This window comes from Kitasatospora sp. NPDC028961 (genome assembly GCF_055564815.1).
The window spans coordinates 547,105-659,633 of record NZ_JBVHVO010000001.1 but is presented as its reverse complement, the minus strand read 5'-3'; the positions used below and the strand labels follow the sequence as shown (position 1 = coordinate 659,633).

103 protein-coding genes and 1 tRNA gene (1 of these 104 running past the window's edge) are annotated in these 112,529 nt (G+C 74.0%); 46 read left to right on the top strand and 58 right to left on the bottom strand.

Going from position 1 to position 112,529, the window contains the following annotated elements:
- The 5 genes from ACZ4UX_RS02925 to ACZ4UX_RS02905 form a co-directional block, all read right to left on the bottom strand.
- Positions 1–608: the start of a DHA2 family efflux MFS transporter permease subunit gene (locus ACZ4UX_RS02925; RefSeq protein ID WP_465705173.1), read on the bottom strand. Its footprint begins 910 nt before the window's first position; 608 of the gene's 1,518 nt are visible here — the first part of the coding sequence; its start codon is at positions 606–608; its stop codon lies beyond the left edge, outside the window.
- Positions 609–701: 93 nt separating this feature from the next.
- Complete coding sequence (locus ACZ4UX_RS02920) at positions 702–1,190, bottom strand: MarR family winged helix-turn-helix transcriptional regulator (protein WP_329488286.1); 489 nt, start codon at positions 1,188–1,190, stop codon at positions 702–704.
- A 114-nt stretch (positions 1,191–1,304) separates the two neighbouring features.
- Positions 1,305–2,576: a hypothetical protein gene (locus ACZ4UX_RS02915; RefSeq protein WP_465705172.1), complete on the bottom strand. Its 1,272-nt coding sequence runs from the start codon at positions 2,574–2,576 to the stop codon at positions 1,305–1,307.
- A 216-nt stretch (positions 2,577–2,792) separates the two neighbouring features.
- Complete coding sequence (locus ACZ4UX_RS02910; RefSeq protein WP_465705170.1) at positions 2,793–4,478, bottom strand: RICIN domain-containing protein; 1,686 nt, start codon at positions 4,476–4,478, stop codon at positions 2,793–2,795.
- Between the two features lie 250 nt (positions 4,479–4,728).
- The gene (locus ACZ4UX_RS02905; protein ID WP_329488290.1) at positions 4,729–4,968 is read right to left on the bottom strand and encodes a chaplin; all 240 of its coding nucleotides are present in this window, start codon (positions 4,966–4,968) and stop codon (positions 4,729–4,731) included.
- A gap of 231 nt (positions 4,969–5,199) precedes the next feature.
- On the opposite strand from ACZ4UX_RS02905, the gene ACZ4UX_RS02900 reads away from it, so the two are divergent.
- The 4 genes from ACZ4UX_RS02900 (at position 5,200) to ACZ4UX_RS02885 (ending at position 6,892) form a co-directional block, all read left to right on the top strand.
- Positions 5,200–5,451, top strand: coding sequence for a chaplin (locus ACZ4UX_RS02900; RefSeq protein ID WP_329488292.1), 252 nt, complete (start codon positions 5,200–5,202; stop codon positions 5,449–5,451).
- Positions 5,452–5,762: 311 nt separating this feature from the next.
- On the top strand, positions 5,763–6,005 hold the full coding sequence (locus ACZ4UX_RS02895; RefSeq protein ID WP_329488293.1) for a chaplin: 243 nt from the start codon (positions 5,763–5,765) through the stop codon (positions 6,003–6,005).
- Between the two features lie 111 nt (positions 6,006–6,116).
- Entirely contained in the window at positions 6,117–6,386 is a 270-nt protein-coding gene (locus ACZ4UX_RS02890) for a chaplin (RefSeq protein WP_329488294.1), read from the top strand.
- Positions 6,387–6,505: 119 nt separating this feature from the next.
- Complete coding sequence (locus tag ACZ4UX_RS02885) at positions 6,506–6,892, top strand: hypothetical protein (RefSeq protein ID WP_465705168.1); 387 nt, start codon at positions 6,506–6,508, stop codon at positions 6,890–6,892.
- Between the two features lie 90 nt (positions 6,893–6,982).
- Here the strand turns inward: ACZ4UX_RS02885 and ACZ4UX_RS02880 are convergent, their stop codons facing one another.
- A complete protein-coding gene (locus tag ACZ4UX_RS02880) occupies positions 6,983–7,639 on the bottom strand; it encodes a hypothetical protein (protein WP_465705166.1) in 657 nt (218 codons plus the stop codon).
- 301 nt (positions 7,640–7,940) lie between these two features.
- Between ACZ4UX_RS02880 and ACZ4UX_RS02875 the strand changes: the two genes are divergently transcribed.
- From ACZ4UX_RS02875 to ACZ4UX_RS02865, 3 genes are all read left to right on the top strand, one after another.
- Positions 7,941–8,285: a rodlet layer protein gene (locus ACZ4UX_RS02875; protein WP_465705164.1), complete on the top strand. Its 345-nt coding sequence runs from the start codon at positions 7,941–7,943 to the stop codon at positions 8,283–8,285.
- A gap of 75 nt (positions 8,286–8,360) precedes the next feature.
- Positions 8,361–8,705 (top strand): rodlet layer protein, encoded by a 345-nt coding sequence (locus ACZ4UX_RS02870; RefSeq protein WP_329488298.1) that lies wholly within the window; start codon positions 8,361–8,363, stop codon positions 8,703–8,705.
- 221 nt (positions 8,706–8,926) lie between these two features.
- The gene (locus tag ACZ4UX_RS02865) at positions 8,927–9,184 is read left to right on the top strand and encodes a hypothetical protein (protein ID WP_465705162.1); all 258 of its coding nucleotides are present in this window, start codon (positions 8,927–8,929) and stop codon (positions 9,182–9,184) included.
- A 68-nt stretch (positions 9,185–9,252) separates the two neighbouring features.
- Here ACZ4UX_RS02865 and hemB read toward each other — a convergent pair whose 3' ends face one another.
- The 7 genes from hemB to ACZ4UX_RS02830 all read right to left on the bottom strand — a co-directional run bounded on the left by hemB (position 9,253) and on the right by ACZ4UX_RS02830 (position 16,646).
- Positions 9,253–10,233, bottom strand: coding sequence for a porphobilinogen synthase (gene hemB, locus ACZ4UX_RS02860; RefSeq protein WP_329488301.1), 981 nt, complete (start codon positions 10,231–10,233; stop codon positions 9,253–9,255).
- Between the two features lie 79 nt (positions 10,234–10,312).
- Positions 10,313–11,980, bottom strand: coding sequence for a bifunctional uroporphyrinogen-III C-methyltransferase/uroporphyrinogen-III synthase (locus tag ACZ4UX_RS02855; RefSeq protein ID WP_465705160.1), 1,668 nt, complete (start codon positions 11,978–11,980; stop codon positions 10,313–10,315).
- The gene (hemC, locus tag ACZ4UX_RS02850; protein WP_465705158.1) at positions 11,977–12,990 is read right to left on the bottom strand and encodes a hydroxymethylbilane synthase; all 1,014 of its coding nucleotides are present in this window, start codon (positions 12,988–12,990) and stop codon (positions 11,977–11,979) included. The genes ACZ4UX_RS02855 and hemC overlap by 4 nt, the downstream gene beginning before the upstream one ends.
- Positions 12,991–13,031: 41 nt before the next feature.
- Positions 13,032–14,366 carry a glutamyl-tRNA reductase gene (locus ACZ4UX_RS02845; RefSeq protein ID WP_352286190.1) on the bottom strand — a complete coding sequence of 445 codons (1,335 nt, stop codon included), beginning with the start codon at positions 14,364–14,366 and terminating at the stop codon, positions 13,032–13,034.
- Between the two features lie 100 nt (positions 14,367–14,466).
- Complete coding sequence (locus ACZ4UX_RS02840) at positions 14,467–15,366, bottom strand: redox-sensing transcriptional repressor Rex (protein WP_465705156.1); 900 nt, start codon at positions 15,364–15,366, stop codon at positions 14,467–14,469.
- Positions 15,367–15,467: 101 nt separating this feature from the next.
- Positions 15,468–16,181: a 3'-5' exonuclease gene (locus tag ACZ4UX_RS02835; protein WP_359805126.1), complete on the bottom strand. Its 714-nt coding sequence runs from the start codon at positions 16,179–16,181 to the stop codon at positions 15,468–15,470.
- Between the two features lie 180 nt (positions 16,182–16,361).
- Positions 16,362–16,646: a glutaredoxin family protein gene (locus ACZ4UX_RS02830; RefSeq protein WP_465705154.1), complete on the bottom strand. Its 285-nt coding sequence runs from the start codon at positions 16,644–16,646 to the stop codon at positions 16,362–16,364.
- A gap of 152 nt (positions 16,647–16,798) precedes the next feature.
- Between ACZ4UX_RS02830 and ACZ4UX_RS02825 the strand changes: the two genes are divergently transcribed.
- The 3 genes from ACZ4UX_RS02825 to ACZ4UX_RS02815 all read left to right on the top strand — a co-directional run bounded on the left by ACZ4UX_RS02825 (position 16,799) and on the right by ACZ4UX_RS02815 (position 20,784).
- A complete protein-coding gene (locus tag ACZ4UX_RS02825) occupies positions 16,799–17,815 on the top strand; it encodes an HAD family hydrolase (protein WP_465705152.1) in 1,017 nt (338 codons plus the stop codon).
- A gap of 505 nt (positions 17,816–18,320) precedes the next feature.
- Positions 18,321–19,205: an ECF subfamily RNA polymerase sigma factor, BldN family gene (locus ACZ4UX_RS02820; protein WP_352286184.1), complete on the top strand. Its 885-nt coding sequence runs from the start codon at positions 18,321–18,323 to the stop codon at positions 19,203–19,205.
- A gap of 280 nt (positions 19,206–19,485) precedes the next feature.
- A complete protein-coding gene (locus tag ACZ4UX_RS02815) occupies positions 19,486–20,784 on the top strand; it encodes a DUF5667 domain-containing protein (protein WP_465705150.1) in 1,299 nt (432 codons plus the stop codon).
- A 236-nt stretch (positions 20,785–21,020) separates the two neighbouring features.
- Here ACZ4UX_RS02815 and ACZ4UX_RS02810 read toward each other — a convergent pair whose 3' ends face one another.
- From ACZ4UX_RS02810 to ACZ4UX_RS02790, 5 genes are all read right to left on the bottom strand, one after another.
- Positions 21,021–22,031 (bottom strand): lysophospholipid acyltransferase family protein, encoded by a 1,011-nt coding sequence (locus tag ACZ4UX_RS02810; RefSeq protein ID WP_352286180.1) that lies wholly within the window; start codon positions 22,029–22,031, stop codon positions 21,021–21,023.
- Between the two features lie 7 nt (positions 22,032–22,038).
- Positions 22,039–23,133 carry an NAD-dependent epimerase/dehydratase family protein gene (locus ACZ4UX_RS02805; protein ID WP_465705409.1) on the bottom strand — a complete coding sequence of 365 codons (1,095 nt, stop codon included), beginning with the start codon at positions 23,131–23,133 and terminating at the stop codon, positions 22,039–22,041.
- A gap of 147 nt (positions 23,134–23,280) precedes the next feature.
- Positions 23,281–23,379, bottom strand: coding sequence for a 30S ribosomal protein bS22 (locus ACZ4UX_RS02800; protein WP_003948845.1), 99 nt, complete (start codon positions 23,377–23,379; stop codon positions 23,281–23,283).
- 190 nt (positions 23,380–23,569) lie between these two features.
- Positions 23,570–23,779, bottom strand: a complete 210-nt coding sequence (locus tag ACZ4UX_RS02795; protein ID WP_148644250.1) for a helix-turn-helix domain-containing protein — start codon at positions 23,777–23,779, stop codon at positions 23,570–23,572.
- A 226-nt stretch (positions 23,780–24,005) separates the two neighbouring features.
- A complete protein-coding gene (locus ACZ4UX_RS02790) occupies positions 24,006–25,202 on the bottom strand; it encodes an acetoin utilization protein AcuC (RefSeq protein WP_465705148.1) in 1,197 nt (398 codons plus the stop codon).
- 183 nt (positions 25,203–25,385) lie between these two features.
- On the opposite strand from ACZ4UX_RS02790, the gene ACZ4UX_RS02785 reads away from it, so the two are divergent.
- A complete protein-coding gene (locus ACZ4UX_RS02785; RefSeq protein WP_465705146.1) occupies positions 25,386–25,706 on the top strand; it encodes a MarR family transcriptional regulator in 321 nt (106 codons plus the stop codon).
- 24 nt (positions 25,707–25,730) lie between these two features.
- Here the strand turns inward: ACZ4UX_RS02785 and ACZ4UX_RS02780 are convergent, their stop codons facing one another.
- The 3 genes from ACZ4UX_RS02780 to proC form a co-directional block, all read right to left on the bottom strand.
- Positions 25,731–26,936 (bottom strand): MFS transporter, encoded by a 1,206-nt coding sequence (locus tag ACZ4UX_RS02780; protein WP_465705144.1) that lies wholly within the window; start codon positions 26,934–26,936, stop codon positions 25,731–25,733.
- Between the two features lie 100 nt (positions 26,937–27,036).
- Positions 27,037–27,690: an HAD family hydrolase gene (locus ACZ4UX_RS02775; RefSeq protein ID WP_329488317.1), complete on the bottom strand. Its 654-nt coding sequence runs from the start codon at positions 27,688–27,690 to the stop codon at positions 27,037–27,039.
- 22 nt (positions 27,691–27,712) lie between these two features.
- A complete protein-coding gene (gene proC, locus ACZ4UX_RS02770) occupies positions 27,713–28,540 on the bottom strand; it encodes a pyrroline-5-carboxylate reductase (protein WP_329488318.1) in 828 nt (275 codons plus the stop codon).
- A 187-nt stretch (positions 28,541–28,727) separates the two neighbouring features.
- Here proC and ACZ4UX_RS02765 point away from each other — a divergent pair, with 187 nt between their 5' ends.
- Entirely contained in the window at positions 28,728–29,177 is a 450-nt protein-coding gene (locus tag ACZ4UX_RS02765; protein WP_465705142.1) for a hypothetical protein, read from the top strand.
- Positions 29,178–29,291: 114 nt separating this feature from the next.
- Positions 29,292–30,641, top strand: coding sequence for an SCO2583/SCO2584 N-terminal domain-containing protein (locus ACZ4UX_RS02760; protein WP_465705140.1), 1,350 nt, complete (start codon positions 29,292–29,294; stop codon positions 30,639–30,641).
- 4 nt (positions 30,642–30,645) lie between these two features.
- Here ACZ4UX_RS02760 and ACZ4UX_RS02755 read toward each other — a convergent pair whose 3' ends face one another.
- From ACZ4UX_RS02755 to ACZ4UX_RS02715, 9 genes are all read right to left on the bottom strand, one after another.
- Positions 30,646–31,179, bottom strand: a complete 534-nt coding sequence (locus ACZ4UX_RS02755; RefSeq protein ID WP_329488322.1) for a hypothetical protein — start codon at positions 31,177–31,179, stop codon at positions 30,646–30,648.
- Between the two features lie 106 nt (positions 31,180–31,285).
- The gene (ilvD, locus tag ACZ4UX_RS02750; RefSeq protein WP_329488323.1) at positions 31,286–33,130 is read right to left on the bottom strand and encodes a dihydroxy-acid dehydratase; all 1,845 of its coding nucleotides are present in this window, start codon (positions 33,128–33,130) and stop codon (positions 31,286–31,288) included.
- A gap of 119 nt (positions 33,131–33,249) precedes the next feature.
- Complete coding sequence (locus ACZ4UX_RS02745; protein WP_465705138.1) at positions 33,250–34,029, bottom strand: class I SAM-dependent methyltransferase; 780 nt, start codon at positions 34,027–34,029, stop codon at positions 33,250–33,252.
- A gap of 28 nt (positions 34,030–34,057) precedes the next feature.
- A complete protein-coding gene (locus tag ACZ4UX_RS02740; protein WP_465705407.1) occupies positions 34,058–34,861 on the bottom strand; it encodes a sugar phosphate isomerase/epimerase family protein in 804 nt (267 codons plus the stop codon).
- Positions 34,862–35,533: 672 nt separating this feature from the next.
- Positions 35,534–36,496, bottom strand: a complete 963-nt coding sequence (locus ACZ4UX_RS02735) for a Ppx/GppA family phosphatase (RefSeq protein ID WP_329488325.1) — start codon at positions 36,494–36,496, stop codon at positions 35,534–35,536.
- 108 nt (positions 36,497–36,604) lie between these two features.
- The gene (locus ACZ4UX_RS02730) at positions 36,605–37,465 is read right to left on the bottom strand and encodes a glycerophosphodiester phosphodiesterase (RefSeq protein WP_465705136.1); all 861 of its coding nucleotides are present in this window, start codon (positions 37,463–37,465) and stop codon (positions 36,605–36,607) included.
- 211 nt (positions 37,466–37,676) lie between these two features.
- Positions 37,677–38,981, bottom strand: coding sequence for an SUKH-4 family immunity protein (locus ACZ4UX_RS02725; RefSeq protein ID WP_465705134.1), 1,305 nt, complete (start codon positions 38,979–38,981; stop codon positions 37,677–37,679).
- A gap of 132 nt (positions 38,982–39,113) precedes the next feature.
- Positions 39,114–42,005, bottom strand: a complete 2,892-nt coding sequence (locus tag ACZ4UX_RS02720; protein WP_465705132.1) for a toxin glutamine deamidase domain-containing protein — start codon at positions 42,003–42,005, stop codon at positions 39,114–39,116.
- A gap of 195 nt (positions 42,006–42,200) precedes the next feature.
- Positions 42,201–42,617, bottom strand: coding sequence for a hypothetical protein (locus tag ACZ4UX_RS02715; protein WP_329488330.1), 417 nt, complete (start codon positions 42,615–42,617; stop codon positions 42,201–42,203).
- A gap of 257 nt (positions 42,618–42,874) precedes the next feature.
- Here ACZ4UX_RS02715 and ACZ4UX_RS02710 point away from each other — a divergent pair, with 257 nt between their 5' ends.
- Positions 42,875–43,711 carry a DUF3109 family protein gene (locus tag ACZ4UX_RS02710; protein WP_465705405.1) on the top strand — a complete coding sequence of 279 codons (837 nt, stop codon included), beginning with the start codon at positions 42,875–42,877 and terminating at the stop codon, positions 43,709–43,711.
- A gap of 56 nt (positions 43,712–43,767) precedes the next feature.
- On the opposite strand, the gene ACZ4UX_RS02705 is transcribed toward ACZ4UX_RS02710, so the two are convergent.
- Both ACZ4UX_RS02705 and ACZ4UX_RS02700 read right to left on the bottom strand, forming a co-directional pair.
- Positions 43,768–44,937 carry an NADH-quinone oxidoreductase subunit D gene (locus ACZ4UX_RS02705; RefSeq protein WP_465705130.1) on the bottom strand — a complete coding sequence of 390 codons (1,170 nt, stop codon included), beginning with the start codon at positions 44,935–44,937 and terminating at the stop codon, positions 43,768–43,770.
- On the bottom strand, positions 44,934–45,953 hold the full coding sequence (locus ACZ4UX_RS02700; protein WP_465705128.1) for an SAM-dependent methyltransferase: 1,020 nt from the start codon (positions 45,951–45,953) through the stop codon (positions 44,934–44,936). Before ACZ4UX_RS02700 ends, ACZ4UX_RS02705 begins: the two co-directional genes overlap by 4 nt.
- A 128-nt stretch (positions 45,954–46,081) precedes the next feature.
- Between ACZ4UX_RS02700 and ACZ4UX_RS02695 the strand changes: the two genes are divergently transcribed.
- The 19 genes from ACZ4UX_RS02695 to ACZ4UX_RS02605 all read left to right on the top strand — a co-directional run bounded on the left by ACZ4UX_RS02695 (position 46,082) and on the right by ACZ4UX_RS02605 (position 68,070).
- On the top strand, positions 46,082–47,308 hold the full coding sequence (locus ACZ4UX_RS02695) for a sensor histidine kinase (RefSeq protein ID WP_352286154.1): 1,227 nt from the start codon (positions 46,082–46,084) through the stop codon (positions 47,306–47,308).
- Positions 47,309–47,339: 31 nt separating this feature from the next.
- Entirely contained in the window at positions 47,340–48,029 is a 690-nt protein-coding gene (locus ACZ4UX_RS02690) for a response regulator transcription factor (protein WP_329488334.1), read from the top strand.
- Positions 48,030–48,222: 193 nt separating this feature from the next.
- Positions 48,223–49,167: a Rossmann-like and DUF2520 domain-containing protein gene (locus ACZ4UX_RS02685; RefSeq protein WP_465705126.1), complete on the top strand. Its 945-nt coding sequence runs from the start codon at positions 48,223–48,225 to the stop codon at positions 49,165–49,167.
- Positions 49,167–50,075 carry a pantoate--beta-alanine ligase gene (gene panC, locus ACZ4UX_RS02680; protein ID WP_465705124.1) on the top strand — a complete coding sequence of 303 codons (909 nt, stop codon included), beginning with the start codon at positions 49,167–49,169 and terminating at the stop codon, positions 50,073–50,075. Before ACZ4UX_RS02685 ends, panC begins: the two co-directional genes overlap by 1 nt.
- A 116-nt stretch (positions 50,076–50,191) precedes the next feature.
- Positions 50,192–50,641 carry an aspartate 1-decarboxylase gene (gene panD, locus ACZ4UX_RS02675; protein WP_329488337.1) on the top strand — a complete coding sequence of 150 codons (450 nt, stop codon included), beginning with the start codon at positions 50,192–50,194 and terminating at the stop codon, positions 50,639–50,641.
- Between the two features lie 17 nt (positions 50,642–50,658).
- A complete protein-coding gene (locus ACZ4UX_RS02670) occupies positions 50,659–52,332 on the top strand; it encodes an L-aspartate oxidase (protein ID WP_465705122.1) in 1,674 nt (557 codons plus the stop codon).
- Positions 52,333–52,336: 4 nt separating this feature from the next.
- On the top strand, positions 52,337–53,299 hold the full coding sequence (gene nadC / locus ACZ4UX_RS02665) for a carboxylating nicotinate-nucleotide diphosphorylase (RefSeq protein WP_329488339.1): 963 nt from the start codon (positions 52,337–52,339) through the stop codon (positions 53,297–53,299).
- A gap of 35 nt (positions 53,300–53,334) precedes the next feature.
- Positions 53,335–54,120 (top strand): type III pantothenate kinase, encoded by a 786-nt coding sequence (locus ACZ4UX_RS02660; RefSeq protein WP_352286146.1) that lies wholly within the window; start codon positions 53,335–53,337, stop codon positions 54,118–54,120.
- A gap of 323 nt (positions 54,121–54,443) precedes the next feature.
- Positions 54,444–56,018 carry a peptidoglycan-binding protein gene (locus ACZ4UX_RS02655; RefSeq protein WP_465705120.1) on the top strand — a complete coding sequence of 525 codons (1,575 nt, stop codon included), beginning with the start codon at positions 54,444–54,446 and terminating at the stop codon, positions 56,016–56,018.
- A complete protein-coding gene (locus ACZ4UX_RS02650) occupies positions 56,015–56,710 on the top strand; it encodes an ABC transporter ATP-binding protein (RefSeq protein WP_465705118.1) in 696 nt (231 codons plus the stop codon). Before ACZ4UX_RS02655 ends, ACZ4UX_RS02650 begins: the two co-directional genes overlap by 4 nt.
- Positions 56,707–57,942, top strand: a complete 1,236-nt coding sequence (locus ACZ4UX_RS02645; protein ID WP_465705116.1) for an ABC transporter permease — start codon at positions 56,707–56,709, stop codon at positions 57,940–57,942. Before ACZ4UX_RS02650 ends, ACZ4UX_RS02645 begins: the two co-directional genes overlap by 4 nt.
- Before the next feature lie 99 nt (positions 57,943–58,041).
- Positions 58,042–58,770 (top strand): hypothetical protein, encoded by a 729-nt coding sequence (locus ACZ4UX_RS02640; protein WP_465705114.1) that lies wholly within the window; start codon positions 58,042–58,044, stop codon positions 58,768–58,770.
- Positions 58,771–58,893: 123 nt separating this feature from the next.
- Positions 58,894–60,456, top strand: a complete 1,563-nt coding sequence (gene lysX / locus ACZ4UX_RS02635; protein ID WP_329488347.1) for a bifunctional lysylphosphatidylglycerol synthetase/lysine--tRNA ligase LysX — start codon at positions 58,894–58,896, stop codon at positions 60,454–60,456.
- A 4-nt stretch (positions 60,457–60,460) separates the two neighbouring features.
- The gene (locus ACZ4UX_RS02630; RefSeq protein WP_329488349.1) at positions 60,461–60,583 is read left to right on the top strand and encodes a hypothetical protein; all 123 of its coding nucleotides are present in this window, start codon (positions 60,461–60,463) and stop codon (positions 60,581–60,583) included.
- Between the two features lie 116 nt (positions 60,584–60,699).
- Complete coding sequence (locus tag ACZ4UX_RS02625; RefSeq protein ID WP_352286136.1) at positions 60,700–61,137, top strand: BlaI/MecI/CopY family transcriptional regulator; 438 nt, start codon at positions 60,700–60,702, stop codon at positions 61,135–61,137.
- Between the two features lie 9 nt (positions 61,138–61,146).
- A complete protein-coding gene (locus tag ACZ4UX_RS02620; protein WP_465705111.1) occupies positions 61,147–61,683 on the top strand; it encodes an amino-acid N-acetyltransferase in 537 nt (178 codons plus the stop codon).
- A 92-nt stretch (positions 61,684–61,775) separates the two neighbouring features.
- On the top strand, positions 61,776–62,126 hold the full coding sequence (locus ACZ4UX_RS02615; protein WP_329488352.1) for a histone-like nucleoid-structuring protein Lsr2: 351 nt from the start codon (positions 61,776–61,778) through the stop codon (positions 62,124–62,126).
- A 718-nt stretch (positions 62,127–62,844) separates the two neighbouring features.
- Positions 62,845–65,364: an ATP-dependent Clp protease ATP-binding subunit gene (locus tag ACZ4UX_RS02610; protein ID WP_329488353.1), complete on the top strand. Its 2,520-nt coding sequence runs from the start codon at positions 62,845–62,847 to the stop codon at positions 65,362–65,364.
- A gap of 351 nt (positions 65,365–65,715) precedes the next feature.
- Positions 65,716–68,070, top strand: coding sequence for an immune inhibitor A domain-containing protein (locus ACZ4UX_RS02605; RefSeq protein ID WP_465705109.1), 2,355 nt, complete (start codon positions 65,716–65,718; stop codon positions 68,068–68,070).
- A gap of 162 nt (positions 68,071–68,232) precedes the next feature.
- Here the strand turns inward: ACZ4UX_RS02605 and ACZ4UX_RS02600 are convergent, their stop codons facing one another.
- Complete coding sequence (locus tag ACZ4UX_RS02600; RefSeq protein ID WP_465705107.1) at positions 68,233–69,396, bottom strand: threonine aldolase family protein; 1,164 nt, start codon at positions 69,394–69,396, stop codon at positions 68,233–68,235.
- 357 nt (positions 69,397–69,753) lie between these two features.
- Here ACZ4UX_RS02600 and ACZ4UX_RS02595 point away from each other — a divergent pair, with 357 nt between their 5' ends.
- On the top strand, positions 69,754–70,698 hold the full coding sequence (locus tag ACZ4UX_RS02595; protein WP_465705105.1) for a M23 family metallopeptidase: 945 nt from the start codon (positions 69,754–69,756) through the stop codon (positions 70,696–70,698).
- Positions 70,699–70,779: 81 nt separating this feature from the next.
- On the opposite strand, the gene ACZ4UX_RS02590 is transcribed toward ACZ4UX_RS02595, so the two are convergent.
- Positions 70,780–71,406 (bottom strand): TetR/AcrR family transcriptional regulator, encoded by a 627-nt coding sequence (locus tag ACZ4UX_RS02590; protein ID WP_352286128.1) that lies wholly within the window; start codon positions 71,404–71,406, stop codon positions 70,780–70,782.
- A 237-nt stretch (positions 71,407–71,643) separates the two neighbouring features.
- Between ACZ4UX_RS02590 and ACZ4UX_RS02585 the strand changes: the two genes are divergently transcribed.
- Complete coding sequence (locus tag ACZ4UX_RS02585; protein WP_359805174.1) at positions 71,644–73,251, top strand: MDR family MFS transporter; 1,608 nt, start codon at positions 71,644–71,646, stop codon at positions 73,249–73,251.
- A 114-nt stretch (positions 73,252–73,365) separates the two neighbouring features.
- Here ACZ4UX_RS02585 and ACZ4UX_RS02580 read toward each other — a convergent pair whose 3' ends face one another.
- Complete coding sequence (locus ACZ4UX_RS02580; RefSeq protein ID WP_465705103.1) at positions 73,366–74,325, bottom strand: HhH-GPD family protein; 960 nt, start codon at positions 74,323–74,325, stop codon at positions 73,366–73,368.
- 237 nt (positions 74,326–74,562) lie between these two features.
- On the opposite strand from ACZ4UX_RS02580, the gene ACZ4UX_RS02575 reads away from it, so the two are divergent.
- Complete coding sequence (locus ACZ4UX_RS02575; RefSeq protein WP_465705101.1) at positions 74,563–75,465, top strand: hypothetical protein; 903 nt, start codon at positions 74,563–74,565, stop codon at positions 75,463–75,465.
- Between the two features lie 188 nt (positions 75,466–75,653).
- On the opposite strand, the gene disA is transcribed toward ACZ4UX_RS02575, so the two are convergent.
- Together disA and radA are read right to left on the bottom strand one after the other, a co-directional pair.
- Complete coding sequence (gene disA / locus ACZ4UX_RS02570; protein WP_329488361.1) at positions 75,654–76,760, bottom strand: DNA integrity scanning diadenylate cyclase DisA; 1,107 nt, start codon at positions 76,758–76,760, stop codon at positions 75,654–75,656.
- A 140-nt stretch (positions 76,761–76,900) separates the two neighbouring features.
- Positions 76,901–78,412: a DNA repair protein RadA gene (radA, locus tag ACZ4UX_RS02565; RefSeq protein ID WP_465705099.1), complete on the bottom strand. Its 1,512-nt coding sequence runs from the start codon at positions 78,410–78,412 to the stop codon at positions 76,901–76,903.
- A 169-nt stretch (positions 78,413–78,581) separates the two neighbouring features.
- On the opposite strand from radA, the gene ACZ4UX_RS02560 reads away from it, so the two are divergent.
- Positions 78,582–80,714 (top strand): sigma-70 family RNA polymerase sigma factor, encoded by a 2,133-nt coding sequence (locus ACZ4UX_RS02560; RefSeq protein ID WP_465705097.1) that lies wholly within the window; start codon positions 78,582–78,584, stop codon positions 80,712–80,714.
- Positions 80,715–80,793: 79 nt separating this feature from the next.
- On the opposite strand, the gene ACZ4UX_RS02555 is transcribed toward ACZ4UX_RS02560, so the two are convergent.
- The 3 genes from ACZ4UX_RS02555 to ACZ4UX_RS02545 all read right to left on the bottom strand — a co-directional run bounded on the left by ACZ4UX_RS02555 (position 80,794) and on the right by ACZ4UX_RS02545 (position 84,340).
- Positions 80,794–81,465 carry a GAP family protein gene (locus tag ACZ4UX_RS02555; RefSeq protein WP_465705095.1) on the bottom strand — a complete coding sequence of 224 codons (672 nt, stop codon included), beginning with the start codon at positions 81,463–81,465 and terminating at the stop codon, positions 80,794–80,796.
- A 38-nt stretch (positions 81,466–81,503) separates the two neighbouring features.
- Positions 81,504–82,838: a DUF1254 domain-containing protein gene (locus ACZ4UX_RS02550; protein ID WP_359805182.1), complete on the bottom strand. Its 1,335-nt coding sequence runs from the start codon at positions 82,836–82,838 to the stop codon at positions 81,504–81,506.
- 152 nt (positions 82,839–82,990) lie between these two features.
- Positions 82,991–84,340, bottom strand: a complete 1,350-nt coding sequence (locus ACZ4UX_RS02545) for a DUF1254 domain-containing protein (protein WP_465705093.1) — start codon at positions 84,338–84,340, stop codon at positions 82,991–82,993.
- A gap of 313 nt (positions 84,341–84,653) precedes the next feature.
- On the opposite strand from ACZ4UX_RS02545, the gene ACZ4UX_RS02540 reads away from it, so the two are divergent.
- Positions 84,654–85,721, top strand: a complete 1,068-nt coding sequence (locus ACZ4UX_RS02540; protein ID WP_465705091.1) for an NAD-dependent epimerase/dehydratase family protein — start codon at positions 84,654–84,656, stop codon at positions 85,719–85,721.
- A 225-nt stretch (positions 85,722–85,946) separates the two neighbouring features.
- Here the strand turns inward: ACZ4UX_RS02540 and ACZ4UX_RS02535 are convergent, their stop codons facing one another.
- Both ACZ4UX_RS02535 and ACZ4UX_RS02530 read right to left on the bottom strand, forming a co-directional pair.
- Entirely contained in the window at positions 85,947–86,996 is a 1,050-nt protein-coding gene (locus ACZ4UX_RS02535; protein WP_465705089.1) for a family 2 encapsulin nanocompartment cargo protein polyprenyl transferase, read from the bottom strand.
- Between the two features lie 87 nt (positions 86,997–87,083).
- Positions 87,084–88,511: a family 2B encapsulin nanocompartment shell protein gene (locus ACZ4UX_RS02530; RefSeq protein ID WP_465705087.1), complete on the bottom strand. Its 1,428-nt coding sequence runs from the start codon at positions 88,509–88,511 to the stop codon at positions 87,084–87,086.
- Between the two features lie 370 nt (positions 88,512–88,881).
- On the opposite strand from ACZ4UX_RS02530, the gene ACZ4UX_RS02525 reads away from it, so the two are divergent.
- The gene (locus ACZ4UX_RS02525; RefSeq protein WP_465705085.1) at positions 88,882–89,946 is read left to right on the top strand and encodes an ATP-grasp domain-containing protein; all 1,065 of its coding nucleotides are present in this window, start codon (positions 88,882–88,884) and stop codon (positions 89,944–89,946) included.
- A gap of 88 nt (positions 89,947–90,034) precedes the next feature.
- On the opposite strand, the gene ACZ4UX_RS02520 is transcribed toward ACZ4UX_RS02525, so the two are convergent.
- The 3 genes from ACZ4UX_RS02520 to ACZ4UX_RS02510 all read right to left on the bottom strand — a co-directional run bounded on the left by ACZ4UX_RS02520 (position 90,035) and on the right by ACZ4UX_RS02510 (position 91,395).
- On the bottom strand, positions 90,035–90,580 hold the full coding sequence (locus tag ACZ4UX_RS02520) for a methylated-DNA--[protein]-cysteine S-methyltransferase (RefSeq protein WP_329488373.1): 546 nt from the start codon (positions 90,578–90,580) through the stop codon (positions 90,035–90,037).
- A gap of 137 nt (positions 90,581–90,717) precedes the next feature.
- On the bottom strand, positions 90,718–90,951 hold the full coding sequence (locus ACZ4UX_RS02515; protein WP_329488375.1) for a hypothetical protein: 234 nt from the start codon (positions 90,949–90,951) through the stop codon (positions 90,718–90,720).
- Between the two features lie 370 nt (positions 90,952–91,321).
- A tRNA-Thr gene (locus ACZ4UX_RS02510) sits at positions 91,322–91,395 on the bottom strand.
- 278 nt (positions 91,396–91,673) lie between these two features.
- Between ACZ4UX_RS02510 and ACZ4UX_RS02505 the strand changes: the two genes are divergently transcribed.
- The 3 genes from ACZ4UX_RS02505 (at position 91,674) to ACZ4UX_RS02495 (ending at position 94,274) form a co-directional block, all read left to right on the top strand.
- On the top strand, positions 91,674–92,765 hold the full coding sequence (locus ACZ4UX_RS02505) for an ABC transporter ATP-binding protein (RefSeq protein ID WP_329488376.1): 1,092 nt from the start codon (positions 91,674–91,676) through the stop codon (positions 92,763–92,765).
- Between the two features lie 185 nt (positions 92,766–92,950).
- Positions 92,951–93,391, top strand: a complete 441-nt coding sequence (locus ACZ4UX_RS02500) for a hypothetical protein (RefSeq protein WP_465705083.1) — start codon at positions 92,951–92,953, stop codon at positions 93,389–93,391.
- Between the two features lie 37 nt (positions 93,392–93,428).
- The gene (locus ACZ4UX_RS02495; RefSeq protein ID WP_465705081.1) at positions 93,429–94,274 is read left to right on the top strand and encodes a nucleotidyltransferase family protein; all 846 of its coding nucleotides are present in this window, start codon (positions 93,429–93,431) and stop codon (positions 94,272–94,274) included.
- 113 nt (positions 94,275–94,387) lie between these two features.
- Here ACZ4UX_RS02495 and ACZ4UX_RS02490 read toward each other — a convergent pair whose 3' ends face one another.
- The 7 genes from ACZ4UX_RS02490 to ACZ4UX_RS02460 form a co-directional block, all read right to left on the bottom strand.
- Positions 94,388–96,019 (bottom strand): DoxX family membrane protein, encoded by a 1,632-nt coding sequence (locus ACZ4UX_RS02490; protein WP_465705079.1) that lies wholly within the window; start codon positions 96,017–96,019, stop codon positions 94,388–94,390.
- Positions 96,020–96,399: 380 nt separating this feature from the next.
- Positions 96,400–97,395 carry a 23S rRNA (guanosine(2251)-2'-O)-methyltransferase RlmB gene (gene rlmB, locus ACZ4UX_RS02485; protein WP_352286100.1) on the bottom strand — a complete coding sequence of 332 codons (996 nt, stop codon included), beginning with the start codon at positions 97,393–97,395 and terminating at the stop codon, positions 96,400–96,402.
- Positions 97,396–97,529: 134 nt separating this feature from the next.
- Positions 97,530–98,924, bottom strand: a complete 1,395-nt coding sequence (gene cysS / locus ACZ4UX_RS02480; protein ID WP_465705077.1) for a cysteine--tRNA ligase — start codon at positions 98,922–98,924, stop codon at positions 97,530–97,532.
- Between the two features lie 116 nt (positions 98,925–99,040).
- A complete protein-coding gene (locus tag ACZ4UX_RS02475) occupies positions 99,041–99,436 on the bottom strand; it encodes a PPOX class F420-dependent oxidoreductase (RefSeq protein WP_329488383.1) in 396 nt (131 codons plus the stop codon).
- 245 nt (positions 99,437–99,681) lie between these two features.
- Positions 99,682–100,254 (bottom strand): 2-C-methyl-D-erythritol 2,4-cyclodiphosphate synthase, encoded by a 573-nt coding sequence (gene ispF, locus ACZ4UX_RS02470; protein ID WP_329488384.1) that lies wholly within the window; start codon positions 100,252–100,254, stop codon positions 99,682–99,684.
- A complete protein-coding gene (gene ispD, locus ACZ4UX_RS02465; protein WP_465705403.1) occupies positions 100,244–101,002 on the bottom strand; it encodes a 2-C-methyl-D-erythritol 4-phosphate cytidylyltransferase in 759 nt (252 codons plus the stop codon). The genes ispF and ispD overlap by 11 nt, the downstream gene beginning before the upstream one ends.
- Before the next feature lie 270 nt (positions 101,003–101,272).
- Complete coding sequence (locus ACZ4UX_RS02460) at positions 101,273–101,755, bottom strand: CarD family transcriptional regulator (RefSeq protein ID WP_030244332.1); 483 nt, start codon at positions 101,753–101,755, stop codon at positions 101,273–101,275.
- 548 nt (positions 101,756–102,303) lie between these two features.
- Between ACZ4UX_RS02460 and ACZ4UX_RS02455 the strand changes: the two genes are divergently transcribed.
- A complete protein-coding gene (locus ACZ4UX_RS02455) occupies positions 102,304–102,975 on the top strand; it encodes a DUF461 domain-containing protein (RefSeq protein WP_465705076.1) in 672 nt (223 codons plus the stop codon).
- Between the two features lie 218 nt (positions 102,976–103,193).
- On the opposite strand, the gene phoP is transcribed toward ACZ4UX_RS02455, so the two are convergent.
- Entirely contained in the window at positions 103,194–103,886 is a 693-nt protein-coding gene (gene phoP / locus ACZ4UX_RS02450; protein WP_238863613.1) for a two-component system response regulator PhoP, read from the bottom strand.
- A gap of 2 nt (positions 103,887–103,888) precedes the next feature.
- On the bottom strand, positions 103,889–105,175 hold the full coding sequence (locus tag ACZ4UX_RS02445) for a sensor histidine kinase (RefSeq protein ID WP_329488388.1): 1,287 nt from the start codon (positions 105,173–105,175) through the stop codon (positions 103,889–103,891).
- Positions 105,176–105,482: 307 nt separating this feature from the next.
- Here ACZ4UX_RS02445 and phoU point away from each other — a divergent pair, with 307 nt between their 5' ends.
- Positions 105,483–106,160: a phosphate signaling complex protein PhoU gene (phoU, locus tag ACZ4UX_RS02440; RefSeq protein ID WP_465705074.1), complete on the top strand. Its 678-nt coding sequence runs from the start codon at positions 105,483–105,485 to the stop codon at positions 106,158–106,160.
- Positions 106,161–106,515: 355 nt separating this feature from the next.
- Positions 106,516–106,692: a hypothetical protein gene (locus tag ACZ4UX_RS02435; RefSeq protein ID WP_329488390.1), complete on the top strand. Its 177-nt coding sequence runs from the start codon at positions 106,516–106,518 to the stop codon at positions 106,690–106,692.
- A 145-nt stretch (positions 106,693–106,837) separates the two neighbouring features.
- On the opposite strand, the gene ACZ4UX_RS02430 is transcribed toward ACZ4UX_RS02435, so the two are convergent.
- Both ACZ4UX_RS02430 and ACZ4UX_RS02425 read right to left on the bottom strand, forming a co-directional pair.
- Complete coding sequence (locus ACZ4UX_RS02430; RefSeq protein WP_352286093.1) at positions 106,838–107,425, bottom strand: lytic polysaccharide monooxygenase; 588 nt, start codon at positions 107,423–107,425, stop codon at positions 106,838–106,840.
- A 263-nt stretch (positions 107,426–107,688) separates the two neighbouring features.
- Positions 107,689–108,447 (bottom strand): phosphoglyceromutase, encoded by a 759-nt coding sequence (locus ACZ4UX_RS02425; RefSeq protein WP_329488392.1) that lies wholly within the window; start codon positions 108,445–108,447, stop codon positions 107,689–107,691.
- Between the two features lie 147 nt (positions 108,448–108,594).
- Between ACZ4UX_RS02425 and ACZ4UX_RS02420 the strand changes: the two genes are divergently transcribed.
- Positions 108,595–109,998: an MDR family MFS transporter gene (locus ACZ4UX_RS02420; protein ID WP_465705072.1), complete on the top strand. Its 1,404-nt coding sequence runs from the start codon at positions 108,595–108,597 to the stop codon at positions 109,996–109,998.
- A gap of 35 nt (positions 109,999–110,033) precedes the next feature.
- Here the strand turns inward: ACZ4UX_RS02420 and ACZ4UX_RS02415 are convergent, their stop codons facing one another.
- Positions 110,034–110,549, bottom strand: coding sequence for a type III secretion system chaperone family protein (locus ACZ4UX_RS02415; protein ID WP_465705070.1), 516 nt, complete (start codon positions 110,547–110,549; stop codon positions 110,034–110,036).
- A 151-nt stretch (positions 110,550–110,700) separates the two neighbouring features.
- Positions 110,701–112,077: a D-inositol-3-phosphate glycosyltransferase gene (gene mshA, locus ACZ4UX_RS02410; protein WP_380383288.1), complete on the bottom strand. Its 1,377-nt coding sequence runs from the start codon at positions 112,075–112,077 to the stop codon at positions 110,701–110,703.
- Between the last annotated feature and the right edge of the window lie 452 nt (positions 112,078–112,529).

The following is a 112,529-nucleotide window of genomic DNA, read 5'->3' as shown; positions in this document are numbered from 1 at the left end:
AGCCCGAGCGGCAGGTTGATCAGGAAGATCCAGTGCCAGTTCAGGGCCTGGGTGAGGACGCCTCCGAGGACCTGGCCGATCGAGGCGCCGGCCGCGCCGACGAAGCTGAAGGCGCCGATCGCCCGGCCGCGCTCGCCCGGCTCGGGGAAGAGCGTGACGATCATGCCGAGGCTGACCGCGGAGGCCATCGCCCCGCCGACGCCCTGGAGGAAGCGGGCCGTGATCAGCATGCCCTGGCCGGTGGCCACCGCGCAGAGCACCGAGGCGGCGGTGAAGAGGGCGAGCCCGGCGACGAAGACCCGCTTACGGCCGATCAGGTCGCCGAGCCGGCCGGCCAGCAGCAGCAGTCCGGCGAAGGCGATCAGGTAGGCGTTGACCGTCCAGGTCAGGTCGGCCGACGAGAAGCCGAGGTCCGCCTGGATGGCCGGCAGCGCCACCGTGACGATGGAGCCGTCCAGGATGATCATCAGCATCCCCGCGCAGAGCACCGCCAGGGCGAGCGCACGGGAACGGGCCGAGGCGGCCCGGGTCGGGGCGGGCGCGTCCGGGGCGGATGCGCTCCGGGCCGGTGCGTCCGGGGCGGGCGTGCTGGGGGCGTGCGTGGTCATGGCGGGTCTCCCGGTTCGTCGAGTACCGGGTATGACGCTAGCAGATTGTTTTGTTCGGGACTATCTTTCTCGGGAAGGTCTCTTTCGAGATGCTCAGCTCCGGGAGCGACGGGCCCGCCGGACCGTCCGGTCGCTCTCCACCGGCTCCGCCAGATGCCCGCCCACCAGCTGGGTCAGCGCCGAGACGAAGACCGTCCGCTCGGGCTCGGGCAGCGACTCCAGCACCTCGCGGTGCACCCGGTCGGCGATCGCGGTGCCCTCTTCGACGGCGCGCTCGCCCGCCTCGGTGACCGAGATGATCCGGGCCCGGCGGTCGGTGGCGGACGGGCGGCGCTCCGCCAGGCCCGCCTTCTCCAGCTCGTCCACGGTGACGACCATGGTGGTCTTGTCCAGGTCCGACAGCTCGGCCAGCTGGATCTGGGTGCGCTCGGTCTCCAGCGCGTGGAACAGCACGCAGTAGGCGCGCGGGGTGATCCCGAGCTCGGTGAAGGCGGCCGCCATCCGGGTCGCCAGGACATGGCTGGCGTGGTCCAGCAGGCCGGAGAGGTCTCGGATCCGGCGCACCGGCGGGCTCGTCGTCATACGTCCGAGCGTAGCAAGGCCGTCTGCCGGCAGATGATCCCGTGAACAACGATCCCGCGGGGGCGGCGGCACACGGTACCGGCGGGCGGGGCAGGGCGGCGGGTGCGGCCCGGCCTACGGAATGCCGAGCTCGAACAGCGCGTACCCGGCGTACCAGCCCGCCGCGAGCGTCGGCATCGCGCACAGGCCCAGCAGGGTGGGCACCTTCACCCGGCGCAGCGCGACCGCCAGCCCGATGAAGAGCGGGAAGGCGGGCAGCAGGTAGCGCGAGATGTTGCCGAAGATCTGGTTGCTGCTCAGCGCGGTGAAGACGGTCAGCAGCGTGTAGACCACCAGGACCAGCGGCGGCCGGATGCGCAGCAGCAGCACCAGCAGCGCGGGCAGGAGCATCAGCAGGGCCACCGCGATCAGGTCGGGCGCGGGGTTGGACTGCCAGAAGTCCCAGTGCCCGGTGATCACGTCCAGGAAGCTGCGCGAGGTGGAGGCGCCCCAGTCGAAGTAGCGGTTCCAGGCACCCCGCTGCAGCTTGAAGTAACCGCCCCAGTCGCCCATCCGGTAACCGACCCAGCCGACGTACCAGAGCAGGCCCCACGGCGTGATCAGCATCGCGGTCAGCGGTCGCGCGACGCCGTCGGTGCGCCGGACCAGTGCCACCAGCGCGGAGATCGAGACGGCCGCGATCAGCGCGGCGGCGGTGGGCCGGTTGAGGCCGGCCGCGAAGGCGAGCAGGCCGGCGGTGAGCCAGCGGTGGGTCATCACGCAGTAGCAGGCCCAGGCGGAGATGGCGACGAACAGCGAGTCCGAGTAGACCGCCCACTCGACGCCCGACCCCGGGAAGAGGCCCCAGATCACCGCCGCGATCACCCCGGCCCGGAACCCGCCGAGCCGCTCGGCGACGGCGAAGACGCCGGCCGCCGCGACGAACGAGGCCACCACCGAGACCGCGATGCCCGACCCGTAGGGGCCGAGCCCGGTGACGGCGCCGACCAGGCGCATCAGCCACGGGTAGAGCGGGAAGAACGCCGCCGAGTTCTCGTAGTAGGTGGCGAACGGGAAGCCGTGCAGCGGGACCAGCTGCGGGTGGTAGCCGTTCTCGGCGATCCGCTGGTACCAGACGCCGTCCCAGGTGCCGAGCACGTCCCAGGGCTGGGCACCCCCGCCGCGGCCCGGCTCCTTCCGGAGGAAGTCACCGGTGTGCGAGAGCAGCAGCAGGAGCACGGCCAGGCCGGTGGCCTTCACCACCGCGTACGCGCCGAGCGCGGGCGCGAACCGGTCCACGACGGCGCCGAGGCGGCCCTGCCGCCCGGCCTCGGCCGAGGGGGCGCCGGTGCCGGACGGCTCGGCGCTCGCCGGCTCCGCGCTCGATGTACTCGATGCCGTGCTCATCAGCTCTGGACTCCCGCCCCCGCTCGTGGTCGGCGCGGCCACGATCGCGCCGCCGAGCGAGCCTACGGCACGGGATCGGGCCTCTCCGGCCGACCTTCCGGTGCCGCCCCGGGCCGGTCGCGGACCCGCCCCGGACCCGCCCCGGACCGGGCGCGGCCCCGGGCAGCGGGCCGCCGCCGCCCGGGTGGGGGCGGCGGCGGGGTGGGCGGGGCGGGGTCAGCCGTGCAGGTAGACGATGCCGAGCTTGGTGAGCCGCCAGAGCTGGTTGGCGGCGCCGGTGTCGGTGGCGAGCTCGACCAGGGTGTTGCCCTTGGCGTCGCGGCTGCCGCCGGCGGTGGCGACCTTGGTGCGGTCCTGGGAGTCGGCCAGCTTGTAGAGGCCGTCGCCGGCCGGCTCGAAGACCCAGTGCTGGTTGCCGCCGCCGTTGCAGCCCCACTGCTGGAGCCGGGTACCGGGGGCGGTGGAGCCGGCGTCGGCGTCCAGGCACATGTTCCGGTTGCCGCTGAAGTCGAGCTCGTAGCCGCCGCCCTGCTTGGCCTCCAGGACGAAGGACTGGTTCAGCCCGCCGGTGGGGGTGTAGGTGAGGGCGCCGCGGCCGTTGGTGGAGTCGCCGTAGGTGCCGCCGCCGGAGAGGTCGAGCGCCTTGCCGTCGGCGGCGGAGGTGAGCTGGTACCAGGCGCCGTCCTCCGGACCGTCGCCGAACGGCTTCCCCGGGGTGAGCGGCTGGATGGAGGTGGTGTTCCGCTGGTCGAGGGTGCAGTAGGCCTGCTGCTGGTCCGGCCTGGCGTAGAACTGGCCGAGGCAGACGCCCTCACCGCGGTAGCCGGCCACCCGCAGGTGGTAGGACTGGCGGACCATGTTCATGCAGAGGCCGGGGATGCCGATCTGCTGGTCGCAGCCGTTGCGGATCCACTCGGCGAGGTTGATCACATCGCCGTTGGTGTACTCGTACGGCGAGCTGGTCCACTCGGCGCAGACCTCGTGGCCGAAAGCGACCCGGCGCTGGTCCAGGTACCGGACGCCGGGCACCTGTTCGGCCGCGGCGCGCAGGGTGTCGCTGAAGAGCGGCACCACCCAGTTGTGGCCCCAGGCGAGGTCCTCGGGGAACGCCGGGCAGCCGTCGGCGACCTTGCCGACGTAGTCGTTGCGGCGGATGTCCGGGGTGATCGGGTTGAAGTAGGACTGGTAGACCAGCTGGTAGGCGTTGTCGGCGTAGCCGGCCCGGCGCATGGTCTGCCGGATGTCGCGCAGCGCCGCGACCACCTTGGGCTGGACCGCCCTGGCCCGCTCGGCGATCTCCGCGCTGCCGATGGTGTCGCGGCAGCCCTGGTCCTTGGGGACGGGGAAGTACTGCGCGAGGCAGTGCATCATGATCCCGCTGAAGTCGAAGTCGTCGTTGGCGCCGATCGTGACGACGACCATCTTGACGTCGTACCGGCCTGCCACGTCGGCGAGTTGGACGTCCTGCTTGGGCTCGCCGAAGTCCCCGCTGCCGGAGCCGGTGACGGCGGCCAGTTCGGGGTCGCTGACCAGGTCGCCGGTCTGGGCGCCGGAGCAGGCCAGGTCGATCGGGGTGACGTCGGGGATGCCGGTGACGAAGATCTCCGACTTGGGGTGCCGGTGGCAGTAGTTGGTGGGCGAGTCGGTCTCGGGGAAGTAGCCGTCACCGGTGTCGGTGCCGGCGCCCTCCCCGGAGATGGCACTGTCGCCGAGGGCGACGACCGCGGCCGGGCGGCCGGTGGCGGAGGCCGCGGAGGAGGCGCCGGAGTCGGCGAGGGCGGTGGGGGCGCCGACCAGACCGAGGGCGGCGACGAGGGCGCCCGTCGCGAGCAGTGCGCCGTAGGGGGAGCGGCGCGCGACCGACCGGGATCCGCGCGTGCCTGACAGGGGTGACCTGATCACTCGTGACTCCTTGCGGGGTGGGGGACCGCCCGACCGGGGACGCCGGACGGTTCGGAGCAAAGAAAGGTGAGCAGGTCTCATATTCTAGGTACTGACAAGTAACGCAACAAGGCTCCGGACAGCACCGGCCGGGACGCCCCCGGCCGGGCCCGCGTCCGCCGGCGGCGCCGGGGAACGCGGAGAGCCGCCGCCCCGCGCCCCAGGAGGGAAGCGCGGAACGGCGGCTCGCGCCGGCCGAACCGGGCGTCGGTCAGCCCGCGTTGACGCAGTGGTTGCCGAACGCGGGGTTCAGCAGACCGATGATGTCGATGGTGTTGCCGCAGAGGTTGACCGGGACGTGGACCGGCACCTGGACCTGGTTGCCGGAGATGACGCCGGGGGAACCCGCGGCGACACCCTCGGCGCCGGAGCTGGCCATCGCGGTGCCGGCGCCGGCCGCCACGATGCCTACCACGGCGGCACCGACGGCGGCCGTCTTCTTGATGCTCATAGGAGCCTCCTGACTGATCGACAGAACTGCACGGGGAGTGCGACATCTAGAACGACACCCGTCCGGCCCGGTTGCTGCACCGCCCCCTTTGTCACCCGGCTGGCCCAACGGGCCCGGGCCTCCCGGCATTCGGGTGATCACCGGACCCGACCGTTTCCCTCCGGCCACTGCCTCGTTCTCCCTCTCGGAACCCGTTCCGCACAGGCCCACGAGACGAATCGAGTACCGCACATGCGCAAGCTCGCCCACGGCGCCCTCGGCACGGCGGCCACCGCCGCCCTGCTGGCCGCCGGCGCCGGCGTCGCCGTCGCCCACCACGCCCACGGCGCGTCCGCCGAGGGCGTCGCGGCCGGCTCGCCCGGGGTGGCCTCGGGCAACCAGTTCGAGATCCCGGTGCACGTCCCGGTGAACCTGTGCGGCAACTCCGTCGACGTCGCCGGCCTGCTCAACCCGGCCTTCGGCAACCACTGCGCGAACGCCTGAGCCGGCGCGGAACGGCCGCCCGGCGCACCGGGCGACCCATCGACTCCGGGAGATCCGCCGCCGGTCCGAGCCCGTCCGGAATCGCTCCTGGTCGCGCGTCTGCGCGAGTTGTTCCCGGCCGTGCGGGAATTCCTCGCGACGCGCGGGTGCAGCGGCGGCCTCCCATCGTCCAAGCCACGGGCGACACGCGCCACTTGGGCCGCCAGAGTGACAATCACGGCAATCCCAGAAACCAGCGGGCGATGATTTCCCTTCGCCCGGCTCCCGACTCATTCCATTTACGGTCGGGCAGAAAACGGAGGAAGAACCACATGCGTAACCTCAAGAAGGCCGCCGCCCTGTCCCTCGCCGCCGCCGGCCTGGTCGTCGGCGCGGCCGGCGGCGCGTTCGCCAGCTCCGGTGCCGAGGGCGTCGCCGCCGGCTCCCCCGGTGTGCTCTCCGGCAACCAGATCCAGATCCCGGTGCACATCCCGGTCAACGTCTGCGGCAACTCCATCGGGGTCATCAGCATCCTGAACCCGGCCTTCGGCAACAACTGCGCCAACATCGGCTGAACCGGCGGTCGCCGCACCGGCGACGGCAGTTCCACCGAGTCCGTGCCGCATCCCGCCCCCGGGCGGGGTGCGGCCCGCTCAACCCGTGTGTGATCGAGGAGATCAACCCCCATGCAGAACGTGAAGAAGGCCGCCGTCCTCTCCGCCGCCGCTGCCGGCCTGGTGCTGGGCGCGGCGGGCTCCGCCGCCGCCAGCTCCGGTGCCGAGGGCGTGGCCGCCGGCTCGCCCGGCGTGCTCTCCGGCAACCAGCTGCAGATCCCGGTGCACATCCCGGTGAACCTCTGCGGCAACTCCGTCAACGTGATCGGCGCCCTGAACCCGGCGTTCGGCAACAGCTGCGCCAACGTCGAGGCGCACCCGCAGCCCGCCGACGACTGCTGATCCACGATCGGCACGCGTACCGGCCGAACTGCCCCCCGTCCAGCCGGTCGGGGGGCAGTTCGGCATACCCGGGCGCAGTACGGCCGCCCGGGGACCCGATCTCCCGAAGGTGACTGAGCATGGTTGCGAAGAGCATGGTTTCGATGAAGAGCGGGGCCGGCCTGGCCGCCGCCCTGGGCGCCGCGATGCTGCTCGGCGCCGGCGCCGGCACGGCGCACGCGGCGCCGGCCGAGGGCGGCGCCAGCCTGGCCAAGACCGACCTCGCCCAGGCGCTGGGCGGCACCACCACCGGTCTCGGCTACGGCATCGCGCCGGTCAAGGACCTGCGCGTCGACCCCTGGGCCAACTCCTCCGCCGACGTGCTGAACAACGGTGCGACCGTCCAGCCGGAGGACACCGGCCTGGCCCCGGTCAGCACCAACACGCTGACCGGTCCGCTGAGCGCCGGCGGCGGTCCGCGCGACCTGCCGGTCGTCGGTCAGCTGCTCGGCGCCCTGCCGGGCTGAGCACCGGCGCCGCACGGCCGGGAGCCCGGCGCGCCCTCCGCGGGGAGGGGGCGCCGGGCTCCCGTGCGCGCCGGGTCGGCCCGGACCGGCTCAGAGCTGGGCGAGCCCGGTCAGACCGCTCTGCTCCACGACACCGGTGGTGGTCGCCGTGGCGGTCGTGGCGAGGTTCCCCACCGAGTCGGTGACGGAGATCCGCTCGTCCTCGTTGCCGAGCGTCGCCTTGGCGCCCGGGACGGCCTGCACCGCGCCGGTGACCAGCCGCGGGTCGATCTCGCCGACCTTGAGCGTGCCGTCGGCCAGCTGCCCGGTGCCGTCCTGGGCCAGCGCGAGCGGCTTGCCCAGGCCGATCCCGGGGGTGTCGGCGTGCAGCGGGGCGGCCGGGGCCTCCAGCAGCAGCTCGCCGAGGTCGGCGCCCTGGTCGACCAGCGGCAGCGGGAGCTCCGCCTTGGCCGAGGGGCCCACCTTGCCGGTGCCGAGCTGGGGCACAATCCGCTCCGGGAGCAGCTCGTTGCCGGTGGTGCGGCCGGGCACGGCCGGCATCACCAGGGAGGTGGGGATGCCACCGGAGATCCGGCTGTCCAGGGGTGCGAGCGGGACGTCGAGGGGGACCTGCTGGGTGGCCAGCCGGTCCTCCAGGGCCCCGACCTGGTCGGGACCGACCGCGGCGGCGGAGGCCGCGCCCTGGGAGGCGAGCACGCCCGCACCGACCGCCAGCAGCATCGCGCCGGCCCGCTTGGAGAACTTCATGCTTTTCACCGTTCTGCCTGTCCGTACTGGGGATCTGGGGGTCGGCCGCGCGCAGGGCGCGGCCGAAAGCACTCTGTCTCAACGAGACACCCGGAGCCCTGATTGCGGCCGTTAACCGGTTCGGCCTAATAATCCGACCGGAATCCCCCGGAAGTCGCGCCTCCCGGACTCTTTTCAAGAATCCCCGTAACCTTCCGTGGCGTCATTCTTTGATCTGAATGTCAGTGACCGCAGACCGGGCCTGAGCGTTCTACGCGTTGTACGCACGGAAACCAAAAGCATTCCAGAGAGGGATCTCCCCATGATCCAGAAGTCCTTCGCCGCCGCCGGCCTGGCCGTCGCCGCGCTGGCCGCCGCTGCGGCGCCGGCCTCGGCCATCGCGGACTCGGACGGCTCCGCCGCGTCCCTCCAGGGCAACGGCGGGACCAACTTCACCGGCACCGTCGGTGACAACAGCCCGAACTTCCACTTCCTGGACAACGCGAACGTCTGCCTCCCCGAGATCCACAACATCGCGGTCGGCGTGCTCGGTGTGGCCGTCCCGGTCGAGGTCCCGATCGCCAACAGCGGTGGCAAGCAGTACTGCACCCAGGGCCAGGGCACCCAGAGCAAGGGCGACTCCGGCGTCTCCCACCTCGTCGGCTGACCTGCCGACCCCGCACCATCCCCTGAACCACCCTTCGAATCGCTCCCCGATTCATCCCCCGAGAGGAAACCCGAAATGATCAAGAAGACCCTCGCCGCCGCCGGCCTGGCCGCCGCCGCCATCGCGATGTCCGCCGGTTCGGCCTCCGCCATCGCCGACTCGGACGGCTCGGCCGTCTCCGCCCAGGGCAACGGCGGCACCAACCAGACCGGCACCCACGGCAACAGCTCGCCGAACTTCCACACCCTGGACAACGCGAACATCTGCCTGCCGGAGGTCCACAACATCGCGGTCGCCGTCATCGGCGTCGCGGTTCCGGTCGAGGTCCCGGTCCTGAACAGCACCCCGAAGCAGATCTGCAACGTCGGCCAGAACACCCAGTCCTCGGGCGACGCGGGCGTCTCGCACCTGATCGGCTGATTGCCGCCGCAGGACAGCGACGGAGGGCCCGGGGACGTGTCCCCGGGCCCTCCGGGCTTCGGTGGATCGACTGTCCGGTCGGCCCGTACCCACGGGCACGGGCCGTCCGGGTGACAGGCCGTCGGGGCGGCGCGTGGAGCGCCGCGGCCGACGGCAGCGTGTGTTCACGTGTCAGTGGCAGGGCGCTCCGACCGAGCGCTCCGGAAGAGAGGGCAGATCCAATGAAGAACAAGCTGGGCAAGGTCGCGCTGACCGCCTTCGGCGCGCTGGCGCTCGCGGGTGTCGCCACCCCGGCGTTCGCGCACGTCGGCCTGGCCGGTGGCGGCGAGTTCGTCGCCTCCGCGCACCCGGTGTTCGCCGCCGGTGAGTGGTACGGCCTCGCCCACACCTCGCACATCCACACCGGCGCGCATGCGTTCGGCGCCGCCACCTCCACCGACGCGCTCGGTGGCCTGGAGGGCTTCGCCCACGTCGGCTGACGCCCGGGTGGTACGACGGAGGCCGGACCCCGCCCGGGGTCCGGCCTCCGTCGTGCTCACGGCTCCGACTACTTGATCATCGCGGCGGTCTCGAGCGCCCAGTAGGTGAGGATCTGCTCAGCCCCGGCCCGGCGGATCGAGGTCAGCGTCTCCAGGATCATCCGCTCCCGGTCGATCCAGCCGTTGGCCGCGGCGGCCTCGACCATCGCGTACTCGCCGGAGACCTGGTAGGCGACGACCGGCACCGGCGAGGCGTCGGCCACCTGGCGCAGGATGTCCAGGTAGGCCATCGCGGGCTTGACCATCACCAGGTCGGCGCCCTCGGCGACATCCAGCTCCAGCTCGCGCAGCGACTCCCGGGCGTTCGCCGGGTCCTGCTGGTAGCTCTTGCGGTCACCCTTCAGCGAGGAGCCGACCGCCTCGCGGAACGGGCCGTAGAACGCCGAGGCGTACTTGGCGGTGTAGGCGAGGATGCCGGTGTCCTGGTGCCCGGCCTCGTCCAGGGCCTTGCGGATCACCCCGATCTGACCGTCCATCATCCCGGACGGGCCGACCAGGTGGACGCCCGCGTCCGCCTGCACGCGGGCCATCTCGGCGTAGCGCTCCAGGGTCGCGTCGTTGTCCACGCTGCCGTCGGCGGCCAGCACGCCGCAGTGGCCGTGGTCGGTGTACTCGTCCAGGCAGAGGTCGGACATGACCACCAGGGAGTCGCCGACCTCGGCGACCACGTCCCGGATCGCCTGCTGCAGGATGCCGTCCGGGTTGGTGCCCTCGCTGCCGACCGCGTCCTGCACCGCGGGCACGCCGAACAGCATGAGGCCGCCCAGGCCCGCCTCGGCCGCCTCGACCGCGGCCTTGCGCAGCGTGTCGCGGGTGTGCTGGACCACGCCCGGCATCGACGACACCGGGACCGGCTCGCGCACGCCCTCGCGGACGAACAGCGGCAGGATCAGCTCCGCCGGGTGCAGCCGGGTCTCGGCGACCAGCCGGCGCATCGCCGGGGTCGAGCGCAGCCGGCGCGGGCGAACGTACGGGAATTCAGCGGACACGGCTTCTCTCTCCGAACGGTTGGGCGGCGCCGGGGGCGACGGTCGGCCGCCCCCGGCCCCGGATGGTCGGGCGCCGGCCTCAGCGCGCCTTGCGGCGCGAACCGGGACGGCGCTCGCTGGGCCGGTAGACCGGCTCGCCCGCCGCGGTCGCGGTGTCGCGACGCCTGGCCCCGAAGTCTGCCAGGGCCTGGGCCAGCGCGGCCGCCGACGGCGCCGGGGCCATCACGTCGACCCGCAGGCCGTGCTCCTCGGCGGTCTTGGCGGTGGCCGGGCCGATGCAGGCGATGACCGTGACGTTGTGCGGCTTGCCGGCGATGCCGACCAGGTTCCGCACGGTCGATGACGAGGTGAACAGCACCGCGTCGAAGCCGCCGCCCTTGATCGCCTCGCGGGTCTCGGCCGGCGGCGGCGAGGCGCGCACCGTCCGGTAGGCCGTCACGTCGTCGACCTCCCAGCCCAGCTCGACCAGGCCGGCGACCAGGGTCTCGGTCGCGATGTCGGCGCGCGGCAGCAGTACCCGGTCGATCGGGTCGAACACCGGGTCGTACGGCGGCCAGTCCTCCAGCAGCCCGGCGGCGGACTGCTCGCCGGACGGCACGAGGTCCGGCTTCACGCCGAAGTCCACCAGGGCCTGCGCGGTGGTCTCGCCGACCGCCGCCACCTTGATCCCGGCGAAGGCCCGGGCGTCCAGGCCGTACTCCTCGAACTTCTCGCGGACGGCGCGCACCGCGTTCACCGAGGTGAAGGCGATCCACTCGTAGCGGCCGGTGACCAGGCCCTTGATCGCCCGCTCCATCTGCTGCGGGGTGCGCGGCGGCTCGACCGCGATGGTCGGCACCTCCTGCGGCACCGCGCCGTACGAGCGCAGCTGCTCGGAGAGGCCGGTGGCCTGCTCCTTGGTGCGCGGCACCAGGACGTTCCAGCCGAACAGCGGCTTGGTCTCGAACCAGGAGTGCGAGGCGCGGTGCGCGACCTGCTCGCCCACCACGGCTATCACCGAGGTCGCCGGGTCCACCGGGGCGGAGACCGGCGAGGGCAGTACCCGGGCCACCTTGAGGTCCGCCGCGATGGTGGCCAGGGTGGCGGTGAAGGTGCGCTGGCGGGTGGTGGTGCCGGAGAGCGTCGCGCTGAGCGCCGACTCCGGCTTGCGGCCGTTGGAGACCAGTGCGTTGGCGGTGGCCGGCAGCTGGCCCAGGGTGGTGCGCACCACCAGGGTCGTCTCCGGCGCGCCCAGGTCCACCGGGCTGCCGGCGAGCAGCGCGGCGCCGTCCACGAAGCGGACGTCGGTACCGCCCACACCGCGCAGCGGGACACCCGCGTAGGCCGGCACGCCGACCGACTGGGCGACGCCCGGGATCACCTCGAAGTGGATGCCGTGGCCCGCGCAGCCGAGCATCTCCTCGGCGGCGCAGCCGTCCAGGCCGGGGTCGCCGTCGACGGTGCGCACGACGTGCTTGCCCGAGCGGACCGCCTCGGCGACCAGCTCGGCCAGGTCGAACTCCGGGCCCTCGGCGCCGGGGGTGTGCACCTGCACACCGGCCGGACAGTGGCTGCGCACGGCGGCGGCGGTGAGCGGGTCGGCGATCAGGACGTCGGCCGAGGACAGCACCTCGACCGCGCGCAGGGTCAGCAGGCCCGGGTCCCCGGGGCCCGCGCCCAGGAAGGTGCACCGGCCCGCGGCGGGCGTCCCGCCCGGGAAGGGGCTGTCGGCCGGGAACGGCGTCTCGGTGGCGGCGGTGGGGCTCATCGGGCTCGCTCCCCCATCAGGGCGGCCGCGCCCGCGTCGAGCAGCCGGGCGGCCAGCGCGCGGCCGAGGGCCGCCGCCTGCCGCTCGGCGGTCTCGTCGAGGACGATCGGACCGTTGGCGGACATCTTCAGCAGGGTGGCGCCGTCGACGGTGCCGACCACGCCCTCCAGCCGCAGTTCGTACTCGTGGCCCCAGGTGGCCAGCGCGGCGACCGGTGCGGAGCAGCCGGCCTCCAGGGTGGCCAGCAGGGCGCGCTCGGCGGCGACCGCGACCCGGGTGGGGGCGTGGTCGAGGGCCGACAGCGCGGCGGCCAGCTCACCGTCGGCGCGGGCGCACTCGATGGCGAGCGCGCCCTGGCCGGGTGCCGGGAGCATCAGCTCCGGGTCGAGGTGCTCGGTGACCTCGGCGGCGCGGCCGAGCCGGTTCAGGCCGGCGGTGGCCAGCACCACCGCGTCCAGCTCGCCGGAGGCCACGAAGCCGATCCGGGTGTCCACGTTGCCGCGGATCGCCACCGTCTCGATCTGGGCGCCCCGGCCGCGGGCCCAGGCGTTGAGCTGGGCCATCCGGCGCGGGGAGCCGGTGCCTATCCGGGCGGTGCGGCCGGCGCCGGCCAGCTTCTCCACCAGCTCGTCCAGGGCCAGGCCCTCGCGCGCCACCAGGGCGTCGCGAGCGTCCTCGCGCGCGGGGACGGCGGCCAGCGCCAGCCCCTCGGGCTCGGCGGTGGGCAGGTCCTTCAGCGAGTGCACGGCGAAGTCGATCCGGCCCTCCAGCAGCGCGTCCCGCAGGGCGGAGACGAAGACGCCGGTGCCGCCGATCTGCGCCAGCGCCTCCTTGGAGGTGTCGCCGTAGGTGGTGATCTCCACCAGCTCGACGGGGCGCCCGGTGACCCTGGTCACCTCGCGGGCGACCATGCCCGACTGGGCCATGGCGAGCGCGCTGCGCCGGGTGCCGAGCCGCAGCGCTGCTGCGGTGGCGGCCGGGGCCTGGTCGGTGAGCGGTTGACCATTCATGAGGTGATCGTCCCGGTGGTACTCGTGGGATGGCTGACGGTTCATCTGGCGCCCCCGCCCGAAGGCTGGGTGCCGATCGGGGTGCCCGAGACCGCGTGCACGGCCGCCGGGTCGAGGTCGAACAGCTCGCGCAGCGCGTCCGCGTAGGACGCGCCGCCCGGCTCGGCGGCGAGCTGCTTCACCCGCACGGTGGGGGCGTGCAGCAGCTTGTCGACGACACGGCGGACGGTCTGGGTGATCTCGGCGCGGGACCGCTCGTCCAGGGCGGGCAGCCGCGAGTCGAGACGGCCCAGCTCGGCGGCGACCACGTCGGAGGCCATCGCCCGCAGCGCCACCACGGTCGGGGCGATCCGGGCGGCCCGCTGGGCGGCGCCGAAGGCGGCGACCTCGTCGGCGACGATGCCGGAGACGGCGTCGACGTCGCCCGCGCCGGGGGTGGCGGCGTGGGCCTGCGAGAGGCTCTCCAGGTCGACCAGGAGCGCGCCGGGCAGCTCGTGCACGGCGTGGTCGACGTCCCGCGGCATGGCAAGGTCGAGCAGGGCCAGCGGTGTCCCGCCGGCGCGGGCGGCGACCGCCGCGGCGACGTCCTCGGCCCCGATCACCACGCCGGCCGCGCCGGTGCAGGAGATCACCAGGTCGACGTCGGCCAGCGCCTCGGGCACCTTGGCCAGCTCGACCGTCCGCGCCACGTCGGCGCCGAGGATCTCGACCAGGCGCTCGGCGCGCTCGGGCGTCCGGTTGGCGACCAGCAGATCGGTGACGCCGGCCCGGACCAGCGTGGCGGCGGCCAGCGAGCTCATCGAGCCCGCCCCGACCACCAGGGCGCGCTTGCCCGCGATCTCGCCCGCGCCGGCCGCGACCTGCTCCAGGCCGAAGGTGACCAGCGACTGGCCGGCCTTGTCGATGCCGGTCTCGCTGTGCGCCCGCTTGCCGACCCGCAGGGCCTGCTGGAACAACTCGTTCAGGCCGCGCCCGGCGGTGTGCTGCTCCTGGGCCTTGGCCAGCGCGTCGCGCAGCTGGCCGAGGATCTGCCCCTCGCCGACCACCATCGAGTCCAGGCCGCAGGCCACCGAGAAGAGGTGGTGGACGGCGCGGTCCTCGTAGTGGACGTAGAGGTGGGAGGTCAGCTCCTCCAGGTCCACCCCGCTGTGGTGGGCCAGCAGCAGCGACAGCTCGGCCACGCCGGCGTGGAACTTGTCCACGTCCGCGTACAGCTCGATCCGGTTGCAGGTGTTCAGCAGCGCCGCCTCGGCGACGGTCGCGGTGGCCGCCGCGTCGTGCAGCAGCCGGGTCGGGACGTCACCGGTCAGGGCGGCGCGCTCCAGCACGCCGACCGGGGCGGTGCGGTGGCTCAGGCCTACGACGAGGAGGCTCATGCCCGCCCCCCGGTGCCACGGATCCCGCACCGCACGCGCCCGGCCCGCTGCGACCGACGACCGCTCCGCACCACGCGCACCTTCCCGATGGTTCGCTCGCTCACGCCGGCATCACCGCGGAGAGCTCGCCCTCGCCGCCGGCCTTGCCGGGCTTGGCCTTCGCCGGCGCCTCGTCGTCCTTGGCCGGCTCGGCGGCCGGACGGGCCTTGCCGGAGCCGGCCGCGGCGCGGCGCAGCTTGGCCGCGGCCGCGCGGACCGGGCCGGGGGCGCGGTCCAGCACCGACTCGGTGCGGTCCGGCTCCTCGCCCGCCTTGCGCTGCTCGTGGAAGGCCAGGATCTGCAGCTCGATGGAGAGGTCCACCTTGCGCACGTCCACGCCGTCCGGAACGGTGAGCACCGTCGGGGCGAAGTTCAGGATGCTGGTGACACCGGCCTCGACCAGGCGGTCGCAGACCTGCTGGGCGGCGCCGGGCGGGGTGGTGATGACACCGATCGAGACGTGCTGGTTCTCCACGATGGACTCCAGTTCGTCCATGTGGCGCACCGGCAGCCCGGCGGCGCTGCTGCCGACCACGGCCGGGTCGGCGTCCAGCAGGGCCGCCACCCGGAACCCGCGGGACGCGAAGCCGCCGTAGTTGGCGAGCGCGTGGCCGAGGTTCCCGATGCCGACGATGACGACGGGCCAGTCCTGGGTCAGGCCCAGCTCGCGGGAGATCTGGTAGACGAGGTACTCGACGTCGTAGCCGACGCCGCGGGTCCCGTACGAGCCCAGGTAGGAGAAGTCCTTGCGCAGCTTCGCGGAGTTCACGCCGGCGGCGGCCGCCAGCTCCTCCGAGGAGACGGTCGGCACGGAACGCTCGGAGAGCGCGGTGAGTGCCCGCAGGTAGAGGGGAAGGCGGGCGACGGTCGCCTCCGGGATGCCCCGGGCACGCGCGGGTCGGCGCGCGGCGCCCTGGTCGGGCGTCTGCGAACTGCTCTGTGGTGATCGGCCGATTGCCACGGTGCTCCTGTGGGTGAAGCTGGGCTTTGGCAGCCAGGCTATGCGTTTGTGAACGTGTGCACAAAGATGGTGTCCGATTTGTCCCCGCACAGTGATGCGCATCACGCCGACGAGTCCATAGCACCGGTCCCCGTCGGCACCGCCGCCGGGGGCTGCGCACCGGGCGGCCGGAGGCCGTACGGCGGCTCCCGGCGGAGCTGCGGGACGACCGCCCCGGCGGCGCCCGACCGGGCCCGGCCCAGCCTCGGCCACGGCACCCGGGCCGCCTCGCGCAGGGGCGCCGCCCAGTCGTCGGGCGGGCAGGAGGGCGCGTCCAGGCAGTGCCGGAGCAGCCCGGCGGTGGCCCGGGCGTCGCCCAGCGCGGTGTGCGCGGGGAACCGGCCCAGCCCGGCTGCCTCCGTGCAGGCCGCCAGGCCGAAGCCGCCCGCCTCCGACAGGTGCGCGCGGGCCAGCCGCATCGTGCAGAGCAGCGGGACGGGCGGCAGGGCCACCCCGATCCGGGCGAACTCGCGATCGAGGAAGGCGTGGTCGCAGGTCACGTGGTGGCCGACCAGCACCCGGCCGGCCAGCAGCTCCAGCAGCCGCGGCGCGACCTCGCGGAACCGGGGGGCGCCCTCCACGTCGGCCTGGGCTATCCGGTGCACATGGGTGGGGCCGACCGGACCGGCCGGATCCAGCAGGGTGCAGAACTCGCCCTCGGGGCGGAGCCGCTCGTCCAGCAGGACGACGGCGACCTCGACCACCCGGTGCCGCCACGGGCTGCGGCCGGTCGTCTCCACGTCCACCACCGCGAAGCCCCCGCCGGCTGCGGGCACGGGCGTCCCTGGGGTCGGACCGGGAAGCATGGCGGCACTCCTCGTGTGCTCAGCCCCCCATGGGCGCAGACGAGTTCGATCGTAAGCCGACGAACATCGCCGTTCCCAGGCCCGGTACGGGATTCTTCACAACGATTCGGCGAACCGCCCCCGCCGGTCGGCGGGGGCGGTTCGCCGCCGTCAGGCGCCGAGCGCGGCGCGCAGGCGGCGCTCGTCGACCCGCCAGAAGTCGTGCTGACGCCCGTCGATCAGGGTGACCGGGATCTGCTCCCAGTACGCGCGGTACAGCTCCTCGTCCTGGGTGATGTCCTTCTCCTCGAAGGTCGCGCCCAGCTCGCCGGTCACCCGCACGATCACCTCCCGGGCGTCGTCGCAGAGGTGGCAGCCCGGCTTGCCGACCAGGGTCACGGTGCGGTCGGCCGGCTCGGGGCGCTGGTTCTTGTCACGTCGCAGCAGTGGGCTCACCCCGCCATTGTGCGCCCGCCCCACACCAGCCCCGACGCCCGGCCGGCCCGGGCACCGCCCGCCCGGGACCCGGCGCCGGACCGGTCGCTGTTCACCCGGTGGGCACGTCGCCGTCACGGCTCCTCCCGGCCCGGCTCGATATGCTCGACGGCATGGCCGTGCTCCGAAGGCTCACCCAGTCAAGGCGTTCCACCACCGAGCGGAACGCCCTGGCCGGCGAGGCCGCGGCCGAGGCCGCGGAGGCCGCCCTGCGGGCCGCCACGGACGCCCCGCACGACCCGGACGCCCCCGCCACGCCGCCCCCCGCGCAGGCGGCGACCGCCCCGGACGGCTCCGACGAGCAGCCCGCGAAGGCCCCCAAGGCACCCGCCGGCAACCACACCCCCGAGCGGGACGACCCGCGCGCCGCCGCCTTCTTCGACTGCGACAACACCATCCTGCGCGGCGCCGCGATCTTCTACCTCGGCGTCGGCCTCTACCGCCGCGGCTTCCTCACCCGCCGCGACATCGCCCGGTTCGCCTGGCAGCAGGCCTGGTTCCGGCTGCACGGCACCGAGGACCCGGACCACATGGCCGACGCCCAGCACACCGCGCTCGGCCTCGTCGCCGGCAAGCGCACCGCCGAACTCGAAGCCATCTGCGAGGAGGTCTTCGAGGAGGTCATCGCCGAGAAGATCTGGCCCGGCACCCGGGCCCTGGTCCAGATGCACCTGGACGCCGGCCAGCGGGTCTGGCTGGTCACCGCCGCACCGCTGGAGGTGGCCCGGGTGATCGCCCGGCGGCTGGGCATGACCGGCGCGCTCGGCACCGTCGCCGAGGCCCGGGGCGGCCTGTACACCGGCCGGCTGGTCGGCGACCTGCTGCACGGGCCCGCCAAGGCGGCCGCCGTCGGCGCGCTGGCCCGACGCGAGCGGCTCGACCTGGAGCGCTGCGCCGCGTACAGCGACTCGGCCAACGACATCCCGATGCTCTCGCTGGTCGGCCACCCGTACGTGGTGAACCCGGACGGCGCGCTGCGCCGCCACGCCCGGGCCCAGGGCTGGCGGGTGCGGGACTTCCGGACCGGGCGCAAGGCGGCCCGGGTCGGGCTCCCGGCCGCCGCCGCGCTCGGGGTGGCCGCCGGGGCGACGGCCGCCGGCATCGCCCTGCAGCGCCGCCACCGCGCCTGAGCCGCGGACCGGACCGGGGTGGGAGCCACGCCCGGCGGCCACCGCCGAGCCACCCCCCCTGCGAGGGTGACCGGCCGTCAATCCGTACACCGAACACGGCCCCCGTACGGGCTAACTCCCCTCGACCGGCCGGGAGCCCGAAGAGCCTGAACGAAGCTGCCACTGGGTGACCGGTTCTGATCGTTCGTCAGACGGGGAAAGTCGGGGGTTACCAAGGCCAACCAAGGGGAAACCGGCCGTCCGACCGCCTAATTGGTCACCCGGTGCACATGTTCGATCACGTTGAGCCGGATGAACGATGACACGTTCGGTCAGTGTCAGCCGAATATGCACGCCATGTGGATCCCAAACGACCACTTCGACCACACGGTGTAGCTGTCATTGCACAAAGCGTTATTCTCTCCTGGATGCACGTCACCCACGCGCCCCGCTCGAACGGGCGGCGCGGGCGTGCTCTCCGCGCAGGCGGAGGTGATCCGTCCACAGTTCTGCCTCTGGGAGTCCCGTGTACCCACCCGTCCGGAACGACGCGCCTGCACCCTCCCGCCCGTCGCCCGCCACCCTGCGCTCCCGCACCAGCCTGCGCGGCCGCCCGGCCTCGGCCCGGCAGATCTCCACCGGCCTGGACCTGTTGCGCACCCTGCTCCGCAGCCAGCTCGCCACCTCACCCCAACTGGTGCCCGCCGGAGTCCCGTTCGGCCAGCAGCCGCAGCCGGCCGGTCTCGCCCTGCGCACCACGGCCGCCGGCTCCACCGGAACCGGCTCGCGCGGACGGACCGGAGCCACCGGCAGCAGCGGCCGCAGCCGGGCACGGACGGCCCCGGCCCCCGGCTACGAGACCGAGCACAACCCGATCATGGAGCTGGTCGAGCGGGCCCAGGCCGGCGAGAGCGACGCCTTCGGCAGCCTCTACGACCACTACGCGGACACCGTCTACCGCTACATCTACTACCGGGTCGGCAGCCGGGCCACCGCCGAGGACCTCACCAGCGAGACCTTCCTCCGCGCCCTGCGCCGGATCGGCACCTTCACCTGGCAGGGCCGCGACTTCGGCGCCTGGCTGGTGACCATCGCCCGCAACCTGGTGGCCGACCACTTCAAGTCCAGCCGGTTCCGGCTGGAGGTCACCACCGGGGAGATGCTCGACTCCAACGAGTGCGAACGCAGCCCGGAGGACTCGGTGCTGGAGTCGCTCTCCAACGCGGCGCTGCTGGACGCGGTGCGGCGGCTCAACCCGCAGCAGCAGGAGTGCGTCACGCTCCGCTTCCTGCAGGGGCTCTCGGTGGCCGAGACGGCCCGGATCATGGGCAAGAACGAGGGCGCCATCAAGACGCTCCAGTACCGCGCGGTACGGACGCTGGCCCGGCTGCTGCCGCCCGACGCGCGGTGAGCGGCGCGAGGACCGGGGGCGGTGCCGCGGACGGCACCGGCGAGATATCCGGCGGGCCGTCACCGACGGCGACGGTCCGACACGTCCGGGTGAACGGTCGATCCGATGATCAGCCGTGCGTAACCGACCGCCCGCACCGCTCGTTGGCCAGCGTGCAAGCCTCCACCAGGCGTACGGTCAAGTCGAATTGCGACCTCTCACCCGATGGAGTGGCTTTGGCCCGCCGAGGCAACCGTCCGGCAGGCCGGGGTGTCGACAACGACGAAGGGAGGTGTGGCCCGTGACGGCAAACGTGCTGGAGCACCGGCGGGCGAAGGCCTTCGCCGAGGCGCTGGAGGCCCACCAGGCAGAGGAACGCGGCGCCGCCGGTTCCGCGGCGGCCAACGCCGCTTCCACCGGCGCCGGTTCGACCGCGATGGCGGAGCTGGTCGGCATGGTCGGCGCACTCGGCGCGCTGCCCGGACCGGCACTGGACCAGGAGGTCCGAACGGTCCAACGCGCTCAGCTGATGGCCGCGTTCGAGCAGGTCTTCGCCGGTGGGCCGGGTGCCGCGGTGCCCCGCCAGCGCGGCCACCGGGCGGTCCGGACCGCCCCGCGCGGCCGCTGGAGCCGCCGGTTCGCGATCGGCGGCCTGGTCGCCGGGCTCGCCGTCGGCAGCCTCGCCGGCGCGGCCGCCGCGAGCGCCAACGCCCTCCCCGGGGACACGCTGTACGGCATGAAGCGCGGTCTGGAAGGGCTCCGGCTCGACCTCGCGGACACCGACAGCGAGCGCGGCGAGCTGCTGCTGGACAACGCGGCCACCCGGCTCGGCGAGGCGAAGAGCCTGGTCGGCCGGACGGACCCGGGCGGCTCGCTCAGCCCGGGCACCGTCGACCAGGTCCGCAGGGCGCTCGACGACATGCACGCCGACGCCCTCAAGGGCCGCGACCTGCTGCGCTCGGTCTACCGCAGCAACGGCTCGCTGGACCCGATGCGGGCCCTGGCCGGTTTCGCCCAGGACGAGGACGGCCACTGGACGGAGCTGCAGAGCAAGCTGCCGGTCCAGCTGACCTCGCAGGCCCACCTGGTGGACCAGCTGTTCGACGACATAAGCGAGGACGTCGCGCCCCTGCGACTGGCCCAGCCCCCCGCCAAGAGCGGTGGACCGGCCGGCAGCGGGGCGGGCGGCGGCGCGGGCCATCCGGCCGACGGCGGCTCGCAGGGCGACGCCCCGGCCGTCGGCGGCAACGCCGCACCGGGCGCCGGGACGGCCCAGGGCGGCGCGGGCAGCACGAACGGCGGCAAGCCCGGCAGCACCGAGCGGGCACCGTCCACCGGGGCGAGCACGCCCGGAGGCGGCGCCGGTGCGCCCAGCAGCGCACCGAGCAACGCGGCGGGCGCGGTCGGCGGGCTGGTCGACAACCTCACCAGCGGGCTGACCGGTCAGAAGCCCTCGCCGAGCGCGGACCCGGCACCGGACCAGGCGGCCCCGCAGCCGTCCGGCTCGCCCAGTGCCCCGCCCGGCACGGCACCGCAGGGTGTCGACGTGCCGCCGCTGATCCCCGGGCTGCTGCCCGGGCTGCGGATCCTCGGCGGCTGAACCGGCTGGATCGTCGCGGGGGGGGGGGGGGGGGGGGGGGGGGGGGGGGGGGGGGGGGGGGGGAGGAAGAAAGGAGGGGGGGGGGGGGGGGGGGGGAGGGGGGGGGGGGGGGGGGGGGGGGGGGGGGGTGTGGGTTTTTTTCCCTCCTTCCCCTCCTCGAGGAGGGGCGGACCTTCCCCTCCCCCCCCCCCCCCCCCCCCCCCGCGTCCGTGCCTCACGGGCACCGGCGGACGGCCTCAGAAGAACACCGAACGCCGCTGCACCAGCAGCTTGTAGAGGGTGTGCTGGATGGTCTCGCGCACCTCGTCGGCGAGGTCGAAGGTCAGCATCGGATCGTCCGCTGCCTCCACCGGGTGGCCGTCGGTGGCGATCGGCTCGCCGAACTGGATCGTCCACTTGGTCGGCAGCGGCACCGCGCCGAGCGGTCCGAGCCACGGGAAGGTCGGCGTCACCGGCACGTACGGCAGCCCCAGCAGCCGGGCCAGCGTCCGGAAGTTGCCGATCATCGGATAGGTCTCCTCCGCCCCGACGATCGCGCAGGGGACGATCGGCACCCGGGCCCGCAGCGCCGAGGAGACGAAGCCGCCGCGCCCGAAGCGCTGCAGCTTGTACCGCTCGGAGAACGGCTTGCCGATGCCCTTGAAGCCCTCCGGCCAGACCCCGACCAGCTCGCCGCGCTCCAGCAGCGCCTGGGCGTCCTCGTTGCAGGCCAGCGTGTGACCGGCCTTGCGGGCCAGCTCGTTGATGCCGGGCAGGACGAACACCAGGTCGGCGGCGAGCATCCGCAGGTACCGCCGGCTCGGGTGGTGGTCGTGGATGGCGACCTGGGTCATCAGGGCGTCCAACGGAATCGTCCCGGAGTGGTTGGCGACGATCAGCGCGCCGCCCTCGGCCGGGATGTTCTCGATCCCGCGCACCTCGACCCGGAAGTACTTCTCGGCGAGCGGGCGCAGCAGCGAGAGCAGCACCTCCTCGGTGAGCTCGCGGTCGAAGCCGAACTCGTCCACCTCGTAGTCACCGGTGACCCGGCGGCGCAGGAAGGCGAGGCGCTCGGCGGCCCGGCCCTCCCAGCCCTTGCCGAACAGCCGGGTGGCGGCCGGGCCGAGCCGGCCGGCCAGCGCCCCGCCGACGGCGTCGGCGAGCTGGTCGGCCAGGCCGGCGGGGCGGTCGGGCTCGCTCCAGCTCGGCGCGGACTCGATCGGGATGACCTTGGCCTGGCCCGGCGCGTTCTCGGCAGCGGCACTCATCGCGGGTTCAGCTCCTGGGTCGGCTGGCATGGGAACGGGCGGCCCGCGCGTACTCCGGCCCGAGCAGCGCGGCCAGCCCGTCGGTGACGGCGGCGAGCCGCGCGGGCGGCAGCAGGCCGGCGGACTGGGCGGCGGCGAAGTCGGCGAAGGCCTCGGCGGTGGTGAACCGCGGCCGGTAGCCGAAGGTCTCGCGCAGCCGGGCGGTGTCCACCACCCGGCCGTGGGTGAGCAGCCGCAGCTGCTCCGGCGAGAAGTCGACCATCCTGGTCTGCCGGGCCAGCGCCGCCATCCAGCTGATCGCGGGCAGCAGCAGCGGCAGGGTCGGCCGGCCGAGCCGGCGGGCGCACTGGGAGAGCAGCAGGACGCCCTCCCCCGCCACGTTGAAGGTGCCGGTGTTGACGGTGCCCGGCTCCGGCGGCAGCGCCGCCCGGCAGAGCACCTCGACGACGTCGTCCTCGTGGGCGAACTGCAGCCGGGGGTCGTAGCCGAGGACGGTGGGCAGGACCGGCAGCGCGAAGTACTCGACGAGCGGGGTGTCCGCGCCGGGGCCGACGATGTTGGCGAACCGCAGGACGGTCACCGCGACGTCGGGGCGGCGCCGGGCGAAGCCGCGGACGTAGCCCTCGACCTCCACCGCGTCCTTGGCGAAGCCGCCGCCCGGCAGGTTCTTGGGCTGGGTCCGCTCGGTGAACACGGCCGGGTCGCGCGGCGCCGAGCCGTACACGCCGGTGGTCGACTTCACCACCAGCCGGCGCACTCCGGGGGCCTTCTGGCAGGCGCCGAGCAGCTGCATGGTGCCGATGACGTTGGACTCCTTGACCGAGGAGCGGTTCGTGGAGCCCAGTCCGGTGGCGCTGACGGCGAGGTGGACGACGGTGTCGACCCGGTGCTCGGCGATCACCCGGGCGACCGCCGGGCGGCGCAGGTCCAGCTGGTGGAAGCGGTACGGGGCGGCGGGGCCGTCCGGTTCCTCGACGGGGTGGCGGGGCGGCTGCACGTCCACGCCGACCACCAGGTCGACGTCGGGCCGGCGGCGGAGCTCCGCGACGAACCGGGCTCCGAGGTGGCGCGCCACGCCGGTGACGAGCACGACCATGCCCACAGTGCTGCACCCCATTCCTCGGCCTCGGCGGGCCTGCGTGCACCGTACCGCGCCGCCGTGGCGGGCCGTGAGACGACACCGCCCGCCCGGGCCACGAGGGCCTGGACGGGCGGTGGAAGCACCGGGCGCACAGGGCGCGGCGGGCGCTTACTTCTTGTTGCGACGCTGCACGCGGGTGCGCTTCAGAAGCTTGCGGTGCTTCTTCTTGGCCATACGCTTACGACGCTTCTTGATGACAGAGCCCACGGAACAACCCTCGCTCACTGAGACTCCCGTCCGTGAGAGACGGAGTCCATACGACTGACGGAGGGCCTAGCCTACCGTCCACGCGGCCAGGGCCGTAATCGTGCTCCCCGGACCGGGAAACTCGCGGGAAATCCGCGGCAAACGAGCGCGGGGGCCACCGGCTGTGACCCCCGCCCACGTCAGCCGAGTCCTACGCGCTTTCGAGCCGCACGTAGGACTCCTTGAGGTACTCGTGCACCGCCTGCTGGGGCACCCGGAAGGACCGACCGACCCGGATGGCCGGCAGCTCTCCGCTGTGCACCAATCGGTACACCGTCATCTTGGACACCCGCATGACCGCGGCCACTTCGGCCACGGTCAGGAAGACGACTTCCTGCAGGGGGCGTTCGCCGGAACTCATGACCATCACCCGACCCTTACCCGTGTGCAAGGCACCGGCTTCCCCTCCGGTGACTCCACCGGCACACGTGTATCCCCAGAGTAGTTATGGGTGGTACCAGTGGGAAGAGGGAGAAGCCCAGTCCTCGTACGGTGAGAGATAGTCCTGTTGCATTACGTAGTCACTCGGCGGTCTGTCGCAGGGGTCGTGCGCACCGCCCGGCGTCTCCACAACCGGGGGCCGGGGTTCAGGGCAGCAGGCCGTGGTGCGGCAGCACGGCGCGGCGGCTGGCCAGGATCGCCTGGTCGAGGCGGTCGGCCGGATCGTATCCCGCGTCGAAGTCCCGCCAGACCGGCCGGGCGCCGTCGGTCATCCGCAGCGGGGCCGGCCGGCGGGTGCGCCGGTAGACCTCGGCGCGCCAGGCCTCCGGGGTTTCGGTGGCCGGGTCGACGGGCCGGCCGGCGGCGGTGGCGACCAGATGGGTCCAGGTCCGCGGGACGACGTCCACGACGGCGTACCCGCCGCCGCCCAGCGCGATCCAGCGGCCGTCGGCGTGCTCGTGGGCCAGGGCGTGCAGTTCCTCGGCGATCATCCGCTGGGCGTCCACGGTGACGGCGAGGTGGGCGAGCGGGTCCTCCAGGTGGGTGTCCGCGCCGTGCTGGGTGACCAGCACCTGCGGGCGGAAGGCGGCCAGCAGTTCGGGCACCAGGGCGTGGAAGGCGCGCAGCCAGCCGGAGTCACCGGTACCGGCCGGCAGCGGCAGGTTGGCCGCCGAGCCGGGCGCGGCCGGGCCGCCGGTCTCGGTGGCCCAGCCGGTCTGCGGGAAGAGCGTCGCGGGGTGCTCGTGCAGCGAGACGGTGAGCACCCGGGGGTCGTCCCAGAACGCCTGCTGGACGCCGTCCCCGTGGTGGACGTCCACGTCGACGTAGGCGACCCGCTCGGCGCCGAGTTCGAGCAGCCGGGCGATGGCGAGCGCGGGGTCGTTGTAGATGCAGAAGCCGGACGCCCGGGCGGGCATCGCGTGGTGCAGTCCGCCCGCGAAGTTGACGGCGTGCGGGGTCTCGCCGCGCCAGACCGCCTCGGCGGCGGCGACCGACTGCCCGGCGATCAGCGCGGAGGCGGAGTGGACGGCGGGGAAGGCCCAGTTGTCGTCGGTGCCGAGCCCGTGCCGCAGGTCCACCTCCTCGGGGTGGGCGGCCGCGTGCTTGACCGCCGCGACGTAATCCCGGGTGTGCACCAGCCGCAGGGTGGAGTCGCCGGCGGGCGGTGCGGACCGGACGGTGACGCCGGGCCCCGCGTTCAGCCCGAGGGACTCCACCAGGCGCATGGTGAGCGCCAGCCGGTCCGGGTCCATCGGGTGACCGGGACCGAAGTCGTAGGCGGTGACGGCCTCGTCCCAGAAGAGGTGCAGGCCGCAGGGGGTGTCACGCTCGGCTTCGGGCATGGCGTCCACGGTAGTGCGTGCGCGCGCCGCGACCGCCGCCAGGTCACACCCCCGGGGGTCGGTGAACGGCCCGCCCGGGCGCGGGCCTACCTCCGGGAGAGCCGGGCGGCCGGGCCCGGCGCGGGCGCCGGCGCGGGTGCGGGTGCGGGTGCGGCCCGCCAGCCGGCAGCCGAGGCAGTCGGCGTGGCCGGGGAGCCGCTCGCCGCCGGCGACCTCGCCGAGCGGGCGCAGCTCACCACCGGCGCGGTGACGGGCGTGCTCAACCGGCTGGAGAAGTCCGGGTACGCCCGCCGCGAGGCCGACCCGGCCGACCGCCGCCGGGTACGGGTGGTGATGGAGGACTCCGCGCAGGCCCGCATCCTCCAGGTCTACGGCCCGATGTACGAGCGGTTCGGCCGCCTGTTCGCCGACTACACCCCGAACGAGATCGCCGTGCTCGCGGACTGGTTCACCCGCGCCAAGGCCCTGATGCGGGAGCCGCTGGACGAGATCCGCGAAGGCTGAGCGCCACGCGGCGCGGCGCCGCCGTCAGGCCCGCGCCGGGACGAGCGCCGGGGCGGGGGCGAAGCGGTCGGCCAGCGGGAGGACGGCGAGCACCAGGAGCATCGGGGCGAGCAGCGCCCAGCGGTACGAACTGGCATCGGCGATCGCGCCCACCAGCGGCGAACCGATCAGGAAGCCCACGTAGTTGAAGAGGTTGAGCCGGGCCACGGCGGCGTCCGAGTCGTCCGGGAGGAGCCGCCCGCCGGCCGCGAAGACCTGCGGGATGATCGCGCAGATCCCGAAGCCGAGCACGGTGAACCCGGCGATGCCGGCGGCCGCACCGGGCGCGGCGGCGGCGCTCGCGAAGCCCAGCGCGGCCAGCGCGGCGCCGCCGCGGACCACCGGGACGGCGCCCCAGCGCTGCACCGCGCGGTCGCCCAGCGCACGGCCGAGCAGCATCGCCACCATGTAGCCGAGGTAGGACAGCTTCGCCACGTCCTCGGCGCTGCCCAGGCCGTCGGTGAGGTACTTGACGCTGTAGTTGGAGACCGAGGCGTCGGCGATGTACGCGAAGGCCATCGCCAGGCAGAGCGGCAGCAGCGGCCGCCACGGGACGCTCCGGGCCGCGGCCTCGGCGGCCTCCCGGACGGCGTCACCGAGCTCGGCGGGCCCGGCGAACCGCGTCCCGGCCAGCACCGCGAGCGGGGCGATCACCACGGCGGCCGTCCCGAACAGCACGGGCAGGCCGAGGTGGTAGTGCGAACCGAGGCCGGTGACGACCGTGCCGAGGATGCCGCCGAGGCTGAACGCGGCGTGGAAGCCGAGCATGATCGAGCGCCCGTAGCGGCGCTGCAGGCCGACCCCGAGCATGTTCATACTGGCGTCCAGCGCGCCGACCAGCAGGCCGAACACGCCGAGCGCGAGCGCGAGTTGCCAGAGCGTGCGGCCGAACCCGGCGCCGGCCAGGCTTAGGCAGACGGCGGGCTGGACGACCCGCAGCACCGCCCGCGCGCCGGCCCGCCGCACCAGCTGCTCGGAGACGATCGACCCGACGCCGGCCAGGATCGGCACGGCGGCCAGGAAGACCGGCAGCAGCGCGTCGCTCAGCCCGTACCGGTCCTGGATCTCGGGGATGCAGGTGACCAGCAGCGCGAAGGTGACGCCCTGGAGCAGGAAGCTCGCGGTGAGCGCGGCCCGGCCCGCCCGCAGCCGTGGTGGTGCCGCGGCACCGGGCGCCGTCCCGATCTTCACGCACACCTCGCTACTGGCCGGTACAACGATGTTGGCGAGAGCGTAGGGGGTGGCGCGGCTTTTGGGGAGGGGGTGCGCACGCCGGTACGGGCCCGGCCGCTCAGCCGAGCAGCGCGGCGGCCTCGGCGAGGTCCCCGATCAGCCCGGTGGCGCCCGCCGCCGTCAGCCGCGCCGGGTCGGTGAGCGCCGTGTAGCCGTAGACGTCCATCCCGGCCGCCCGGGCGGCCAGCACGCCGTTGACGCTGTCCTCCAGCACCAGGCAGCGGGCCGGGTCGACGCCGAGGGCGCGGGCGGCGTGCAGGAAGAGGTCGGGGGCCGGCTTGCCGACGCCGACGTCCTGCGCGCTGAAGATCCGCTCCTCGGCGAAGTACCCGCGCAGACCGGTGACGTCGAGGGCGGTGCGGATCCACGCGTGGTGCGCCGAGGAGGCGAGGCAGAACGGCACGGAGCGCTGCCCGAGCTCCTTCAGCAGCGTCTCCGCGCCCCGCACGGCGGTGAGTTCGGCGTCGAAGGCGGCGAACACCCGGCCGTGGAACAGCTCGTCGAAGCCCTCCGGCAGCTTCGCGCCGTCGTGCCGCTCGGCGATCACGTCGTGGATCCGGTGGGCCGCGGTGCCCATGAAGTCCCGGTAGGAGTCCTCGATCGTGGTCGGGTAGCCGAGTTCGGTGAGGTACTCGGCGAGCAACCGGTTGGAGAGCGGCTCGCTGTCCACCAGCACGCCGTCGTTGTCGAAGATCACCAGGTCGTAGGCCATGCGGCCGAGCCTACTGGGCGGCCTACCGGCCGCCGGAGGCCAGCTCCCGGGAGCGGTCCCGGGCCGCCTCCAGGGCGCCCAGCAGCGCGGCCCGCACCCCGTGGTTCTCCAGCTCGCGGATGGCCGCGATGGTGGTGCCGGCCGGCGAGGTGACCGCCTCGCGCAGCTTCACCGGGTGCTCGCCGGAGTCCCGCAGCATCACCGAGGCGCCGATCGCGGACTGCACGATCAGGTCGTGCGCCACGTGCCGGGGCAGGCCGAGCAGGATGCCGGCGTCCGTCATCGCCTCGACCAGGAAGTAGAAGTACGCCGGGCCCGAACCGGAGAGCGCGGTCGCCGCGTCCTGCTGGGACTCCGGCAGCCGCAGCGCCTTGCCGACCGAGCGGAAGATCTCCTCGGCCCGCTCCAGGTGCGCCTCGGTCGCGTGCGAGCCGCCGGAGATCACGCTCATGCCCTCGTCCACCAGGACGGGCGTGTTGGGCATCACCCGGACCACCGGGGTACCGGGCGCCAGCCGCTCCTCGAACCAGGCGGTGGGGATGCCGGCCGCGGCCGAGATGACCAGCCGGTCCGCGCCGACGTGCGGCGCCAGTTCGTCCAGCAGGGTGCCCATGTCCTGCGGCTTCACCGCGAGGATGAGGGTGTCGGCGAGCTTGGCGGCCTCGTGGTTGGCCACCACGCCGACGCCGTACTTCGCGGCCAGCTCGGCGGCCCGCTCCGGCCGGCGGGCGGTCACCAGGACGTCCGCCGGGTCCTTGCCGGCCCGCAGCAGACCGGAGAGCAGGGCCTCCCCGATCTTGCCCGTCCCGAGGAAGGCGATCTTCTGCCCGTGCGCCGCGCCGCTGCCCATGCCCGCTCCTTGCATCCGTTCCTGCCGCCATCCTCGCACCGCTCCCCCGCCCGCGGCGGGACCGTCCACCCTGCGGAAGGGCCCGGCGGCGTCCGCCCCGGGGCCGGGCCCGGGGGCGTCCGCCCTAGGGAGAAACTCGGGGTTCTCCCCTATGGCTTCGGGCCGTGCGCGGGCGCACCGTGGAGGCATGGCACACGGAGAGATGTCCCGACGTGAGAACCGGCAAGCCGCCGTCGCCGCCGCGACGCTGGGGCCGTGGCGGACGGCCGCGGGAGTCGGTGCGGTGGTGGGGGCGACCGCCCTGGGGATCGACGCGATCACCGGCGACTGGTCGCTGAGCATGCTGGCCGGACCGGCCGGCTGGGCCCTGTTCTTCTTCTTCCTGGTCGGCACGGTGGGCGGCCAGCTGCGCAAGGACACCACCGACCGGCGGCTGCGCCGGTGGGCGGACGCGCATCCGTGGAAGTCGGCGCTGCCGGCCGCGGGCGGGCTGCTGGTGCTGAACATGCTGGCGCAGACGATCCTCGGGGACGCGGGCCTGTTCGGCGCGTTCTTCCTCTCGCTGCTGCCGGCCGGTCTCCTGCTGGCCGTCGCGGGCGTGGTCGGCTCGGTGAAGCAGGCCCGCCGCAAGGGCTGAGCACCAGCCCGCCAGCCGGACAAAACGGGGTGATTCCCGCACGTCGCACCCGAGTTCACCACACGGTGTGCCCCCGATCGATTCCCTGTCACACCCCGTCGGCATACTGGCGCGATGCCGATAGCCGAAGATCCAGAACCGCGCCCGTCCGAGGGCCGGGCCCCGGACGGGGCGGACCCGTCCGGAGCGGGCGGGAAGGACCCGTTCGCCGACCTCGTCCTGGACGAGGAGTTCGTCCGCGGGGCCGCCGTCAAGGAGCCCGCGGGCCGCACCCGGATGCTCTCCGCCCGGTGGCAGCACACCCCGCCGGTCGACCCGGGCGGCCGGCGCTCGGTGAACGACGGCCCGAGGAAGGCCGGGCGCTTCGGGCGCGCTCCGAAGCCGGTCGACCCCTGGGGCAACGCCCGCCCGCGGCCGCGGTGGCAGGCACCGCTGTACGTGCTGCTGACGGTGGTCGTGCTGCTGGGCGCGCTCAACGTCGACGGCGTGCGCTCCTGGTTCTCGACGACCTTCGGCGCCGCCCCGGACCGGTCCGGCACGTCCGCCGCGCCGGTCGCCCCGGAGACCGCGCGGCCGACCGGCGCGCCCTCACCGGTCGACGAGGAGCAGCCCACCGTCGACCGCCCGTGGGCCGGCTCCCCCGCCAAGGACTGGCCGACCACGATGGACGCCTTCGACCTGCCGCAGGCCCCCGGCGCCATCGGGGTGTTCGGCGCCGAGCAGGTGGCCGCCCAGGTCAAGCTGGTGAAGGACTACCTGGCGGCGGCCAACCTGGATCCGAAGGTGATCGCGGGCGGCCGGCCGGACGCCGCGCTGGCGATGCTGGAGCGGGAGAGCCGGGACAAGCTGGAGATCGCGCTGGCCCGCCCCAGCAAGGAGGACGACCCCACCTCGGCGTTCGACCGCTTCGATCCGCGCGAGGCGGTCCAGGTGGCCGACGGGGTCAGGCTGCAGGGCCGGATCAGCGTCGAGGGCGACGGTGAGAAGGGGGTCGTGGTGCACACCGACTTCACCTACGTCTACGCGCTGCGTCCCGGCCCGGAGGCGGCCCAGCGCGCCACGGCCCAGCGGCCGACGCCGGGCGCCCCGGCGCAGTCCCCGCGGTCGGCGCCGCCCGCGCCGCCCGCGCCCGGGGACGGCGCGGTCAAGCCGGTCGCCCTGCTGCTCCCGGTGGCCGACGTCCCCGGGGACACCCGGACCGCCCGCACCATCGTGCGCAAGACGGAGGACTTCCGGTTCTACGACCCGGGCAAGTACCAGAACAACCCGAAGAAGATCAACTTCGGCAAGCGCCGGTCCGAGGTCGGCAACACCGCCTGCGAGGTCTACGACGGCTTCCTCCACCCGCGGTTCCCCCAGTTCGCCCAGCCGGACCCGGAGGGGACCGGACCGGCCACCGACCCGTACGACCGCTCCAAGGAGCTGACCGCGCGGGGCGAGTGCGGCACGATCACCCGCAGCTGAGCGCTCAGCGCTTGCGCCCGCCCCGGCCCGGCGCCGCCTTCTTCGCGCCGGGCCGGCCGCCGCGGCCCGCCTGCCGCCGCCCGTACTGGGCGGTGGCGCGCTCGTAGCGGGCGCGCTTGACGGCCTCGCCGGGGGCCTCGACCAGGCCGCGCAGGAAGTAGGCGAACAGCGCGCCGACCCCGCCGATGACCCAGACCACGCCGAGCGACTTGTCCTCGGCCATCCAGCCGGTCAGCTGGTCCCTGCCCTCGCTGAGCAGCTTCCAGTTGCGCAGCCCGGCCAGGCAGGAGCAGATCGCCACGGCGGCGACCAGCAGGCCGTTGACGAACCCGCCGTTGTCGGACAGCTGGACGCCCTCGACGGCGAAGCGCAGGACGAACGCCCCGGCCACCGCCGCGAGCAGGGCGCCGAGCGGCACCACGACCCGGCGCAGCCGGTAGTCGGTGCCACGGCCGACCCAGCTGGTGCCGAACCAGCGGATCGGTTCCGGCTCAGGGGCGCCGGCGGGCCTGGGGGTGGGGGTGGGGTCCTCGTTCACACGGCCGATTATCACCCGGCGCCCCGCCCGCGAGACAGCATCCGGCGGCCGACGCGGGAGGAGCCGTCCCGCCCGGGGCGGAACGGCTCCTCGTGGCGCGGGGGTGTCAGCCGAGCTTGGAGACGTCGCGAACGGCGCCCTTGTCGGCGGAGGTGGCCATCGCGGCGTAGGCCCGCAGCGCCTGGCTGACCTGGCGCTCGCGGTTCTTCGGACGGTAGCCGCCCCCGGCCTCCAGCTTCAGCCGGCGCTCGTGCAGCACCTCGGCGGGGACCTCCAGCGAGATCGTCCGGCCGGGGATGTCGATGGCCACGATGTCGCCGTCCTCGACCAGCGCGATGGTGCCACCGGAGGCGGCCTCCGGGGAGGCGTGGCCGATCGACAGGCCCGAGGTGCCCCCGGAGAAGCGGCCGTCGGTGACCAGGGCGCAGGCCTTGCCGAGCCCCCGGCCCTTGAGGAACGAGGTCGGGTAGAGCATCTCCTGCATGCCGGGGCCGCCCTTGGGGCCCTCGTAGCGGATGACGACGACGTCGCCCTCCTTGATCCGCTTGGTGAGGATCGCGTCGACGGCGTCCTCCTGGGACTCGACGACGACCGCGGGGCCGCTGAAGGTCCAGATCGACTCGTCGACACCGGCGGTCTTCACGATGCAGCCGTCCTCGGCGAGGTTGCCGTACAGCACGGCCAGGCCGCCCTCGACCGAGTAGGCGTGCTCGACGCTGCGGATGCAGCCGTTGGCGGCGTCGGTGTCCAGCGACTCCCAGCGCTCGGACTGGGAGAAGGCCTCGGCGGAGCGGACGCAGCCGGGGGCGGCGTGCCAGAGCTCGACGGCCTCGGCGGACGGCGAGCCGCCGCGGACGTCCCAGGTCTTCAGCCACTCGGCGAGCGAGTCGGAGTGGACGGTGGTCACGTCCTCGTGGAGCATGCCGCCGCGGTAGAGCTCGCCGAGGATGGCGGGGATGCCGCCGGCCCGGTGGACGTCCTCCATGTAGTACGAGCCGTTGGGCGCGACCTTGGAGAGGCAGGGCACCCGGCGGGAGACCGCGTCGATGGCCCGCAGGTCGAAGTCCAGCTCGGCTTCCTGGGCGGCGGCGAGCAGGTGCAGGATGGTGTTGGTGGAGCCGCCCATCGCGATGTCCAGCGCCATGGCGTTCTCGAACGCGGACCGGGTGGCGATCGAGCGGGGCAGGACGCTGTAGTCGTCCTGCTGGTAGTGCCGGTTGGTGATCTCGACGACGGTCCGCCCGGCCTTCTCGTACAGCGCCCGGCGGGCGGTGTGGGTGGCGAGCACCGAGCCGTTGCCGGGCAGCGAGAGGCCGATCGCCTCGGTCAGGCAGTTCATCGAGTTGGCGGTGAACATGCCCGAGCAGGACCCGCAGGTCGGGCAGGCGTTCTCCTCGATGATCGCGATGTCCTCGTCGGAGACGTTCTCGTTGACCGCCTGGGAGATCGCGTCGACCAGGTCCAGCCTGCGCACGGTGCCGTCGACCAGGGTGGCCTTGCCGGCCTCCATCGGGCCGCCGGAGACGAAGACGGTCGGGATGTTGAGGCGCAGGGCGGCCATCAGCATGCCCGGGGTGATCTTGTCGCAGTTGGAGATGCAGATCAGGGCGTCCGCGCAGTGCGCGTTGACCATGTACTCCACCGAGTCGGCGATCAGGTCGCGCGAGGGCAGCGAGTAGAGCATGCCGCCGTGGCCCATCGCGATGCCGTCGTCCACCGCGATGGTGTTGAACTCGCGCGGGATGCCGCCCGCCTGCTTGATCGCCTCGGAGACGATCCGGCCGACCGGCTGGAGGTGGGTGTGCCCGGGGACGAACTCGGTGAAGGAGTTGGCGACCGCGATGATCGGCTTGCCGAAGTCCTCGCGGGCTACGCCGGCGGCCCGGAGAAGCGCCCGGGCGCCTGCCATGTTGCGACCGTGGGTGACCGTACGGGACTTCAGCTCGGGCACTGTGCTCCACTCCTTCGGAGGCTGCTGGCGGCCCCGCGGGGTGAGGAGGGTGCGCGGCCGCTGTGTCTTTCGAGACTACGCCCGCCGTCCGGCGGGCGGACACCGCGTCCGCGATGCGGTCAGGCCGTGGCGTCCGGGGTCCGGGCCACGGTGAGGTCCAGCACGTACGGCTCGACCACCCAGCCGTCCGGGAACTCCGCCAGCAGCGCCTCGCGCTCGACGGCCAGCAGCGGCGCCCGCTCCTCGGGGGCGAGGGAGGCCAGGTAGGAGCGCGAGACCAGGTCGGTGATCACGTGGTCGACGGTGACCCGGCGCTCCCAGCGCAGCGTGGCGGTGCCGATCCGCAGGTCGTGGGGGGCGAGGTGCGAGACGATCTCGTTGACCGCGCCGTAGCCGTGGTACGTCCCGGTGAGCGCCTTGGCGAGCCGCTCGCCCATCGCCGCCACCCAGGCGACGCCGCTGTCCTTCACGTTCCACCAGGTCGCGAGCGCGCCGCCGGGGCGCAGCACCCGGATCGCCTCGGGGACGGACCGTTCGGGGTGCGTCCAGTGGAAGGCCTGGGCGTAGGTGACGAAGTCGGCCGAGCCGTCGTGGAAGGGCAGGTCGTCGCCGTCGCCCCGGACCAGCGGCAGGCCCGGCGAGGAGGTGAGGAACTGGGCACCCATGCCGGGGGTGGGCTCGACGGCGATCACGTCCGCGCCGCGGCCGGCCAGCAGCCGGGTGGCGATACCGGTACCGGCGCCGACGTCCAGCACCCGGGCGCCCTTCAGGGTGCGGCCGGCCAGGCGCTCCAGCGCGTCGAAGAGCTCGTCGGGGTACGAGGGACGGGCCCGGTCGTACTCGGCGGCCACCGCGCCGAACGAGCCGGCGAGCCGACGGTAGTCCGTGCTGTCCGTCATATGTCCCCCTCGGTACGGCAGTTCGTGGTCAGCGTACCCGGGCGGGGGTGGCCAGGTGCAGACGGGTGAAGGCGAGCGCCTCGGCGAGATCGGCCTCGCGTTCGGCGGGGGACGCGGAGCGCCGGGTGTTGACCTCCAGCACCACGTGGCCGTCGAAGCCGGTCCGGGCGAGGTGCTCCAGCAGTTCGGCGCAGGGCTGCTTGCCCCGGCCGGGGATCAGGTGCTCGTCCTTGCCGGAGCCGCTGCCGTCGGCCAGGTGGATGTGCGCGAGCCGGTCGCCCATCCGGTCGACCATGGCGAGCGCGTCGATCCGGGAGGTCGCGGCGTGCGAGAGGTCGATGGTGAAGTGCCGGTACTCCTCCTCGGTGACGTCCCAGCCGGGTGCGTAGGCCAGCATCTCGCGGTCGCGGTAGCGCCAGGGGTACATGTTCTCGACGGCGAAGCGGACGTCGGTCTCGCCCGCCATCCGGTTGATGCCCTCGACGAAGTCCCGGGCGTACTGGCGCTGCCAGCGGAACGGCGGGTGGACGACGACGGCGCTCGCGCCGAGCTTCTCGGCCGCCGCGCGGGCCCGGACGAGCTTGGTCCACGGGTCGCTGGTCCAGACCCGCTGGGTGATCAGCAGGCAGGGCGCGTGCACGGCCAGGATCGGCATCCGGTGGGCGTCGGAGAGCCGGCGCAGCGCCTCGATGTCCTGGCTGACCGGGTCGTTCCAGACCATCACCTCGACGCCGTCGTAGCCGAGCCGCTCGGCCAGCTCGAAGGCGATGGCGGTGTTGGCCGGGTAGACCGAGGCGGTGGAGAGGGCGACCTTGGTGTCGGGGATGTGCAGGCCGGGGTGCGGGGGCAGGACCAGGCGGTCGGTGGTGCGCAGCAGCGGGGCCGGGTGGGCCGCGGCCTGCCGGGCGGCCTTGACGGACTTCACCGACTGGACGGCGGCCTTGGCGGCGCCGGCCGCCCGGGCGGTCCGGGTCCCGCGGGGCGCCGCGCCGGTCCCGCCGGTCGCGGTCCCCGCCGCGGGCGGCTGCCCGGGGGCCTTCTTCGCCGCCTTCTTGGCGGCCTTCTTCGCCGCCTTCTTCGCCGCTCCGCCGGTGGCTTTCCGGGCCGCCCGGGCGGACTTCGCCGCGGCCGCCGCCCCAGAAGTACCAGAATCCTCAGACGCCACGGAATCCCCGGAAGCCCCGGCCGTCCTGGTCTCCCCGGCCGGCCCGGCGCTCTTCGCGCTCTTCGCGCTCTTGGCACTCCGCGCGCTCTTCGCGCCCTTCACGGCCTTGCCCAGCTTGCGGGCCCGTCCGGCACCGCCGGTCCCGGCCGGCTCGCCGCCGGCGGCCGCGGGCGGCGGGTCCGTGCGGCGCGGGGTGTCCGGCCGCGGCTGCCCGTCCCCGGGAGCGCGGCCCTCCCGCGTCCCGTCCTCGTCCGCTGGTTGCGCCACGGGAGACAGCGTAAGCGGACCGCGCCCGGAACGGGGAGCGGCCCTCCCGGCGCGGGCCGGCCGGACCGCCCCTCAGGTGGCGAGCGCGGGCCGGCGGCGGTCGACCGCGCCGTCCATGGTGTCCAGGCGGCGCAGGATGATGCCCTCGCGCAGCGCCCACGGGCAGATGTCGAGCTCGTCCAGGCCGAAGAGGTCCATCGCGGCGTCGGCGACCAGGGCGCCGGCCAGCAGTTGCTTGGCGCGGCCCTCGGAGACACCGGGGATCTGCGCCCGCTCGGCGACGGTCATCGCGGAGAGCCGGGGCAGCCAGGCGGAGAGGTTGCTGCGGGTCAGCCGGCGGTCGGCGTACGGGCCGGCGTCGGCGGGGGCCGCGCCGGTCATCCGGGCGAGCTGCTTGAAGGTCTTGGAGGTGGCGACCGCGTGGTCGGGGGAGCCCAGCCGGGCGATCTCGCCGACGACGGTGGCCATCTCGGCCCGGATGTGGCGTCTGAGCTCGCGCAGGCCCTCCGGGTCGGCGACGTCCCCGGGCAGCCAGCGGCCGGTGAGCCGGCCGGCGCCCAGCGGCAGCGAACAGGCCACGTCGGGCTGCTCGTCCAGCCCGCAGGCGATCTCCAGCGAGCCACCGCCGATGTCCAGGTTGAGCAGCCGGCCGGAGGACCAGCCGAACCAGCGGCGGACGGCGAGGAAGGTGAGCCGCGCCTCGTCCTGCCCGGAGAGCACCCGCAGTTCGACCCCGGTCTCCTCGGCGACCCGGCGCAGCACCTCCTCGCCGTTGGCGGCCTCCCGGACGGCGGAGGTGGCGAACGGCAGGATGTCGAGCACGCCCTTGTCCTCGGCGACCCGCAGCGAGGAGGCGACCATGCCGACCAGCTTCGCCACCCCGGGCTCACTTATCGCGCCCCGGTCGTCGAGGAGTTCGGCGAGCCGCAGCTCCGCCTTGTGGGAGTAGGCGGGGACGGGGGCGGCACCGGGGTGCGCGTCCACCACGAGGAAGTGGACCGTGTTGGAACCTACGTCGAGAACACCGAGTCGCATAGCCCTTCACGCTACGCGATCCCGCCTCCGGACAGACCTGGCGCGTCGGTATTCGTGCTGGTCCGGCGGTCCGGGCCCGGTGACTTGGTCCGGACCAGCGGCGCCGACTCAGGGCCCGTGGGTGCCCCGCGGCGCGGCCGGGTGGAGGGTTCGGCAGCCGGCGTCGGCCCAGCGGCGGGCCCGGCCGGGGGCGTTGGTGATCAGGCCGTCGGCGTCCCGGTCGGTCATCAGCTGCCAGGACGCCTCGTCGTCCAGCGTCCAGACGTAGACCTCGCGGCCGGCCGCGCGCTCGGCGGCGATCCGGTCGGCGGTGGCCAGCGCCCCCTCCAGGGCGATGCCGTGCAGCGGCAGGTCACCGGGGTCGTCGGCGAGCGAGGCGCCCTGGATGAGGACGACCGGCAGGGCGGGGGCGGCTGCGTGGGCCTGGCGCAGGTGCTCGGCGGAGAACGAGTACAGGTAGACCCGGGCGCCGCTGCCGGCGGCGATCCGGGCGATCCGGGCGACGTCCTCGGCCCGCTGCCACTTGATCTCCATCAGCAGCGTCACGGGGCTGCCGGCGAGCCGGTTCAGCAGGTGCTCCAGCGTCGGCACGGCCTCGGCCGGGCCGGGGCCGACGGTCACCCGCAGCCCGGCGACCTGAGCGGCGGTCAGGTCCGCGACGGCGCCGTGGCCGTCGGTGGTGCGGTCCACGGTGGGGTCGTGCATCAGGACCGGCACGCCGTCCCGGGTGGTCTGGACGTCGGTCTCCAGCCAGTCGGCGCCCTGGTCGAGGGCCGTCTCGAAGGAGCCCATGGTGTTCTCGGGGGCGTCGAGCGGGGAGCCCCGGTGGCCGATCACCGTCGGGGCGTCGCAGCTCCGCTCAGCCGCGACCGGGTGGGCGCGGAGCTCGGGGGCGGGGGCGCAGCCGCCGGCCAGCACCGCGAGGGCGGCGAGGACGGCCGCGTGGGCGGTGCGGGGCGAGGCGGTCACGGCTCGGGCTCCAGCTCTGGTTCGGACGCCGGGCGGACGCGGGTGTCCGGCGGGGTGCCGGGCGTCCGGGACATCGTCGACACGTCGGCGGGGGATCAGCGAACCGGTCCGACAACCTGACCGTGCCGGCGGTCGCCTCCAGCGTGCGCCCGCCGCCCGCTCCGGCCCGGCGGCGGCGCACCGCGGGTCACCCGGACGCGCCGCCCCGGCGTCACAGCAGACCGTCCCACAGCTGCTCGACGATGACGGCCCACCAGTTCTCCGGGTCGTCGAAGACCGTCGGGTCGATCGCCGCCAGAGCGCGCTGCAGCTCGGCGACGGCGGTGCCGGCGGCCCGCGGGTCCAGCCCGGGCAGACCGGGCAGCCACCCGGCGAACAGGGCCAGGCTGCGGACGAAGGCCGCCGGCCCGGCGTTGCAGTGCCGGGCGGTGGCGTAGTCGGGGTCGACGGCCCGGACGGCGCCGCAGGCGGTGTCCAGGGCGATCAGCGCCCAGCCGTCCGTCCCGAGCAGCAGTTGCGGGGCCAGTGCGAGGCGCTCCCGCTCTGCCACCCGGGTGCCGCGGCCGGCCTGCGCCAGGTGGGCGGCGAGCGGCGGCAGCACCGTACCGGGCCGGGTGCCGTCGGCGATCGCGTCCGGCCGCGGGTGGTGCAGCGCGAAGAAGCCCTCGACCGCGACGGGCACACCGACCGCCAGCAGGACCCGGGCGGTGGCCTCCGGCAGGTCGGCCCGGGCGACGTCGGCCGGGTCGAAGCGCCGGACGCCGCCGGCACCGAAGCGTTCCACCAGCAGCGCCGCGAGCCCGTCGTCCGCTCCGGCGGCCGGGGCCGGGCCGCCGCGCGGGAAGGGCACCCGGTTGCGGACCGGTCCGCCGGGCTCGGCCGGGAGCGCGCGGACGGCCGCCGCCCGGTGGTCGAAGCGCGGTCCGTAGGACAGCTCGGCCTCCACCCGGGCGCCCGGCAGCTCGGCGGCCAGCGCGTACGCCCAGTAGCCGCCGGGCAGCGCGCTCAGCCGCAGGTCGGTGCGGACGGCCAGCACGTCCTCCGGGCGGACGCCCCGCTCGCGCAGCCACCACCAGCCGCGCAGCGCCGGGTGCGGCAGCCCGGGCGCCGAGCGCAGCGCCAGCGAGCGGACCTCGCCGAGGTCGTCACGGTAGGTCAGCTCGGCCCGGGTGCCCCGGCCGGTGGCCGGCGGCAGGGCCGGGTCGTGGGCGCCGGCGCCCACGAAGTCCCGGTAGAGCGCGGTCACCTCGTCCACCGGTACGGACGGCCAGACGGTGAACCGCCCGGTGATCCGGTCCACCACCGCACAGGCCGCCCCCACCTCCTCGGGTGCACGCCGCTCCCCCGTCAGCGGGTCGACCCCCACCGGCGAGGGCTCCGCCCAGACCACCCAGCCGAGGTCGAACTCGTGCGAGTACACCCGCCGGCTCCCGGTCGAGCCGTCGGCGGAGGCCCTCGGCAGCTCGCCGTTGATCCAGCGGTGGGCGGCCTCGACCGCCTGCGCGCGGGTGGTCACAGGGTGGTGCTCCTTGCATGGACGCGGGCCGGGAGGGGCGCGCGGGCGGAGAGGGGCGGACGGATGGTCACCGGACACCGCCGGTCGGCGGCCCGACGCGGCGCCCGGCGGCGGGACGGCTCAGGACGGCGGTCACCGGGCGCCGCTCGTCGCCGGCTCCGGACGGCGCGCGGCGAGGTCGAGCGGGCACCCGTCCGGGTCGAGGGCGATCGCCCAGAGGCCGTGGGCGGCGTCGTGCAGCGGCTCGGCCCCCCGGCGGCCGACCTGGTGGTCGAGGTAGGTCACGGTGTCCCGGTGGTTGACGGCGTTCCAGGCGTGCGGACGACCGAAGCCGTCCAGGGTGAGCAGCACGGCCTGGGCGCCGTGGCCGGCCCGCCGCAGTTCGCCGGTGAGACGGCCGAAGGCCGGGCCGCCGTCGCCGAGGTCGCGGAAGGGCGCGCCGAGTTCGCGTTCGGCACGGTCCCGGCCGCCGCGCTCCCCCGCGTCGCCCTCGGTGGGGATCCGGGGCGCGGCGCAGGTCGGGCGGCCGGTGAAGGTGTCGACGGCGGACAGCGCGATCTCCAGGCTGTTGTTCGCCCGGCCCGGGGCGTGCGGGCCGTCGGCGTTGACCACCTCCGTCCAGCCGCCGGCCGCCGGGTCGGGGTGGCGGACGGGCAGACCGGCCGCGTCCCGGGGCGCCCGGCGCTCGACCTCGCGCTGGTGCTCCGGGTCGACCGGGGCCAGGCCGCCGGGCAGTCCGTAGGGGCGGCTGTCGGCGATGGTCCGCAGGCGCGCCTGGAACTCCTCCTCGGCGCCGCCGCCGCGCAGGGCGCGCCGGGCCAGCTGGAGCGCCAGGGCGTGCGCGGTGGCGACCGGGACGGCGGCCCAGGCCAGGCTGTCCCCGCCCTCGGCCGGGGAGCCGCCGGGGCGCCGGCGGTGGTCCTCCGGGTGTTCCTCGGGGCGGCCGGGGCCGGCGACCGGCGGGGCCGACGGCGGCAGGACGGTCACCGGGCCGGGCGCGGTGACCGGGTGCGGGGTGCCGGTGGCCCCCCGCGGGGCGCCCGCGCCCACCCCGGCGCCCGGCCGGCCCTCGGCGGGCGCCTGCTGTCCGGAGGCGGGGGCGCCGGGCGTCCCGGACGCGCCCGGGGCACCGGCTGCCGGGGTGCCCGGGCCGGGGACGACGACAGGGCCGACCGCGCCTCCGGGCCCGGCCGGGACGGCGCTGGGGGCGCCCCCGGCGGCGGGCGGGCCGGCGCCGACCCCGCTGCCGAACGGCGCCGGACCGTGCCCGGCCGCCACCGGGCCCGGGTAGGAACCGCCGGACGGGCCGGCCAGCGGACCGGGGCCGGTCGGCCCGGCGGCCACCGGCACGGTGAACTGGGCGCCGTAGGAGGTGCCGTGCGGGCCGCCCTGGGCGGGTCCGCCGCCGGACGGCACGTCCGGCGCGCCGAGGTGCGAGGGCGCGGCGGGGGCCTGCGGTGCGGGCGGCGCGAGCACCGAGTCGGTCCGTACGGTCACGGGCGCGCCGCCGCCACCCCCCGGGTGGGCGGGCGGCAGGTGGTAGTCGTCGTCGGCCCGGCCGCCGTAGCCGACCGCGCCGCCACCGCCACCACCACCGTCGCCGCCACCACCACTGGCGAACTGTGCCGGGGCGGCCGGACGGCCCGGGCCGTCCGGCGTCCGGTCGCCGCCGGCCGAACCGGTCCGCAGCGGCCCCGTACCGCCCCCGTCCGGGGCCCGGTCCGGGTGCTCCCCCGGACCGCCCGGGCCGGGGCGGCCGGCGCCGTCCATCACGACCACGCCGTCCGGCCCCACCCCGGGTGTGCCGGCCCCGGGGACGCCGGGCGCCCCGGGTGCGCCCGGCAGCACCGCGCCCGGCCCGTCGGCGAGCGGCCCGCCCGGTTTGCCGTCCAGTCCGTGGCCGTTCCCGCGGGCCGCCGCGGGGTCGGTCAGCGGTATGCCGCGGACCTCCTTGCCGTCCTTGTCGGTCAGCACCGGCAGGCCGTCCCTGCCCAGCACCGGCCGCCCCTGCTCGTCCACCTTCACGGCGAGGTCCTCGACCCCCACCACCGGCTTGCCGTCCGGGCCCTGGACGACGAGCAGCCCGCTCGGGTCCGTCACCGTCGTGCCGTCGGCCCGGACGATGACCGGGTCTCCGTGCTCGTCGAGCACCGGTCGGCCGGCCTCGTCGAGCTTGACCGCCAGCCCCGGCACGCCGACCACGGGCCGGCCGTCCTGACCGAGCACCACCGCCAGGCCCGCGCCGTCCGCGCCCAGCACGCCCGGCTCGCCGAGCACGGCGGGCAGCCCGGCGGCGACCGGGTCGAAGGCCCCGCCGGTGAACGACGCCGGACGCACCCCCGGGACGCCGCCCGGCGCGAGGCGCAGCAGCGCGACCACCGCGGGCTCCTTGAGCGTGCCGTCCAGCCCGTCCTTCATCGCCCGACCGAGCTCGTCCAGCAGGCCGCCGATCTTCAGCCCGGCGGACTCGACGGCGGCCGCCGCCACCGCTTCGGCGACGTGTTCGGTGGCGGCGTCGCGCACCCCGGCCGCCACCGCGCCGAGGCCCTGCCGCAGCCCGCCGAAGACCCCGCCGGGCGCCGCTCCGTCGCCGCGGGTGGCGGTGGCGACCTCGGCTGCGGCCGCCTTGGCCCGGGCCGCCTGCTCCTCGGCCTTCTTCAGCTCGGCGGCCAGCTCGGTGAGGGTGGCGACGAGGTCGGCCTTGCAGCTGTCGACGGCCCGGGCGGCCTTGTCGAAGGCGCCGGCCACCAGGGTCGTGGCGCTGTGCGCGTCGTCCAGGTGGCCGGTGCCGCGGCCGCTGAACGCCCGCCAGTACTCGCCGAAGGCGTCCACCGCGCGGCCGGAGTTCTCCCCGGTGACGCGCTTGGCGGAGTCCCCGCCGCGCTTGCCGAGGCGCTCGGCCTCGACGCCGAAGTCGCGCCAGAGGCCGGCCGCCCTGCGCAGCCCGTCCTCGTCGGCCTGCGGCCACTGGTGGCCGGTCCTGGCCAGCAGCGGTGCCAGCTCCTCGGGCAGCTTGCGGGACATGCGCTTCCCCCTTCGACGTACGGACTTCGACGTACGGACCGCGGCGTGCGGACTTCGGTGTGCGGGCCACGACGTGCGGGCCACGGCGTGCGGGCCACGGCGTGGCGGAGCACGGCGGCGACGGAACACGGGGTGCCGACCGCCGCGCACGGACCGCGTCACCCGCGGTCCGCGTCCGGCGGACGGCCCCGGCCGTCAGGCCGACCTGTCCTTGGGGACGGTCGTACGGGCCCCCGGGGTTGCCGCGGGCGTCACCGGCCCGCCCTGCCCCGCCGCGCCGCCGAAGCCGGCGGCCGCCGCGGTCTCCGCGTCGACGGTCCGCTCGGCCATGGTGTGCAGCCCCGAGCCGACCTGCCCCAGCTGCCCGGCCAGCCCGCGCAGACCGCCGAGCAGCCCGCCGCGCGCGTCCTTGTAGGCGGCGGCGAATCCGCTGCCCGGCCGGTCCTGCCCCCACGGGCTGCCGAGCGCCGCGAGCGACTGCTCCAAGGTGCTGGCGGCCTTCCCGAAGTCCTCCGAGATCTTTTCGAACTCGCGCCCCTCACCGTGCAGTTCCCACGGTTTGAGGGCGAAGGTGCCGCCTCCGGCATCGCCGTTGCCACTGCCGCTCGCCATCCCCGTACCTCCCCGTAGCGGACCGGCCGCCATCCTAGAGGGGCGGCCGCGTTGGGCCGCAGCGCGGCGGAGACCTCTTCACCCCGCCTTCACCTCGCCCGACGGCGGCTCCGACCGCCGCCGCTCGGCGAAACCACCGCAAATCCCCCGCCCGCAGGCGGTTCGCACCGCCGTGAAGGCTCTACCCTTGCCGGGTGGCAGCAGCAGAGACCTCCAAGAAGAAGACCAAGGCCGGCGCGACCCCGGTCGACCTCGCGATGCCGACCCTGCGCGTCGAGGCCCCGCTCGACGCCCCGCGCCCCGAGGTCCCGCTCGACTTCCCCCGGGCCTGGGTCGAGTTCGCCGACCCGGCCGACGAGGAGCAGGTCTTCCGCTGCGACCTCACCTGGCTGACCTCCCGCTGGACGTGCATCTTCGGCCGGGGCTGCCAGGGCATCCGCGAGGGCCGCGGCGAGTCGGACGGCTGCTGCACGCTCGGCGCGCACTACTCGGACGAGGACGACGAGCGGCGCGTGGCCGGCCACGCGGCCCGGCTGACGCCCGAGATCTGGGAGAACCACGCGCACGGCACCGACGCCAAGGGCCGGATCCGGCTCGACGGCGGCATCACCATGTTCGACGAGGACGGCGACCGGCAGACCCGCCGGGTCAACGGCGCCTGCCTCTTCCTCAACAGCCCCGGCTTCGCCGGCGGCGCCGGCTGCGCGCTGCACACCCTCGCCCTCAAGGAGGGCAAGGAGCCGCTGGAGACCAAGCCGGACGTCTGCTGGCAGCTCCCGGTGCGGCGCACCTACGACTGGATCGACCGCCCGGACGACACCCGCTACCTCCAGGTCACCATCGGCGAGTACGACCGCCGGGGCTGGGGCCCGGGCGGCCACGACCTGCACTGGTGGTGCACCGGCAGCCCGGACGCGCACACCGGCCCGGACCCGGTGTACATCAGCTACCGCCCCGAGCTCACCGAGCTGATGGGCAAGGCCGGGTACGAGGTGCTGGCCGGCCTCTGCGAGCAGCGGATCGCCACCAAGGGCGACCGCAAGGTGGCGCCGCACCCGGCCGACCCGGGCCGGAAGCCGGGCCGCAGGAAGTAGCCCGCCGGTACGCCCTCGCCGCCGTCCGGCGCCCCACCGCCACGTGTCGGTGCCGCCTACTTGTCGATGTCGCCGACGACGAAGAACATCGAGCCCAGGATGGCCACCATGTCGGCGACCAGGGTGCCGGGCAGCAGTTCGGTGAGCGCCTGGATGTTGTTGAAGGACGCCGAGCGCAGCTTCAGCCGCCACGGCGTCTTGTCGCCGCGCGAGACCAGGTAGTAGCCGTTGACGCCGAGCGGGTTCTCCGTCCAGGCGTAGGTGCTCCCCTCGGGGGCCTTGAGCACCTTGGGCAGCCGCAGGTTGACCGGGCCGGGCGCCAGCGTGGCGAGCTTGTCCAGGCAGGCGTCCGCGAGGTCCAGCGCGTTGACGGTCTGCTCCAGCAGGCACTCGAACCGGGCCAGGCAGTCGCCCTCCTCACGGGTGACCACGGTCAGCACCGCGCGCAGCTCCTCCGAGCCGTACGCCAGGTAGGGCTCGTCACGGCGCAGGTCGAAGTCGAGCCCGCTGGCACGCGCGATCGGGCCGCTGACCCCGTACGCCTCGGCGTGCGCCCGGCTGAGCACGCCGACGCCGGCGGTGCGGGCCCGGAAGATCTCGTTGCCGAGGACGAGGTCCTCGAAGACCGGCAGCTGCGAGCGGACGGTGGCGATCGCCGCCCGGACCCGGCCGAGCCAGCCGGCCGGCAGGTCCTCCTTGAGGCCGCCGACCCGGTTGAACATGTAGTGCATCCGGCCGCCGGAGGCCTCCTCCAGCACGTGCTGGAGGTCCTCACGGCCGGTGAAGGCGTGGAAGATCGGGGTGATCCCGCCCAGCTCCAGCGGGTAGGAGCCGAGGAACATCAGGTGGTTGAGGACGCGGTTCAGCTCGGCGAGCAGGGTGCGGATCCAGACCGCGCGCTCGGGCACCTCCATGCCGAGCATCCGCTCGACGCCGAGCACCACGCCCAGCTCGTTGGCGAACGCGGAGAGCCAGTCGTGCCGGTTGGCCAGCATGATGATCTGCCGGTAGTCACGGGCCTCGAAGAGCTTCTCCGCGCCGCGGTGCATGTAGCCGATCACCGGCTCCGCGGTGACGATCCGCTCGCCGTCCAGCACCAGCTTCAGCCGCAGCACACCGTGGGTCGCCGGGTGCTGCGGGCCGATGTTGAGCACCATGTCGGTGCTGCCCGCCGCGCCGGTGAAGTTCTCGGCTCCCGCCCCGATGCCGACCGTGGTCTCCCTCATGACCCGAGAGTCTGCCATCCCCCGAGACCGGCGAGGGTCTCCGGTACCGGCATGCGGACGGCCTGGGCGAGCCAGCCGAACGCGCCCAGGCCCGCCGGGTCGGTCAGCTCGGCGGCCTCCCCGGCGCCGCCGAGCGCCCGCAGGTAGGCCGCCGGGTCGGTGGACGCCAGCGCCAGCGGCGGTCGGGCACCGCTCACGCCGAGCGCCCGCAGCGCCTCGCGCTGCGTTGTCCACAGGCTGTGGACGGCGGGCGCGGCCACCGCGTCCAGCGCCACGTGCGCGGTGAGGTCGCAGGAGCCGTCCGGCACCGGGCGCACCTCCCGGCCCGCCCGGAACCCGGTCAGGGTGGCGAGGGGCGGGCGGCTCGCGGCGGTGTGCCCGTAGTCCGCCGCGACCGCGAGACCGCGTTCCAGCCCGGCGACGGCCGAGGCCCAGACGGCGTCGCGCGGGGCGCCGAACTCCACGACGTCCCCCGGCTCGGGGGCCGGCCACCAGCGCGCGGCCCAGGCGGCGTCGGCCGCGTCCACCGCGGACCCGAGCCGCTCCTCGCCGGTCGCGGTGTCCACCTCGACGTAGCGCAGCACCCCGTCCTCGTCCACCTCGCCGAGGTCCAGCGGCACGTTGTCCAGCCACTCGTTGGCGAACAGCAGCCCGCTGACGCCGCGCGGCACCTCGTCCGTCCACAGGGCTGTGGACGGCAGTCCCGCCGGACGGTCCGCCGCGATCTCCACCCCGTACGGCCGCAGCCGGGCCAGCACCCCGTCCGGCAGCTCGGCCAGCACACCGGTCAGCAGCTCGCCGCGGCCCGCCCCGACGTCCACGAAGGCCAGCTCCTCCGGACGGCCGAGGGCCGCGTCCACGTCCAGCAGCAGCCGGGCCACCGCGCGGGCGAACAGCGGGGAGGCGTGCACCGAGGTGCGGAAGTGCCCGGCCGGCCCCTCCGGCCTGCGGTAGAAGCCGCCGACGGGGGCGTAGAGGGCCTCTTCCATGGCGGGCCGCCACCGCATCCAAGTCATGCGGCGGGACGCTACCGGCGCCGGGGTTCCCCTCCCAACCGGAGTCCGGGCTTCTCCGACCTAGGGAGTAGGACGGATCGCCCTCCCGGCGGACCTGACCACGCTCCGCGACTGCCTACGCTTGAGACGTGCAACGACTCAACGCCTGGCTCCGCCGTCACCCCATGGTGGTCGACTCCGCCTGGGCGGCGATCGTGCTGTTCCTGGGGCTCCTGCCGGACGGCGGCGACAACAGCGCCTGGCGGGCCCCCGCCCAGTTCGTCATCGCCCTGCTCATCCCGCTGCTGATGGTCTTCCGGCGCCGCTACCCCGACGCCACCGTGGCCGCCGCCACCGCGCTGGGGATCGGTCAGATCACGCTGGGCATCCTGCCCGCCGGCTCCAGCATCGGGTACCTGGTCTTCGCCTACACCGGCGCCGCCTTCGGCTCCGCCTGGATCTCCCGGCTGGCCCTGGCCGCCGGGCTGGCGGCCGGACCGCTGACGTACTGGCAGCTCCACCTCAGCAAGACCGTGATCGACCCGAACGGCGACGCCCAGCAGCGCTCGTACAGCCTGGGCGAGTTCCTGCTGCTCACCGCGGCGATGAGCAGCCCGTTCATCCTCTGCTGGGCCTGGGGCCGGCTCACCCGGGTGCGCCGCGCCTACCTGGTCGAGCTGGAGGACCGCGCCGCCCGGCTGGAGCGCGAGCGCGACGCCCAGGCCAAGGTGGCGGTCGCCGCCGAGCGCGCCCGGATCGCCCGCGAGCTGCACGACGTGGTCGCGCACAACGTCTCCGTCATGATCGTCCAGGCCGACGGCGCCGCCTACGTGCTGGACAACTCGCCCCAGCAGGCCAAGGAGGCGCTGGGCACGATCGCCTCCACCGGGCGCCAGGCGCTCGTCGAGATGCGCCGGCTGCTGGGCGTGCTGCGCACCGCGGACACCGCCGAGGAGTACGTGCCGCAGCCCGGCGTCGAGGAGCTGCCCGAGCTGCTGGACCAGGTCCGCACGGCCGGCCTCCAGGTGGACTTCGCCACCTCCGGCGACCCGCGCGAACTGCCGCGCGGCGTCGAGCTGACCGTCTACCGGATCGTCCAGGAAGCACTGACCAACGTCCGCAAGCACGGCGGCCCCGATGTGCACGCCCGGGTCGCGGTCGACTTCGGCGAGCGCGAGCTGGCCGTCCTGATCGAGGACGACGGCCGCGGCTCGACCGACGAGCAGCTCGCCGCCGGCGGGACGGACGGCCAGGGGCACGGCCTGATCGGCATGCGCGAGCGGGTCGGCATGGTCAGTGGCAGCCTCGACGTCGGGCCGCGCCCCGGCGGCGGCTTCCGGATCCGCGCCGTCCTGCCCCTCAAGGCAGCACACTGACCCCGTTGCCGCCCACGAACTAGGAGCCACCTTGACCATCCGCGTGATGCTCGTCGACGACCAGGAGCTGCTGCGCACCGGCTTCCGGATGATCCTGCAGTCCCAGGGCGACATCGAGATCGTCGCCGAGGCCGGCGACGGCGCGCAGGCCCTGGAGCGGCTGCGGCACACGCAGGTGGACGTGATCCTGATGGACGTCCGGATGCCCCGCCTGGACGGGGTGCAGACCACCCGCCGGATCTGCCTCGCCGAGGACGGCAGCCCGCTGCCGAACGCGCCGCACGTGCTCATCCTCACCACCTTCGACCTGGACGAGTACGCCTTCGCCGCGCTCAAGGCCGGGGCCAGCGGGTTCCTGCTCAAGGACGTGCCGCCGACCGAGCTGGTGGCCGCGATCCGCGCGGTGCACGGCGGCGACGCGGTGGTCGCGCCGACCACCACCCGCCGCATGATCGACCGCTTCGCCGAGGTGCTGCCCACCGCGGCGAGCACGCCGGGACCGGACACCCTGGGCCCGCTCACCGAGCGCGAGCGCGAGGTGTTCCTGCTGGTCGCCCAGGGCCTCTCGAACGGTGAGATCGCCGCCCGGCTGGTCCTGTCCGAGGCCACCGTGAAGACCCACGTCGGCCGGATCCTGGCCAAGCTCGGCCTGCGCGACCGGGTCCAGGCCGTCGTCCTCGCCTACGAGGCGGGCCTGATCCGGGCCGGCGCCGCGGATTAATCCGCCGTCCGCCCCGGCCGTAGAATGGGCCGGTGCGTCCGGTACCCGCAGAGGACCGGAACGGTAAGAGTGAGGACCAGGGCCGAGCTGTGAGCGAGCGAACCGGGCTCACCGTCGAGAGGTGCGCCATGGCGATTGCCCCCGCCGAGCGCCGGGGTGCCCCCCGGCCCGGGAACGACCCGGAGGTGGCCGCGTGAGCGCCTCCGACAGCGTCGGCGCCGGCCCGCTCGACGACGGTTTCGGCGACCCGGCCGACCCCGGCAACCGACCGGCCCGGCTCGCCGTCGGGGTGGTCGGCACCGGCCGGGTCGGCCCCGCGCTGGGCGCCGCCCTGCAGCTCGCCGGGCACCGGGTGGTCGCCGCCTCCGGGGTGTCCGCCGCCTCCCGCCGCCGCGCCGAACAGCTGCTGCCGGGCGTGCGGATCGTCACCCCGCCGCAGGTGCTCGCCGCCGCCGACCTGGTGCTGCTCACCGTCCCCGACGACGCGCTGGCCGACCTGGTGGCCGGCCTCGTCGCGACCGGCTCGGTCCGCCCCGGCCAGCTGGTGGTGCACACCTCGGGCGCGCACGGCGTCGCCGTCCTCGAGCCCGCCACCCGGGCCGGGGCGCTGCCGCTGGCACTGCACCCCGCGATGACCTTTACCGGCACCACGGTCGACCTCGCCCGGCTGGCCGGCTGCCCGTTCGGGGTGACCGCCCCCGAGGAGCTGCGCCCGGTGGCCGAGGCCCTGGTGGTCGAGATGGGCGGCGAGCCCGAGTGGGTGCCGGAGGGCGTCCGCCCGCTCTACCACACGGCCCTCGCGCACGGCGCGAACCACCTGGTCACCCTGGTCTCCCAGGCGCTGGAGCTGCTGCGCACGGCCGGGGTCGCCGAGCCCGGCCGACTGCTCGGCCCGCTGCTGGGCGCCGCCCTGGACAACAGCCTGCGCTCCGGCGACGCGGCCCTCACCGGCCCGGTCGCGCGGGGCGACGCGGGCACCGTTCGGCGCCACCTGGCGCAGCTCAGTACGGTGTCCCCGGACATCCCGGCCGCCTACCGGGCGATGGCCCGCGCCACCGCCCAGCGGGCGCTCGCCCACGGGACGATCGACGAAGCGTCGGCGGCGGCGCTGCTGGACGTACTGAACGAGGAGAACTGATGGCAGCACGCGGCAAGCAGGCCGGCAAGGCCCAGCGGGCACCCAAGGTCCACCGGGCCGTCGTCACCCGGAGCGTCACCGACTTCGAGGCGGCCTTCTGGCCGGACGAGCAGCCGGTGGACAACGCGGTCGTGATGACGATGGGCGCGCTGCACGAGGGCCACGGCGCGCTGATCCGGGCCGCCCGCAAGCAGGTCGGCCGGGACGGCCGGGTCGCCGTGACCGTCTTCGTCAACCCGCTGCAGTTCGGCGCCGGCGAGGACCTCGAACGCTACCCGCGCGACCTGGAGGCGGACGTCCGGCTGGCCGAGGAGAACGGCGCCGACGTCGTCTTCGCGCCGTCCGTCGAGGAGGTCTACCCGAACGGCGAGCCGCAGGTGCGCCTGGCGGCCGGCCCGATGGGCGAGCGCTTCGAGGGCACCACCCGGCCCGGGCACTTCGACGGGGTGCTGACCGTGGTGGCCAAGCTGCTGCACATCACCGACCCGGACTTCGCCTTCTTCGGCGAGAAGGACGCCCAGCAGCTGGCGCTCGTCCAGCGGATGGTCGCCGACCTGGACTTCGACGTCGAGATCGTCGGCGTGCCGACCGTCCGCGAGGAGGACGGGCTGGCGCTCTCGTCCCGCAACCGCTTCCTGTCCGCCGAGGACCGCGAGCACGCGCTCGTGCTGTCCCGGGCCCTGTTCGCCGGCCGCGACGTGGCCGCGCAGGGTCCGCAGGCCGTGCGCGAGGCCGCCACGGCCGCCCTCGACGCCGCCGAAGGCGTCACCCTGGACTACCTCGCCCTGATCGACCCGCACGACTTCACCGAAGCGGCGGACGACTTCCGGGGCGAGGCGGTGCTGGCCGTCGCCGCGAAGGTGGGCTCCACCCGCCTGATCGACAACGTCCGCATCATCTGCCGCTGACGCGGCGACGCACCACCCGCGGGCCCCCCGCAGTCGCTCCACCCGCAGTCGCACCACCCGCAGGACCGTCCGGCAGCACATTCCCTCAGGCATGCACTCACTGGAGGCGTGACCCCATGCTCCGCACCATGCTCAAGTCCAAGATCCACCGGGCCACCGTGACCCAGGCCGACCTGCACTACGTCGGCTCCGTCACGGTGGACGAGGACCTGCTCGACGCCGCCGACCTGCTCCCCGGCGAGCTGGTCCACATCGTCGACATCAACAACGGCGCCCGGCTGGAGACCTACACCATCGCCGGCCCGCGCGGCTCCGGCGTGATCGGCATCAACGGCGCCGCCGCCCGCCTGGTCCACCCCGGCGACCTCGTCATACTCATCGCCTACGGGCAGATGGACACTGCCGAGGCCAAGGGCTACCTGCCGAAGGTGGTCTTCGTGGACGCCGACAACCGGATCACCGGCATGGGCGGCGACCCCGCCGAGGCCGGGGAGGGCACCGGGCTGCTCCGCGGCGACGCGGCGTACCGTGACGGCAACGGCGCGGCCCCGACCGCCGCGCGCTGAAGGAGCCACTGAACGCCATGCCCGTCACGCACCGCCTCACCGCCCCCGCCCCCGGCTGGACGGCCACCACCGACATCGTCGTGGTCGGCTCCGGCGTGGCCGGACTCACCGTCGCCCTCAACGTCCGCAAGGCCGGCCTGCGGGCCATGGTGGTCACCAAGGCGATGCTCGACGACGGGTCGACCCGCTGGGCCCAGGGCGGCATCGCCGCCGCCCTGGGCGAGGGCGACACCCCCGAGCAGCACCTGGCCGACACCCTGGTGGCCGGTGTCGGGCTCTGCGACGAGGAGGCCGTCCGCACCCTCGTCACCGAGGGCCCGGAGGCCGTCCGCCACCTGATCGCCACCGGCGCCGCCTTCGACCGCGGCGACGACGGCGAGATCCAGCTCACCCGCGAGGGCGGCCACCACCGCCGCCGGATCGCGCACGCCGGCGGGGACGCCACCGGCGCCGAGATATCGCGCGCCCTGGTCACCGCCGTCCGGTCCGACCCGGGCCTGGAGCTGATCGAGCACGCCCTCGTCCTCGACCTGCTCACCGACGCCGACGGCCACGCCGCCGGCCTCACCCTGCACGTGATGGGCGAGGGCCAGCGCGACGGCGTCGGCGCCATCCGGGCCCGCGCGGTGGTCCTCGCCACCGGCGGCATGGGCCAGGTCTACTCCGCCACCACCAACCCCGCGGTCTCCACCGGCGACGGCGTGGCGCTCGCGCTGCGGGCCGGCGCCGAGGTCACCGACCTCGAGTTCGTGCAGTTCCACCCGACCGTGCTCTGGCTCGGCCCGGACGCCGAGGGCCAGCAGCCGCTGGTCTCCGAGGCGGTCCGCGGCGAGGGCGCGCACCTGGTCGACGGGGACGGCACCCGCTTCATGCTCGGGCAGCACGAGCTGGCCGAACTGGCCCCGCGCGACATCGTCGCCAAGGCCATCACCCAGCGGATGCAGCTCCTGGGCACCGACCACATGTACCTGGACGGGCGGCACTTCGGCGCCGCGATGTGGGAGGAGCGGTTCCCGACCATCCTCGCCTCCTGCCGCGCGCACGGCATCGACCCGGTCACCGAGCCGATCCCGATCGCCCCGGCCGCGCACTACGCCTCCGGCGGCATCCGCACCGACCCGACCGGCCGCACCACCGTCCCCGGGCTGTACGCCTGCGGCGAGGTGGCCTGCACCGGGGTGCACGGCGCCAACCGGCTGGCCTCCAACTCCCTGCTGGAGGGCCTGGTCTTCGCCGAGCGGATCGCAGCCGACCTGACCGCCCGGCACCGCGCGGACGAACTGCCCGAGCGCTCGGTGGACGTCGCCGCCGCGCGGGCCGCCCGCCCGGTGCCGCTGCCCGCCCCCGAGGCGCGGGCCGAGATCCAGCGGCTGATGTCGCGCGGCACGGGCGTCCTGCGCTCGGCCTCCTCGATGGCCGGCACGGCCGCCGGACTCGCCCTGATCGCCGAGCAGGCCCTGGCGCACGTCGCCGAGGAGAAGCCGGCCGACCCCCGGGTGGAGACCTGGGAGGCCGCCAACCTGCTGCTGGTCGGCACCGCCCTGGTGACGGCCGCCGCCCGGCGCGCCGAGACCCGCGGCTGCCACTGGCGCGAGGACTTCCCCGAGCGGGACGACGCCCACTGGCAGCGCCACCTGATCACCACCCTCACCGCCTCCGGCGACCTTGTCAGCACCCCTGAGGAGCAGTAGAACCATGACCCACTCCCACGAGGAACTCCCGATGGCCGGCGGTTGCGGCGACGGCTGCGCGTGCGGGGACGGCGAGGGCTACGAGACCGGCCTGGACCCGCGGCTCGCCGAGCTGCTGGAGGAGGCCGGTCTCGACCCGATCGAGGTCGAGGACATCGCCACCCTGGCGCTGGCCGAGGACCTGGCCGGCGGCGAGGACGTCACCTCGGTCGCCACGGTGCCCGCCGACGCCGTCGCCACCGCCGACTTCACCGCCCGCGAGGCCGGCGTGGTCGCGGGCCTGCGGATCGCCGAGGCGGTCGTCTCGCTGGTCTGCGAGGAGGAGTTCGAGGTCGAGCGGCACGTCGAGGACGGCGACCGGGTGGAGGCCGGCCAGGTGCTGCTCTCCGTCCGCAGCCGCACCCGCGACCTGCTGACCGCCGAGCGCAGCGCGCTCAACCTGCTCTGCCACCTCTCCGGCATCGCCACCGCCACCCGTGCCTGGGCGGACGCCCTGGAGGGCACCGGCGCGGTGGTCCGCGACACCCGCAAGACCACCCCGGGCCTGCGGGCGCTGCAGAAGTACGCGGTCCGCTGCGGCGGCGGCGCCAACCACCGGATGGCGCTCTCCGACGCCGCCCTGGTCAAGGACAACCACGTGGTCGCGGCCGGCGGCGTCGCCGAGGCGTTCCGGGCCGTCCGGGCCGCCTACCCCGACCTGGCGGTGGAGGTCGAGGTGGACACCCTGGAGCAGATCCCGCCGGTGCTGGAGGCCGGGGCCGACCTCGTCCTGCTGGACAACTTCACCGTGCCGCAGCTGAAGGAGGCCGTCGAGCTGGTGGCCGGGCGCGCCCGGCTGGAGGCGTCCGGCGGACTGACCCTGGCCAGCGCGCGCGAGGTCGCCCAGACTGGGGTCGACTACCTGGCCGTGGGCGCGCTCACGCACTCCTCGCCGATCCTGGACATCGGCCTGGACCTGCGCGCCTGATCACCTCTGATCACCCCTCACGCAGAAGGCACCCCATGCTGCTCACCATCGACGTCGGCAACACCCAGACCACGCTCGGCCTGTTCGACGGCGAGGACGTGGTCGAGCACTGGCGGATCTCTACCGATCCGCGCCGCACGGCCGACGAGCTGGCGGTGCTCCTGCAGGGCCTGATGGGCTCGCACACCGCGGTCAACGAGGCCGCGGTGGAGGGCCTGGCGATCTGCTCGTCCGTCCCCTCCGTGCTCCACGAGTTCCGCGAGGTGACCCGCCGTTACTACGGCGACGTCCCCGCGGTGATCGTGGAGCCGGGGGTGAAGACGGGCGTGCACGTCCTGATGGACCACCCCAAGGAGGTCGGCGCCGACCGGATCGTCAACGCGCTGGCCGCCAACCACCTGTACGGGGGCCCGTGCATCGTGGTCGACTTCGGTACCGCCACCACCTTCGACGCGATCAACGCCCGCGGCGACTACGTGGGCGGCGCGATCGCCCCCGGCATCGAGATCTCGGTCGAGGCGCTCGGCGCGCGCGGCGCCCAGCTGCGCAAGATCGAGCTGGCCCGCCCGCGCAACGTGATCGGCAAGAACACCGTCGAGGGCATGCAGTCCGGCATCCTCTACGGCTTCGCCGGCCAGGTCGACGGCCTGGTCGACCGGATGGCCAAGGAGCTCGCCAAGGACCCGGACGACGTCCAGGTCATCGCCACCGGCGGACTGGCCCCGCTGGTGCTCGGCGAGGCCGGCACCATCGACGTCCACGAGCCCTGGCTGACGCTGATCGGCCTGCGCCTGGTGTACGAGCGCAACCGGCCCAGCTGAGCCGGGAGTTCGCCGCACCCGCCCCGCGCCGCACGGCCCGAACGGGACATTCCCCCGCAGTTCCCCGCAGCCGCCCCGCCGTTGCGGGCGAACCCGGCCGGCGGGCCCCCGCGCTGTGTTAGTTTCACGCCCCGGGACGGGGCAGCACGCCCGTCCCGCGGCCGGGGGGACCGGCGGGCACCGGGGGGTGCGGGCGCGCGTCCGGCCCGCCCGACGAGCCCGCCCGCCCAGGCCGAGGCACTGCCGCCCCGTCACGTACGGGGCGGGCGAACCGTACGGGGCCACTCGGTCGGGCGGCCCGGAAGCCGGATCGAGGGTGGGGCGTGTCGATCGTCGAAGGGTCCGGGGCCGCTCAGGACGACGGCCCGGCCACCGGCCCCGGGGCGCCGCCGCCGGGCCCCGGCGGGTCGGTGCTGCGCCGCCGCGGGCGGCTGCTGCTGGCCGTCACGCTGGTCGCCGCGGCCGTCTCGGGGGCCGGGCTGGCCGCCTCACTGGTGATCAGGTCGCCCGCGCAGGCCGCCGCCGAGAGCGGGCCCCCGCCGCCCGACGTCCTGACGGCCGCCGTGGAGCAGCGCGTGCTGACCGACTCGGTGGTGCTCCGCGGCCAGGTCGGCGCCGGCCAGACGGTCGAGGTGGCCCCGGCCGGGAGCGGCGGTCCGGCCGGCGCCAAGCCGGTGGTCACCAAGCTCCCGGTGCGGTCCGGCGACCAGGTCGCGGCCGGGCAGTCGGTGCTGGAGGTCTCGGGGCGGCCGGTGTTCGCCCTCCGCGGCGGCCTCCCGGTGTACCGGGACCTCCGGCCGGGCGCCACCGGGCAGGACGTCGAGCAGCTCCAACAGGCCCTGAAGGAGCTCGGGTTCGGCTCGGACGGCGACCCCGCGGGGCGCTACGGCGCGGCCACCGGGGCGGCGGTGACGGCCTTCTACGCCGCCCGCGGCTACGACCCGCGGCCGGCCTCGCCGGACGGCGACGCCCAGGTGTCGGCCGCCCAGGACGCGGTGACGGGCGGCGAGCGGGCCCTGGCGGACGGCAGAGACGCGTTGAAGGCCGCGCAGAAGCGGCTCGACGACGCGCTGGCCGCCGAGCGGGCCCGGTCCGCCGCGCCGACGCCCGGCGCCTCAGCCGGCGAACCGGCCGGCGCCCCGGTCGGCGAGAGCCCGGTGGACGCGGCCCGCACCGCCGTCGAGACGGCCCGCAAACAGGTGACCCGGGCCGGCGAGGACCTCACCGGGCTCCGGAAGAAGGCCGCCGACGTCCGGGCCGCCGTCGGCCCGATGATCCCTGCCGCCGAACTGCTCTTCCTCACCGGCTTCCCGGCCCGGGTGGACGGCGTCGCCGGCCGGGTCGGCGGCGAGGTCACCGGCACCGTGCTGACCGTCTCGGCCGGGGCGCTGGTCGTGAAGGGCAGCCTGACCGCCCCCGACAAGGGCCTGGTCCGCCCGGGCCAGCAGGTGGAGATCCTCTCCGAGGTGACCGGCACCACCGCGACCGCGACGGTGACCGCGGTGGCCGACACCCCCGGCGAGGGACCCCCGTCCGGCAGCGGCACCGGCACCGCGCCCGGCGGCGGCGCCCGGCAGCCCGGCACGGACCGGACCGGCTACCCGCTGGTGGTCGAACCGGACGCCCCGCTCGACCCGAGGCTGGCCGGCCAGGACGTCCGCCTCACCGTCCGGGCGGCCTCCTCGGCCGGCCCGGTGCTGGTCGTCCCGCTCTCCGCCGTCTCCGCGACGGCGGACGGCCGGACGGTGGTGACGGTGTACGAGGGCGGAGAGCGCCGACGGGTCGAGGTGACCCCGGGCATGGTCGGCGGCGGCAGCACCGAGGTCCGCCCGCTGGCCGGGGGCGCGCTCGGGCCCGGCGACCAGGTGATCGTCGGGGTCCGGGCGGGCGCCCGGTGAGCGCCCCGCTGGTCGAGTTCCGCCGGGTCGGCCTGACCTACCCCGGACCGCCGCCGGTCACCGCCCTGGCCCCCTGCGACCTGGCCGTCGACCCGGGCGACTACGTCACGGTGACCGGCCCGTCCGGCTCCGGCAAGTCCACCTTCCTCAACATCGCCGGCCTGCTGGACGCCCCCACCACCGGCCGGTACCTGCTGGACGGCGTCGACACCGGCCCGCTCGCCGACGGCGACCGCACCGCCCTGCGCGGGCGCCGGATCGGCTTCGTCTTCCAGTCCTTCCACCTGCTCCCGCACCGCAGCGCGGCGGAGAACGTCGCGCTCGCCCTGCTGTACACCGCCGCCCGGGGCCGCCGGGCGGCGGCCGAGCGGCGCGAGCGGGCCCTCGAGGCGCTGGTCCGGGTGGGCCTCGGCCACCGGGCGGACGCCCTGCCGTCCCGGCTCTCCGGCGGCGAGCGCCAGCGGGTCGCGATCGCCCGCGCGCTGGTCGGCCGGCCGGCGCTGCTGCTCTGCGACGAGCCGACCGGCAACCTGGACACCGCCACCGCCCGGTCCGTCCTGGCCCTGCTGGACGACCTGCACGCGCAGGGCCTGACCCTCCTGCTGATCACCCACGACCCGCAGGTGGCCGCCCGCGGCCGGCGGACGGTGGCGATCCGCGACGGGGTGCTGCGGGAGGTGGGCGCCGGATGAGGCGGCACGGCCGCCCCCGCCCCGTCGAGCCCACCCGGCTGCTTCCGCGGGACCTGCTCGCCGAGGCCCTCGCCGGCGTGCTCCAGCGGCCCGCCCGCTCGGCGCTGACCGCGCTCGGCACCGTCCTCGGGGTCGGCGCCTTCGTCGCCGTGCTCGGGCTGACGGCCACCGCCTCGGCCCGGATCGACTCCCGTTTCAGCGTGCTCACCGCGACCGAGGTGAGCGTCGAGGACACCGGCGGCCCGCGACCGGACCTCACCCCGCTCTCCTTCCCCGCCGACGCCGACGCCCGGATCCAGCGGCTGAACGGGGTCGAGGCGGCCGGCGTCTACTGGCCGGTCCAGCTGCCCGCCGGGTCGGTCCGGGCCGCGCCGGTGGGCCGGCCCTCCGGCGGCGAGCAGGCGACCGTGGTCGCGGCCTCGGCCGGCCTCCTCACGGCGGCCGGGCCGCACCTGGCCCAGGGCCGGACCTTCGACGCCTGGCACGACACCACCGGGCGGCAGGTGGCGGTGCTCGGCTCCGCCCTGGCCGCCCGGCTCGGGATCGGCACGCTCGACACCCAGCCCGCGGTGTTCCTGGCCGGCCGGCCGTTCACCGTCATCGGCATCGTCGACGACGTCCGGCGCCGGCCCGACCTGCTGCTCTCGGTGGTCGTCCCGCGCGGGGCCGCCACCCGGCTCTGGGGCGGCCCCACCGGGGACCGCGCGAAGATGCTCGTCGCCACCAGGATCGGCGCCGCCCGGCAGATCGCCGACGAGGCCGCGCTGGCGCTGGACCCGGCCCACCCGGAGAACTTCACCGCCGTGCCGCCCCCGGACCCGCGCACCCTGCGCTCGGGCGTCACCTCCGACCTCGACCGGCTCTTCCTGCTGCTCGCCGGGATCTGCCTGGTGATCGGGGCCGTCGGGATCGCCAACACCACCCTGGTCGCGGTGCTGGAGCGGACCGGTGAGATCGGGCTGCGCCGCGCGCTGGGCGCCCGCGGCCGGCACATCACCGGCCAGTTCCTCTGCGAGTCCGGCTCGCTGGGGCTGCTGGGCGGCCTGGTCGGCAGCTCGCTGGGGGTGCTGACGGTGCTCGGCGTGGCGCTGGCCCGGGACTGGACCCCGGTGGTGTCCCCGGCGACGGTGGCCGCCGCCCCGGTCGCCGGGCTGGCCACCGGGCTGCTGGCCGGTGCCTACCCGGCCTGGCGCGCGGCCCGGATCCAGCCCGCCGAGGCCCTGCGGCGCTGAACGGGCGGTCGTTCGTCCACCGGACATTCACCGGGCCAAACGTGGGGGATCGGCGCGACGTTACCGACAAATCGGATATTCCTCACGTAGTGTCAGCCCATGCCTACGCCACACGGATCGCGCGGCGGCATGGCCTTCAGCGCCGACGAAGTCCGCGTGCTGCGCCGCGCCCTCGCCCAAGCCCTGCACCCCGCCGTCCCCGTCCACTTCCAGGTCTCCGACCGGCTGCCGTTCGCCGGCGCGGGCGCCGAGCTGTGGGCGGAGGACGTCCAGGACGCCCTGCGCCTGACCGAGGCGATCGACGAAGCCGTCCAGGAGGGCGGCCGGCTGCGCGCCTTCCTGCTCGCCGACCTCGGCCGCTACCGGGCGGCGCTGCCCGGCAGCGCCGCCGGCTACCTGGAACGCCTGGAGGAGGCGGTGGCCGACGGCTACCTCCCCGCGCCCGAGGACCTCACCGCGCTGCGCGGGCTGAGCCGTCAGCCGTGCGGCCAGACCGAGCGGACCCGCCGCTCGCGGCTGGCCGGGCGCTGCCACGCACTGGCCGAGGCGGCCGTCCGCGAGCGGCTCGCCCTCACCACCGGCCAGCGCCACCTCGTCGCCGTACCGAGCCCCGCCGCACCCCCGAGCAGTCTCCCCACCCCTGTTGGAGGACGGATCCCGATGAGCAGCACCGAGCCCGGCGCAGAGCAGCCCGACGCCCCCCAGCCCCGTCCGCACCGGATGCCGACCCCCGCCGAGCTCTTCGGCCGTCGCCCCCGGCCGCCGGCCCGGCCCGCCCCGCCCGCCACTCCCGACGAGGAGCTGGAGCTGGCCACCGGCACCGGCTGACCGCCCCGCCCCTGGAGGGGGAGACCGCACCGGCGGTCTCCCCCTCCGGCGTGCGGCCGACGCCGCGAGCGGCACGGCCAACCCGTGGCGGAGCGGCGGTCCGGGGCTGGCTACCCTGGGGGGGTGAGCGATCAGAGCCCCATCCCCGCGACCGACGACCTCCCCGAGCAGATGCGCGTCCGGCGCGAGAAGCTGGACCGGCTCCGGGCGGCCGGCGTCGACCCGTACCCGGTCGGCTTCCCCCGGACCAGCACCATCGCCGACCTCCGGGCCAAGCACCCGGACCTGGCGCCGGACACGGCGACCGGCGAGCGGGTCGGCATCACCGGCCGGGTGATCCTCTCCCGCACCGGCGGCAAGCTCTGCTTCGCCACCCTGCGCGACGGCAGCGGCGACCTCCAGGTGATGTTCTCCCTGGACAAGCTCGGCGAGGAGCGGCTGGCGGCCTGGAAGTCCGACATCGACCTCGGCGACCAGGTCGGCGTCGAGGGCGAGGTGATCACCTCCCGCCGCGGCGAGCTGTCGGTCATGGTGGACGCCTGGGCGCTCACCGCCAAGTGCCTGCGCCCGCTGCCGGACAAGCACAAGGGCCTGACCGACCCGGAGGCCCGGGTCCGCCAGCGGTACGTCGACCTGATCGTCAACCCCGAGGCCCGCGAGATCCTGCACCTGCGCAGCAAGGTGGTCCGCTCGATCCGCCGCACCTACGAGGAGCGCGGCTACATCGAGGTCGAGACCCCGATGCTGCAGCCGGTGCACGGCGGCGCCAACGCGCGTCCGTTCAAGACCCACATCAACGCGTACGACATCGACCTGTTCATGCGCATCGCCCCCGAGCTGTACCTCAAGCGGCTGGTGGTCGGCGGCGCGGAGAAGGTCTTCGAGATCAACCGCAACTTCCGCAACGAGGGCGCGGACTCCACCCACAACCCGGAGTTCACCTCGCTGGAGTCCTACGAGGCCTACGGCGACTACGACACCCAGGCCGAGCTGATCCGGGCGACGATCATCAACGCCGCCCGGGACGCGCTGGGCACCACGGTGATCCGCGGCCTCGACCCGCACGGCGTGGAGCACGAGATCGACCTGGCCGAGCCGTGGGCGGAGGTCAGCGTGTACCCCGGCATCTCGGCGCACCTGGGCACCGAGGTGACCCCGGAGACCGGCGTCGAGGAGCTGCGCGAGCTGGCGGCCGCGCACGGCATTCCCTTCGAGAAGGACTGGGGCCACGGCCAGATCGTGCTGGAGATGGTCGAGCGCCTGCTGGAGGAGAACGCCGTCGCGCCGACCTTCATCAAGGACTACCCGACCGAGGTCTCGCCGCTGACCCGCCAGCACCGCTCGGTCGCGGGCGTGGCCGAGAAGTGGGACCTGGTGATCTTCGGCACCGAGATCGGCACCGCCTACTCCGAGCTGGTCGACCCGGTCGAGCAGCGCGCCCGGCTGACCGCGCAGTCCCTGCTCGCCGCCGGCGGCGACGTCGAGGCGATGCAGGTCGACGAGGACTTCCTGCGGGCCCTGGAGTACGCGATGCCGCCCACCGGCGGCCTCGGGCTCGGGGTGGACCGCCTGATCATGCTGCTCACCGGCAAGAACATCCGGGAGACCGTGCTCTTCCCGCTCGTGAAGCCGGAGCCCAAGGCGTCCGCCGCCACCGCGGCGGCGGACAGGACCGAGGAGGAGTGACCTGATGGACTACGTCAGCGCGATCGTCCCGCCGCTGGTCATGGCGATCGGCTTCGGCTTCCTGGTGCGGGCCATCATCCGCAGCCAGGGCGGGGCCCAGAAGGCCAAGGAGGACGCGGTCGACTGACCCCGTCCCCGCCCGCGAGCACCGGCGCGCCGCCATTCCCGATTCCGGGGTGGCGGCGCGCCGGTTTGCCGCACTTCACAAGATTTGCCCCATTCACTCCCTATCCTGGCCGCACTATGGTCCGGCAACTCGGCGAACTTGAGAACGCCATCATGACCCGGGTGTGGCGGTGGAACCGACCGGTCACGGTTCGCGAGGTTCTGCTGGATCTGCGGTCGGAACGGGAAATCGCGTACACCACCGTGATGACCGTCCTGGACAAGCTCCACAGAAAGGGCTGGCTGCGCCGGGACCGCGCCGGGCGGGCCTATCGATATGAACCGGTCTCGTCCCGCGAGGCGTACACGGCGGCTCTGATGAACGACGCCTGGGCCACCAGCGACAATCCCGCGGCCGCCCTGGTGCACTTCTTCGGCCTCATGTCGCCCGAGCAACGGGAGGCGCTGCGCGACGCGTTGCGGGTGGCCGCTCTGTTCCCGACCGATCCGGCCGGGCCGGATTCCGCGGAGTCCGGGGCGGATACCGGGGGGACCGGACCGGCGCCGGCACGATAACGTCCCGCCATGGAGGTCACCATCCGCCGGGCGCGGACCACGGACGTGCGGGCAGTGCGCGGGCTCATCGACGCCTACTCCCGTGACGGCATTCTGCTCGACAAGCCCACCGTCACCCTGTTCGAATCCGTGCAGGAGTTCTGGGTCGCCGAACGCGACGACACCGGGGTGGTCGTGGCCTGCGGCGCGCTGCACGTCATGTGGGAGGACCTCGCCGAGGTGCGCACCCTCGCGGTCGATCCGTCCTGCCGCGGCCACGGGGTCGGCCACCTGCTGCTGGAGAAGCTGCTGCAGACCGCGCGGTGGCTCGGCGTCCGTCGGATTTTCTGCTTGACGTTCGAGGTTCCCTTCTTCGCGAAACACGGTTTCGTCGAGATCGGCGAGGTCCAGGAAACCGATGATGGTACGACAGACCCGGCGGCGATCGCTACGGATGTCTATGAAGAACTTCTCCGCTCGTACGATGAAGGTGTCGCCGAGTTCCTCGACCTGGAGCGGGTGAAGCCCAACACACTGGGCAACTCGCGCATGCTGCTGCACCTGTGAGCGGCTCCCGACCCGGGCAGGGGTTTGTGTTTTCCGGAGAAAGGCGCTTTCCTTTCCTTAGGCAATGGGTCGTTTAGCGGAAAGGGAAGCCCGTGGCACAGAGGGTGCAGGTCATTCTTGAAGACGATCTCGACGGCGGTTCGGCGGACGAGACGGTGACGTTCGCGCTCGACGGCGTTGCCTACGAGATCGATCTGAAGAGCGCCAACGCGGACAAGCTGCGCGGTCTGCTGGCGCCGTACGTGGAGAAGGGCCGCAAGCAGAGCGGCCGGCTCGCCGGCGCCCGGCGCCCGGGCCGCGGCGCGGCTCCGCGTCCGTCCGGTAGCGCGCCGGACACCGCGAAGGTCCGCGCGTGGGCCAAGGAGCAGGGCCTGGAGGTCAACGACCGCGGCCGGGTGCCGAGCACCGTCCGCGAGGCCTACGACAAGGCCAACGCGGCCTGATCCCGGCAGCGCCGGACCGCCGGAGCGGATGCGGGGCCCCGGTGGTCGCCGGAGGCACACCTGGCACATGCGCGGGGCGCGGAGGAACCTTCTCCGCGCCCTGCGGCGCGTGCCCGTCCGGCCCGTCCGGCCCACCCGGCCGCTGCGGGCCGTCCGCCCGGCTCCGCGGGCACGCCGGCGGACCGGGGCACGGGCGCCCCTTCGGGCACCCGCCCGGGCAGCACCGGATCGGGCGGCGGAACAATCACGAGCTGTGCAACGCTGTAGGAGCGAAGCGGTAACGCCGACACCACCGGGATGGCCTACCGACCCCGAGGGCCGGAGCTGACCCACCGTCACCGCCGGCCGACTTCTCGCCAGGCGAACACCGCCACCGCGGAAACTGCGCGAGAACCATCCCGATACCGGGTATGAATGCAGGTGGACGGCGCCCCGCGCACCGTCCGGGGCAGTACGTGCGACCCGCCGGAGACCCTCCGGATCCGCCGGGGCCGGTGTTGTTCGCCGATGGCGTAGCGGTATCTGGTGCATCCGGCCCACCTGTGGGAACACCGTCTCCCAGCATCAGGTTGGGATTGGTGTCGGCTGGTCGCGCAGCATCTCGCTCCCGTACCGGGGAGTGAATCCGTGGGCCGCGCCGCTGAGCGGGACTAGCATGCGGAAGGACAGGGCGGGGACCGACCCCGAACTGCCCGACCGCTCTGAGGAGCGATAAACGATGTTCGAGAGGTTCACCGACCGCGCGCGGCGGGTTGTCGTCCTGGCTCAGGAAGAAGCCCGGATGCTCAACCACAACTACATCGGCACCGAGCACATCCTCCTGGGTCTGATCCACGAGGGTGAGGGTGTCGCCGCTAAGGCCCTGGAGAGCCTCGGGATTTCTCTTGAGGCCGTTCGCCAGCAGGTCGAGGAGATCATCGGCCAGGGCCAGCAGGCCCCGTCCGGTCACATTCCCTTCACCCCCCGGGCGAAGAAGGTCCTGGAGCTGTCGCTCCGGGAGGCCCTGCAGCTCGGCCACAACTACATCGGCACCGAGCACATCCTGCTCGGCCTGATCCGCGAGGGCGAGGGCGTCGCCGCCCAGGTCCTGGTGAAGCTCGGCGCCGACCTCAACCGGGTGCGCCAGCAGGTCATCCAGCTGCTCTCCGGGTACCAGACCGGCGGCGGCAAGGAGTCGGCCACGGCCGGCGGGCCCGCCGAGGGCACCCCGTCGACCTCGCTGGTCCTCGACCAGTTCGGCCGCAACCTGACCCAGGCCGCCCGCGAGGCCAAGCTCGACCCGGTGATCGGGCGCGAGAAGGAGATCGAGCGGGTCATGCAGGTGCTGTCCCGCCGCACCAAGAACAACCCCGTGCTGATCGGTGAGCCCGGCGTCGGCAAGACGGCCGTGGTCGAGGGCCTGGCCCAGGCGATCGTCAAGGGCGAGGTCCCGGAGACGCTCAAGGACAAGCAGCTCTACACGCTGGACCTGGGCGCCCTGGTGGCCGGCTCGCGCTACCGCGGTGACTTCGAGGAGCGCCTGAAGAAGGTCCTCAAGGAGATCCGCACCCGCGGCGACATCATCCTGTTCATCGACGAGCTGCACACCCTGGTCGGCGCGGGCGCCGCCGAGGGCGCCATCGACGCCGCCAGCATCCTCAAGCCGATGCTGGCCCGTGGCGAGCTGCAGACCATCGGTGCCACCACGCTCGACGAGTACCGCAAGCACCTGGAGAAGGACGCCGCGCTGGAGCGCCGCTTCCAGCCGATCCAGGTCGCCGAGCCGTCGCTGCCGCACACCATCGAGATCCTCAAGGGCCTGCGCGACCGCTACGAGGCCCACCACCGGGTCTCCATCACGGACGCCGCCCTGGTCGCCGCCGCCACCCTGGCCGACCGCTACATCTCGGACCGCTTCCTGCCGGACAAGGCGATCGACCTGATCGACGAGGCCGGCTCCCGGATGCGCATCCGCCGGATGACCGCGCCGCCGGACCTGCGCGAGTTCGACGAGAAGATCGCCGACGTGCGCCGCGAGAAGGAGAGCGCGATCGACGCGCAGGACTTCGAGAAGGCCGCGTCCCTGCGCGACGACGAGAAGCAGCTCCTGCAGGCCAAGGCCAAGCGCGAGAAGGAGTGGAAGGCCGGCGACATGGACGTCGTCGCGGAGGTGGACGAGGAGCTCATCGCCGAGGTCCTGGCCACCGCCACCGGCATCCCGGTCTTCAAGCTGACCGAGGAGGAGTCCTCCCGGCTGCTGCGCATGGAGGACGAGCTGCACAAGCGCGTCATCGGCCAGAAGGACGCCATCAAGGCGCTCTCCCAGGCCATCCGGCGCACCCGTGCGGGCCTCAAGGACCCGAAGCGCCCCGGCGGCTCGTTCATCTTCGCCGGCCCGTCCGGTGTCGGTAAGACCGAGCTGTCCAAGACGCTCGCCGAGTTCCTCTTCGGCGACGAGGACGCGCTGATCTCGCTCGACATGTCCGAGTTCTCGGAGAAGCACACCGTCTCCCGGCTCTTCGGTTCGCCCCCCGGTTACGTGGGCTACGAGGAGGGCGGCCAGCTGACCGAGAAGGTCCGCCGCAAGCCGTTCTCCGTCGTCCTCTTCGACGAGGTCGAGAAGGCCCACCCGGACATCTTCAACTCGCTGCTGCAGATCCTGGAGGACGGTCGCCTGACCGACTCCCAGGGCCGCGTGGTCGACTTCAAGAACACCGTCATCATCATGACAACCAACCTCGGCACCCGGGACATCTCCAAGGGGTTCAACCTGGGCTTCGCGGCCACGGGCGACTCCACCACCGGGTACGAGCGGATGAAGGCGAAGGTCGGCGAGGAGCTCAAGCAGCACTTCCGCCCCGAGTTCCTGAACCGCGTCGACGACATCGTGGTCTTCCACCAGCTGTCCGAGGAAGACATCATCCAGATCGTCGACCTGATGATCGACAAGGTGGACGGCCGGCTGCGGGACCGCGACATGGGCCTGGAGCTCAGCATCGAGGCCAAGAAGCTGCTCGCCAAGCGCGGCTACGACCCGCTGCTCGGTGCCCGTCCGCTGCGCCGCACCATCCAGCGCGAGATCGAGGACCACCTCTCCGAGAAGATCCTCTTCGGCGAGCTGCGAGCCGGTCACATCGTGGTCGTCGGTGTCGAGGGCGAGGGCAAGGAAGCGAAGTTCACCTTCCGCGGCGAGGAGAAGTCCGCGGTCGCGGACACTCCGGCGGCCGTTGCCTCGTCCGGTCCGGACCTGACGAAGTAGTAACAGTTAACAGATAACAGCACACCGTCTGAGCCCCCGGCGTTCGCGCCGGGGGCTCAGTCCGTTTACGTGCCGTTACGAAAACTGTGATCCACCCCACGGGCTCGCAGGTGGGAGGCCTGGTCGGGCGGTGGTGCGGGTGCGACCCAGTGAGCAGGCATCTTTAATACCAATGTTGTTGACGGATCGTCAGTTGATAGCGGGTCGCGGAGCATAGCGGGGTGGCCATGTAACGGTCAAGGTCTATCTTTTCCGTCCACGCTTGGATCAAATGTCGTCCACCTGTCTTTCATTGGTTTACCGGAAGGCCAAGAGCCGGACCGGTTTGGGGAGGACGTCACAACGTTGAAGATGACCAGGAAAGCCGCCGCGGCCGCCACGGCCGGGGCGGTCATAGCCGCTCTGGGCGCGGGTCTGTTCCCGAGCACGGCCCTCGCGGCCGGCTCGGCGCCCACGCCGAAGGACCCCGCTGACGCCGTTCAGTCGGTCAAGACGGACCACAACCTGCCGGGCCCGCTGACCGAGAAGGTCGAGGCCGAGCAGAAGGCCGCCACCGAGCAGCTGCTCGCCGGCACCGCGAAGGTCGAGGAGCACGGCGGTAGCTCCAGCATCAAGCTGGGCAAGGACAAGTACGTCGAGCTCGCCCGCGAGCGCACGGACAAGATCTTCACCATCCTGGTCGACTTCAGCGACCAGGTGGACAACACCACGAAGACCCCGGACGGCAAGATCAAGTTCGGTGGGGACCCCGGTCCGCAGCACAACCAGATCGAGAAGCCCGACGCGGCGACCAACAACTCGACGCTCTGGCAGGCTGACTACAACCAGCAGCACTACCAGGACATGTACTTCAGCAAGACCCAGGACTCGCTGAAGACCTTCTACGAGAAGCAGTCCTCGGGCCGCTACTCCGTCGACGGCCAGGTCACCGACTGGGTGAAGGTCCCGTGGAACGAGGCCCGTTACGGCTCGGACTACTGCGGCCAGCACGTCTGCAACAACGCGCAGGACCTGATCCGCGACGGCATCAACGCCTGGGTCGCCGACCAGAAGGCCAAGGGCCAGACGGACGCTCAGATCAAGGCCACCATCGCGCAGTACGACCAGTGGGACCGGTACGACTTCGACCACGACGGCAACTTCAACGAGCCCGACGGTTACATCGACCACTTCCAGATCGTGCACGCCGGTGAGGACCAGTCGGCGGGCGGCGGCAAGCAGGGCGACAACGCGCTGTGGGCCCACCGCTCGTACGTCTACGGCACCCAGGCCGGCTCCACCGGCCCCGCCAACAACCTGCTCGGCGGCACCCCGGTCGGCTCCACCGGCATCTGGATCGGTGACTACACCATGCAGCCGGAGAACGGCGGCCTCGGTGTCTTCGCCCACGAGTACGGCCACGACCTCGGCCTGCCGGACCTGTACGACACCTCGGGCAGCGGGATCGACAACTCGGTCGGCTTCTGGTCGCTGATGTCCTCCGGCTCCTGGCTCGGCGAGGGCAAGAACTCGATCGGCGACATGCCGAACGACCTCGACGCCTGGAGCAAGCTCCAGCTCGGCTGGCTGAAGTACGACAAGGCCAAGGCCGGCACCGAGACGACCCACCACATCGGCCCGGTCGAGTACAACTCGAACCTGCCGCAGGCCCTGGTCGTCGACCTGCCGAAGAAGACCGTCACCACCGAGATCAACACCCCGTTCGCGGGTGCCAACGAGTGGTGGAGCGGCAGCGCCGACGACCTCAACGTCTCGCTGGCCCGTGACGTCGACCTGACCGGCAAGACCAGCGCCGCGCTGACGGCCAAGGCCTGGTACGACATCGAGCAGGACTTCGACTACGGCTACGCCGAGGTCTCCACCGACGGTGGCGCCAACTGGACCGCCCTGGACGGCACCTTCAACGGGGTCGCGATCCCGAAGAACGCCGCCAACAAGGCCGGCCTGACCGGCAACTCGGGCAACAAGTGGGGCGACCTGTCGTTCTCGCTCGACGCCTACGCGGGTAAGGCCGTCAAGGTCCGCTTCCACTACACCACCGACGGCGGTCTGCACCTCAAGGGCCTGGCCCTGGACGACATCGCCATCGCCGCCAACGGCGCCACCGTCTTCACCGACGGTGCCGAGAACGGCGACAACGGCTGGACGGCCAACGGCTTCTCCCGCATCACCGGCAAGTTCTCGAACGACTACGCGCAGTACTACATCGCCGAGAACCGCCAGCACATCTCGTACGACCGGACCCTGAAGACCGGCCCGTACAACTTCGGCTTCTCCAACACCAAGCCGAACTGGGTGGAGCACTACCCCTACCAGGCCGGTCTGCTGATCTGGCTGTGGGACACCTCCCAGAGCGACAACAACGTCACCAACCACCCGGGTTCCGGCCTGATCCTCCCGGTCGACTCGCACCCGACCCCGATCAAGTGGGCCGACGGCACCCTGATGCGCCCGCGCATCCAGGGCTACGACTCGACCTTCGGCTCGCGCAAGGTCGACAGCCTGACCCTGCACAAGAGCGGCGTCGAGACGGTCGTCCCGAAGGCCAAGGGCGTCGACGAGTTCAGCGACCTCAAGTCGTACTGGTCGAAGGACAACCCGTACAGCAGCGTCATCGTCCCGAAGACCGGCACCAGCATCGAGGTCGAGAACGAGTCCTCGAACTACCTCGAGACCTGGATCCGCGTCCGCCCGGTCGACAACTGATCGAAACGAGCAGTGACGATCAGCCTCTGACCAGGCACTGATTCACCTGTCCGGCCCGTCCCCGCAGCTGCGGGGGCGGGCCGGACGCTTGTCCGCGAGAGGTCCGCGCGGCCGCCGGAGTCCGCCCGTCCGGCGGGGTCCGCGAGGCACTTCCGGTCGGACCTACCGGTCCGGCAGCAGGGCGAGGAAGGCGTCCACCGCCTCGGTGACGTCCTTCCCGGTCCACTCCAGCGCGTCCGCGGCCACCGTGACCTCCGTCATCGACAGCCCCGGCAGGCCCTGCTCGCGCCAGCCGCCGAACAGGGCCGTCCCCGACTCCTCCGCCAGCCGGAGTCCCGCGAGGTCCAGCTCCTGCGGGGGGTAGGGAAGCCAGAGCTGGAACTGATGGGTGTGCGGCGGGGCCGGGTGGACCCGGGCGCCCGGAACGCCCGCGAACCCCTCGGCGAGCGCCGCCGCGACCGTCCCGGCGTGCGCGACGTACTCCCCCAGGCGCGGCAGTTCGCGGTCCAGGCCGGCCAGCGCGGCGAGTGCCGCCGGCCACTGCTGGAACAGCTGGCCGCCGTAGCGGTGCCGCCAGGCCTTGGCGGTCCGCACGAAGCGGGCCCGGCCGGCCAGCGCGGCGCCGCTGATCCCGCCGAGCGTCTTGTAGAAGGAGACGTAGACCGAGTCGGCCTGGGCGGCGATCTCCGGCAGCGGGCGGTCGAAGTGCACCACCGACTCCCAGATCCGGGCCCCGTCCAGGTGCAGCGCGGCGCCGTGCTCCTCCCGGACCACCGCGGCCACGGCCAGCAGGTCCGCCCAGGACGGCAGGACGAACCCGGCCTCGCGCAGCGGCAGCTCCAGGATCATCGCCGCGTACGGCTCGTCGAAGGCCCGCAGCTCGGCCACGGTGGGGAGCCGCGGCGCGACCGTGGGCCAGACGCTGCGCAGACCGCTGAGCCGCCCCAGCGCGTGCCGCTCGTGCAGTTCGGTGTGCCCGAGCGGGTGGGTGGCCACGGTCGGCAGCGCGGCGGCCTCGGCGTGGATCCGCAGCGCGACCTGCTGGGCCATCGTGCCGGTGGGGAAGAACGCGGCGTCCTCGGTGCCGAGCAGCTCGGCGACCCGGTTCTCCAGGGCCCGCACCACGCCGTCGCCGTACATGTCCGGCCGCCGGTCCAGGTCGTAGGCGCCCTCGCCCTCCTCGGCCAGGGCGGCGAGCCGCTCGCGCAGGCTTCGCGGCCGGGTGCCGGAGAGCAGCCGCTCGCAGCCGCGCAGCGCGGTGTACCGGCGCTCCTGGACGCCGGGCCCGCGGTCGGCTTCGGTCTCTTCGCTCCTGTGGGGATACATGCGTCGATGGTCCCGCAGGGACGGCGCGGGGTCAGCGGTGCGGACACGACGGGCGCCGCGGGCCCGGCCGGAGCCCGGTGCCGGGTGGCACTGGTCACAAGCACCCCCCGTGGTACGAGCGGCGGTAGTAGCGCGACACGGCGGGGCCCCGGGAGACCCGGGCCGTGACCCTACTGTCGGATCACATGATCGTTACTCCGTCGGCTTGAATCTCCGGCCGGGCGGTGACTACACGCCGTAGTACGTCACACCGTTTGGGAGTCCGCTCGGTGACGGTTACACCTGAGTGGTCCCCGCACAGCACGCCCGAACGGGCTCGTTGCGCTGCCCCCGTACGTCCGTGAGGTCGAGCTACCGATGTCTTCCGTCCCGCCCATGGGGCCGGCCCTGCGCCGCCTCGCCGCCGACGCGGCGAACCGGGCGGCCGCCTGGCAGCCCCGGCTCGGCCAGGCCGTCCGCACCCACGCCGCCCCGCTCCGCACGCTCACCGCGCCCCGCCACGTGCTCCCCGGGGGCCCGCTGCGGGCCGACCGGCACCGCACCGTCACCGCGATCGGCGCGAGCGCGGTGATACTGTCCGGCGCCCTGCTGGTCGCCGCCCCCGGCAGCGCCTCGGCGCAGACGGTCATCCCCACCACCCCCGGCAGCTCCGCCTTCACCTCCTCGTCCGCCGCGGTGCCCGCCCCCACGCCGGTACAGGTCGCCGGCCCGAGCGCCTACAAGCTGCCGCACGAGCACGGCTCGGCGCAGGAGTACGTGGCGGTCGCCGCCAACCTGCTGCCCCCGGAGCCGCCCGCCCCGGCCGCGCCGTCCGCCGACCAGGCTCCGGCCGCCGAGGCCGCTCCGGAGCCGGCGCCCGCACCGGCACCAGCACCCGCTCCGGCCCCCGCGCCCGAGTGGTCCGCGCCGGTGCCGGGCGCGCCGACCAGCAACCCGTACGGCGTGGCCAACCCCGAGTACGCGGCCGGCTACCACACCGGCGTGGACTTCGCGGTGTCCCCGGGCACCGCCCTGCTGGCGGTCGGCAACGCCACCGTCGTGTCGGCGGGCTGGGACGGCGCCTACGGCAAGGAGGTCGTGCTGCGGCTGGCCGACGGGCGGTACGCGCAGTACGCGCACATGTCGTCGATCTCGGTGTCGGCGGGCGACCGGGTGTCGGCCGCCGAGCAGATCGGCCGCTCCGGGAACACCGGCAACTCGACCGGGCCCCACCTGCACTTCGAGATCCGCTCCAGCAACCACTACGGCGCGGTGGTCAACCCGATCGCCTACCTCTCCGGGCACGGGGTCACCGGCTTCTGAGGCCGCGGCACACGACGAGGGGCGGACCGGTCCACGCGACCGGTCCGCCCCTCGGGCGTTCGTGGGCGGGCGCCGGGCCGCTCAGACCCGGACCGGGGGGCTGATCAGGGCGCCGATCTCCAGCGCGACCCGCTGCGCGGCCGCCATCGCCTCCTCCACGGTGGCCACCGGTACCGCGTGCTCCGGGACGTGCCCGGGCTCCTGGCACTCGGCGGCGTCCTGCTTGATCAGGAACAGGGCCGAGTTGATGGTGAACAGCGACATCGCGGCGCGCAGCCGGTCCTCGAAGGTGGCCTCCGGGCCGTGCACCAGCCGGACCATCGCGATCATGCGGTCCTTGAACTCCACCCCGGCGGGCGAGTCGCGCAGCGCGGGCTGGTTCTCGTGGAAGAAGCGCAGCAGCGGGGCCCGCTCCGACATGCCCGCCGCGAACCGGCGGATCAGCTCGTCGCGCAGCGCGGGCGTCCACTCCTGCTCGCGGCCCCAGGCGATGGTGTCGTCGATCGGCGCGGCCATGCTCTGCACGATGCCGTGGACGATGTCGTCCTTGGTCTTGAAGTGGTAGTAGAGCGCGGCCTTGGTGACGCCCAGGCGGTCGGCGATCTCGCGGAGCGAGGTCTGCTCGTACCCCTGTTCGGAGAAGAGCTCCAGTGCGACCGCGACGATACGGGCCCGGGTGTCGCTGCGGGGGCTGTGCGTCGTACCCATGGCCTGCCTCGTTGACTGCGTCGGTGACTGCTGCGGCTGCGTTCGGCCGGCGCCGGTCGACGCCTGCCCGTCCGAACTCATTCTCCCCGTTCCGGTGGTCGACCTGGAAACTGGCTTGACGACCGGCTAGTGCACAACTTACCGTGCCGACGGTCCACAAACTAGCCGGGCGACAAGTAAGTAAGCCTTCCGCAGGCCAGATCGGTCGTCCGCCTCCAGTCCGGGAGACACCACCCCATGTCACAACCCAAGGCCGCCACCCCGGCACCGGAAACGACGACGCCCGAGGAGCAGCAGACGCGCTCCCCCCGGGAGATCCGCCTGGTCATGATCGGCCTGGTGGTCACCATGCTGCTGGCCATGCTCGACAACCTGATCGTCGGCACCGCGATGCCGACGATCGTCGGCGACCTCGGCGGCGCCGAGCACCTGTCCTGGGTGGTGACCGCCTACACCCTGGCCACCGCCGCCTCCACCCCGATCTGGGGCAAGCTCGGCGACCTCTACGGCCGCAAGGGCATCTTCCTCACCTCGATCGTGATCTTCCTCGTGGGTTCGGCGCTGTCCGGCCTCTCGCAGAACATGAACGAGCTGATCGGCTTCCGCGCCCTCCAGGGCCTGGGCGCCGGCGGTCTGATGGTCGGCGTGATGTCGATCATGGGCGCGCTGGTCCCGCCGCGTGACCGCGGCAAGTACCAGGGCATGTTCGCCGCGGTGATGGCGCTCGCCACCATCGGCGGCCCGCTGGTCGGCGGCTTCATCACCGACCACCTGAGCTGGCACTGGACCTTCTACATCAACCTGCCGCTCGGCGTGATCGCGCTCGCCGTCGTCGTGGTCACCCTGAAGCTGCCGAAGGTCCGCAGCAAGGCCCGCATCGACTACGTCGGCGCGCTCCTGCTCACCACCGGCATCACCGCGCTCACCCTGATCACCACCTGGGGCGGCCAGGAGTACGCCTGGGGCTCCAAGCAGATCCTGGGCCTGGGCGCGCTCGCCGCCGCCACGCTGATCGCCTTCTGCTACGTCGAGCAGCGGGTCGAGGAGCCGATGCTCCCGCTCGACCTGTTCAAGAACCTGAACTTCACCCTGGTCTCGCTGATCGGCTTCATCGTCGGCTTCGTGATGTTCGGCTCGACCGTCTTCCTGCCGCTCTACCAGCAGACCGTGCAGGGCGCCTCGGCGACCAACTCCGGCCTGCTGCTGATGCCGATGATGTTCGGCATGCTGGTCGTCTCGCTGGTGGTCGGCCAGGCGGTCACCAAGACCGGCAAGTACCGGATCTACCCGATCATCGGCACCATCGTGATGACCGGCGGCATGCTGCTGCTGTCCATGCTGTCCACCGACACCAGCAGCTTCGCCTCGGCCTGCTACATGGTGGTGCTCGGCGCCGGCATGGGCTTCCTGATGCAGATCACCATGCTGGTCGCGCAGAACAGCGTGGAGCTCAAGGACATGGGCGTGGCCAGCTCCACCGCCACGCTGTTCCGCACCATCGGCGGTTCCTTCGGTGTGGCGCTGTTCGGGGCCCTGTTCAACAACCGGGTGACCGAGACCATGAAGGAGCGGCTCGGCGACGCGGCCGCCAACGGCGGTGGCAAGGGCGACCCGAGCTCCCTGAGCCCGGCCGCGCTGCGGGCGCTGCCCGCCCCGGTCCAGGACGCGTACCACCACGCCGTGGCCAACGGCATGCACACCGTCTTCCTCTGGGGCGCCGCGGCCGCGGTGATCTCGATCGCCGCGGCGGTGTTCCTGCGCGAGGTGCCGCTGCGCGGCGCCGGCTCGCCGGCGAAGGACGACGCCAAGGGCACCGAGCCCAACATCGAGGCCGTCGCGATCTGACGCCCGGAAAGCCCCCCTCCCGCCCTGGGAGGGGGGCTCTCGCGTCTCCGGGCGCGGGTGGTTCCGGTCCGCCGTCCCGCAGGCCGCCACGGGCCGCCACGGGCCGCCCCCGTGCTACTGCGGCAGGCGGTAGACGCCCTGCTCGACCGGCTCGACCAGGCCGTCGGCGACCAGTCCGTCCAGCGCCCGGGCCCGCTGCACCGCGTCCGGCCAGACCGCGTCCAGCCGTGCCTGCCCGACCGTGCCGTGCGCGTCCCGCAGCACCGCGAGGAGCTTCCCGCGCACCTGCCGGTCCGTTCCCTCGTAGGTCTGGCCGCGCCGGGCCGGGCCCTCGTACGGCGGGCGGCCGGCCCGCTGCCACGCACAGTGGCTGAACAGCGGACAGCCGCCGCACTCCGGTGCGCGCGCCGTGCAGACCAGGGCCCCCAGCTCCATCACGCCGACCGCCCAGGTCGCCGCCGTGTCGGCGTCGTCGGGCAGCAGCGCCGTCGCCGTCCGCCGCTCGGCCGCCGTGGTGGCCTGCGCCGGGTACTCCACCCCGGTCACCGCACGGGCGAACACCCGCCGGACGTTGGTGTCGAGCACCACGTGCCGCTGGCGGAAGGCGAACGAGGCCACCGCCGCGGCCGTGTACTCCCCGACGCCGGGCAGCGAGAGCAGCGTCGCGTGGTCGTCCGGGACGACGCCGCCGTGCTTCTCGGTGATCGCCACCGCCGCCCCGTGCAGGCGCAGCGCCCGCCGCGGGTAGCCCAGCCGGCCCCACATCCGGACCGCCTCGCCCGGCGCGTCGGCCGCCAGGTCGGCCGGTGTCGGCCAGCGCTCCAGCCATGCCGCGTAGGCCGGCAGCACCCGCTTCACCGGGGTCTGCTGGAGCATGAACTCGCTGACCATCACCGCCCAGGGCGAGGCCTCCGGGGTCCGCCAGGGGAGGTCGCGCTGGTGGGCGTCGTACCAGCCGAGGACGGTCGAGTGCAGGACCGGCAGCGGCAGCGGCAGCGGCAGCGGCAGCGCCGGTACGGCGGCCGCCGCGGACGAGGGGGCGGGGACGGCGGGGGTGACGGTGATGGCAGCCATGGCCCTTCGATCCTCCCATGTCCGCGCCGCCGCTCGAAGCGGGTGCGGGACCTGGCGCGGAGCGGCCTCGGAGCTGCCTCTGATCAGGCTTGGAGCGGACGGGCGGGTTCCGGATTGTCTCGGAAGGCTCCCACCCGGACTCCCCCGAACGGCTCATATGGCGGATCATGTGAAGGAAGGGACGAGTGTGCGGTGTTGATGAGTCACAGGGCACACACTGTCTCGTAGAGTTTGGGCGTGCCTTCTCTGCGTCAACCCGTGGGACCGTTGCCGGCCTCGATCTACTGGCGACGGCGTCTCGTCGTCGCCGTCGCCGTCGCCGCGGTCGTCGCCCTGCTCGTCTGGCTGATGTCCGATCAGGGCGGTGGTGGTGACGGACCGGCGGGCAAGGGCGCGCAGGCCGCTCCCTCCCAGACCCCGGTCCAGACGATCACCCCGGGCGCGTCGTCGACCGGGCCCGCGAACAACTCGCGCCCCGGCAGCGGCGGGACGGGCGGCACCAACCCGGGCGGTGGCGCGGTCTCCGGATCCGGTGGCGGCGACGCCAGCCTCAGCACCGGCGGTGCGGGCGGCTCCGGTGGCACGGCCAACCCGGCCACCGTCGGCGGCTCGGCCACCGGCGGATCGGCCGGCGGCGGGTCCGCCGCGGGCGGTACGGGCGGCGGCGCGGCCAGCGGCTCCGGCGGCAGCGGCGGCACTCCCCCGGTGAACACCTCCGAGGTGATGGCGCTGCCCGTCTGCGCCTCCTCCCAGGTGACGCTGGAGCTGGCCAGTGCCCAGAACTCCTACCAGCCCAAGGACAAGCCGAAGCTGACGCTGACCGTCCACAACTCCTCCGGCGCCAACTGCCGCGTGGACCTCGGGCGGACGGCCTCCGCCATCACGGTGACGGCCAGCAACGGCGACCGCGTCTGGTCCTCCGGCGACTGCCCGGCCGACCGCGGCGGCAACTGGGTGCAGATCCCGGCCAACAGCGGCCTGACCGAGACCTTCACCTGGGACCGCGGCCGCAGCAAGCCGCAGTGCGCCACCGCCGATCCGGCGGCCGCGCCCGCCGGCACCTACCTGGTGGTCGCCGACCTCACCGGCCTCTCCGGCGGCCAGGTGTCGGCGCGCTCCTCGATCCGCCTGGAGAGCTGAGCGCCCCGAACACCCCGCTCTCCCGACGCCCTCCCGCCAAGCCCCGGCGCACGCCGCGCCGGGGCTTCGGCGCGTTTCCGGCCACCTCCGGACGGGGTTCGCCGGGGCGGCGCGACGGGCGGCGCCGCGACACGGAGCGGCCCCCGGGGAAGGTTCCCCGAGGGCCGCCCGCACGTACTTGGTCGTCGTCAGACGTAGCGCTCCAGGATGGACGATTCAGCAAGTCGGGACAGGCCCTCGCGCACCGAGCGCGCCCTGGTCTCGCCGACGCCCTCGACCGTCTGCAGATCGTCGATGCTGGCCGCGAGCAGCTTCTGCAGTCCGCCGAAATGCTCGACCAGCCGCTCTATCACGGTGTTGGGCAGGCGCGGGATCTTGGCCAGCAGGCGGTAGCCGCGCGGCGAGACCGCGGAGTCCAGCGACTCCGGCGAGCCCGAGTAGCCGAGCGCCTTGGCGACCGTCTGCAGGTCGAGCAGCTCGGCGTGGGTCAGCGCCTCCAGATCGGCCAGCACCTCGGCGACCGTCCGGCCCTTCTTCGCGGCCCGCTCCGGGAAGTAGTCCCGGGCGACCAGCTCGCGCTCCGGCTCCACGCCCGCGATCAGCTCGTCCAGTTGGAGGGAGAGCAGCCGGCCGTCGATACCGAGCTCCAGCACGTAGCCGGCGATCTCGGTGGCGATCAGCCGGACCATCTCCAGCCGCTGGGCGACGGCGGTGACGTCCCGGACCGTCACCAGGTCCTCGATCTCCAGGGCGGAGAGCGTGCCGGCCACCTCGTCCAGCCGGAGCTTGTACCGCTCCAGCGTGGCCAGCGCCTGGTTCGCCCGGGAGAGGACGGTGGTGGAGTCCTCCAGCACCCGGCGGGTGCCGTTGACGTACATCGCGATCAGCCGCATCGAGTGCGACACCGCGACCACGGGGAACCCGGTCTGCCGGTTGACCCGCTCCGCGGTGCGGTGGCGGGTGCCCGTCTCGTCGGTGGGGATGGTGGAGTCCGGCATCAGGTGCACCCCGGCCCGGACGATCTTGGTGATGTCCTTGTCCAGCACCACGGCGCCGTCGAGCTTGCACAGCTCGCGGAGCCGGGTCGCGGTGAACTCGACGTCCAGGACGAACCCGCCGGTACAGATCGACTCGACGGTCTTGTCGAAGCCGAGCACGATCAGACCGCCGGTGTTGGCCCGCAGCACGCGTTCCAGGCCGTCACGCAGCCCCGTGCCGGGGGCGATGGCGGTGAGGGAGGCCCGCAGCAGGGCCTCCTCGCGGGAGGACTTGTCCACCCGGTCGCTGCCTGCCACGTGACTCCTCCGGTCGACCCCGTGCCGCGCGCCTCGCGCCGTGCGCCGGCCTACGGTCTGTCGCTCTGTCGCTTATTACTGCCTTATTGCCAATTAGACAGGGGAAAGTCTAACTGCGTGCGGCATTAACAGGGCTTGGGTCAGCGCAGTTCGTCCGAGTCGACCGGCTCCCACCCCTCCATGAGCTCCTCCGGGTAGGCCGCGACGGGCGCCGCGGCGGCGGCCCGGCGCGGGGTCGGCGGCGCCGACGGCGCCTCACCGCGCGGCTTGGCGGCGGCCCGGCGGCGGCCCGGGATGGCCCGCAGCGCCTCACCGATGTCCGCGACCTCGACGACCGTCATCCCCGCCGGCACCTTGCCCGGGTCCGGCGGGACCAGCGCGTGCGTGAAGCCCAGCCGGTGCGCCTCGGCCAGCCGCCGCTGCACACCCGTCACCCGCCGTACCTCGCCCGCCAGACCGACCTCGCCGATCGCCACCAGGTTGCTCGGGAGCGGGGTGTCCGAGGAGGAGCTGGCCACGGCGAGCGCGATCGCGAGGTCCGCCGAGGGCTCGCTCAGCTTCACCCCGCCGACCGTCGCGGTGTAGATGTCCTGCTTGCCGAGCTTGACCCCGCCGTGCCGCTCGACCACGGCCAGGATCATCGCGATCCGGGGCGACTCCAGGCCGGAGGTCGTCCGGCGCGGGGACGGGATCTGCGAATCCACCATCAGCGCCTGCACCTCCGCCACCAGCGGACGCCGGCCCTCCAGCGTGACGGTCAGGCAGGTCCCGGGGACGGGCTTGTCACGCCTGGTCAGGAAGAGGCCCGAGGGATCGGCCAGGCCCACGATGCCCTCGTCGTGCAGCTCGAAGCAGCCGACCTCGTCGGTGGCGCCGTAGCGGTTCTTGATCCCGCGGATGATCCGCAGCCGGGCGTGGCGGTCCCCCTCGAAGCTCAGCACCACGTCCACCAGGTGCTCCAGCAGGCGGGGGCCGGCGATCTGGCCGTCCTTGGTGACGTGGCCGACCAGCAGGGTGGCCATGCCGCGGTCCTTGGACGCCCGGATCAGCGCACCGGCCACCTCGCGGACCTGGGCCGGCCCGCCGGGCGCGCCGTCCAGCTCGGCCGAGGCGATGGTCTGCACCGAGTCCAGGATCAGCAGGCCCGGGTTCACCGCGTCGATGTGCCCGAGGACGGCGCCGAGATCGGACTCGGCCGCGAGGTACAGGTGCTCGGAGAGCGCGTTGATCCGGTCCGCCCGCAGCCGGACCTGACCGGCCGACTCCTCACCGGTGACGTAGAGCGTGCGGTGCTGGGCACTGGCCGCCTTGGCCGCGACGTCCAGCAGCAGGGTGGACTTGCCGACGCCGGGCTCGCCGGCCAGCAGCACCACGGCGCCGGGGACGATCCCGCCGCCGAGCACCCGGTCCAGCTCGGGCACACCGGTGGAGCGGGCCGTCGCGACCTGGCCGTCGATCTGGGCGATCGGGCGCGCGGGCGCGCTCACCGGCCCGGCGGCCGTCGTCCTGATCGGCACCGCGCCGTACTCCTCGACCGTGCCCCAGGCGTTGCACTCCGGGCAGCGGCCGACCCATTTGGGCAGCTGGTTGCCGCACTCGGTGCAGCGGTAAGCCGGGCGCGGCTTGGCGGTGGTCTTGGTGCGGGCAGCCATGCGGTCACCGTAGCGCCTGGGTACGACAACGCGGGTCCGGCGGCCGCGGCGCGGGGACGGGACGGTGCGGGCACCTCCGGTCCACGAATGGGCGATGTTGTTACCCGAAAGAAGTACAACAGCAGCGAAGAGCCCGGGCGGGGGCCCGGGTCTCTCTACCGTCGGACGGGTGACAACGCGTATCGAAGGGCCGCGCGACCCCGTGCTCGCGGCGTACGACCGGCAGGTGGACGGCCTGTTCACCTACTGCCTCTCGGTGCTGTGCGAGCACGACGCGGCCGCGGCCGCCCTGCGCGAGGTGCGCGAGCTGGCGCGGCGGCACGGGGTCCGGCTCGCCGAACCGGGGATGGTCCGGGCCTGGCTGTACTCGCTGGCCCGGTACTGCTGCCTGCGGCGCCTGGAGGACGGGGGCGGACTCGGCGGCGGTGGCGCTGCCGGTCCTGGTGCCGCCGCCGGGGCCGCCGCCGTCGCCGGCCTGCTCGACGCGGTGACCGGTGCGGGTACCGGCGGTGCGGGCCCGTCGGACTCCGCCGCCGGGCCCTCGGCCTCGGAGGTGGGCCGTCGGCGCCGGGAGCTGGCCTCGCTGGCCTGGCCCGAGGCGGCCGGCACCGACCCCGAGCAGCGCGAGGCGCTGGAGCTGTCGGTGCGCCACCGGCTGAGCCCGATCGAGGTGGCGGCCGTCCTGGGCGTCCCCTTCGAGAGCTGCCGCGCACTGCTCGCCTCGGCCGAGGCCGAGGTCGGCCGGACCAGGGCGGCGCTGCTGGTGCTCGGTGTCGGCAGCTGCCCCGAACTGGACCGGCTCGGTGGCGCCGGGGCGGAGAGCTGGCGGGACTGGGTGCTCGGCCCCGCGCTGCGCCGCGAGCTGGTGCAGCACGTGGCGGACTGCCCGACCTGTCGGGGCACCGCCGAGCGGGTGGCCGGCGAGGTGACGCAGGGCGCCGACGGCCTGTCCGGGCTGCCGGTCCTGTCCGCCCCGGCGGCCCCGGCGGCGACCGGGGCAGGGACCGGCGGGGCGGTGTTCCTGCCCCGTGCGGCGGAGGAGGCGGCACGGCGGAGGTCCTCGGGGCCGGCCCCGGTGGTCGAGCCCGGTCTCCGGTTCGACCAGGGAGGGTTCCCGCGCCACCGGGCGCCGGACAGCGGCCGGGCCCGGGCGGTCCGCCGCCGGGTGGTGACCACCGGGGTGCTGGCCGCCGTCCTGGCCGCGCCGGTGGTGGCGCTCTGGGCCGGCCACCGGGGTGGCGGCGGCACCGGGGCGGCGGCCTCCGTCTCCTCGGTCCGGGTCGAGGACGACGCGCGGTCCGCCGGGCACCGGCCGGGCGGGCCGGGGGCGGTGGCCGGGCAGTCCGGGCTGCCCGGCGGGGTGGTGGGGGCCGTGGGCGCGGCCCCGGCGGTGGCGGGGCTGGAGCTGGCCGGGGCCAGGGGTGCAGAAACGTTGCTCCCGGGGATCCAGGGCCCCGCGATTCCGGTCCCCGGCCGGGGCGCGACCCCGCTCGGCAGTCCGACGCTGGTCGCCGCACCGGCCCCCGCCGTCACCGGCGGCCCGGGCACCGCACCGGGCGCCGCAGGCCCCGCCGGTGGTCCGGGGGCACCGGCCGGCGCGCCGGTCGGGCTGCTGACCGTCGAGGCCGGCGAGTACGGCAACCGCACCGTCCTCACCCTGACCAACTCCGGCGCCACCGAGATCCGCTGGCACGCCGAGGTGGGGGCCGCCTGGCTGCGCCTCAGCCGGGACGCCGGAACGCTCGCACCGGGCCAGCGGATCACGGTGATCGTCACCGTCGACGAGGACCTCGCGCCGGACGCGCACTGGACCGCCCGGATCGCCCTGCCGCCCTCGCAGGCGGTGGTCACCCTGGAGGGCGGCCCGCACCACCGGGGCGGCAGCACCTCGGCGCCGGGCGAGCCGACCTCGGCCCCGACCGATCCGGGGCCGACGCCCACCGGCGGTACGCCGACGGGCCCGCCGACCGGTGGTACCCCGACCGGGCCCGGGCCCACGGCGGCGCCGACCGGACCGACGGCGACGGCCGCGCCGAGCGGCACGCCGACGCCCGCTCCCCCGGCGACACCGACCGGGGCTCCGACGGGCCCGCCGACGGGGGCGCCCACGGGCGCTCCGACCAATCCGGGGACTGGGACGGGGACAGGGACAGGCACGCCCAGCGGGGCCGCGTCGCCGGGCGGGTCGGCGTCGCCGGCGCCGAGGGGCGGCGCGTCGGCGCCGAGGGGCGGCGCGTCGGCGCCGAGGGGCGGCGCGTCGGCGCCGAGGGGCGGCGCGTCGGCGCCCGCTTCGCCGCGCTGAACCGGGAGGGGGGCGGGAGGCACGGGCCGGGGTGGCGACGCGCTGCCCCCGGCCCGTCGCCCGCCCCCGGCCCAGTGGCTCAGCCGGTCAGCCCGGCGATGCCGTCGCCGAGGTACTTCGCCCCGAGGACGACCAGGAGGACGATCATGATGGCCGCGTTGTGCGCGGCCATCCACGCCTTCCACTCACCCAGCACCCGGGTCGACCGGTCGCCGCCGAACCGGGACACCGCCAGCGGCACCACCGTGCAGAGCGAGCCGATCACCACCATCAGCGCGGCCGCGCCCGCCTTGCCGCCGCCGGAGGCCGTACTGGTGGCGATCGAGACCGCGCCGCCCACCGCCAGCACCAGGTTCTTCGGGTTGGCCACCACCAGGGCGGCGCCCAGGCCGGCCGCCCGGACCGGGGTGAAGCGGTCGATCGCCCGCATCCACGTCGGCGGCGCGTGCACATGGCCCTCGCGCGGGCGGCCCCGCCACTGCTCGAACCCCAGCAGCAGGAACAGCGCGCCCAGCGCCAGCTTCAGCCACCACGCCCAGGCCGGCGGGGCGGAGCCGGTACTCAGCCCGGAGCCGGCCGACACCACCACCGCGACCACCGCCCCCAGCGCCGCCACCCAGCCGCCCGTGAAGGCCGGCCCGTTGGTCCGGCCCTGCGGGGTGGCCAGCATCAGGATCACGGCGATCAGCGGCATCGGGCTGAGCGCGATGCCGACGGCCGAGGCCAGCATCTGGCCGACGGCGTCACCCATCCCGACTCCTCCCGGTCACCGGTGTGCGGACAACCCGCTCAGCTCCGCCGGATCGGCGGCACCCGGTAGGTGCCGTCGAGGGCGGCCGGCTTCGGCTGGTAGAGCCGGATGATCGGCCGGAACTCCCCCGCCGGGGTCGGCAGCCAGTTCGCCTCCTCCGCCGGGTCGGTGGGGCGGTCGTGCTGGAGCCGGAGCGTCAGCGAGCCGTCCTCGGCGTAGACCAGACCAGGCGTCCGGTCGCCGATCGAATAGCGCTCGATCGGGTTCGCGACCAGGTAGTAGTCCGGCAGGCCGTACATGGTGACGGACCAGAAGGCCTCGGCCGGCGGCGGCTGGTCCAGGCGCAGCGTGTACCTGTGGGCGCCGCTCAGCGGCCGCCCGTCGGCGTCGTCGTACGTCATCGCGTAGGTGGCCTCGTACGCGTGGTTGCCCCAGAGTCCGGCGCGGGCGGCGGCGGCGCGGCTGAGGTAGGCGGCGCGGCGGTCGGGGATGCGCCACTCCGGGTCGTCGATGGTGCCGGGGCCGAGGAAGTCGACGTTGAAGTCGAACAGGTGCAGCCCGGAGCGCCACTCGCCGGCCGGGTGGTCCTCCGGCGGCCGGGTGGCGGCCTCGACCCGTTCCCGGCCCGCGGCCAGGCCCTTGAGCAGGGCGAGGGTCCACTCGGGCTCGGCGGCGCGGTACGGCGACGGTCCGGTGTCGAGCAGGCCGAGCGGGGCGAAGCGCTGCTGGTACTCGACGTCCGGCCCGGCGGGCGGGAAGGCCGCCATCCAGATCCGCAGCCGTTCGAAGAAGGCCAGCCGCTCCGGCACCGCGGGGTCCGGCTCGGGCAGCCCGGCGGCCAGGCCGCCCGGCTCCAGCGGTTCGAGCGTCAGCCCTTCCTGGAGGGCCCGGACGCGTGGCAGGTCCTCCGGGCCGGTGCAGGCGAAGCGGCCGACGACGGTGGCCACGGTGGTCGGCGAGACGATCACGCGTTCCCGGTCCGGCGGGGTCCCGTGCCAGCCGGGCGGGACGACCAGCCAGGTCTGCGCGCCGGTGCCGGTGGCCCGCCGGCCGAGGTAGGCGAAGTTGTCGGTCCACGCGCCGACGAACTGCAGGACGTAGTAGGCCCCGGCGGTGTCCGGTACCCGCAGCACCTGCGGACCCTCGGAGAGGTCGAGCTGGGCGATCGAGTAGACGGTGTCGTTGTTGACGGAGACGAAGGGGTCGTCCGGGCCGGCCAGTCTGGTCGCGTGGCTGAAGTCGTTGAAGGGGGCCGCCGGCAGGGTCCCCAGGCCGCCCGCGGTGAAGCGCTCGACCATGGTGAGGTCGGAGACCAGCGGGTAGCCGTAGACGTAGGCGTCGGCGGCCAGGGCCTCCAGCTCGGGCTGGGTCATCGGTAGTCCTTCTCGGGGTCCGGGTGGCGGGGTCGGGGTGTGTCGGTGGTGGGTCGTAGGTGGGCGGCGGGTCGTGGGTGGTGGCAGGTCGCAGGTGGGTGGCGGGTCGCAGGTGGGTGGTGCTGCTCGCGGGGCTGGAGGCGGTGCCGGGCTCAGCGTGGCGTCAGCGGTGGGAGCGCCCAACGGCCTTGGCGGGCCCGCTCGTCCGGTCCGTAGAGCCGGACGACCACCTCGAACGGGCCGTCGGGCGCGGGCAGCCAGTTGGCCGAGTGCTGGGCGTCGGCCGGGCGCTTGTGCTGGAGGTAGAGGGTGAGGCCGCCGTCCGGGTCGTGGGCCAGCCCGGGGGTGCGGTCGCCGATCGAGTAGCGGTCCAGCGGGTTGTCGACCAGCCGGCGCCCGGGGAGCGCGTACATGGTCGCCGACCAGAAGAACCGCGCGGGCGGCAGCGAGTCCGGTCCGAAGCGCAGGACGTAGTCGTGCTCGCCGGTGTTCGGCGGGCTGTTGCCGTCGCTGTCGGCCGTCCAGGCGCCGTACCAGGCCTCCTCGACGGGCAGCCCGTACAGGTCCCGCAAGGCGCCGACGGCCCGCCGGAGGTGGTCCGTGCCGAGCCGCTCGCGCGTGCCGGAGAGGCCGGCCGTGTCCCCGGCCCCTTCCCCGGTCCGATCCGCGGCGCGTTCGGCGGCCCGGGTGAGTTCGGCCCGGGCGTCGGCGATGCCGCGCCCGATCTCGGCGCGGACCTCGATCGGCAGCGCGGCGGGCTCGAACTCGCCCCGGCCGTCGATGCCCAGATCGGTGAGCCGGCCGCGCAGGTCGGCGTCGGCGGGCAGCACGGGGCAGAAGCCGAGCAGGAAGTCGAGGAAGCCGAAGAACTCGATGGTGCCCAGCACCTCCTCCCGCCAGACCGGCCAGACGGGGTTGGGTGCGGGCGGCGGTGCCGCGGTGCCCGCGTACTCGTGCAGCGGGCGCAGCCGGTACTGCCGCTGGAGGCCCTTCAGCTCCTCGACCGCCTCCGGTGAGGTACCGCCGAGGTGGGTGCGGCCGACGATGCCGATCAGCTCGGTGGCGGTGCGGATGACACCGGCCGTGCCCTCGGGCACCGCGCCCTGCCAGCCGGGGCCCGCCACCAGGTAGTCGCCGGCCTCCCGGCCGGTGGCCCGGGTGCCGATGAACCCGGCGTAGGAGGTGTCGAGTTCGTGCAGTGGGAGGACGTAGTAGCGGTCCTCGGCGGGCACCGAGACGACCCACGGTTCGGCCCGGAGGTCGAGCCAGGCCCAGGAGTACCGGGTGTCGTTGTCGGGCGTGACGACATCGGTGGTCGCCGGGGTGGAGGGCTGCGCATGGTGCCGGAAGACGCCGAAGCCGCCGATGTGTCGGGGGTCCGCGTCGTCGACGGCCTGCGGGTAGAGCGTCCGGTAGTTCTCCAGGAGCGGGAACCCCCAGATCCATGCCTCGGCGGCGGTCGCGCGGACGGTGGCCGGATCCACGAGTGCCGGGTTGCCCATGCTGTCGCTCTCCCCTGCCTCGGCGCATGCCCCTTATCCGGACATACAGGTTCAAACGGATCCTAGGGGCGGCCCAGTCGATCAGCATGTCGGCGATGCCGGAAGGGGCCCCGCCCGCGCACCCGGGCGTCCGGGGTACGTCCGGAGTGGATTCGCGATGCTTCCGGAGTACGCCTGGGGTACCTCCGAGGTAGCTCCGGGTGCGTCCGGAGTGCGCCTGGGGTACCTCCGGGTAGGCCCGGGGTACCTCCGGGTGCGTCCGCCCACCGCGAACGGAAGCCTGTGGCGGGTCCGACCGGGAGAGGCTGGCGATATGAAGATCCTCTTGCTCGGCGGTTCGTCCTTCCTCGGACGGGCCTACGCTTCGCAGGCCCTCGACCGGGGCCACGACGTGACCACCTTCAACCGCGGCCGCTCCGGCGGCGACCTGCCCGGCGTCGAGACCGTCCGGGGCGAGCGCGACTCCGCCGACGACCTGGCCCGGCTGGTCGAGGGACGGCGGTGGGACGCCGTCGTCGACACCTCGGCGCAGCAGCCCGCCCAGGCCGCGCTCTCCGCCCGGCTGCTGCGCGCGCACGCGGACCACTACACCTTCGTCTCCTCCGTGCACGCCTTCGCCGACTGGCCGGCCCGGGCGGTGGACGAGACCGCGCCCCTGCACCCCTGCCCCGCCGACACCCCGCCCGACCAGCCCCCCGGCAACCCCCTCAAGGCCGGCTGCGAACGCGCGGTGCTGGAGGGGTTCGGGGCCGACCGCACGCTGATCCTCAACAGCGGCCTGCTGATCGGCCCTCACGAGAACGGCGGCCGCCTGCCGTGGTGGCTGGAGCGGATGGCCCGCGGCGGCCGGGTACTGGCTCCGGGTGACCCGACCCGGGCGATGCAGGTCATCGACGTCCGCGACTTCGCGGTGTTCGGCGTGACCGCGCTGGAGGCCGGTCGCACCGGGCGCTACCTCACCACCGCCCCGGCCGGGAACGTCACCTTCGGGGAGTTCCTGGCGACCTGCGTCGAGGTGGTCGGTGAGACCGTCGACGGAGACGGCGCCGCCCACCCGCCGGCGGAGCTCGTCTGGGTCGAGGACGGCCCGCTGCTCGCCGAAGGTCCGGACAGCGTCCAGCCCTGGAGCGAACTCCCGCTCTGGGCACCCGACGTGCCGGAGCTGGCGGGCGTCTGGCTCGCCGACACCGCCCGGGCGCAGGCGGCCGGCCTGCGGTGTCGGCCGTTCGCCGACACCGCCCGGGACACCTGGGCCTGGCTCCGCGCGCGCGGCCCGGCCGAGGACACCGACACCGACGGGCTCAAGGGCCGCAAGGGTGCCGCTCAGAAGGCCGGCATGGTCCCCGCCAAGGAGCAGCGCCTGCTCGCCGCCCTCGCGTAGCGCGATGCGGGCCGCGCCCTGCGCACCGACGCTGCCTGGCTCGCCGCCCTATCGAGGCGGCGAGCCAGGCGGGTCCGGCGGGTCCGTCGGGCCCGGGTGGGCCGGGAGACCGGGGCTGTGGTCGCCGGACCTACGCGATCAGTGCGCACGCCCTGGGCGACAGGAACCGGCACACGCGCCGGGCGGCGCGGACCGCACCGTGCGCCGCGGCCGACGGACCCCCGGTCAGTGCGTCCGCCGGGTGACCAACTCCGCGAGCGCCAGCAGCTCGTCGGCCGCGGACGGCTCGGGCACCGCCGTCGCCAACTGGCCGAGCGCGGCGGCCATCCGCTCGCACGACTCCCCCTGCGCCCAGCCCCGGCCGCCCGCACCCTCCACCGCGGCCGCGCAACGGCTCAACTCCTCCGGGCTGAGCGGACGCGCGAGCGCGTACAACTCGGCCAGCGCCCGCCCGTCCGGCGTGTCGGAGCCCAGCGCCGCCACCACCGGCAGGGACTTCTTGCGTGCCACCAAGTCCGCCCCGACCGGCTTGCCGGTGACGGCGGGATCCCCCCAGATCCCGATCAGATCGTCGATGAGCTGGAACGCCAGGCCGATCTCCCGGCCGAAGCCGTCCATCGCCTGCGCCGCCTCCTCCGAGGCGCCCGCGTACTGGGCGCCCATCGCGCAGGCGGCACCGAGCAGCGCACCCGTCTTCGCCTCCGCCATCGCCAGGCACTCGGCGAGCGAAACGTCACTGCGCTGCTCGAAGGCGCAGTCGATCTGCTGGCCCTCGCAGAGTTCGACCACGCAGTCGGTGAGCCGGCGGATCGCGCCCTGCGCGGCCGGGTGGGTGTCCTCCGCGAGGAGGCGCAGCGCCAGCGAGTGCATGGCGTCGCCCGCCAGGATGGCCTCGGTGGTGCCGAACACCCGCCAGGCGGTGGGGCGGTGGCGCCTGGTCTCGTCACGGTCGATGACGTCGTCGTGGAGCAGGGTGAAGTTGTGGACGAGCTCGACGGCCGCCGCCGCCGCGGTGGCGGTCACCGTGGTGCCGCCGAGCGCCTGGGTGGCGGCCAGGACCAGGGCCGGCCTGATCGCCTTGCCGGAGGGTGCGGCGGCCGGCGAGCCGTCGGCCTCCCACCAGCCGAAGTGGTAGCCGGCCACCTTGCGCATCGAGCCGGGCAGCGAGTCGACCGCGGCGCGCAGGACCGGATCGACCAGACCGCGGGTGCGGGCGAGCACGTCCTCCGCCTCGTGGCCCTCCCGGTGCTCCCGCTCCAACGTGAAACTTCCCATGGGTTCCTCCCCCTGATGGTGGGCGCCGTCCGGCCGGCCGCGGGACCCCCGCGACCGGCCGGACGGCGCGATGCCGATCGACCCCGGTCAGTCGTGGTGGTGCGCGACGTCGACGTTCTCCAGTACGCCCACCGCGTCGGGCACCAGAATGGCGGCGGAGTAGTAGGCGCTGACGAGATAGGAAATGACGGCCTTCTCGCTGATCCCCATGAACCGCACCGAGAGGCTCGGCTGGTATTCATCGGGAATTCCGGTCTGGTGCAGCCCGATGACGCCCTGGTTGTCCTCGCCGGTGCGCAGCGCGAGGATCGAGCTGGTGTGACCACCGACGACCGGGATCTTGTTGCACGGGAAGACCGGCACCCCCCGCCAGGCGAACACCGGCTTGCCCTGGACCTCGACGGTGTCCGGGTAGAGGCCGCGGCGGTTGCACTCCCGGCCGATGGCGGCGATCGCCTTGGGGTGGGCGAGGAACATCTTGGTGCCGCGGCGCCGGCTCAGCAGCTCGTCCATGTCGTCCGGGGTGGGCGGGCCGGAGTGGGTCTGGATCCGCTGCTCGTACGCGGCGTTCCGCAGGAGCCCGAACTCCGGGTTGTTGATCAGCTCGGCCTCCTGGCGCTCGCGCAACGCCTCGATGGTCAGCCGGAGCTGGTGCTCGGTCTGGTTCATCGGCTGGTTGTAGAGATCGGCGACCCGGCTGTGCACCTTCAGCACCGTCTGGGCGACGCTCAGCTCGTACTCGCGCGGCTTCAGCTCGTAGTCCACGAAGGCGCCGGGCAGCTCGTACTCGCCGTGGTGCCCGGCGGAGAGCTCGATCGCCGCCTCGCCGTGCTTGTTCTGCGCCTGCTGGAAGCCCGCCAGGTAGTCCATGATCTGCAGCTGCAGTGCCTCGGAACGCTCCGCGAGCTCCTGGAACGACGGCCAGGAGAGCGCCAGCAGCGTGCCCGCGGTGGCGGCCTTCACCGCGTACGGCCAGCTGCCGTCCTCGCGCTGGAGCACCTCGTCGCCCAGGTGGTCGCCGTCGGCGAGGGAGCCGAGCACCACCTCTTCGCCGTACTTGCCCGTTCCCCACCGGTCGAGCTTGCCGTGCGCGATGATGAGGACCTCGTCGATCGGCGTCCCCGCCGTGACCAGGACCTCACCGGCGGAGAAATCGCGTTGGACGAAGCGACCGGCCAGCGCCTCCAGCAGCGCGTCGTCCTCGAACCCGCGCAGCACCGGCACCTCGCGCAGGGTCGGCGGGACGATCCGCACCTCGGAGCCCGTCTGGACGACACTCACCCGGCCGCGGCCGACCGCGTACCGAAGGCGCCGGTTGACCCGGTAGGTACCGCCGGAGACCTGGACCCACGGCAGCATCCTGAGCAGCCAGCGCGGGCTGATGCCCTGCATCTGCGGCGCGGACTTGGTGGTCGTCGCGAGGTTCCTCGCGCCGGCCGTACCGAGGCTCTGCTGCGAACCGGATTGCGGCGTACCGCCCGGCGCAGGAATACCGACGTTGGTTTCGGTCGACATAGGGAGCCTTTCGCATACCCGATGAAGTGTCGCCTTGCAAGAATCATGATGGGCCCATTCGAAGGCTTCCACAATCACTCTTTCGAGTGGTCGGAATAACCGAACAAATAGGACCACTAGATCACCTGATCTATTTCAGTTCGATCCCTATTCGAACGCGGTCGAACCCCTCCTCCCGGACCCCGGCCGCACCCCGACGCCACCCGCGGCCGACCCCCGGCCGGACCCCGCCCCGGCCACCGGCCCACCCGCCGTCCACCCCGGCGAGCCGGGCCGCTAAGGTGCGCCTCAAGGGCCACGGGGCCAGTGACGAACGAGTGGCCGCACCGGATGCCCTCCCCCTCGTTCACCCCTGCCCTGGGAGGCCTTCATGAGTGCCCCCGTACGTGTCTGGCTCAACCGCACCTACGCCGAGAACGTCTTCTTCATCGAACAGCTGCGCGCCGCGCCGCGCCCCGTCCGGATCCACGCGACCCACGTCGACGCCGACTCCCCGGTGCTCGCCGCCGCCGACCACGCCACCCTGGAACCGGCAGACCTCCCCCCGGACGCCTACGTCGCCTACGCGCTCGACTACTGCGCCCGCCACGCGATCGACGTCTTCCTGCCCCGGCTCAACCAGCTCGCGATCTCGCTGCACCACCAGGAGTTCGAGGCGATCGGCACCGCCCTCGTCTGCCCGCCCGCCACCGCCATCGCGGCCTTCGACAGCAAGGCCGACGGCTACGCGGCGATCGCCGCCGCCGGGCTGCCCACCCCGCCGTGGTGGCTGGTCCGGAGCGCCGACGACCTGCTCGCCGCCGTCGACCGGATCGAGTCCGCCGGGCTCACCGCCTGCCTCAAGCCCGCTTCCGGCGCCGGCGGCGAGGGCTTCCGGATGCTCACCCGCGAGCCCTTCGGCCTGCACCGGCTGGCCGGCTGGGACAGCCGGGTCCAGGTCGACCAGGTGGCCGCCGCGCTGGCGGCCGCCGACGAGCCGGCCGACCTGCTGGTGATGCCCTACCTGGAGGGTCCCGAGATATCGGTCGACTGCCTCGGCGACCGCGACGGCACCCTGCTCGCCGCGGTCGGCCGCAGCAAGCACCGGCGCCGCCGGAGCTTCACCACCGCACCGCGGTACCTGGAGCCCACCCGCCGGCTGATCGAGTCCGTCGGGATGTCCTTCCTGTCCAACGTGCAGTTCCGCCACCTGGCCGGGGAGCCGGTGGTCATCGACGTCAACACCCGCCCCTCCGGCGGTCTGCACCAGCTGCGCCTGTGCGGCCTCAACCTGCCCTGGAACGCGGTGCAGCTGGCGCTCGGCGAGCGGCCGGACACCGTGCCCACCGGGGATCCGGCCGGGATCGACTACACCCTGGTCTCCGGAATCCAGCCGGTCCTGCCGCGCCAGGGTTCGTTCGACCGCGGTCCGGCCGCGGTCGAACTCGTGCACTGACACCCGTACCGACACCCGCGAACCGCCGCCGGCGCCACCCCGTCGGCGGCCACCGCCCCGGTCGCCGCCCGTGCTCCGCCCGGCCCCGCTACAGCGGGCCGTCCCAGTCCAGCGTCGGCTCCAGCACGCCCTCCAGGGTGAGCAGCCAGCGCTTGACGTCGATCCCGACCCGGCCGCCGCCGAATCCGCCGATGCCGTCCGCCGCCACCACGCGGTGGCACGGCACCAGCAGCGCGACGGGATTGGCCGCCATCATCTGACCGACCGTCCTGGCCGCCAGCCCCGGCTCCGTGACACCCTCGAACACCCCGCTGCGGGCCGCCAGTTCGCCGTAGGTGATGGTCCGCCCGAACGGCACCTCGTGCCAGAGCGTCCGCAGCACCGCGCGATGCGGTCCGGTGCTCAGGCTCCAGTCGATGGGCAGCCCCAACTCCCGCCGCCCGCCCGCCAGGTACTCGGCTATCCGCCCGGTGACCGCGTCGATCTTCGACCGGTCGGTGCACGGCGGCCGCTCGCCCGGCTGCCCCAGGTAGCCCGCGGCCGCCACTCCCAGCGGCGTCACCGCGATGTGCATCGGACCGCTCGGCAGCGGCGTCTCCACCGTCATCCAGGACATCGCCGTGGGCTGTGACACGGACTGCGGCACGCTCGGGCCCCCGCCCTCCTCCGCCGGGCCGGCCACCGGCCACGCCGGTACCCGCGGGGCGCGCGAGGACCACCCGCCCCGCTCGCCATCGTACGGCGGGTCCGCCCGGCGTGGCCGGACCGTCCCTAGAGCCGCCCCTTCAGCTCGGCGGCGATCCCGCGCGACCATCGGGACAGCTCGGTCCGGTCGGCCGCCCGGCCCTCGCACAGGGCGTCGAGCTGCGCTTCGTTGATCCGGTTCGGCCCCGGGATCTCCAGCAGGTACGCGAGCTCCTCCAGCACCGTGGCGAGGCGCTTGGCATCCGCGTGATCGAGGGCGACCGCCGCCTCGTGGTGGCTGATGGTGAGAGAACCGGGCATGGCCAACCTCCTCCGTTCGCCCCCGCCCCTCCACCGTACGACCGCTCCGGCACCCGTGCCCGCCGCACGGCCACCCGCGCCCTCCGCGCCCGGTCGGCCACGCTCCGCGACGTTCCCGCCACCTCGCGCGCGGGGCTCGGGAGCCCCTCCTCGCCCGCGGCCCGCGACCGCCCCATGGCCGACCGGCGGCGCTCACGGCCATTGCGCCGCAAACACGCTGACCAGGCGTCAGGCAACCCGGCCGGGGAGGGCGGGGCCATGGGGAGGAGCTGGGCGCCTGACGGCCGGGGCGGCCGGGCCTCCCGCCCCACGACGACGAAGGGCCGGCCCGCCCGGGATCACCCCGGCCCGACCGACCCTTCGAGCACCGAGCCCCCTGTCGGGTTCGAACCGACGACCCCCGCTTTACAAGAGCGGTGCTCTGGCCAGCTGAGCTAAGGAGGCATGGTGACCGTCCGCGACGAGGTCACGGCGGCACCGGGGGCAGTCTACCGGGCGGCCGTGGGGCGGTGGTGGCATATCCGGGGGATCGCGGGTGGGGCGGGCGTGATGGAACCGATGCCGAATTCCAGGGTTCCGGGGGCTGACAAGCGGCGTAGGCGCAGGTAGCGTCGCCCGGAGTTGACCCGCGCCGTGGTTCGGACCAGGAGCGGGCCCGCGCACGACATCCACCTTTACTCGGATCGTCCGGCACGTTCCTGCCGGTGAAGGAGAGCACAGCCATGGCTTCTGTGACGTACGACAAGGCGACCCGTGTCTACCCCGGGTCCGACAAGCCCTCCGTGGACGCGCTGGACCTGGAGATCGCGGACGGTGAGTTCCTCGTCCTGGTCGGCCCCTCCGGCTGTGGCAAGTCCACCAGCCTCCGGATGCTGGCCGGCCTGGAGGACGTGAACGCCGGCGCGATCCGCATCGGTGACCGCGACGTCACGCACCTGCCGCCGAAGGACCGGGACATCGCGATGGTGTTCCAGAACTACGCGCTCTACCCGCACATGACCGTCGCGGAGAACATGGGCTTCGCGCTCAAGATCGCGGGCGTCAACAAGACCGAGATCCGCACCAAGGTCGAAGAGGCCGCGAAGATCCTCGACCTCACCGAGTACCTGGACCGCAAGCCGAAGGCGCTCTCCGGCGGTCAGCGCCAGCGTGTCGCGATGGGCCGCGCGATCGTCCGCGAGCCGCAGGTCTTCCTGATGGACGAGCCGCTGTCGAACCTCGACGCCAAGCTCCGCGTCTCCACCCGCACCCAGATCGCGGGCCTGCAGCGCCGCCTGGGCATCACCACCGTGTACGTCACCCACGACCAGACCGAGGCGCTCACCATGGGCGACCGCGTCGCGGTCCTCAAGGGCGGCGTGCTGCAGCAGGTCGACACCCCGCGCAACATGTACGACCGGCCCGCCAACCTCTTCGTGGCCGGCTTCATCGGCTCGCCCGCGATGAACCTGATCGACGTGCCGCTGGTGGACGGCGGGGTGAAGTTCGGCGGCTCGATCGTCAACATCTCCCGCGAGGACCTCTCCGGCGCCGGCACCGACAAGTCGGTGACCGTCGGCGTCCGCCCGGAGCACTTCGAGATCGTCCCGGCCGGCGGCATCGAGGGCGTCGCCGTGACCGTCAACGTGGTCGAGGAGCTCGGCTCGGACGGCTTCGTCTACGGCACCACCAAGCTCGGCGGCGAGGACAAGGACCTGGTCGTGCGCGTGCACGGCCGCCAGATCCCGCAGCGCGGCGAGACCATCCACGTCGTGCCGATCGCCAACGAGACCCACGTGTTCTCCACCAGCAGCGGTGCCCGCCTGAGCAACTGACGCTCGCGGCGGCGAACGACCTGGGGCGGAGCCCCGCCGGACCACGCGGTCCGGCGGGGCTCCGCCGTCGTTCGGCCGTCCGCACCACCCGCGTCAACACGGTGAAGGGACGAACCCGGACACCCCGTCACTCGATGGTGTAACGGAGGGCGATCCGGGCCCCACCCAGCGCTACTCTCCTGAGCGTGAAGCAGCTAGTTCGCCGAATCGGCCAGACCATCGCCCTGACCCTGCCCGTGGTCCTGGTGACCACCGGCACCCTCGCCGTGACCAGGGTGCCGTGGGCTCCGCCGACCGGGCTGGACCAGCAGGTCGTGGCAGCCTCCAGCGAGGACGGCGCCGGCATCGGCCGGGTGCCCGCGGCCAAGGCCCCGGAGGGCCTGGCTCCGCAGGACGCGCTGCGTGTGGCCCTGCTGGAGGAGTTGCGCGCGCACAACCCGGGCAGCGCGCTGGACCTGCTGGAGCGCTCGATGCGCGAGCAGCCGGCCCTGACGCCGTACTGCACCTCGCTCGCCGGTGAGCTCGGCAAGGCGGCCGTGCGCAAGTACCAGGGGGACGTCCAGCGCGCCCGGTCCTTCGCCCGGCCGGTCTGTGACGGCTCGTTCGCCTCCGGGATCGCCGCCTAGGGGTGCCACGCCCCGGCGGCCGCCCTATTGTGCAGGCATGACCGCTGACTCCGGCTCCGCCGCCGACCTCACGCCCGCCCAGGCTCCGCAGGCATCGCAGGCATCGCAGGTTCCGCAGACGGCTCAGGCACCACAGCCGTCGGCGGCCCCGCCCGGCACGACGGCCGTCACCCAGGCCGTCATCCTGGCCGGCGGCCAGGGCTCCCGGCTGCGGCCCTACACGGACGACCGGCCGAAGCCGCTGGTCGAGATCCCCGGCACGGGGACGCCGATCCTCGGACACCAGCTCTCCTGGCTCGCCTCCGAGGGCGTCACCGACGTGGTCATCTCGTGCGGTCACCTGGCCGGCGTGCTGGAGGAGTGGCTCGACCGGACCGACCTGCCGCTGAAGGTCCGCACCGTCGTCGAGGCCGAACCGCTGGGCCGCGGCGGCGGGCTGAAGTACGCCGCCAAGGCGCTGCCCCGGCCGGACGAGCCCTGGTACGCCACCAACGGCGACATCTGGACCCGCTTCAGCCTGCGCGACATGGCCGCCTTCCACCACGAGCGGGACGCCGTGGCGACGCTCGCCCTGGCCCGTCCGCGCATCCCGTGGGGCGCGGTGGAGACGGACCAGTTCGGCAACGTGCTGGACTTCATCGAGGCGCCGCCCTCGCCCTTCCTGATCAACGCCGGCCTGTACGTCTTCAGCCCGGAGTTCGCCGAGCTGCTGCCGGACGTCGGGGACCACGAGCGGACCACGTTCCCCCAACTCGCGCGCGGCAAGCGCCTGGCGGGGTACCAGCTGCCGCAGGGCGTCTACTGGCGCGCCATCGACACCGCGAAGGACCTCACCGAGGCGGCCAAGGAACTCGCCGCCGGAGCCGGCCACACGCCCCGGTGACCCACCCCGGCGGCGGCCCCACGGCCCCCGGCCCCGGGACCACGAGCAGGTGGCCGGGTGCTCCCCCACGGAGCACCCGGCCACCTGTCGTCCCCGAGGGGCCCGACGGCCCGTCAGGTCGCCGTCGGCGACCCCGGCCGGGAGTTCCGGGCCCCGCCGCCGGACAGCTCGGCCAGCGGCCCGCTGCCCAGCACGCCGCCGAGCAGCCCCGAGCCGGAGCTGCTGCTCGGGCTCGGCTTGGGCGCCGTCCCCGAACCGTTGCCCGGCGCCGGGGTGCTGCGCGACGCGGGCGCCGAGGCGGCCGGGGCCGCGGTCTGCGGCGCCGCCGGGGCCGAACTCGGACCGCTCTCCGGCTTGGTGGACCGCGCCTTGCCGCTCGGCGTGGGCGTCCCGGCCTTCGGCGAGGCCGCGCCCTGGGCCGGCGCCGAGGACGACGGCGCGGACGAGCCGGCCGCCGGCGAGGCCGGCCGCGCGGGCGCGGGCGAGGTGGACGGCCCCTGCCCACCGGGGGTGGCGGAGGGCCCGCCACTCGGCCAGACCGGCGTGCCGTAGTCCGTCGCCGGCCGGGACGGCCCGGGGTGCGGACGGCCGCCGGTGCGGACCGCCGCGCCCAGCATCGACCCGAGCAGCAGGGTCAGGCCGACCACGACCGCGGTGACCACCGCACCGCGCCGCAGCACCCGCCGGCGCAGTGCCGCCGGCGCGCCCGAGCCGTGGCGCCGCCACGCCTCCAGGTTGAGCCGCCCGTCCAACGAGGCGAACGGCGCTCCGGCGATCAGCAGCGGGCTCCAGGCCGCCAGGAAGATCAGGTCGGGCGTGTCGTAGACCGGCACGGCCCGCCAGCTGACGGTGAACAGCAGGGCGGCGGAGAGCAGCATCGCCGCTCCGGCCGCGAGCCGCTGCCAGAGGCCCAGGATGGTCAGCACGCCCACCACGATCTCGGTGAACGAGACCACCAGCCCCGAGCCCACCGGGTGCGCCATCGCGAACGACAGCAGCGGTTCGGCGACCTTCCAGGGGTGCAGCGAGGAGAGCCAGCGCATCATCGAGCCGCGCTCGCCGCCGTCGAAGTACACCGGGTCGCAGAGCTTGCTGAACCCGGCGTAGACCGAGAGCGAGCCCAGCACCACGCGCAACGGCAGCAGCACCAGGCCGAGGTCCACCCGGCGGCCGGGGTACCACGGCGGCTTGCCCTCACCGGCGGTGGCGGAGACCTCGGGCAGCTCGCCGCTGGGCGTCCAGCCCTGGGGCGCGCCGACCGGGCCGACGCCCGCCTCGGTGGCGGTACCGGCGCCCTCGCGCGGCTGGCGCGGGACCGTCCGGGCACCCGCGTACGACGGGATCACCCGGGTGTCGTCGTCGGCCGTGGAGCCGCCCGGGGCGCGCCCGCCGACCCCGGCCGGCGCGGGCACGCCGGTCAGCCGGACGGCCTCCAGCAGCCGGGTGGCCGCCTGGTCCCCGGGGGGCGCCTGGCCGCTCCAGGTGACGGCGGTGACCCGGCCCTTGCGCCGCGGCGCGCCGGCACCGCCGGCCCCGGCGAGCGCCGGTACGGCCGAGGCGGGCACGACCACCTGCGGGGTGACCAGCGGACGGCGGATCAGGCCCTGGCCGGCGTACGGGTCGCCGAACGCGGCCCCGGTGGAGAGCGCTCCGGCCGGGGCGTCGATCAGCGGCGCCACCGGGGTGCCGAGCCGCAGCCGGAAGCTGGCCTGGGTGACGCTGAGGCGCGCGGGGTCGGACGGCACCTTGACGGTATTGAGGCCGGGGCCCGCGTCTATCCCGGTGCTGCCGTTGCCCAGGAGGGGGCGCCGAGGTGTTCTGGTGTCCACACCCGTCTAACCGGGTGACACCCGGTTAGGACACTCTCCCGAGTGGATGTCCGGCGCCCACTTGAAGTGATCATGAGAAAAGCGATCGGGCCCGGTCGGGCCCGATCGCTTTCACCCGAATTGCGGGCGGACTGCGGAGAATCCGGAAGATCTCCTGCGCCGCCCGACCCCGCTGTGCTGCGGCGAAACGGCTCACCCGGGCGCGGAAACGGCCCGGCCGGACCGCCGTACCGCCCACCGGCCCGGTCGGGCCCGCCGCGGTACGACGGCCCGGCCGGGCCGCGCGTCGGGAGGGGTCAGCCGACCTTGCTGCGCAGGCGCGCGGCCTCGTACAGCACGATGCCCGCGGCGACGCCGGCGTTCAGCGACTCGGTGGCACCCGGCATCGGGATCCGCACGCGGATGTCACAGGTCTCCGAGACCAGCCGGGACAGGCCCTTGCCCTCGCTGCCCGCGACGATCACGACCGGACCGGCCAGCGCCTCCAGGTCACCGATCTCGGCCTCGCCGTCGGCGGCCAGGCCGACCACCATCACGCCGGCCTTCTGGTAGGCCTCCAGCGTCCGGGTCAGGTTGGTGGCCCGGGCGACGGGCAGCCGCGCCGCGGCACCGGAGGAGGTCTTCCAGGCACCGGCGGTCATGCCCGCCGCCCGGCGCTCGGGGATGACCACGCCGTGCGCGCCGAAGGCGGCGGCGGAGCGGACGACGGCGCCGAGGTTGCGCGAGTCGGTGACCCCGTCGAGCGCCATGATCAGCGCGTCCTCGCCGTTGTCCGCGGCCTGCGCCAGCAGGTCCTCGGGGTGCGCGTACTCGTACGGCGGGACCTGCAGCACCAGGCCCTGGTGGTTCATGTTGCCGGTCATCTGGTCCAGCTGCGGGCGCGGGGCCTCCATCAGCGGGATGCCCCGGTCGTTGGCGGCCTGGAAGGCGTCGCGCACCCGGTCGTCGGTGTCGATGAACTGCAGGACGTAGAGCGCGGTGGCCGGCACCCCGCCCTGCAGGGCCTCGACCACCGAGTTGCGGCCGAAGACCAGCTCCGCCGCGCCCGCACCGCCACGGCCGCCCTTGCCGCCACCGCCGGCCCGGCGCATGCCGGCCCGGGCCTTGGCGTCCCGCTCGCGCTTGACCGCGGCGTTGGCCGCGCGCTGCTTCGGGTGCCCCTTGCGCTCCGCGCCGGGGGGCGTCGGGCCCTTGCCCTGGAGCGCCTTCCGGCTGTGGCCGCCGGTACCGACACTCGCGCCCTTCTTCGACCCGGGGTTGCGGCGGTTCCTGCGTGCACTGTTGCCGGCCATGGCTGTACTTCCTGTCTGTCCGGCATGCCCGGCCGCACCGTGAACCCGGTGCCGGCCGACGACATGCGCTACGTCATGCGGGAGGGCCGCACCGGTTCGGTACGGCCCACCCTCACCCCATCGCTCGGATGGAGTTACTGGTTGTTGATCGTCCAGCGCGGGCCGGACGGGGTGTCCTCGATCGCCAGCCCGGCCTCGCCGAGCTGGTCACGGATGGCATCCGCGGTGGCGAAGTCCTTGCGGGTCCGGGCCGCCTGCCGCTGCTCCAGGACCAGCCTGACCAGCGAGTCGACGACCCCGTGGAGGTCCTCACCGTGCTCGGCCCCGGTCCACTGCGGGTCCAGCGGGTCGAGGCCCAGTACTCCGAGCATCGCACGGACCTCGGCCAGACGCGCCACCGCGTTCTCCTTGTCGTCCGCGGTGAGGGCGCTGTTGCCCTGCCGGACGGCGGTGTGCACGATGGCCAGCGCCTGGGGAACGCCCAGGTCGTCGTCCATCGCCTCGGCGAAGGCCGGCGGCACCTCGGGCGCCGCGTCGACCGCGCCGCAGCGCTCGACCACGCGCTGGACGAAGCCCTCGATCCGGCCGAAACCGGCCTCGGCCTCGCGCAGCGACTCCTCGCTGTACTCGATCATCGAGCGGTAGTGCGGGGCCGCCAGGTAGTACCGGAGCACGATCGGACGCCAGCGCTCGACCATCTCGGAGACCAGCACCGAGTTGCCGAGCGACTTGCTCATCTTCTCGCCGCTCATGGTGACCCAGGCGTTGTGCACCCAGAAGTTCGCGAAGTCGTCGCCGTACGCCTTGGACTGGGCGATCTCGTTCTCGTGGTGCGGGAAGATCAGGTCGATCCCGCCGCCGTGGATGTCGAAGGCCCGGCCCAGGTACTTGTGCGCCATCGCGGAGCACTCCAGGTGCCAGCCGGGACGGCCGCTGCCCCACGGGGTGTCCCAGCTCGGCTCACCGGGCTTGGCGGACTTCCACATCGCGAAGTCGCGCGGGTCGCGCTTGCCGGTCTCGCCCTCGCCCTCGGGCTGGCGCAGGTTCTCCAGCTTCTGGTTGGAGAGTTCGAGGTAGCCGGGGAAGGACTTCACGTCGAAGTAGACGTTTCCGTCCGACGCGTAGGCGTGCCCCTTCGCGATGAGCGTCCGCATCATCTCGATCATCTCGGGGATGTGCCCGGTGGCCCGCGGCTCGACGGTCGGCGGGAGGCAGCCGAGCGCCGCGTAGCCGTCGTTGAAGGCCCGCTCGTTGGCGTAGGCGATCTGCCACCACGGCGTGCCGAGCTGGCGCTCCTTGGCGATGACCTTGTCGTCGATGTCGGTGACGTTGCGCGCGAAGGTCACCTGGTAGCCGCGGTAGGCGAACCACCGCTGCATGATGTCGAAGTTGAGCCCGGACCGGATGTGCCCGATGTGTGGCGCCGACTGGACGGTAGCGCCGCACAGGTAGATCGAGACACAACCCGGTACAAGCGGGACGAAGTCGCGTACCTGGCGGGTGCTGGTGTCGTACAGGCGAATGCTCACAGCGTCAAGCGTAGTGGGCATGAGGGGGTGCCCCGCGACATTCTCGAATGTCAATACCGCGGCTACGCCGTTTCTTCTTCATGGCCTACCGGAGTCACCCGCTCCGCCTGGCTCTCTCAGAGGTTGCCGACCACCTTGCGCGGGCTGAGCCGGACCACCACCCGGACGTCCTCCGGGCCGTCGTAGCCGTAGGACTCCTCGCCGCGGTACTTGCGCGCCAGCTCGTCGATCAGCTCCTTGCCGCCCTCCCGGGTGAGGGTGGCCTCGCCGCGCAACTCCACGTAGGAGTAGGGGCTCTCCGGCGGGTTGACCACCAGCGAGATCCGCGGGTCCTTCAGCAGGTTGAGGTGCTTGCGGCGGCCCTCCACCGTGGAGAAGAGGACGTCGTCGCCGTCCCGCTTGACCCAGACCACCGAGGACTGGGGGCTGCCGTCGGGCTGGATGGTGGAGACCACGGCGAAGCTCTTGCCGTCGATCAGGGCCTTGGCCCGGTCGGAGAGCTGTGCGGCCATCGGGGACCTCTTCTCGTCAAGCGGCGTCGGACGGCCCGCAGTGAGCGGGCGGGCCTCGCTCGGCCCGCTCCGAACGGTAGCGACTCGGGCACCGGCCAAGGCTCCTGAACACCCGTCACGGGCCGGGTATTCCCGGCCCGGACCACCCGGACGGCCTACCGGCCGCCGCCACCGCTCCTACCGCCCCCGGGCCGCCCCTGCCGCTGTCCGGCGCTCCTGGTGCGGGACCCCGGGCCGCCCCGGGGTCAGCGGCGCTCGTACACCAGCGCGGTGGCGATCGCCGCGAGGCCCTCGGCCCGGCCGGTGAGGCCGAGGCCGTCCGTCGTCGTCCCGGAGACCGAGACCGGCGCGCCGACCGCCGCCGAGAGCGCGGCCTGCGCCTCGGCGCGCCGCTTGCCGATCTTCGGCCGGACACCGATCACCTGGACGGAGACGTTGCCGATCTCGAAACCGGCCTCGCGCACCAGCCGGGCCGCCTCGCCGAGCAGTCGGACGCCGGACGCGCCCGACCACTCCGGCCGGTCGGTGCCGAAGTGCGCGCCCAGGTCCCCGATCCCGGCGGCCGAGAACAGCGCGTCGCAGGAGGCGTGCGCGGCCACGTCGGCGTCGGAGTGCCCGGCCAGGCCGTACTCGGCGCCCGGCCACTCCAGGCCGGCCACCCAGAGCGGGCGCCCGGCCTCGAAGGCGTGCACATCGGTGCCGATCCCCACCCGGGGGATCAGCGGCGGCCGCGAGTCCGCAGCGGGCGGCGCCGGGGCGTGGGCGGTCGGCGCCGCGTCCTCGGCGCGCGGGCCGGAGGCCGTGGGATCAGTAGGCATCGGCGGCCCTCCGGCGGGCGAGAACGGCCTCGGCGAGCACGAGGTCCAGCGGACGGGTCACCTTGAACGCCTCCTCGTGGCCGGGCACCACCACCACCCGGCCGCCGAAGCGCTCCACCAGGCCGGCGTCGTCGGTGACCGCCGGCAGGGCGTCGGCCCCCGCGGCGGCCTCCTCGGCGAGCGCCTTCTCGTGCACCTCGGCCAGCGTCTCCCGGCGGAAGCCCTGCGGAGTCTGCACGGCCCGCAGGGTGGAACGGTCGGGCGTGTCGAGCACCGGCTCGGGACCACCCGGCCGCGGCTCGACCCGCTTCACCGTGTCGGTGAGCGGCACGGCGGGCACCACCGCCTCCGCCCCGCCGCGGACGGCGGCCGCGACGGCGTCCACCACCTCGACCGGCACGAGCGGACGCGCCGCGTCGTGCACCAGGACGATCTCCACCTCGGCCGGGATCGCGGCGAGGCCCAGCCGGACCGACTCCTGGCGGGTCGCCCCGCCCGGCACGACCCGGATGTCCTTGCCGTCCAGGCCGTGGGTGTCGAGCAGTCCGACCACCTCGGCCACGCCGTCGGCCGGCGCCGCGACCACGACCAGCCCGACCGCCCGGCTGCGGGTCAGCGCCCTGACGGCGTGCACCAGGAGCGGCACCCCGCCCAGCTCCCGCAGGGCCTTCGGGGCTCCGGGCCCCAGTCGCTCACCGCGTCCCGCGGCGGGCACCACCGCTGCTGCAACTGCTCCTGTGGCGTTCAGGTTTCACTCCTTCGGCGAAGTGGGTATGGCCATGGCGTGCACGACGGGCGCGCGGGACCCCTTCCGAAAGCTCCACGGTCTCCCGCCCACAGAACACGCAGAAACGGTCATGCGGGCCCGGGGCCGGCCGGCTCGGGTGCGGGGGCGTCGTCCGGACACGCCTCAGCGCCCGAAGTGCCACTGCACCACTCCAGGACGGTTCGTCCAGTGAGCGGCGCGCCGACATCGGGCGCTGTGAACGTGTGAGCGGTGGGCGCGAGCCCGACTGCGCTACGAGGCGAGCACCTCGTCGAGCAGCGTCTCCGCCTTGTCCTCGTTGGTGTTCTCGGCCAGCGCGAGCTCGCTGACGAGGATCTGGCGCGCCTTGGCGAGCATGCGCTTCTCACCGGCGGACAGACCGCGCTCGCGCTCGCGACGCCAGAGATCGCGCACAACCTCGGCGACCTTGATAACGTCACCCGAAGCGAGCTTCTCCAGGTTTGCCTTGTAGCGACGGGACCAGTTGGTCGGCTCTTCGGTGTACGGTGCGCGAAGCACCTCGAAGACCCGGTCCAGACCCTCCTGGCCGACTACATCGCGCACGCCGACGAACTCCGCGTTCTCGGCGGGCACCCGGAGCGTCAGGTCTCCCTGCTGCACCTTGAGGACCAGGTAGGTCTTGTCCACACCTTTGATCTGGCGAATTTCGATGGCCTCGATCAGCGCGGCCCCGTGATGGGGGTAGACCACCGTGTCGCCAACCTTGAACGTCATGTGACAGGACCCCTTCCGTGGCTTTCCAGAATAACACGCTTTTCGGCGCACCCGAAGGGCGTTTTCGCAGGTCAGGGCCGGTCTCGGGGCTTGACAAGGACCCCCATGACGTGCTGCGGGCCGCCTTCGGCGCGGGCTTCCCGCAGGTCGGAGGCGGTTCCGGTACCTCCCGAAACCTGCGGCAACACTCCTGAAACCGTGATTGGATCTTGAGATTTCACCGTTTATCGGGCCGTTTCCCGATCGTGATCCGATCTTGGTCGACACTTGACCAGGACACGCCGGTGTGTTGCCACGAGTACGGCGCCGGGTCGCGGCCGAGGTCGGAGCCGTACCGCCGTCCGGGCCCGGGCCGTTGCCGGTGCCGGGCGCGAGGCCCCGCCGACGCCGCTCCGCCGGTCGTCTCCGGGCGTGGCGGGGTGCCGCCGTCCGGGCGCCGGGCGGACTCCCGGAGCGCGACACGGGGACCACCCCGTGAGGAGCGCATAAGCGAGGTCGATAATCTGAGGCCTGACCACCCGACATGTGACCTAGGAGAAGCCGCCGCCGTGAGCCGCAGCATTCGAGTCGGCAGCATCGCCGCCATCGCCGCCCTCGCCATCGCCTCGCTGTCGTCCTGCTCGGCCGGCAACAAGGCGGAGACTCTGGAGATCAAGCCCGACAACGCCTACGCGACCGTCGGCACCGACCTCCGGCTGAACAACATCGTTGTCATCACCGGGGACGAGTCCTCCGGCGAGCACACCGGTCCGGCCAACGTGTCGGTGAACATCAGCAACACCGGGACGGAGCCCGTCGAGCTCCAGTCCATCGTCGTGGGCGACGGCGGGGCCGCCGCCTTCGCCGACGAGAAGGGCGCCCCGCTGGGCAGCATCGTCGTCCCGGCCGGCGGCGCCGTGCTGATCGGCGGCGAGGGCAACCCCTCCGCCAAGGTCGCCTCGGCCAGCGTCCACGTCGGTGGCTTCGTGCCTACCGCCTTCGCCTTCAAGAACGGCGAGAAGGTCGCGACCGAGGCCGCGGTCAGCCCGAACAAGGGTCTGTACAAGGGCTGGGGCCCGACCGCCTCCCCCGCCGCCGTGCCGTCCAAGGCCGCCGGCTCGCCCAGCGCCTCGGCCGGTGCCGCCACCCCCTCGGGCACCGCCACCCCCTCCGGTACCGCGGCCGGCACCGGTGCGGCCACTCCGGCCGGCACCGCCTCGCCGACCGCCGGCTCCCACTGACCCGCCGCCTCCGGTGCCCGGTCCCGCGAACGCGGGGTCCGGGCACCGCGGAGGCGGACACGCGGAGGGCCGGCCGGGCTCGGTCGCGCACGCGAAGGACCCCTCCGGGCGGCTGCCCGGAGGGGTCCTTCGTGGGTCCGCCCGGTCCGCGCCGGCGGAGCGGGCCGCTCTACTGAGCCGCTCACCCGCCCCCGGCACGGAGGTCCCGGTCGTCCGGTCTACGGCTCGAACTTGTAGCCGAGGCCACGGACCGTGACCAGGTAGCGCGGCGCGCCCGGGTCCGGCTCGATCTTCGCCCGCAGGCGCTTCACGTGGACGTCGAGCGTCTTGGTGTCACCGACGTAGTCGGCGCCCCAGACCCGGTCGATCAGCTGCATCCGGGTGAGCACCCGGCCCGCGTTGCGCAGCAGCATCTCCAGCAGGTCGAACTCCTTGAGCGGGAGGTCGACCTTGGCGCCGTCGACGGTCACCACGTGGCGGTCGACGTCCATCCGGACCGGGCCCGCCTCCAGCGCGCCCGGGCCGCCACCGTCGCCGGGGCCCTCGGCCTCGCCGCGCCGGCGCAGCACCGCACGGATCCGGGCCACCAGCTCACGGGTGGAGTAGGGCTTGGTCACGTAGTCGTCCGCACCTATCTCCAGGCCGACGACCTTGTCGATCTCGCTGTCCTTGGCGGTGACCATGATCACCGGGACGTTCGAGCGCACCCGGAGCTGGCGGCAGACCTCGGTGCCGGGCAGGCCCGGCAGCATCAGGTCGAGCAGGACGAGATCGGCGCCGTTCCGTTCGAACTGCTCCAGGGCGTCGGGGCCGGTGGCGGCGATGGCCACCTCGAAGCCCTCCTTGCGGAGCATGTACGAGAGAGCGTCGCTGAACGACTCCTCGTCCTCGACCACCAGTACTCGGGTCACGATCAGGCCTCCGGGGCAAGCTGGGGGGTTGTGTCTGACAGGGGTTGCGCGGACTCCCCGGCGGGGAGCGTGTGGTCCTCGGGGGCCTGCCCGGCGGGCAGGCGCACGGTGAAGGTGGAGCCCTGGCCCTCGACGCTCCACACCGAGACGGTGCCGCCGTGCGAGGCGGCCACGTGCTTGACGATGGAGAGGCCGAGGCCGGTGCCGCCGGTCGCCCGGGACCGGGCCGGGTCGACCCGGTAGAACCGTTCGAACACCCGCTCGCGGTCCTTCTCGGAGATGCCGATGCCCTGGTCGGTCACCGAGATCTCGATCAGCTCGCCGTCGGCCTCGCCGAGGGCGGCGGCACTGGAGATCCGGCGGGTGGCGATCGCGACCCTGGTCCTCGGCGGGCTGTAGTTCACGGCGTTCTCGACCAGGTTGCCGAGCGCCGCGGCCAGCTGGCCGCGGTGACCGTGCAGGTAGAGACCGGCGATGCCGCCGGCCGCGATCAGGATCTGCTTGGCGGCGGCCTGCTGGCGGCAGCGGTCGATCGCCTCCGCGATCAGCTCGTCCACCGCGACCGGCTCCGGGTCGACCATCAGCCGGTCGTCCTGGACCCGGGAGAGGTCGATGATCTCCTGGACCAGGCTGGCCAGCCTGGTCGCCTCGATCTGCATCCGGCCGGCGAAGCGCTGCACCGCCTCCGGGTCGTCGGACGCGTCGGCGACCGCCTCGGAAAGCAGCGAGAGCGCGCCGACCGGGGTCTTGAGTTCGTGGCTGACGTTGGCGACGAAGTCGCGGCGGACCGCCTCGACCCGGCGGCGGTCGGTCTGGTCCTCGACCAGGACCAGGACCAGCCGGGAGCCCAGCGGGGCGACCCGGACCGACACGGCGAGCGGCTCGGCGGCCCGCGCCGCGCCGGGGCGGGGCACCTCAAGCTCGACCTGGCGGATCTCACCGTCCCGGCGGGTGGCCCGGGCCAGCGAGAGCATCTGGTCGATGGCGACCGCGCCGCCGCGCACCAGTCCCATCGCGTACGCCGCGGAGCTGGCCTTGACCACCTCGTCGCCCTCGCCGAGCACGATCGCGCAGGAGCGCAGCACGGAGAGGACGGTGTCGACCCCCGGGGGAAGGGGAGGTTCATGGGTGGGGTTGTTGAGCCCCTGCTGTCGGGTTCTGCCGTTGGTGCCGCCGTATCTGCCCTTGGCCTGTTCGCGCTCGCTCCAACGGAAGGCGATGGAGGCCGTGAGGCCGACGCCGAGCCCGGCTATGGCGCAGGCAGCGGCGGCGGCCACGTTCACGTCCATACCGCCAGCCTAAGCGCATGACGTGGCCACTCCTCCAGGGTCGGATCAAGGGATCGGCCGCCCGTTGCCGAGAATTCACCTCCACGTAGCTGCCGATTCACCGCACGGGTCGTGCGTGGTCGCCCGGGCGGCCCAGAGTTGGTCACGCAGCCCGTGTGGGAAGGAACGGTGGATCGAACGCCTGTCCGTCGTCCCCGGTGCGCGCGTACGATGCGCGCCACCAGCAGCGGTCATTCGTACGCCCTACCGACGGTCGTACGGGATGACCGGTCGGCACCGCCACCGACACAGCTACTGAGGAGAGAGCATGCGCGACGCGTACCACGAGGAACTCGACTCGATCGGCGACAGCCTGATCGAGATGGCCCGGCTGGTCGGCTCGGCCCTTGGCCGGGCCACCACCGCGCTCCTCGACGCGGACCTGGCGCTGGCGGAGAGCGTGATCGCCGCCGACGAGAGGATCAACAACCTGCACCACGAGCTGGAGAACCGGGCGATCGACCTGCTCGCCCGCCAGCAGCCGGTCGCCACCGACCTGCGCATCGTCGTCACCTCGCTGCGGATGAGCGCCGACCTGGAGCGCTGCGGCGACCTGGCCCGGCACGTGGCCAAGGTCGCGCGGCTGCGCTACCCCGAGTCGGCGGTGCCGAGCGACCTGCACGCGACCGTCCTGGAGATGGGCCAGCTCGCCCAGCGGCTGGTGGCCAAGGCCGGCCTGGTGATCGCCACCAAGGACGTCGACAAGGCGCTGGAGCTGGAGCAGGACGACGACGCGATCGACGCGCTGCACCGCGACCTGTTCGCGCACCTGATCGACGACCGCTGGCAGCACGGGATCGAGACCGCGGTCGACGTCACGCTGGTCGGCCGCTACTACGAGCGCTTCGCGGACCACGCGGTCTCGGTGGCCAAGCGCGTGGTGTACCTGGTGACCGGCGAGCACGTGGGCGAGTTCATCGCCTCCTCGGAGGCCGCCGGGGAGTGACCCCGGTACGGCACGGCGCCCCCGGAGGCAGGGTCGGTCCCGCCGCCGGGGGCGGCGCCGTGTCCGCTCCGGGCACCGTGGTCTCCGCTCCGGGCGGTGGGCCGGCCCTGTCCCGGACGGGTGGGTCGCCGCTGGTCGGGGTGGGTGGACCGGCTCCGCCGGTGGCGGGCCGGGGCTCCCACGGGCCGGCGGCGCTCACTCCGCGGGGTGAGTAAACCTCGAACAGGGGTGGTGAGGGCGCACGGCTTCTCGGATCGCCCACCACCGCGCGCCCGTTGACGCCCCGTCCGATCGGCGGTTTCACTCGATGCCGTAGGCACCGAAGTGTGCCCGTCACAAGGAGGGTTCCAGCGCGATGAAGGCAAACCCGACCCGACCGGCACCGGCCCACGAGATCGTCGAGCCGCCCGCCCCGAAGCTGCTGCCCGTCCTCGCGGCCGGCTGCGGCTGTGGTCCGGGCTGCGGCTGCGGCTGCCAGTCCGGCGCCCCCTGCCAATGCGGCGGGGTCAGCGGCGGCTGCTGCGGCCACTGAGAACCGCCGCGCCCGGCGAAGCCCCGTGGTGCACGGCCGCCGTGGGAGACGGTCGTGCACCCCGGTCACCGGGTCGGAGTCCTCCGGCCGCCCGACCGCTCGCTCGCGGCGTGCGGCGCGTGGCGTCCAGCGTGCCGCGCGCTGATCAGAACAGGACGTCGGTGCAGGAGTAGAAGGCGTTGCCGGTGTCGGCGATCTCCCAGACCGCCACGACCACCTGGTGCCCGGTCCGGCCGCTCGGGATCGTCGCGGTGTGGCTGAGCGTGCTCGGCACCTGGGTGCCGTTGTACGGGACGGTCAGGAACGGCGTCAGCTCCAGACCGGCCCGGGTGACCTTCTGGCCCGCGTTGTAGCCGGCCTTGGTCAGGTAGTACTTGAAGTTCGCGGTCGCGTGCCGGGCGGTGAACTTCCAGGTGAAGGTGAGCCGCTGCCCCGCCGCCACCTTGGTGGTGGGCCAGGCACCGCCGCGCGGGTCGTCCAGCTCGGCGAACCGGCTGTTGCCGCCGGCGCAGATGGTGCCGTCGGCCGGCCCGGCGCCAGGGAAGCCCTTCGACCCCTCGACACTCTGCGGCTCCCAGCGGATCGCACCGCAGTCGGTGACCGTACCCGCCCCGCAGAGCGCGGCCCGGCTGGGCGGGGTGGAGATGTAGCCGTGCGACTGCGCCGGCAGGGCGACGGTGAGCGGAACCGCGAGCGCGGCGACGGCCGCTCCCACGAGATGACGTGTGCGCATGGTGCTCCTCCGTGGGGGTGGATGGAGAGTGCGCCGGGCACAGACGCGCGCGCCTGGGGGTGCGGCGGCCATGGAAGATCCGTTGGCATGCCTGTGCCAGGACAGTGCTCACACGGTAGGAGCCCCCACGGCGACCGTCAATGGTCTGAACCACCTTCGCCACACACCGAACCCCCTTGCCGCGCAGGAGGATTGGCCGTGCAGCCGAAACGACGACGGCCCCGCCTCCCGGAGCGGGAGGCGGGGCCGTACCGGCAAGTGGGTTACTTCTTGCCCTGGTTCTTGACGGCCTCGATGGCGGCCGCGGCGGCGTCCGCGTCGAGGTAGCGGCCGCCCTTGGCGACCGGCTTGAAGTCGGCGTCCAGCTCGTAGACCAGGGGGATGCCGGTCGGGATGTTGAGGCCGGCGATGTCCTCGTCGGAGATGCCGTCGAGGTGCTTCACCAGCGCGCGCAGGCTGTTGCCGTGGGCGGTGACCAGGACGGTCTTGCCGGCGGCGAGGTCCGGGACGATGGCGTCGTACCAGTACGGGAGCATCCGGTCGACGACGTCCTTGAGGCACTCCGTGTTCGGGCGCAGCTCGCTCGGGATGTCGGCGTAGCGGGCGTCACCGGCCTGCGAGTACTCGGCGTCGTCGGCCAGCGCCGGCGGCGGGGTGTCGTACGAGCGGCGCCACAGCTGGAACTGCTCCTCGCCGAACTCGGCCAGGGTCTGGGCCTTGTCCTTGCCCTGGAGGGCGCCGTAGTGGCGCTCGTTCAGACGCCAGCTGCGGCTGACCGGGATCCAGTGGCGGTCGGCCTTGTCCAGGGCGATCTGCGAGGTGCGGATCGCGCGGCGCAGCAGCGAGGTGTGCAGCACGTCGGGGAGCAGGCCCTCGGCGGCGAGGAGCTCGCCGCCACGCGCGGCCTCCTTCTCGCCCTTCTCGTTGAGGTCGACGTCGACCCAACCGGTGAACAGGTTCTTCTGGTTCCACTGGCTCTCGCCGTGGCGGAGGAGGATGAGTCGGTACGTCGTGTCAGCCATGGCCCCCAGCTTAATGGAGGCGTTTAAACGGCTGGTCGGGGCCCGCCCCCATGTGTAATGTGTGCTTCGCGCTAGTGACACTTACCTCGCCGCAGCGCGGACATGCCGGTCCGCTCAGCGGAACGCCTGCCGCCCGGGAGCCCTCAGATGCCCGCTTCGCCCCTTCCTGCCCGAATTCGAAGAGTCGCGAGCGAAACGGTGGGCGGACTGCCCCGGCAGTTCTGGTGGCTCTGGACGTCGACCCTGATCAACAAGCTCGGCGCGTTCGTCGTGACGTTCCTGGCGCTCTACCTGACGACCGACCGAGGGTACTCGGCCGCGTACGCGGGTCTCGTCGCCTCGCTGTTCGGCCTGGGCTCGGCCATCGCCTCGATCGTCGCCGGCGTGCTGACCGACCGGATCGGCCGGCGCCCGACGCTGGTCGCCGCACAGCTCGGCACCGCGCTGTTCACAGCGGTGCTGGGCTTCACCGACGGCCAGGTGGCGATCGCCGCGGTCGCCTTCCTGGTCGGCTTCTGCAACAACGCCACCCGCCCGGCCACCTCGGCGATCATCGCCGACATCGTGCCGGCCGCGGACCGGGTCCGGGCCTACTCGCTGAACTACTGGGCGATCAACATCGGCTTCGGCCTCTCCGCGGCCGCCGCCGGCCTGATCGCCACGCACGGCTACCTCACGCTCTTCCTGCTGGACGCACTCTCCACGCTGGTCTGCGCGGTGGTGATCTTCGTCCGGATTCCCGAGACGAAGCCGGACACCCCGGCCGCCCGGGTCGACCAGCCCGCGGTCGGCCTCGGCACGGTCTTCCGGGACAGCCGGTTCATGGCGGTCGTGGGACTCAACCTGCTGCTCGCGCTGGTCGCCCAGCAGGGCAGCACCACGCTCGCCGTGGACATGGGCCGCAACGGCATCACCTCGACCCAGTACGGCCTGGTCATCGGCCTCAACGGCCTGCTGATCGTGGTGCTGCAGATCCCGCTCACCCGGTGGATGGAGGGCCGCAACCGGACGGCGCTCCTGGTCGCCAGCGCGCTGTTCATCGGCTGGGGCTTCGGGCTGACCATGCTCGCCGGGTCCTCCGCGTGGTTCTACGCGTTCACGGTGGCGGTCTGGACGATCGGCGAGATCCTGAACGCGCCGACCATGATGGGCCTGGTCGCCGAGCTGTCACCGACCCACGCCCGGGGCCGCTACCAGGGCGTCTACTCGCTGTCCTGGTCGCTCGCCTCGTTCCTCGGCCCGGCGGTCGGCGGGGTGCTGCTGGAGCGGGCCGGGAGCACGGCGGTGTGGGGCGCCTGTGCGGCCTGCGGCACCGTCGCGGCGGCGGGGTACGTCCTGCTCGGGCGGCGCCCGGGCGCCGCCACGGCCGCCGCTCCGGCGAAGCGGACGCCGGTGGTCGAGGCGTCAGCGGTCGAGGCGTCAGCGGTCGAGGCGTCGGCGGTCGAGCTGCCTGTGGTCGACCTGTCGGGGGTGGAGCCGTCGGCCAACGCGGCGTCGACGAAGGTGCCGACCGCGAAGGCGGCGACGGCGAAGGCCCCGGTCGGCCGCTGAGGCGGAGCGTCCCGGAGCCCCGCCGGTCCGGGGCGCTACTGCTGCGCCGTCCGCGCGGCCAGGTGGGCGAAGGCGGCCAGGTTGCGGGTGGACTCCCCGCGCTTGGTGCGCCACTCCCACTCGCGCCGGATCGCCGAGGCGAAGCCCAGCTCCAGCAGCGTGTTGAACGGCTCGTCGGCGCTCTCCAGCACCGTCCCGAGCAGCCGGTCGACGGAGTCCCCGGTGAGCGCCTCCAGCGGCAGCCTGCCGGCCAGGTAGACGTCGCCGAGCGCGTCGATCGCGTAGGCGACGCCGTACATCCGGGTGTTGCGCTCCAGCAGCCAGCGGTAGACGGCCTCGTGGTTCTCGTCGGGCCGGCGGATCACGAAGGCGTTCACCGAGAGCGTGTGGTCGCCGACCCGCAGGGCGCAGGTGGTGCTCAGCTTGCGAGTTCCCGGGAGGGTCGCCACCAGGGTGTACGGGTCGGTGGTGGCCGGCTCCCAGCCGACCCCGGCGTCGTCCAGGGCGGTACGCAGGAGGGTGAGGGCCTCGTCCTTGGTGCGGATTGCCATGGGGGTGACGTTACTCGGCGGTACCGGTGGCGCGCAGCAGCGCAGCTGCGGCGGCTCCGTGACTCCCGGCCCGGGCGGGAGCCGGGACGGCTCGGAGCCGCTCGGCCCCGACCCCGTACCTCCGCCGACCGGCCCCGGCGGCCGCCCCGGCTCAGGCCAGTCGCAGCCGGGATCCGGTGAGCCGGCCGGCCGGGCGGGCCAGGCTGCCGGCGTACACCTCGGCGGTGGTCGCCGCCGCGGTGTCCCAGCCGAACCCGGCGGCGTGCCGGGCCGCCGCCTCGCCGCGCCGGGCGACCAGCGCCGGTTCGGTGACGTACGGCTCCAGCGCGTGTGCCCAGGCGAGCGGATCGTGGCCGTGGACCAGCGTGCCCGTCACGCCGTCGCGGACGGCGACCGGCAGACCGCCGACCGCCGCGGCCACCACCGGCGTCCCACAGGCCTGCGCCTCCAGCGCGACCAGCCCGAAGGACTCGCTGTACGAGGGCATCACCAGCGCCGTGGCCGCGCGGTACCACTCGGCGAGCAGGTCCTGGCCGACCGGCCGGTGGAACCGGACGACGTCGCCGATGCCCAGCTGGGCGGCGAGCTTGTGCAGGCTCTCCGGCTTGGCCAGCCCGGTGCCGGACGGACCGCCGACCACCGGGACCACCAGCCGCTCGCGCAGCTCGGGCCGCGCCTCCAGCAGCGCGGCGACCGCCCGGAGCAGCACGTCCGGCGCCTTCAGCGGCTGTATCCGACCGGCGAACAGCAGCACGGCGGCGTCCTGCGGCAGGCCCAGCCGGGCCCGCGCGGCGGCCCGCGCGTCCGGGGCGCCGGGGCGGAAGACGTCCAGGTTGACGCCCGGGTGGACGACGGCGAGCTGGTCGGGCCGGGCCGCGTAGTGCAGCGCCAGCTCGGCGGCCTCCTCGGTGGTGTTGGCGATCAGCCGGTCGGCGGCCTCCACCACCTGCGTCTCACCGATCACCCGGGCGGCCGGCTCGGGGGTGTCGCCCTCCGCCAGCGCGGCGTTCTTGACCTTCGCCATGGTGTGCATGGTGTGCACCAGCGGCACGCCCCAGCGCTGGGCGGCCAGCCAGCCGACCTGGCCGGACAGCCAGTAGTGCGAGTGCACCAGGTCGTAGTGGCCGGGGCGGTGGCCGGCCTCGGTGCGCAGCACGCCGTGGGTGAAGGCGCAGAGCTGGGCCGGCAGGTCCTCCTTCACCAGGCCCTCGTACGGGCCGGCGGTGACGTGGCGCACCAGGACGCCGGGGGCCAGCTCGACGGTGGGCGCGTCGTCCGAGCAGATCGCCCGGGTGAAGACCTCCACCTCGATGTCGAGCTCGGCGAGGCGCTTGGCCAGCTCCACGATGTAGACGTTCATTCCGCCCGCGTCACCGGTACCGGGCTGGTGCAGCGGGGAGGTGTGGACGCTGAGCATGGCGATCCGGCGCGGACGGCGCTGGCGGCCCGGGACGAGCGACTGGAGCCGGCTCCGCACGGGCGGGGTCGGCTGGGCACGGCGTACCGGACGGACGGGGTGCTGGATCACCTGGCTGAAGCCTCCTCTGAGCTGCCCGTCTCTGCAGCCTGCTTGCCTGCTGTTCGGTGTGTGCGCGGCCGCCCACGCCGTACCGCCGCGTCACGGGATGTGGCGCGGCGGTGTGCCGCCCCGTCCGGGCGCACATCACCACCAGTGTGCCAACCACGTGGTCATCGACCGGCATTCCCGTCCCGGCCCATGAGATGGCCCACGGACGGGAACCCGGGCGGCGGGCGGGGGTGCGCGGTGGTGCCGGGAGGCGGCCGGGCGGGCCGCCGCGCCGGGGCGGAGCGGAGCGCAGGGGTCGTCGGAAGGCTTCAGGAGGTGCGGCGGGGGCGCGTGACTCGCCGCGCGGGCGTGTGTCGGGCGGCCGGCGCGGACCGTCCGGGCCGGGTCTGCCGCGGGGCGAGCCCGTGCGGCGGCCGGAGCCGGGGCGGCGCGGGCGGCCGCGGGCGGGCCGT

What these genes read in the sequence shown, in the direction of transcription:
- ACZ4UX_RS02920 (WP_329488286.1), bottom strand. Translation starts at nt 1,190, where the DNA reads ATGACGACGAGCCCGCCGGTGCGCCGGATCCGAGACCTCTCCGGCCTG.
- ACZ4UX_RS02915 (WP_465705172.1), bottom strand. Translation starts at nt 2,576, where the DNA reads ATGAGCACGGCATCGAGTACATCGAGCGCGGAGCCGGCGAGCGCCGAG.
- ACZ4UX_RS02905 (WP_329488290.1), bottom strand. Translation starts at nt 4,968, where the DNA reads ATGAGCATCAAGAAGACGGCCGCCGTCGGTGCCGCCGTGGTAGGCATC.
- ACZ4UX_RS02900 (WP_329488292.1), top strand. Translation starts at nt 5,200, where the DNA reads ATGCGCAAGCTCGCCCACGGCGCCCTCGGCACGGCGGCCACCGCCGCC.
- ACZ4UX_RS02895 (WP_329488293.1), top strand. Translation starts at nt 5,763, where the DNA reads ATGCGTAACCTCAAGAAGGCCGCCGCCCTGTCCCTCGCCGCCGCCGGC.
- ACZ4UX_RS02890 (WP_329488294.1), top strand. Translation starts at nt 6,117, where the DNA reads ATGCAGAACGTGAAGAAGGCCGCCGTCCTCTCCGCCGCCGCTGCCGGC.
- ACZ4UX_RS02885 (WP_465705168.1), top strand. Translation starts at nt 6,506, where the DNA reads ATGGTTGCGAAGAGCATGGTTTCGATGAAGAGCGGGGCCGGCCTGGCC.
- ACZ4UX_RS02880 (WP_465705166.1), bottom strand. Translation starts at nt 7,639, where the DNA reads ATGAAGTTCTCCAAGCGGGCCGGCGCGATGCTGCTGGCGGTCGGTGCG.
- ACZ4UX_RS02875 (WP_465705164.1), top strand. Translation starts at nt 7,941, where the DNA reads ATGATCCAGAAGTCCTTCGCCGCCGCCGGCCTGGCCGTCGCCGCGCTG.
- ACZ4UX_RS02870 (WP_329488298.1), top strand. Translation starts at nt 8,361, where the DNA reads ATGATCAAGAAGACCCTCGCCGCCGCCGGCCTGGCCGCCGCCGCCATC.
- ACZ4UX_RS02865 (WP_465705162.1), top strand. Translation starts at nt 8,927, where the DNA reads ATGAAGAACAAGCTGGGCAAGGTCGCGCTGACCGCCTTCGGCGCGCTG.
- ACZ4UX_RS02855 (WP_465705160.1), bottom strand. Translation starts at nt 11,980, where the DNA reads ATGAGCCCCACCGCCGCCACCGAGACGCCGTTCCCGGCCGACAGCCCC.
- hemC (WP_465705158.1), bottom strand. Translation starts at nt 12,990, where the DNA reads ATGAATGGTCAACCGCTCACCGACCAGGCCCCGGCCGCCACCGCAGCA.
- ACZ4UX_RS02845 (WP_352286190.1), bottom strand. Translation starts at nt 14,366, where the DNA reads ATGAGCCTCCTCGTCGTAGGCCTGAGCCACCGCACCGCCCCGGTCGGC.
- ACZ4UX_RS02825 (WP_465705152.1), top strand. Translation starts at nt 16,799, where the DNA reads ATGGCCGTGCTCCGAAGGCTCACCCAGTCAAGGCGTTCCACCACCGAG.
- ACZ4UX_RS02810 (WP_352286180.1), bottom strand. Translation starts at nt 22,031, where the DNA reads ATGAGTGCCGCTGCCGAGAACGCGCCGGGCCAGGCCAAGGTCATCCCG.
- ACZ4UX_RS02795 (WP_148644250.1), bottom strand. Translation starts at nt 23,779, where the DNA reads ATGAGTTCCGGCGAACGCCCCCTGCAGGAAGTCGTCTTCCTGACCGTG.
- ACZ4UX_RS02790 (WP_465705148.1), bottom strand. Translation starts at nt 25,202, where the DNA reads ATGCCCGAAGCCGAGCGTGACACCCCCTGCGGCCTGCACCTCTTCTGG.
- ACZ4UX_RS02775 (WP_329488317.1), bottom strand. Translation starts at nt 27,690, where the DNA reads ATGGCCTACGACCTGGTGATCTTCGACAACGACGGCGTGCTGGTGGAC.
- proC (WP_329488318.1), bottom strand. Translation starts at nt 28,540, where the DNA reads ATGGGCAGCGGCGCGGCGCACGGGCAGAAGATCGCCTTCCTCGGGACG.
- ACZ4UX_RS02765 (WP_465705142.1), top strand. Translation starts at nt 28,728, where the DNA reads ATGGCACACGGAGAGATGTCCCGACGTGAGAACCGGCAAGCCGCCGTC.
- ACZ4UX_RS02760 (WP_465705140.1), top strand. Translation starts at nt 29,292, where the DNA reads ATGCCGATAGCCGAAGATCCAGAACCGCGCCCGTCCGAGGGCCGGGCC.
- ACZ4UX_RS02745 (WP_465705138.1), bottom strand. Translation starts at nt 34,029, where the DNA reads ATGACGGACAGCACGGACTACCGTCGGCTCGCCGGCTCGTTCGGCGCG.
- ACZ4UX_RS02735 (WP_329488325.1), bottom strand. Translation starts at nt 36,496, where the DNA reads ATGCGACTCGGTGTTCTCGACGTAGGTTCCAACACGGTCCACTTCCTC.
- ACZ4UX_RS02720 (WP_465705132.1), bottom strand. Translation starts at nt 42,005, where the DNA reads ATGTCCCGCAAGCTGCCCGAGGAGCTGGCACCGCTGCTGGCCAGGACC.
- ACZ4UX_RS02715 (WP_329488330.1), bottom strand. Translation starts at nt 42,617, where the DNA reads ATGGCGAGCGGCAGTGGCAACGGCGATGCCGGAGGCGGCACCTTCGCC.
- ACZ4UX_RS02710 (WP_465705405.1), top strand. Translation starts at nt 42,875, where the DNA reads ATGCCGACCCTGCGCGTCGAGGCCCCGCTCGACGCCCCGCGCCCCGAG.
- ACZ4UX_RS02705 (WP_465705130.1), bottom strand. Translation starts at nt 44,937, where the DNA reads ATGAGGGAGACCACGGTCGGCATCGGGGCGGGAGCCGAGAACTTCACC.
- ACZ4UX_RS02700 (WP_465705128.1), bottom strand. Translation starts at nt 45,953, where the DNA reads ATGACTTGGATGCGGTGGCGGCCCGCCATGGAAGAGGCCCTCTACGCC.
- panC (WP_465705124.1), top strand. Translation starts at nt 49,167, where the DNA reads ATGGCAGCACGCGGCAAGCAGGCCGGCAAGGCCCAGCGGGCACCCAAG.
- panD (WP_329488337.1), top strand. Translation starts at nt 50,192, where the DNA reads ATGCTCCGCACCATGCTCAAGTCCAAGATCCACCGGGCCACCGTGACC.
- ACZ4UX_RS02670 (WP_465705122.1), top strand. Translation starts at nt 50,659, where the DNA reads ATGCCCGTCACGCACCGCCTCACCGCCCCCGCCCCCGGCTGGACGGCC.
- nadC (WP_329488339.1), top strand. Translation starts at nt 52,337, where the DNA reads ATGACCCACTCCCACGAGGAACTCCCGATGGCCGGCGGTTGCGGCGAC.
- ACZ4UX_RS02660 (WP_352286146.1), top strand. Translation starts at nt 53,335, where the DNA reads ATGCTGCTCACCATCGACGTCGGCAACACCCAGACCACGCTCGGCCTG.
- ACZ4UX_RS02645 (WP_465705116.1), top strand. Translation starts at nt 56,707, where the DNA reads ATGAGGCGGCACGGCCGCCCCCGCCCCGTCGAGCCCACCCGGCTGCTT.
- ACZ4UX_RS02640 (WP_465705114.1), top strand. Translation starts at nt 58,042, where the DNA reads ATGCCTACGCCACACGGATCGCGCGGCGGCATGGCCTTCAGCGCCGAC.
- ACZ4UX_RS02630 (WP_329488349.1), top strand. Translation starts at nt 60,461, where the DNA reads ATGGACTACGTCAGCGCGATCGTCCCGCCGCTGGTCATGGCGATCGGC.
- ACZ4UX_RS02625 (WP_352286136.1), top strand. Translation starts at nt 60,700, where the DNA reads ATGGTCCGGCAACTCGGCGAACTTGAGAACGCCATCATGACCCGGGTG.
- ACZ4UX_RS02620 (WP_465705111.1), top strand. Translation starts at nt 61,147, where the DNA reads ATGGAGGTCACCATCCGCCGGGCGCGGACCACGGACGTGCGGGCAGTG.
- ACZ4UX_RS02610 (WP_329488353.1), top strand. Translation starts at nt 62,845, where the DNA reads ATGTTCGAGAGGTTCACCGACCGCGCGCGGCGGGTTGTCGTCCTGGCT.
- ACZ4UX_RS02605 (WP_465705109.1), top strand. Translation starts at nt 65,716, where the DNA reads ATGACCAGGAAAGCCGCCGCGGCCGCCACGGCCGGGGCGGTCATAGCC.
- ACZ4UX_RS02600 (WP_465705107.1), bottom strand. Translation starts at nt 69,396, where the DNA reads ATGTATCCCCACAGGAGCGAAGAGACCGAAGCCGACCGCGGGCCCGGC.
- ACZ4UX_RS02595 (WP_465705105.1), top strand. Translation starts at nt 69,754, where the DNA reads ATGTCTTCCGTCCCGCCCATGGGGCCGGCCCTGCGCCGCCTCGCCGCC.
- ACZ4UX_RS02590 (WP_352286128.1), bottom strand. Translation starts at nt 71,406, where the DNA reads ATGGGTACGACGCACAGCCCCCGCAGCGACACCCGGGCCCGTATCGTC.
- ACZ4UX_RS02585 (WP_359805174.1), top strand. Translation starts at nt 71,644, where the DNA reads ATGTCACAACCCAAGGCCGCCACCCCGGCACCGGAAACGACGACGCCC.
- ACZ4UX_RS02580 (WP_465705103.1), bottom strand. Translation starts at nt 74,325, where the DNA reads ATGGCTGCCATCACCGTCACCCCCGCCGTCCCCGCCCCCTCGTCCGCG.
- radA (WP_465705099.1), bottom strand. Translation starts at nt 78,412, where the DNA reads ATGGCTGCCCGCACCAAGACCACCGCCAAGCCGCGCCCGGCTTACCGC.
- ACZ4UX_RS02555 (WP_465705095.1), bottom strand. Translation starts at nt 81,465, where the DNA reads ATGGGTGACGCCGTCGGCCAGATGCTGGCCTCGGCCGTCGGCATCGCG.
- ACZ4UX_RS02550 (WP_359805182.1), bottom strand. Translation starts at nt 82,838, where the DNA reads ATGACCCAGCCCGAGCTGGAGGCCCTGGCCGCCGACGCCTACGTCTAC.
- ACZ4UX_RS02545 (WP_465705093.1), bottom strand. Translation starts at nt 84,340, where the DNA reads ATGGGCAACCCGGCACTCGTGGATCCGGCCACCGTCCGCGCGACCGCC.
- ACZ4UX_RS02540 (WP_465705091.1), top strand. Translation starts at nt 84,654, where the DNA reads ATGAAGATCCTCTTGCTCGGCGGTTCGTCCTTCCTCGGACGGGCCTAC.
- ACZ4UX_RS02535 (WP_465705089.1), bottom strand. Translation starts at nt 86,996, where the DNA reads ATGGGAAGTTTCACGTTGGAGCGGGAGCACCGGGAGGGCCACGAGGCG.
- ACZ4UX_RS02530 (WP_465705087.1), bottom strand. Translation starts at nt 88,511, where the DNA reads ATGTCGACCGAAACCAACGTCGGTATTCCTGCGCCGGGCGGTACGCCG.
- ACZ4UX_RS02525 (WP_465705085.1), top strand. Translation starts at nt 88,882, where the DNA reads ATGAGTGCCCCCGTACGTGTCTGGCTCAACCGCACCTACGCCGAGAAC.
- ACZ4UX_RS02515 (WP_329488375.1), bottom strand. Translation starts at nt 90,951, where the DNA reads ATGCCCGGTTCTCTCACCATCAGCCACCACGAGGCGGCGGTCGCCCTC.
- ACZ4UX_RS02505 (WP_329488376.1), top strand. Translation starts at nt 91,674, where the DNA reads ATGGCTTCTGTGACGTACGACAAGGCGACCCGTGTCTACCCCGGGTCC.
- ACZ4UX_RS02495 (WP_465705081.1), top strand. Translation starts at nt 93,429, where the DNA reads ATGACCGCTGACTCCGGCTCCGCCGCCGACCTCACGCCCGCCCAGGCT.
- rlmB (WP_352286100.1), bottom strand. Translation starts at nt 97,395, where the DNA reads ATGGCCGGCAACAGTGCACGCAGGAACCGCCGCAACCCCGGGTCGAAG.
- ACZ4UX_RS02475 (WP_329488383.1), bottom strand. Translation starts at nt 99,436, where the DNA reads ATGGCCGCACAGCTCTCCGACCGGGCCAAGGCCCTGATCGACGGCAAG.
- ispF (WP_329488384.1), bottom strand. Translation starts at nt 100,254, where the DNA reads ATGCCTACTGATCCCACGGCCTCCGGCCCGCGCGCCGAGGACGCGGCG.
- ACZ4UX_RS02460 (WP_030244332.1), bottom strand. Translation starts at nt 101,755, where the DNA reads ATGACGTTCAAGGTTGGCGACACGGTGGTCTACCCCCATCACGGGGCC.
- ACZ4UX_RS02445 (WP_329488388.1), bottom strand. Translation starts at nt 105,175, where the DNA reads ATGGACGTGAACGTGGCCGCCGCCGCTGCCTGCGCCATAGCCGGGCTC.
- phoU (WP_465705074.1), top strand. Translation starts at nt 105,483, where the DNA reads ATGCGCGACGCGTACCACGAGGAACTCGACTCGATCGGCGACAGCCTG.
- ACZ4UX_RS02435 (WP_329488390.1), top strand. Translation starts at nt 106,516, where the DNA reads ATGAAGGCAAACCCGACCCGACCGGCACCGGCCCACGAGATCGTCGAG.
- ACZ4UX_RS02430 (WP_352286093.1), bottom strand. Translation starts at nt 107,425, where the DNA reads ATGCGCACACGTCATCTCGTGGGAGCGGCCGTCGCCGCGCTCGCGGTT.
- ACZ4UX_RS02425 (WP_329488392.1), bottom strand. Translation starts at nt 108,447, where the DNA reads ATGGCTGACACGACGTACCGACTCATCCTCCTCCGCCACGGCGAGAGC.
- ACZ4UX_RS02420 (WP_465705072.1), top strand. Translation starts at nt 108,595, where the DNA reads ATGCCCGCTTCGCCCCTTCCTGCCCGAATTCGAAGAGTCGCGAGCGAA.
- ACZ4UX_RS02415 (WP_465705070.1), bottom strand. Translation starts at nt 110,549, where the DNA reads ATGGCAATCCGCACCAAGGACGAGGCCCTCACCCTCCTGCGTACCGCC.